The organism is Spirosoma luteolum (genome assembly GCF_054778875.1).
Genome location: NZ_BAAGZE010000005.1, coordinates 401,236 through 516,578 on the forward strand (window position 1 = coordinate 401,236; position 115,343 = coordinate 516,578).

Here is a 115,343-nt window from a genome sequence, read left to right on the forward strand (position 1 = left end):
CGGCCCGAACCGGCGGGTAGCCAGCCGGCCACCGAGGCCCCGACCCTTATCGAGTACAACCGTATCCCAGCCCTGCCGGGTCAGCGCGCGGGCAGCGGTCAGCCCCGCCATACCCGCGCCAATTATCACACATGAAGGCATATTCAGTCGGTATCAGCGGCACGAAGGTAGGAAAAACCGCCGGGGCACTCGTACTTCGTGGTGCAGGTCGGCAGCAGCCGGTCGCCCGTTTGGTTCATGCGTCAGGTCAGCAGTCTTCGTTTTGTGGTTTCCTTTGTGGTTGCGCTGCTGCTGGCGCTACCGCTTCTCTACCCGCACCTGCTGCGCTGTATGCTGGTTAGCCGATCGGGCGATTTTCGTACGCTGACGGATGGATCGGCCACGCAACCGCTCTACGTCAGTACCTCGGCCACGGCCCGGCAGCGTACCCTGTTCCAGCAGCACGTACGCAACGCCCGGCAGCGCATCCGGCAGTTCTGGGGTGGGCCCTCCCAGGGACGCGCCATCCTGATCTACTGTCCGCGACAGACGGATTACGCCCGCTACTGCGCCGGGGGCGAAGGGGCGGGCTGCAGCCTGGGTACCCCCTGGGGCGATGCCTACCTGGTGCTGGGTCCCGACGGGAATTCGGTCGATGTGATTGCGCACGAGTTGTGCCACGACGAGTTGTTTGCCCGGCTCGGCTGGTGGCGGGTAAAACGCCAGATTCCGCAGTGGTATAATGAAGGGCTGGCCCTGCTGGTCGACTACCGGTTCAGTTCGCCCGACCTGTGGGAACAACCCGACCGTGCTGCGGGCACCGAGCCGCTGGAGCGCCGGATGGGGTTCAGCCCCATGCTGCCGCTCGCCGACTTGGAAACAACCAGCGATTTTTTCGGGGGCGACTATGACCGGGTCATGCTGGCTTATCAGACCGCTGCCGACGAGGTAGCCCGGTGGGTGCAGCAGGTGGGTCGGGCCGGCGTACCGGCCCTCGCACGCGCCGTTGCGGGTGGAGAGTCCTTTGCCAATGCCTACCGCCGGCTCGAACGGGAGCGCCGGCAGCGGCCGGGCCGCTAGTCGAGTGTGACAACTGTACCCGCTACGCCGGTTGTCAGTTCGGTCGGGAGCGTACGCAGGATATCGGCACGGAGCGCGTCGATCAGCTTGCGTTTCAGGAAACTCCGGTGAATAACGAGGCTGACCTCGCGCACGGGGGCCGGCGACCGGAACGGCCGAACGCGCGCCTGCCGCACGGCATCCATGTCGAGCGTGGCCAGGTAGGGCAGCAGGGTAAAGCCCTCCTGCCGGTCGATGAGTTTGATAAGCGTTTCGAGCGAGCCGGTTTCGTAGCGAAGTGGCGTAGTGCCGTGGGTGGGCCGATCGGCACCACAAACGTTGATGATCTGGTTACGCAGGCAGTGGCCGTCGGTCAGCAGCCAGAGTCCATCGGCGTTCAGCTGTTCGGGCTCGATGACGGATCGCTGTGCCAGCGGGTGCGAATCGGCGGCATAGACGACGAACGGCTCCTGAAACAGGGGGATTTCGGTGATTCCGTTTTCGGCGAGGGGCGTTACGACCAGGCCTACGTCGAGTAAGCCTTTGCGCAGCCGCTCCACAATCTGCTCGGTAACCAGCTCCTGAATCTGCACCGATACAGCCGGATAGCGGGCCACAAACTCGCCGATGAAGTAAGGCAGCAGATAGGGCGCCAGGGTGGGAATGATACCGATTTTCAGTTCGCCCTGAAAATCGTTTTTCGACTCGCTGACAATTTCGGGAATACGCCGGGCGGCCCGCAGCACTTCGCGCGCCTGGGCCAGCACCGCCTGCCCGGCTTCGGTTGGCACAACGGGCTGCTTCGAGCGGTCGAATACGCGAATGCCCAGTTCATCCTCCAGCTTCTGAATCTGCATGCTAAGCGTCGGCTGCGTAACGTGGCAGTTGTCGGCAGCGGTGGCAAAATGCCGGAAGGTGTCGACGGCAACAATATAATCGAGTTGAGAAAGCGTCATTAGTGGCAGAAAGCCGCCCCTGAAACGGCGTATAGCGTGTTGCGGAATAGGCTTATCGAAAAAATCGATACAAATCTAAATCATATTGAACCAAACAAAGCACTTAAGGTTCTACTTTTGTTTTCTGAACTTAACTTTCTCATGATCCGACTTTACATACTGCTGGCACTGGGGCTGCTGATTGGCCAATCGGCCGATGCCCAATCGAAGAAATCGGCGAATCCGGCCGCGGCTGGTTTCGACATGGCAGGCTCCGATGCCAAAGCCGTTCAGCTGGCCGATGAGGTCATGCGCGCCATGGGCGGCCGCAAAGCCTGGGACAATACCCATCTTATTGCCTGGAATTTCTTTGGTTTCCGCAAACTCGTCTGGGACAAATGGACCGGCGACGTTCGGGTCGACAACCTGCGCGACGACCAGACCGTAATCCTGAATATCAACAATGACAAAGGGCGCGTTTTCCGGCAGGGTGCCGAGGTAACCGATCCCGATTCGGTTGCCAAATACGTAAAAGCAGGTAAGGCCGCCTGGATCAACGATTCCTACTGGCTGGTGATGCCCTTCAAGCTGAAAGACTCGGGCGTAACCCTCAAGTATCTGGGCGACGATGCCACCAAAGACGGTAAACCAGCCGAGGTGATCCAGATGACGTTCAAGAACGTGGGCAACACGCCCGACAACAAATACAAAGTCTGGGTCGACAAGACCTCGCACCTGGTTACGCAGTGGGCCCACTACCCCAAGTTCACCGACGAACAGCCCCGGTTTACCCTCCCCTGGGCCGACTACCAGAAACATGGGCCTATTCTGCTCTCGGGCGAGCGGGGTGAGCGCGACCTGACCGACATCCGCGTTTTTTCGGGCCTGCCCGGCGAAGTGTTCAGCGACTTCACACGTCCTGACCTGACCCGCTACCCCGAAGCTAATTAACTGTACCGGCATGGAAACCTATGTAAGTCAACAATCGTCCGTGGTTCCCAACCCAACCATCGGGAAAACGGGCGTTCTCATCGTGAACCTGGGTACCCCCGATAGTCCGTCGGTGCCCGACGTGCGGAAATACCTGCGCGAATTTCTGATGGACGGTCGGGTGCTCGATATTGCCGCAGCCTCCCGCTTTATGCTGGTCAATGGTATCATTGCCCCCTTCCGGGCACCCAAGTCAGCCAAAGTGTACCGGCAGTTGTGGGAAGAAACCGGCTCTCCTCTGAAGTACTACGGTCAGGTGGTAGAGCGAGAGCTGCAGAAAGCACTCGGCGACAGCTACGTGGTCAAGCTGGCTATGCGCTACCAGAACCCAAGCATCGACGCGGGCCTGAGCGCCTTCCAGCGCATGGGCCTCAACGACATCGTGGTGATTCCGTTCTTCCCGCAGTATGCCTCGGCCAGCACCGGCTCGGTCTACGAGAAGGTTATGGATATTCTCAAAACATGGCAGGTGATCCCGCAGCTACGCTTTGTGAACCGCTTCTCCGAACATCCCAAGTTTATCCAGGGATTCGTGCAGAACGGACGCAAGTATATGGACGAGCGTCCCTACGACCATTACCTGTTTACGTACCATGGGCTGCCCGAGCGTCAGATCCTGAAGGGCGACGTAACCAAATCGGTTTGCCGGCTGGGCGAATGCTGCGGAACACTTACGCCCATGAACCAGCACTGCTACCGGGCACAGTGTTTCGAGACGACGCGACAGCTGGTGAAGGAACTCGGCATTCCGGAGGGTAAATACACGACCTCGTTCCAGTCTCGGCTCGGCCGAACCCCCTGGATCAAGCCCTACACCGACGACGTGATCCGCGACCTGACCAGTAAAGGCATTAAGAGCGTACTGGCCTTCTCGCCCTCCTTTGTAGCCGACTGCCTCGAAACTACGGTTGAAATTGGCGACGAATACAAAGAATTGTTTGAAGAGAAAGGGGGCGAACATTGGCAACTCGTAGAGAGCCTCAACGACAGCCCGATCTGGATCGAAACCCTGGTCGACCTGGTAAAAACGGCCTGATCGCATTCTATTACCCTTTTTTGACAGCCGCCCGGACTGCTTTGCACATCCGGGCGGCTTTATTTTTTGCCGTTCTATCCCCCTTTTTTCGGGGGATAGGTAATGTTTACAAAGTTCATGCCGGTTACAATGACCGCCGTTCTGCACACCCCGCACCAACCGGCCGGGTTGCCGGGCTGCCTGCCCCGCCCGTAAGGCTATAGAACTGACAATGGCCGACTTACCCCGCCAACCGGCAGAAAAGACCACGATCAGCAGGCCCGCTTAACTTATCGACGCACGCGATGAGGTCCTGGAAACGTCCATTCTGTCATGTGTCTGAAAATAATGCTCCGGATACAAGCTGCGAGACAAAGACCAGCGATCCGGCCGACCTGTCTGCCCGCTTTTGGGTGATGTACCAAAAAAAATTGGACTCAGTCGTAAAAAAAAATCACCCCACCCATGATACGTTGAGCATATAGGCTGGTCAAAAGCGCCAAATGCCCCTGTATGGGCGCTGAATCGCCTTTTTTGACGGCTGAAACCGCCCAGACAAGACCACTAAACCTGCCCGCCTGCTCCGTGAAGCGAAAAGCCACCCGATTTAAAATACAACATTTTCACCTAAAAAATCAATCACAAGTTCTTCATTCTAAGGCACATATACCATGTTACCATAAATACGCTTTCATTTAACATATACATACCGATACACAATAGTGCGGAACATTTACACGGCTGGCCTTTGGCTTAATATTTGTCAAGAGTCCTCGATGGTAAAACTTTACGCTCGTCCAACATGCGCTTTATCCTTTACTTGAAGAACCGTAAACTCTATGTTCAGAGCACACTTATCCTGTGGGCGCTGACATGCCTGACGCTGCTGACGTCGGGGGTACCCAAGCATCCACCCGGCCGCAAAGTGCTGCTCGGGCTGGCCAGTGCGACCTGGATCGAACCCGGCCGTCCGATGCCTAAATACCCACTGTTTCTGGCTCCCCCCAAGCGGGAAAAAGCTGCGGATACCGATCCCATCCGGTTTACGATCCAGCCCAACCGGCAATCGATCCGCCTGGGCGAAACCGTCGACCTGACCATTTCGGCCGAGCTGCTGAACATCTCGCCATCGTTGTTGTTCACGCTGCCCGGCGCCAACGCTTACCGGCTGAAACTGCTGCTGCCCGAGGGCTTCGAGCAAACAGGGGGCGATTTCGTCGATTACATTGGCGATCAACTCACTTACCCCGGACACGCTACGGTTACCTACCACGTTACGGGCTATTTCACGTCGCTGAAGCCCGGCAGCAGCTTCCAGTTGCTGCGGAGCCACAGCCAGGCCGATAACCAGAGCCTGTTTGTGGAGAAAGCCACCCTCACGGTACAACCCCTCGACGCCAATAGCCTGACCACGAAACCGGCGGGGCCCACCCTTTACGTCGACAATCGCGATGTTCGGGCTTCCGCCCGTCTGGCGCCCAGCTATCTGGCCAATCTCGATGCCGCCACCTGCGAATACGTAAGTGGCTGGGTAATCGACTTTAACAACAAAAACACCTCGCCCTCGGTCGATCTGTACATCGACGGGGTGAAAGCCGCCACCGTACCGGCTACGGTTGTCCGGAAAGATGTTGCCGATGCCTACGGTATTGTCGGCTACAACCAGTATGGTTTCGTGTATCAGATTCCGGCCAGCCTGCGGAAAGCCGCATCGATGGTGATTTCGGTACGTTACCTGGGCACCTCCCAGAACATTCTGGCCAGCCCCATGAACACGGTAGTCTGCTCGACCACGGTAACCAACCCGCCCAGCACCACCGTTACCAATCCGCCATCGACCACGGTAACCAATCCACCGAGCACCACGGTGACCAACCCGCCTAGCACTACCGTTACCAATCCGCCCAGCACCACCGTAACGACGCCCCCCTCGTCGACCACATCGGTACCCACGAGCGCTACCACGGTCATTCCGCCGGTTGGGGCCAACAGCAACTACTACGGCTTCCTCGACGTAGCCACCTGTGACACCATCCGCGGCTGGATATTCGACCTCAACAGCCTCAAAATGTCGATCGGCGTCGATATCTACATCAACAACGCCAAGATCGCCACCATTCTGGCCGACCGCGCCCGACCCGACGTGGCCGCCTACTTTGGCATCCAGGGCTTCAACAAGTATGAGTATGCCTACGTGGTGCCCACCAGCTACCGCACCGGCAAGGCCATGACCATTTCGGTCAAACCGGCCAACACCACCCGGGAGCTCATCAACAGCCCCCGCACCACGGCCGTCTGCCCGGCACTCACCCTGCCCCCCAGCGTGACAGCCCCGGCGGCCGACACCTGCCAGTTCACCATCAGTGCCTCGGTGCCGGCCAGCGTCAGCTGCGGCTCGGCGGTCAGCCTGAAGGCCAACTGCGAAGGCGCCAACTGTGGACGGGTCAGCTACAAGTGGGCAGGCAGTGGCACAACAACCACCGGACAGAGCGTTAGCCTGACTGCCCCCACCACCGCCGGCACTTATAACTACACACTGACGGCTGCGGCAACGGGCTGCGCCAGCAAAACCCTCACCGGTGCTATTTCGGTGACCTGCTCGGTGCCCCCCAGCACCACGGTAACCAACCCGCCATCGACCACGGTGACCAATCCGCCGAGCACCACCGTTACCAACCCGCCCAGCACCACGGTTATTCCGCCGGTTGGAGCCAACAGCAACTACTACGGCTTCCTAGACGTAGCCACCTGTGACACCATCCGCGGCTGGATATTCGACCTCAACAGCCTCAAAATGTCGATCGGCGTCGATATCTACATCAACAACGCCAAGATCGCCACCATTCTGGCCGACCGCGCCCGACCCGACGTGGCCGCTTACTTCGGCATCCAGGGCTTCAACAAGTATGAGTATGCCTACGTGGTACCCACCAGCTACCGCACCGGCAAGGCCATGACCATTTCGGTCAAACCAGCCAACACCACCCGGGAGCTCATCAACAGCCCCCGCACCACGGCCGTCTGCCCGGCACTCACCCTGCCCCCCAGCGTGACAGCCCCGGCGGCCGACACCTGCCAGTTCACCATCAGTGCCTCGGTGCCGGCCAGCGTCAGCTGCGGCTCGGCGGTCAGCCTGAAGGCCAACTGCGAAGGCGCCAACTGCGGACGGGTCAGCTACAAGTGGGCGGCCAGCGGACTCACCACTACGGCCGGACAGAGCGTTAGCCTCACGGCCCCCTCGGCAGCCGGCTCGGTGAGCTACACCGTAACGGCCTCGGCAACGGGCTGCGCCAGCAAAACCCTCACCGGCGCCATCTCGGTGACCTGCCCGGCGCCCCCCAGCACCACAGTAACCAACCCGCCCAGCACGACAGTTACGCCCAAGTTCCAGGGCTTCCTCGAAACGCTGAGTTGTGAAGGGGCCGGCGGCTGGGTCATCGACCTGAACAACCCGAAGACCAGCCCCGTACTCGACGTACTGCTCAATGGCGTCAAGGTAGCCACGATCACCGCCGACCGCGCCCGCCAGGACGTAGCCGACGCCTACGGCATCAAAGGCTATAATGCCTACGGGTATTTCTACGCCATCCCCGATGCCTACAAGAGCAACGCCACCATCAAAGTATCGATTCAGCCTACCACCACGGGCCGCGATCTGAGCCTGAGCCCCCGCACCACGGCCGTCTGTGCCGGTTCGGGCAAGCCGCCGGTCGTAACGGTACCACCGAGTGTAACGGCCCCCGCCGTCGATAGCTGCCAGTTTACGCTCAGTACCTCGGTGCCAGCCAGCGTCAGCTGTGGTTCGCCCCTGTCGCTCAAAGCCAACTGCGACGGTATCAACTGTGGCCGCGTAACGTATAAATGGACGGGCAATGGCATCACAACAATTGGCCAGAGCATCAACCTGACAGCGCCTGCAACGGCCGGCACCTACGCCTACACCGTAACGGCTTCGGCAACGGGCTGCGCCAGCCAGACCCTGTCCGGCGCCATCTCGGTGACCTGCCCGGCTCCGCCGTCGACCACCATTACGTCGCCACCCGTTAGTGCAACGGCTACGCCCCGCTACCAGGGCTTCCTGGAGGGTGCCAGCTGCGAAGCGGCCAATGGCTGGATTCTGGACCTTAACAATCCCCAGACGGTACCCTCGGTCGATATCCTGCTCAACGGCATCAAAGTCGCGACCGTCAAGGCCGACCGCGCCCGTCAGGACGTAGCCGATGCCTACGGCGTGAAAGGCAACAACATGTTTGGATACTACTACGTCATTCCCGACGCCTACAAGAGCAACGCCACCATCAAGGTACAGGCCCAGCCCACCACTACGGGCCGCGACCTGACCCTGAGCCCCCGCATCACCGCGGTCTGCCCGGGCACGGGTCAGGCACCGGTCGAGTCGAAACCGCCGGTCGTGACGGTACCGCCGAGTGTGACGGCACCTGCCCCCCTGCCCGATAGCTGCCAGTTCTCGCTCAACACGAGCCCGATCAGCATCAGCTGCGGCACGGCCGTCACGCTGCGGGCCAGCTGCGACCGCGCTACCTACACCTGGACGGGTGGTGGCGCTACGCTTACGGGTCAGCAGGTAACACTCCCGGCACCAACGGCCAACGGTACCATCACCTACACCGTAACGGCTTCGGCAACGGGCTGCCCCAGTCAGTCGGCCACCTTCGATCTGATCACGACGGGTTGCAGCAGCGCCACGGCGCCACCCACAACAACCAATCCGCCAACGACGACGCCGGTGGTCAACGCCAACTATAAGGGCTTCCTGGAAGCGGCCAGCTGTGAGGCAGCCATCGGCTGGATTCTGGACCTTAACAACCCCCAGACGGTGCCCTCGGTCGATATCCTGCTCAACGGCATCAAAGTCGCGACCGTCAAGGCCGACCGCGCCCGTCAGGACGTAGCCGATGCCTACGGCGTGAAAGGCAACAACATGTTTGGGTATTACTACACCATTCCCGATGCTTACAAGAGCAACGCGACCCTGAAAGTACAGGCCCAGCCCGCCGGCACTGGCACCGAACTGACCCTGAGCCCCCGCGTTACGGCGTTCTGCTCCGGCACCGGTCTGCCCCCAACGACCTCGCCACCAAGCACGGCCACGGGTTGTCAGTTCGCCGTCACGGCCAACTCGATCAACGCGGCCTGTGGCAGCACCGTTACGCTGAGTGCCAACTGCACAGGCAGCAGCTGCGACCGGCTGACCTACACCTGGAGCGGCCCGAACCTGAACCAGACGGGCAAGTCGGTAACGTTCAACGCACCGGCCTCCAACAGCCTCAACTACTACACCGTAACGGCCTCGGCCAGCGGCTGCAGCAGCCAGTCGGCAACGGTGACGGTAACGGTAACCGGCTGTGCTACGGCCCCGACCGACCAGGGTGCCTACCCGATCCTGTCGAGCCCGTACCCAAGCGACAAACGGCCCATCCTGCAGAACGAACGCATCCGGCTCGGTGTCGATCTGGGCGTGGGTGGTGTTATCCGCGAGGTGACCGACCTGCAGGTAGGTGAGAATATGATCAACTGCATGGTATGGCCCGATGGTCACCGTGATGGTGGCCGCGACGACCAGATTTCGCTCTACGGTATGCCCAACGCAGCCCAGGGCTGGACGGTCAACGGCAAACCCATTCTGGACGACATCGGCTACAACCCCGTACAGGGTGGCGACATTGCCGGCAATTTCTCGCCCATGCTGGGCTACGGCCGTACCGATCAGATGATCTACACCAAAACGCGGAACCTGCTGTGGGGAATCAACAACGAGCCCGGCCACTACGTGGTTGAGCAGTGGATCCGGCTGGATGGCAACGTGGTGAAACGGCATGTGCGCATCACCGGCGACCGGCCCGACAACACCAAGTACGACGACTCACGGCAGCAGGAAATGCCCTGTACCTATACCAACAGCGCCTACTATCAGTATTACTCGGTGCAGGGCGATCCGTACACCAACGCCCCCACGGTCAACATCAACTCGATCGAAAACCTGGGCGGCAGCGGCACGAGTCTCAACCGGTATAACAACCGGGGTCAGATGGGCCCACTGAACGTCGATACGTCGGAACCCTGGATTGCCGCCATCCGGCCCAACACGGGTCGTGGTATGGCCATCCACACTCCGTTCTCGCACGAGTTCAAGGCGGCTCTGTTCAACGAAGTAGGCTGGGGACCACCCGAAGGCATCAGCGCCGGCTACATCGCCAACTGTATGCACATGATTCTGGACCCCAAGGGCGTGTATGAATTCGACATCAACATGATCGTCGGCACGCTGAGCGAAATTCGGAACACGGTCAACATCCTGCCCCGCTCCGAAACCAAACCAAACTACGTGTTTGATGGCAACCCGACCCGCCACGGTTTCAGCTACCGCAAAGGATACGACCAGGGTTTCCCGATTCAGAACGAACTCGTGATTACGCCAACCGACCGCCGGTTCAAAATCGTGTCGCCGTGGAAAGGCTACCGGGCTTCGGAAATTCCGACGCTGTACGTCCGGATGCGCGCCATCACCACCGAAACGACCATGGTGCTGGAGTGGCGTAAAGTAGGGCAAACCGAACTCGAAGCGGCTCAGGCCAACCAGGTTCTCCGGTTCAACGTACGGGGCGACAACCAGTACCAGACCATCACCATCCCGACCGGGCAGGCAGCCAACTGGAACGGCGTGATCAGCACCTTCAGTATCCGCTACGACAACGTGTCGGAAACGCCGGTCAACAACCAGCAGTTTGGGGTCAAGTATATCTCGGCCACCAACCTGGGCGATCTGTAAATCCTGGCGCATCCGCTCCAAACGCCACGAGGCCACCCGCTTGGGTGGCCTCGTGGCGTTTGGGTCATACTGAAATCCGGACAGCCCGGTAGTCAGGCCATCGCGCCAGCCTGCTGCAGCAGCGGAGCAATCACACTGTTCAGGCGGTCGCGGACGAAGCTCTCCTGCAGGTAGGCCGGCAGCTTGGCCACCAGTTGCCGATAGGCGTCGATGCCCAGGGCTTTGGCAATGTAAGCTTCGTGTACGGTATTGACGTGTTCGACAATGTTGACCAGACTCTGGTGAAACAGCCGCACATCGATCTCCGAATCGACAAAGCGTTCGATCTCCCGGTTGGTGGAAGAGATACGCAGCCGGCTCAGCATGTCGAAATACGTGGTATAGCCAATCTGTTTGGCCAGTTGCTTATACTGCTCGACGCTGAATTTCTGCAGAATCTCGCCTGTTTTAGGGCTACGCAATGCCGTCTTCGGATTGCTCTGAATCACGTTGCGCAGGGCCTTTACGCGCTGATCGCGGGTGGTTTTCAGAAACTGCGCCAGTTCGGCCTGCACCGACTCCTCGCGCGAGGGCAGCATCAGATCACTCTTGCCCACCATGGCAAATCGGCGGGCCATGGGCAGCCGCTGAATTCGGTAGCTGTTGATGGGGCCGAGGGCGTAGTAGCCGATCGACGCCGGGTAGTAGCCCCGCACCACCATGTTGCCAATCCGTTTCCGGATCAGCTCTTCGTTGCTCACATTGATGCCCTGGATAGCCAGAAAGGCACGGGCACTAAAAAGCGCGCTGTAATAGGCCTGCGGAAACGTCCAGTGCAGCGAGCTTTGCAGATACTGTTCATCGTTGACAACCGGCGTGATTCGAAGCGCATATTCGGCACTCCAGCTGTTAAGCAGCAGTTTCTCCAGCGCCTTCTGCGTGGTTTCGGTCTGAAGGCCGTGAAACTGCGTAAACACGGGTAGTTTTGCCACATCGAACAGGTCGTGCTGACGCTGGATGTGGTAGTCCATGGCAAAAAAATGATTTAGAAAAACCTGCGCGGGAATGGATTTGCGCCAGCTTTCATCGGGCACCGACGGGGTAGCCGTGCTCGGTGCAGGCACGGCCGGAGCGTTCGGAAATTGCATCGTCACGTTTGTTGTCTGTGTCATACAATACTAACGAAAAAAGGGGTTTCGCCGTTCATAAACAGGCAACTATTTTCAGCATTTAACTACTCTGTCTATCAGTCACTTACAATCATTTTTTTACCCCTCAGACTATCCTCCTGCAACCGCCCGTCGGCCCATCGAAAAATGCATTCTTTCGCCCCCCCAAACGTACTTTTACGGCCGGTTTTGCGTTCCTTTTGCATGAGGAGAATGATGCACAACCCATATGTAACCGTTGGCCTTTTGATGGCCAGTTTAAGTGTTCCGTTGGCGCAGACAAAGGCACAAAATGACCCTGCACCGACGAACCAGTCCGCGTCGATCGAAGGCATCGTGTTCGATGAGGCAACGCGGCAGCCCATTGTTGGGGCTACGATTGTGGTCAAAGACCCAACCGGCAAGATCATGACCGAGCAGCGCGTCGGCGCCGATGGTGCCTTTCGGCTGGCGGTAAAGAAGAAACAAACGTATGTGCTGAATACGAAAGCGACCGGCTATGATCCCGTCAGCGAGGAACTGACGTTTTCAGAAGAGCGCACCGATCGGCTGATGGGCAAACCCATTGCCCTGCACCGCACCAGCACAGCGCCGGCCGTGGTTGCCTCGCCCCCCAGCCCCGTACCGATGGGCGATGCAGTGGCATCGACCGCCAGTGCCCCCGCTCCGATTACCCAGACGGCATCGGTGGCTACTACGCCACCCACGACAACGGCGGCCCCCAGTCCCGTGCCCACGGCCGTTGCATCGACACCCGCCCCGACACCCGTGGCCAAAACACCAGCGCCGGCGGTGACACCACCGGCCACCTCCGGGCAGCCGGCGGCCGTAGCCACGGCAACGGCCGGTTCGGTGGCCTCGGCAACCCCAGCGGCTAGGAACCGGCGCGGTGCAGCCGCCGGCCGGCCCGCCAACGGAGCCGCCCCCGCTACCACCGGGACCACCACGGGTCGCCGGACACCCGCTCCGCAGCCTACAGCCGCCAGCGCTGGGCAACCCGCAGCCGGCAATGCCGTGCCCGCCAAAACCCTCGACGCCAAGGTGTCGTTTACGCCCCCGCTGCTGATCGCTCCCAAGGGCATGCCGACGCAGCTGAAATCGATTCGGTTTGCGCAGAGCAAGCCCGAATTACTGCCTGAGTCGCAGCCAGCGCTCGACCAGGTTGTTGACTTTATGGCGTCGCATCCTGTTGCCGAAATTGACCTTGCCGGCCATACCGACAATCAGGGCGACTTTGAAGAAAACCTGCGCCTGTCGAAACTGCGGGTCGAAGCGGTTAAGGAGTATCTGGTATCGAAAGGAATCGACGGCAAACGGGTAACGACGCACGGCTATGGCCCTACGCGCCCTATTGCCAGCAATAACCACGAAGAAACCCGCCAGCTGAACCGGCGGGTCGAATTGACGGTCGTGAAGGAATAAGTTGGCCGGCTCTACCCAGACCACCCGGGGGCGACTTTCAGCGGAAAGTCGCCCCTATTGTTTACGGCCCAGCCAGAGCCCGGCAATCACCAGTCCGGTACCGGCCAGCGTATAGCCCGTAATGGGTTCGTCGAGCAGCACCCACGAGTACAGAAACCCGAAGATGGGGCATAAAAACAGAAACAGGGAGGCCCGCACGGGGTCTTGCCGGATCAGAAAAAACCAGAGCTGAAGCGCAGCGACCGACACCGGCACGATCAGCCAGAACACAGAGCCCCAGAAGCGCCCGTCGTAGTGGCCCGCGCCCAGATCGGCTGTCAGCAGCGTTACGGGCAGCAGCATCAGGCCGCCCAGCAGCACCTGCCACCCGTTGATAACCAGGTTTGGCAGCCGCCACGCGACCCCGGCATAGTAGACCGTAGCGGCCGACACCGCCACCACCCCAAATAACAGAATCAGAATACCTTCGACCGTGGCATAACTGTTCTGCAGGAGCGGATACGTAGCAACGCCAACGCCCAGCAGCCCCAGCAACAGACCCAGCCCCTCGTTGCGTCGCGGCACCCGGCGCAGCCAGAGTGCCGACAGCAGCGTGATAAAGAGTGGGTTGGTGGCCGTCGACAGGCTACCGATTCCCGCCGACACCTGCTTCAGTGCCAGCACAAAGGCGCCGAGGTAAATGGTTGTATTGAGCAGGGCAAAAATCAGCAGGTGCCGCCACTCCGCCCCCCGGGGCCAGGCGTCGCGCTGCCGCTGTATGCCATACGCAAACAGCAGCATGCCCGTACCGGCAATAAAGAAGCGAACGTTGGCCAGCACCAGCGGGGGCGCCGACTGCACCCCCACTTTGGTCGCCACGGCGGCCGATGCCCAGAGGGCGGCAAAGAGAATACCGGGCAGCAGGTTTTTCATTAAAACCCAATTTTGCCCCGCGCGGGCGTCGTTCGGCGGTTCTCGGCCGCCGGCTGGGCGCTGGTTTGCAACCCGGCCCAGTCGCGCATTTCGCCCAGTTCCTTCTCGAACCCACCCGACAGAATCGGGAAGCGACACCATGAGCGCGGATCGAGGTTGTGATCGTCGAGGTGGAACGACGGGGCGTAGCGCTCACGCTTCCACTGGTTGCGGCTCCAGAGTCGGAAAAAGCGCTCGATCCACAGCACCAGTTTAGCACGGTCGTGGGTGCCGGCATACCGAACCTCCAGCAGCCGTAACACGGCAAGGGGAGGCTGCTTATCGCGGATGGCGGCTTCTTCGATCGAGTTGAGCACGTCGTAGGGCATCAGATCGTCTTCGTCGGTCTGTTTGCGATCCTGCGGGCGCAGTTCGGCAGTGGGCTGCAGGTTGTTGACCCGGTGCAGCCCCTTCACCCGAATCAGGTCGTCGGCATTGGTCGGCTCGGTGGCCAGGCTCGTACGGTCGGTGGGTTCGGGCGCGTTGCGGACGTTGAGGCCCACGGTTTCGAGCCAGCGCAGCCAGCCCCGCAGAAAATGTTTGTCGATGCCGGTAATGGGCGAAATACTCCCCGAGGTGTCGCCGTCCATGGTCGCGTAGCCCACGGCCGCTTCGGAACGGTTGGATGTCGTCAGCAGCAGAGCGTTGTTGAGGTTGGCCAGCATCCAGATACTCGGGGCCCGCACCCGCGCCTGAATATTCTGCAGGGCCAGATCGTCGGTTTCCCACGACAGCGTGCGTCCCAGCTGCCCCTCGATCAGCGTGCGGTAGGTCTCGACCAGGCCATTGATGTTGATGTTGAGGAAGCGGGCGCCAATGTCGTCGGCCAGCTCTTTCGCCGAGTTATACGTATCGTCGGAGGAGTTCTGCGTGCCCTGATACATCACCGTCAGCAGGTTCCCCACCATGGCTTCGGGTGTTTCGCAATCCTGAATGGCCTTGATGTAGCTAAGCTTTTTCTTTACCCCGTCGATGCCGATGTTCTCGACCGCCATCCGGATCATCAGGAACACGAGTGCGGCAATAGCCGACGAGTCGGCGCCACCCGACAGCGACAGCACGTAGCCCTGTGAGCGGCTCTTGCGGAGGTAGTCGAACAAACCCAGCGCCACGGCCCGGGCAAACTCTTCTTCCTTGAGGTAGCCCCCCCGCTCCCACCCCTCGAGCACCGCTTTCTGCACCACGGGCGCCGTTTCGGGCCAGTCGAACCGATCCGTTACGCGCAGGTTAGGGTAAGCCAGCGCCAGGTTGCCCCGGTTCTGGGTCTGGTTGAGCCGGGTTAGGTCGACATCGACTACGGCCGGCACAATCACCACGTCTTCGTAGCTGAGCCGGGCGCCCGACACCAGCAGTTCGCCGTTCGAGGCCACCATGGCGTCGCCGTCGTAGATCATGCGGCCGGCTTCGTTGCCCAGCAGGTTGGTGTACACATAGCTCACGCCAAACGATCGCGATGCATCGATGACGAACCGCTCCCGCGTCTGCGACTTCATGAAGGCGAAGTGACTGGCCGAGGGGTTCATGATGATGTCGACGCCCCGTTCGTAGAGCGAGCGGCCGGGCCGGTTGGCAATCCAGGCGTCTTCGCAGATTTCGAAGCCCACCCGAATACCCGACAGATCGAAGATCAGATCACCAAAGGGGTAGCTGAAGCCGTCGATCGTGATCTCGTCGCGGACGAAGGGCGACCAGGGCTGAAACCAGCGGGTTTCGTAGTGTACACCGTTGTTGGCCAGGTATTGCTTCACGGCAAACCCCAGTATGCGCCGGTTGGCCACCAGACAAACCACGTCGAAGGTGCGGTTGTTGTGGCGCAGGGGCAGCCCGAGAGCCACGGCAATATCATTGGTGTAGGGAACGATATCGAGCAGCGACGCAATCGACTGGTCGATGGTATTCTGGGCGTAGAAGGCATCTTCGCAGCCGTAGCCCGAAATGCACAGCTCGGGCAGGCAGAGCAGGCTAACCTGTTGCGCCTGGGCTTCTTCGATGGCGCGAATGATGTTCTGTTTGTTGTGCTCCCAGGCCAGAGGAATCTGGTTGAGCACACCGGCGGCTATCTTGAGGAGTTTCATGAATCAGGAACGAAAGACAACGGACCGGGCATCGGCGCCCCTCCGCTGGGCAGGCCCCGTGGCCCCCACCCATACAACAAAGATGGGGGCTGATTCGGTTTTGTTTTGCACGGGCCAATCGTTGACCTTCCCGATACGAACCAATGTCTCAGCCCCCTGTGTCTGGCCAGCGCTACACTTTTAGAAAAATTGCTCGCCTGTACAACCCGTAGAGCAACAGTAGCTGCAGGCTCGTAACGCCCAGGGCCAGCCCAACGGGCTGCCAGTCGGGCGGAGCCAGGTGAATCAGGCCACCAAATACGTAATTGGCCGTGTGGGCAAAATCGACAGCCCCCTCGGCGGCCAGATAAATCAGAATGGAGTTGGTACCGATGAGTACAAACGGGAATGCCCAGCGCTGCCACCCCCGCACGTCGATGAGGTAGTAGAACACGGCCAGAAACAACAGGCTCCAGCCTCCTACGTAGAGCACGAACGAACTGGTCCAGAGCCGTTTGTTTATCGGAAACACCTCGCCCCACAGCAACCCCAGCCCGATGAGCACCACGCCGGCACCCGCCAGCAACAGGGTCTGCTGCGTGCCCGAATAGCGCCGTGATGCTGTTTTCAGAAACGTCCCCGTAAATACGCCCAGCAGGGCCGTACCAATGGCCGGTAACGTCGACAGCAGGCCCTCGGGGTCGAACACGACGCGGTGCAGCCGGCCGGGCAGCAGCAGCCGGTCGACGTACGACGTCAGCGACCCTTCGGGCGTCAGCACGCCCGGGCCGAAGCCGGGCACCGGCACCAGCATCAGGGCGGCCCAGTAACCCAGCAGCAGCGCCAGCAGCCACAGCACCTGCTTTTTCAGGTCGGCATTGAGGTAGATCAGTCCCGCAAAAAACCAGGCGAGTCCGATGCGGCCCAGCACACTGGCAAAGCGCGTTTCGTGGTAGCCCTTCAGCTGCAGGGCCCCGTTGACAATCATGCCGAGCGCCAGCAGGATCAGCGTGCGCCGGAGCATGGTCCGGTAGATGGAGCGTTTGTCGGCAAACGCCAGCTCGTCGGGGCGGCTGACCCCCGCCCGGCTGAGTTTACCCTGCATGGAATAAGGCATCGACACCCCGGCAATAAACAGGAACAGCGGAAAAATCATGTCGTAGAACACGCAGCCGTTCCACTCGACGTGGTGAAGCTGCCCCGACAGCCAGACCGCGGGGGCCCAGCCCGTTGCGTTGGCCAGGGTATGCACGATATGTTCGCCACTCATGATCCAGAACATATCGAAACCCCGCAGGGCATCGAGCGACAGAAGCCGGGCGGGCGCGGGCCGGGCTACAGCCGGGGCGCTGGTGGGCACAAATGCAGTTTGCATGGTTGGGTTGGTAACGATCGGCGGGCCGCTACTGTCGCGCCGATCCGATTCTCTACGCAAAGAACGACTACCTATAGGCGTTACTGAGCCGTGGGCGGTATTTTTGGTGCATACGCAGCGCCAGCTGCACGCTGTTGCCGGCCGGGTGGGTCGGAAACGCCTTGTGTTTGTTGACCCACCGCCACTCCCACGGTTTGATCTGCTCCTCAAACGGCTTCAGATCGGGCTGCTGCCCCGTAGCCAGCACCTGGGCGAGCGGCCCGAAAAACTGCGCCCAGCCGGGTCGGTAAAAGTGGTTGAGCAGGCCGCCCCACTGCCCGGTTGGCGCATTCGTGCAAAGGACTGCTGGCATCGCCCCACAACGTAATCAGAACGCGGGCGTTCGGCTCATACAAGTCTTGCCCGGCGGGCGTGGTACCCCACTGCCAGGGGTAACTGAGCCGGATGCACGTCCAGACGGTGGTGGAGTCGACGGTGGGGCGCCCGGCCTCCACCTGTTCGGGGCTTTGGGCACACGACAAACCCCGGCGGCTTGGCGCCTAGAGCCAGCGGCTGATGAAGTCGGCAAAGACCTCGCGATATTGGTCGCTGACGGGAATGGTGGTGGCCCCGATCTGGATGCTCGACCGCGTAACGGCGCTGATGTGATCGAGCGCCACGATATACGACCGGTGAACCCGCATGAACTGCCGGGGCGGCAGCTTTTCTTCCAGTGCCTTCAGGCTCGTCAGCGACAGCAGGGGTTTGGCGGGGTCGCTCTGCCGATACACCTTCACATAATCCTTGAGGCCTTCGATGTACCGAATATCGGCATGCGCAACCCGCACCAGCTGGTACTCGACCTTCAGAAACAGGTAATCGTCGGAAACGGGCGACGGGGTCGGGGCCAGACTGGCCGGCGGGGCCGGCTGGCTGCGGCTCAGCAGTTCGGCGTAGTGGCGGGCCTTGCTGGCTGCGCGCAGGAACTCCTCGTAGTTAAACGGCTTGAGCAGATAGTCAATGGCATCGACCCGGAACCCATCGAGCGCAAACTGATCGAAAGCCGTCGTAAAAATAATGCGCGGCTGCCGGCCACCCCGGTGCGTGCGTTCCAGCAGCCGCGCCAGTTCGAGCCCCGTCAGGTCGGGCATCTGAATATCCAGAAACAGCAGATCGACCGGCCCGGCCAGTGTGCTCTGCAGGGCCTCGACCGCGCTGCTGAACCGGCCCTTGAGCTGCAGAAAAGGTGTTTTTTCGATGAACGCGCAGACTAAACCGAGGGCCAGCGGTTCGTCGTCGACAGCCAGGCAGGTGAGCATCATAACTGGTTCAGCGTTAGGGTCACGCGGTACTGCGCCGTACTTTCGTCGGCTTCGGTCTGCAGCGCATACTGCCCCGGATAGAGCAAGTCGAGCCGACGCCGGGTGTTGTTGAGGCCAATGCCGCTGCCCGCTTCGAGCGAAGGGGTTTTGTCGCGAAACAGGGTGTTGCAGACCGTAAACCGGAGCTGCCCCGGCTGCTGCTCCATGCTGACATGCACCTGACTGGTGTGCAGCGCACTGACGCCGTGCTTGAAGGCATTCTCGACAAACGGCAGAAACAGCATGGGTGCGATGGCCTGATCGTGAAGCGGGGCCGGCGTGTGGAAACAAACGACCACCTTATCGGTCAGGCGCAGCTGCATGAGCTGGATATAATCGCCCAGAAAGCCCACTTCCTTACTCAACAGGGTTGTATCGGACTGGGTATCGTAGAGCACGTAGCGCATCATGCGCGAAAGCCGGTGAATGGCCGAGCGGGCCGTATCGGCGTCGATCAGCGTCAGGGCGTAGATGTTGTTGAGGGTGTTGAAGAAAAAGTGGGGGTTGATCTGGGCTTTCAGAAACGACAGTTCGGAGCTGGTTCTGGCCTGCTCGAGGGCCAGCCGCGTGTTGGCATCGGTCTGCCACTTCTGCACCATGGCCAGGCTGGTGCTGCTGCCCAGTGTGAGCATGGTTGTAAACAGCGTCGACTGCACCCAGCCGTAGTAGCGGGGCTGCCCGCCCCCGTCGGGATGAAACAGCCGGTGGAATTTGGTGGGCAGGTCGAAGACAAATTCGATACCGCCAATAATGAGCACCGTCAGCAGCAACAGCCCGATCAGCGACGCTACGTACCGGCCGGGCCGGGCCGTCAGTAGCAGACGCGGCACCAGCAGCTGGGCATTCAGGTAAAACGCCCCCACCATCAGGCCAAAAAAGATTGTCTGCCGGATCCAGTATTCGCGGGGTGCCACAAAGTCAGCGCCGAACCACTGTGAGAAAAACAGCAGGTACCCCAGCAACCCCCAGCCCAGCCAGTGGCTCAGCATCGATACATACCGGCGCGAAAACAAGGAGATAGCCATAGCCAACAGAAAGTACCAAGTTTACGGCTATTTGCCGTTTTCCCGGCGGTCAATCGGCTGTTTCGGCATTTTTCCCGATAGTCGACCGCTTTCAGCCGACCAATGGCCCCGCTGGTTCGCAGCCGGCGTTCATCGGTTCGTTCGGCCATTCTGCCGACACTTATACCCCGCCAGTCTATTCGATTTTCGGGTTTGGCCAAGCGCATATTCCTTTGGTTGCTCATTCACGCAAACCATGCTTCACCGTCATCGTACCCCCACCCTGTTTATCACCTGCCTGCTCGTTGGGTTGTGGCAGTCGGTTGCTGCCCAGTTCGGTCCGCCGGGCGGTGGCCCCGGTGGGTTCGGCACTACGGAGCGACAAAAGAAAGAATTTACGGGCGTTGCCGACGAGCAGCCCAAAGGCAACGGACGAATTTCTGGGGTGCTGGTCGATTCGCTATCGGGCCGGCCCGTCGAGTTTGCTACTGTAGCACTGATCAGCGTAAAAACCAGTAAACCCGTCGATGGGACAACCTCCGACGCCAAAGGTGCTTTCGCGCTCACCCGACTGGCGCCCGGCGACTACCGGCTGCAATACTCCTTTATCGGTTATAAAACCCATGACTCGGCCCCATTTACCATAGCCAGCCGCACCGATATTAACCTCGGCCCGGTTCGGCTGACAGCCGATGTGCGCACGCTGGGCGAAGTGGTCGTGACAGGACAGGCCGCCGTGATCGAAGAAAAAGTGGATCGGCTGGTGTTCAATGCCGACAAAGACATGACCACCAAAGGGGGCGACGCCAGCGATGTGCTCAAACGGGTGCCGATGCTGTCGGTCGATCTGGATGGCAATGTCAGCCTGCGGGGCAGCAGCAACATCCGGGTGCTGATCAATAACAAACCCAGTACCATTGTGGCCAGCAACGTGGCCGACGCCCTGAAACAGCTGCCGGCCGACATGATTAAAACGGTGGAAGTGATTACCTCCCCCTCGGCCAAATACGACGCCGAGGGTGCGGCCGGCATCATCAACATCGTGACCCGCAAAAACACCCTGCACGGCCTGACCCTCAACGTCGATGCGGGCGTGGGGCTGCGGGCCTCGAACCTGGGACTCAACGGATCGTACCGGCAGGGCAAGCTGGGCATCACGCTCGGGGGCTTCGGCCGGGCTATGTATAACCGGGCTTCGTCGACCCTCGACCAGGCCACGCGGGTAGGCACGCAGTACCAGCGTACTGCCCAGCAGGCAACCGCCTTCGATACACCCGTTTTTGGCCAGTACACGCTGGGCTTCGACTACGATCTGGCGAAAAACCAGGCACTGTCGGCCGGCATTCGGTTTGGCACCCGCAATTTCGTACAGCAGCAGAGCCAGCTCACCAACACCTACCTGGCCGATTCGCTGCTGGCCATGACCAACCGCGATGTAAACCGGAAAGACCTGTCGAACTCGGTAGATGTCAACGTCGATTACATCCGCACATTCAAGCCCCAGCAGGAATGGAGCGTATCGTCGCAGTACAGCCGTACCGGCCTGACCAACAACTTCTTCGCCGACCTGCTCAACGGCACCGGCGACCTGACCGGCCGGCAGCGCAACCTGAACAACAATACCAATCAGGAGATTACGCTTCAGACCGACTACCAGACCCCGATCCGCAAAAACCAGCTCCTCGAGTTCGGGGCCAAGGCCATTCTGCGCCAGGTCGACAGCCGCTACCAGTATCAGGTGGGTGGCAGCACGGGCGAACTGCGGTTCGACCCCTCCAACCCATCGGGCTCGCTGCTGTACAATCAGCAGATTGGCGCGGGTTATGTGTCCTACACCTACATTACACCCAGCAAATACACCGTCAAGGTGGGTACCCGCTACGAACATACGGCCATTACGGCCCGGGCCAACGAGAACACGCCCCTCGCCATTCCCGACTACGGCAATCTGGTGCCGAGCCTCAACGTCTCGAAAAGTCTGAAGGGCGGCACCACGCTGAAACTGGGCTATAACCGACGGATTCAGCGGCCGGGGTTGCAGCAGCTGAACCCCAATCCCAATGCGGCCAACCCCCAGCTGGTGATGGTGGGAAACCCCACGCTCAAACCCGAACTGACCGATAATGTGGAGCTGAGCGCCAGCACTACCCTTAAGCGTACCTACGTGAACCTGTCGGTGTTTGGCCGGCTTACCGACAATGCCATTACCCAGATCCGGATTCCGTCGGACACGCTGGCGGGCGGCATCATCACCACCTACCAGAACATCGGCGTACAGCGCACGGTGGGCAGCAACTTCTTTTTCAACACGACCATCACGGCCAACTGGAGCGTCAACGGCGGGCTGGACGGCTACTACGTGTACATGCAGGGCCTTACGCCCGGCGCGGATGGCCGCTCCATTACCATCACCAACACGGGCATAAGCCTGGGCGCGCGGCTGATGAGTCAGCTGCAACTGAGTAAAGGCTGGGGGGCTCAGTTCTTTAGCTTCTGGCGGGGTCCGATGCCGCAATTGCAGGGTACGATGGGTGGCTTCTACATGTATTCGCTGGGTCTGCGTAAAGACCTGGCCGGCAAGCGGGGCAGCCTCGGACTGGCCGCCGAAAACTTTATCGGCAACGGCGTCACCATGCGCACCACACTCAACTCGCCCCTGCTGAGCCAGACCAGTACCAACCACCTTTACAACGCCAACATCAAGCTAACGTTCACCTACCGAATCGGCAAAATGTCGTTTGAAGACACCCGCCGTAAAGCCCGCTCCGTCAGCAACGACGACCTGAAGGGCGACGGCGACAGTGGCGCTCAGGCCGCTCCGGCAGCCAGCCCCGCCGGCGGCCGGCCCCGCTAACCAACGCAATACCCGTATCCTTTATAAAACCGTTTCTGTCAATCCAGTTAATTCGCATGAAAAAACAACTCACGTCGCTGCTGTTTGCCACAACCCTGCTGGGTGCTTCGTCGGCTTTTGCCCAATCCTGGACCGTCGATAAGGCCCACTCGCGGGTCGGCTTCACGGTGACCCACCTGATGCTGTCGGAAGTCGACGGCAATTTCAAAACCTTCGATGCCAGTCTGCAGGCCAGCAAAGCCGATCTGTCGGACGCCGTTATCGAGCTGACGGCCGATGTCAACAGCATCAACACCGACAATGAACGACGCGACGGGCACCTCAAAAGCCCCGACTGGTTCGATTCGGCCAAGTACCCGACCATTACGTTCAAGAGCACCTCGTTCAAGAAAGTCGACGGTAAGAAGTACAAGCTGGCGGGCAACCTGACCATGCACGGTGTTACCAAACCCGTTACACTCGACGCCGTGCTGACGGGCCCCGTAACCATGGACAGCCCCCGGGGCAAGCAGGAGAAAGCCGGCCTCAAAATCGCCGGTACCATCAACCGGGTCGATTTTGGCGTTGGCTCGGCCGGCTCAACCGTAGTGAGCGAAGACATTGAGATCAAAGCCGCCGGCGAATTTGCCAAGCAGGCTCCGGCTGCTGCCGAGAAAAAGTAACCACCTCCACGCCCCCGTTCCCATTGGTACCCATACCCGGGCGGGGGCTTTTTTTGTCTTTTCCCTTTTCCTGATGACATCCAGACGACATTTTCTCCGCGATGCCGGTGCGCTGACACTGGGCAGCCTGGCCCTGCCCGCCCTGGCGCAGGCCGAAACCCTGTTTGGCCACCCGATGGCCGCCCGCCCCATTGGCATTCAGCTTTTTACGCTGTTTATGCCCATGAGCGAAGATCCCAAAGGCACCCTCGAAAAAGTAGCCGCCGTAGGCTACAAAGAAGTCGAGTCGGCGTTTAGTATGCGGGGTAAATACTATGGCTACGATGCCAAAGAATTCCGAAAAATCGTGAACGACCTGGGCATGACCTGGCGGGCCCACCATGCCTCGGGGGCCCCGTTCAAGCCCCGACCCCAGACCGCCCCCCCGACGCCCCCCGCCGGCGGACAGGCGCCGGCCGCCCCCGCCCGGCCTCGCATGGATTTCTCGAAAATGCCCCCCATGCTCAACCTGCGCGACAACTACCAGCAGCTGGTCGACGAAGCCGCCGAGGGGGGCCTGAGCTACCTGGTCTGCGCCAGCACGCCCGTGGCCAACCTCGACGAAATCAATAAATCGGTGGCCGTATTCCAGCAAACGGGCGAGGCCTGCAAAAAAGCCGGTATCGGCTTCGCTTACCACAACCACGCCACTGAATTCGACCCCGTCGACGGCGGCAAAACACCCTACGAACTGATTCTGTCGCAGACCGATAAAGACCTGGTGAAGATGGAACTCGACCTGGCCTGGGCAACCAAGGCGGGGAAAGATCCGGTCGAGCTGTTCAGGCAGCACCCCGGCCGGTTCCCGCTCTGGCATGTCAAAGACATCAAGGCCGATAAAACCACCATTACCGAGGTCGGCAACGGCATGGTCGATTTTAAACACGCCTTCGAAGCCGCCAAACTGGCGGGGCTCAAGTATTTCTTTGTGGAGCAGGATATGGCTCCCAAGGGCATCGAGAGCATCACAACCAGCTTCGCCAACCTGACCAAACTGCTGGCTTAACGCCCGCCGGCCCGGATGGCGAAAGCGGTCCGGGCCTTTTTTTTCTCCAGCTACCTATGCACCTGTCTACGTTTTTCAACCCACTATCGCTCGGCACTACGCTGTTGCTGGGTCTGGCGTCGTTTCTGATTCAGGACACGCCCGGCAAGCCCGACGATACCCGCTTTACGCCTGTCGCCGTAGCCGAAGACCTCGATGAGCCCATGATGTTTGAGGTGCTGAAAGACGGCACGGCCTTCATCATCGAGCGCAAAGGGGCGCTTAAAAAGTATGATCCGGCCACCAATACGGTCGATCTGGTAGCCACCATTCCGGTCAACACCAAATACACTTCGGCGCAGGGCAAGGTATCGGAAGCCGAAGAAGGGCTGATGGGCCTGACTCTCGACCCGGCCTTCGACCAGAACCACTGGCTGTATCTGTACTACGCGCACCCCACCGAGAAAAAACACATCCTGACCCGCTGGGAACTGCGCAACAATGCGCTGCAGGGCGAAAAAGTGCTGCTCGAAGTACCGACGCAGCGCGAGGTGTGCTGCCACACGGGCGGGGGCATGACCTGGGACCGCGCCGGCAACCTGTACCTGACGGTGGGCAACAACACCGGCAACCAGCAGGCGGCCCAGACCGATGAGCGCCCCGACCGCAGCAGCTGGGATGATCAGGGCCACGCGGGCAACACCAACGACCTACGCGGTAAGATTCTGCGGATTCACCCCGAAGCCGACGGTACCTACACCATTCCCGAGGGCAACCTGTTTCCGAAAGGTACGGCCAAAACCCGGCCCGAAATCTACTCGATGGGCCACCGCAACGCCTGGCGCATCGCCGTCGACAGCCAGACCGGCTACGTGTACTGGGGCGAAGTGGGCCCCGATGCAACCAACGACTCGGAGATCGGCCCCCGCGGCTACGACGAACTAAACCAGGCCCGCAAACCGGGTAATTTCGGCTGGCCGTGGTTTGTGGGCAACGATCAGGCATTTCCGGTCTACGACTACGCCAATAAGAAACCGCTCGAGAAGAAAGACCCGAAACACCCTGTCAATAACTCGCCCAACAATACGGGCCTGACCGAACTGCCCCCCGTTGCCCCCTCGTTTGTTTATTATCCATACGGCGTGTCGGAAGCGTTTCCGCTTGTCGGTACCGGCTCGCGCTCGGCAACGGGTGGTCCCGTTTACCACCAGGCCGATTTCAAGGGCGCCAAACGGCCCTGGCCGGCCTACTACGAAGGCAAGTGGCTCGTCACCGATTTCTCGCGCGGCTGGATCATGGCCATTACCATGGATCAGGCCGGCAACTACCAGTCGATGGAGCGGGTATTGCCAGCCTACCACCCTGTCGAACCCATCGACATGAAGTTTGGCCCCGACGGCGACCTGTATCTGCTCGAATACGGCAGCAACTGGTTTCGCAAGAGCGACAACGCCAAACTGGTCCGGATCGAGTACAACGGCGGCAACCGCAAGCCTTTCGTACGGGCCTCGGCCAGCAAACCCGGTGGTCCGGTACCGCTCCAGCTCAACCTGCTGTCGGACGGCAGCACCGACAACGATGGCGACGCCCTCGCCTACCAGTGGACCGTTACGTCGCCCGGCCAGCCGGCCCGGGTCTTCAAAACGGCCAGCCCATCGGTTACCTTCGATAAGCCCGGTGTCTATACGGCGCAGCTTACCGTCACCGACCCGCAGGGGGCCGCCAACCGGCAGTCGGTCCGGATCATTGCCGGCAATGCCGCCCCGGCCGTCGCCGTCAGTCTGGCGTCCAACAAAACGTTTTTCTTTCCCGATCAGCCCATCGAATACACCGTTAGCGTGGCCGATGCCGAAGATGGCAGCCTGCGGGCCGGCAGTATTCCGACCAACCGGGTTGCCATGAGTATCGACTATACCGGCGAAGGCTTCGACGTAGCCGAGGTGATGCAGGGCCAGCGCAGTGTCGACGCGTCGACCCAGTTTGCCGTGGCCAAAACCATCATGAGCCAGAGCGACTGCAAGGTATGCCACCAGCCTGCTACCAAATCGGTTGGGCCGGCCTTCAGCGCCATCGCCACCAAATACTGGGGCGATGCGGGGGCGGTCGACCGGCTGGTGAAGAAAATCCAGCAGGGGGGTGTAGGGGTCTGGGGCGACGTAGCCATGCCGGGTCACCCCGCCATGTCGACCGCCGACGCCACCACGCTGGTCAACTACATCCTGCACATCAACGAAAAAACGCTTAGTTCGCTGCCACTGGCCGGGCGCTATACCCCCAAACTACCCGCCGACGACAAGGGTAATGGCTCGGTACTGATCCGGGCGGCCTACACCGACCGGGGTGGTGCGCTCAAAAACGGGAAAGCCGTGCCGGCGCAGACGGGCGAGCAGGTGCTGGTCCTGCGCAGTCCCCAACTCGACGCGGCCTCGGCACCGATCAGCAAAGGCGTCGATATCAAGGCGAAAGGGATGGGCAAGGGCGAAACGGTAGTGGCCTACGCCAACAGCTACGTTGCGTTCCGACAGCTCGACCTGACGGGTATCCGGCAGCTGGAGCTGAACGCGGCCGCGCAACGGCGTGAAGGGGGTGTGGGTGGCACGATCGACGTACACCTAGGCTCACCCACTGGCCCGGTCATTGGCTCGATCGTGGTGGAGCAGGCCCCCGAAGTCGATATGCAGAAGCTTATTGCCCAGATGGAATCGGCGCCCAAGCCCGACCCGGCCGCCAAAAAACCAGCTGGCCCACCCGCTAACTTCAATCCCTTTGCGCGTCCTCCCGTGCTGGTGACGCTCAAACCCACCGACGGCATGCAGGATGTGTATCTGGTATTTACCAACGGCAAGGCCAAACCCATCGAGCCGCTGCTGTCGTTCTCGAGCGTCAAATTCCTGAACGCGGTCAAACAATAACGGCGCGTACCCTACCCATTCCGGCTCTGGTCAACGGCGTTGCCGCTGGCCAGAGCCGGTGTTTTTTTGCGGCCAGCAAGCTTACTTGCCGATGCAGAACTTGCTGAAGATCGAGTCGAGCAGATCGTCGGTGGTGATCTGACCGGTTAGTTCGCCGAGATGTTGCAGGGCCACGCGCAGATCCATGGCCAGCCAGTCGGGCGTGGCGCCGGCGTCGAGCCCCGCCAGCGCGCGGGCCAGGGCCGAGTCGGTAGCCAGCAGGTGATCGTGATGGCGGGCGTTGGTGACCACGGCGCTGCCCGTCCGTACGGCCGCGTCGGTCTTGACGCGGTCTGAGAGGGCGGTCCGCAGCGCGTCGAGGTGGGTTTGCTGCGCGGCCGAAATCCAGAGAATCGGCTCCCCGGCTATCGTGTCGAGGGTCTGCCGCCGATCAGCATCGATGGCGTCGATTTTATTGCCGATCAGCAGATACGGCTTACCCGCATCGCGCACCTCGGACAGGGCCATCTGCAGGTCATCGGGCGTGATAGCCACCCCATCGAACAGGTACACGACCAGCGCGGCCTCGCGCATTTTCTGCTGGGTGCGTTCGATGCCGATGGCTTCGATCCGGTCCGTTGCCGACCGAAGCCCAGCCGTATCGATCAGCCGGAAGCGGATACCATCGATAAACAGTTCATCTTCGATGACGTCGCGGGTAGTACCCGGGATATCCGACACAATGGCTTTTTCTTCGTTGAGCAGCGCGTTGAGCAGCGTCGACTTACCGGCGTTGGGTTTGCCGACGATCACCGTCGCGACCCCGTTTTTGATGACGTTGCCGGCGGCAAACGATTCGATCAGCGGGTGCAGCACCCGCCGGATGTCGAGCATCAGCTGCCGGAGCTGATCCCGGTGCGCGAACTCCACATCTTCCTCGCCAAAATCGAGTTCAAGCTCTACCAGCGCCACAAAATCGATGAGCTGCTGGCGCAGGGCAATTAGTTGTTTGGAGAAGCCGCCCCGCAGCTGTGTCATGGCAGCCCGGTGGCTGGCGTCGGAATCGGATGCGATCAGGTCGGCCACGGCTTCAGCCTGAATCAGGTCGAACTGCCCGTTCAGAAACGCCCGCTGCGTAAACTCGCCCGGTTTGGCCAGCCGAACGCCTTCCTGCGTGAGCCGGCGCAGAATCTGCTGAATGATAAACTCGGAGCCGTGGCACGAAATCTCGACCACATCTTCTTTGGTAAACGACCGGGGCGCCCGAAAAATAGTCACCAGCACCTCATCGATCAGGCCCCCGTCGCGGTTGCGGAGCGTGCCGAAGTGGGCCGTATGGCTGGCCTGCTGGGTCAGGTCTTTGCCCCGAAAAAAGCGGTTGGTAATCGAGATGGCGTCGTCGCCCGACACGCGCAGCACGGCGATGGCGCCGATGCCGGGGGCCGTGGCCAGCGCAGCAATTGGTTCTGAAGTGAGCAAAGCAGCAACGGGTAAAACATGAAAGCAGGTGGGCCACACCTACCCGACGGGGCGGAACTGGCTGAACACCGGCAGGCGATTGAGCAACCCGGCCATGCGCTTTTCGAGCGGCACGCGCGGGATCTCCAGCCAGTCGGCGTGGAGGTCGCCCAGGAAGAAACGCATTTCGCCGGCTGCCAGGTTCCGGATGGTGTCGGGTTGCCCCAGCCCCCCCCCGCCCTGCACGGCAATGGCATTGAGCAGTGCCCTGGTCAGGCCCGCCCCAGCGGCCGAGGGCTTGAACTGACGCCGGGCAATAGACCGGCCCAACACGTAGGCTTCGCGCAGGTTGCGGGGCAGCAGCCCGACCTGCACGCCGTTGAGCCAGTTGACCACATTGATATGGTGCAGGTAATCTTCTTCATCCTCTTCGGTCGCATCGACACCCGCCCGGCGCAGGCCCAGCAGCACTACGTAGGAAAACGCCAGGTTAGTACCGGCCATATCTTCCTGGTTGATGGGCACACCCCAGGCGGCATCCCAGCGACCACTGTGCTGCGTAAACCAGCGCGCCCCGGCGTGGAGCAGCCGCACGTTAAGCGTCCGGCCAATGGCATCGGGAACGGGTTGCCCGGCCGGCCCCGGCTGCCAGCTTTTCGGATTATTGACGGCAAAGACCCACTCGCCCGTTTCCTGCAGCCGGCGGGCCGTGTCGTTTTTGATGCGTTCGGTCAGCCAGAGCACCTGCGCTCCGTCGGCGCCCAGGTAGCAGTAAGGCAGCGAAAAGCACCCCAGAATAAGCCCGATATGGCCCGCGTTGCGGTTGAAGAAAGCCATTCCCCGCGCCATGCGGGCGGTGTCGGCCCAGGCGGGCAGTTGCGCGTGCGCTGCCCAGAAATCGCGCACGGCGGCAGGCTGGTTGTCGGGCCGGAGCGCCGACGTATCGGCCAGGGCACCCATCAGCGACCGGAGTGCCGGCATGCCCCCTTCCGCCACCACGGCCGCCATAACGGCGTCGGCCGGCGCATCGCCCTGTTGCCGGTAGGCATTCATCAGCGTATCCGGAAAATGGCGGGACGATTTAATCAGCATGGTCATGGCACTCAGTGAAAACAGTTCACTAGGTAACGCCAGGGTAGGCCGATTGGTTTAGCCACTAGAGCCTGATTTGCAGGCCATCGTAACCGAGCCGGATCGATGGCGGCAGTTCGGCCTCGACCTCGCGGTGCAGGCCCAGCTTGTGGCTAATGTGGGTGAAGTACGTTTGTTCGGCACCGATGCGCTGCGCCAGCGCCACCGCCTGATCGAGGGTGAAGTGCGAGATGTGGGGTTCGCGCTGCAGGGCGTCGAGCACCACCACCCGCGAGCCCATCACCTTGTCGAGCTCGGGTTCGCTGATGTAGTTGACATCGGTGAGGTAGCTGAAATCGCCGATCCGGAAGCCAAACACCGGCAGCTTGTGATGCATAAGCTCGATGGGCGTAATCGGAACACCCAGCAGCTCGAACGGGGTGTTGCGGATGGGATTGAGCTGCACGCGCGGAATACCGGGGTAGCGATGCTCGGCAAAGATGTAGGCGAATTCGCGCTGCAGCTGCTCGAGCACCGACGGCCGGCCGTAGATGGGCATATCCTCGCCCGACCGGAAGTTAAAGGCCCGCACCTCGTCGAGGCCGGCCGTGTGGTCTTTGTGTTCGTGGGTAAAAAGCACCGCGTCGAGATGACGCAGGTTGAGCCGGAGCATCTGCTGCCGGAAATCAGGACCCGTATCGATAACAAAGCTGCGACCATCGACGGCTATGTGTACCGACGACCGCAGTCGTTTATCGCGAAAATCAACGGATCGACACACCGCACACTGGCAACCGATGAGCGGCACCCCCGACGACGTGCCCGTTCCCAGCAGGGTGATGAGCATAGTGAGCGAAAGAGTGAACGAGTGAAAGCGTGAATGAGCGCCTGAAAACCAACCGCTCATTCATTCTTTCACTCTTTCGCTGTTATTTATCGGTCAGCTGGTTAACCACTTCAACCAGCCGGTCGAAGTTGAGGGGCTTCACGAGTACGTCGTTGAAACCAGCCGTCTTGAACTCTTCTTCGGTGTAGTTTTTGGCGTTGCCGGTGATGGCAACGATGGGTACGGCCGCTTTGGCCTTATCCGACATGGCCCGAACCCGCCGAACGCACTCCATGCCATCCATAACGGGCATGTTGATATCCAGCAGCAGGATGCTGAAATCTTCTTTCTCCAGAATCTGCATCACCTGTTCGCCATTCTTGACGGCGGTGATGTCGTAGTTCTGAAACTCGAGGATTTTGCGGGCCAGATTCTGAATAACGGAACTATCTTCGGCGATCAGGACGCGTTTGGAAGCAGACATAAGGTTTTGGGAGTCGTGTAACGGTTTACAGTGGTGAAATTAGCAGTTAAATCGGCAAACACAAAAACGGAATGAGGCCCCTCTGCCCCTGTCCCAACCGGCTTTAAACGGCTACCGGGGCTTTTATGGCCGGGTGCGGGTCGTAATTTTCGAGCGTGAAGTCGTCGTACGTAAAGTCGAATACAGACCGAACGGCGGGGTTGAGCCGCATGGTCGGCAGGGGCCGAAAATCGCGGGCCAGCTGCGTTTCTACCTGCTCTAGGTGGTTGCTGTAGAGGTGCGTATCGCCCCCGGTCCAGATAAACTCGTGAGCTTCGTAGCCGCATTCCTGCGCCACCATCATGGTCAGCAGGGCATACGACGCAATATTGAACGGCACCCCCAGAAACACGTCGGCGCTGCGTTGGTAGAGCTGGCACGACAGCTTGCCATCGGCCACGTAGAACTGAAACAGCGCGTGGCAGGGCGGCAGCGCCATCGACGGCACATCGGCCGGGTTCCAGGCCGACACGATCATCCGGCGCGAATCGGGCGAACGCTTCAGCTGGTTCAGCACGTCCTGCAGCTGATCAATAGAGCGGCCATCGGGAGCGGCCCAGCTGCGCCACTGCTTGCCGTACACATCGCCCAGGTTACCGTCGGCGTCGGCCCACTCGTTCCAGATCGTAACGCCGTTGTCGGTCAGGTACTTGATATTGGTTTCGCCCCTGATGAACCACAGCAGTTCGTGGATGATCGACTTGGTGTGGACTTTCTTGGTGGTCAGGAGCGGAAAGCCATCCTGCAGGTTGAAGCGCATCTGATAACCAAACACGCTGATCGTGCCCGTGCCGGTACGGTCGGTTTTGCGGGCGCCGTTGGCCAGAATGTGCCGGAGTAAATCGTGGTATTGTTGCATGAAAAATAGTGGTCGGTTTGAGCAGACCCGTTCCTCTGGCGTTGCCTGCTGAGCTGGCAAAAGTAGTATGCCAACAGTACACTAACGTCGCAACGCCGGCCTCAGTCTGTTGCCGTTGCTGATCAGGCCAGCGGCTGCGCTTCCCCGTTGATCTCGAACGAATAGGTGATTTGCGCCGAGGGTCGGAACTGCGCCGTTGCCGAGCAGTACTTATCCATCGACAGATCGATGGCCCGCTTCACCTTGTCGGCCTGCAGCGTTCCCGACAGTTTGTAGGTGATATGAATCTGTTTGAAGGGTGCGGGGGTAGCCCCTTTTTCGCGAAAGCCGTCGACGCTCAGGGTGAAATTATCGACGACCTGTTTCTGTTTCTGCAGAATCAGCACCACGTCGATGGCCGAGCAGCCCGCCAGCCCCATCAGCAGCATTTCCATGGGCCGGGCGCCGGCATTGTGCCCGCCGATATCTTCGGCCGCGTCGAGGTGCTGCGTTATACCCGACTGCCCCCGGGCTTCGAAATGAAAGGCATCATCGACCCGTACTAGGTCGACCGTCATTTTGTTCAGGGCCGGAGCGGCCTCAACCGATTGTGAATCAAGCATCCTGTTTTTGCGTTATTAAGCAAGCCTTCGTATTTTCACAGACTCTAAACCGCCCCCTGCTATGTCCGAGAAATTCAGCGGTGATCTTTTCGATCTCAAAAACGACCGCCGGTTGAGCGTTTATCTCTACCGAGCCGGCTTTGGCTGCTGGCTTCTCTACATTGTGTCGGGGGCCCGGTTCATGCAGTCGATGAGCACCTACCGAACAGATTTCGGGGTGTTCTCGTTCTTTCTGATGGTGATGGGCCTCTCGGCATCCATGATCTACGATTACCACCACCATCCCGCCGAGTTCGACCAGAAAAAGAAATGGCTGGCTGTCAGCTACCTGATTCTGGCCGGTCTGATTTATTTTTTTATTCTTCGCTCCGGGCCGGTTGCATTACCGCAGGCCTTCCATACACCACTGTCGTTTTAGGCTCCGGTGGGGGCCACTGGATAGGAAACGCACCAAAAGGTAGGCTTGCTTGCCGAGTCGTTTAGCTTTGCGCCCGTTTAAGCTTTCCTTTTCTGTATGGGCACACCTATACCAGCTGATTACTTTCCACACGACTTTTTTCCTTCCCTGCTCGACGAAAGCCAGATTGGCCTTTGTGTAGCAAGCCCGGTGTACGATAATGCGGGCCTGCTGCTCGACTTCCAGATCGATTATATCAATACAACCGGCGCCGGCATGGTGGGACTTCAGCCTACCGGTATGATTGGCCAGACGGCCCAGCGGCTGCAGATGGCTTTCGACGATACCGAACTGCGCGCCCTCAGCATCGACGTACTGGAAACGGGAACCTCCCGGCTGTTACCCGATTTTTACTGCCCCATCAACAACCAGGATCAATGGTTCAGCATCCGGATTACCCGGCGGCAGAATACGATATTGCTGGTATTCAATGATGTTACCGGTCTTAAAACGACCCAGACCCTTGCCGACCAGCAAACGGATCTGCTGCAGGCCACCCTCGACGCGTCGCTGAGCAGTATTATCCGGATGCGGGCCATCCGTGATGACTCGGGCGAAATCACGGATTTTCTGATGCTGACGGCGAACCGGGCTGTCGAACGGGATTTGTCGCTGTTGCCCGAAGACATTATCGGCCGGCAGTTGCTGGAGCGCTTTCCGGGCAATGTAGAGTCGGGGCTGTTTGCGTTCTACAAACGCGTTACCGAAACCGGCGAAACGGAGCAGACTACCCAGCATTACGTAGATGACCATGGCCTTGACGGCTGGTTTACCGTGGCTGCCGTTCGGAATCGGCCCAACGAACTGGTCATTACTTTTCAGAACGTAACCGAATCGAAGCGCAACGAACAGGCCCTGATTCACCTGAACCAGCAATTGATCGCGTCGAATCAATCGCTCAACGATTTTGCCGTCGTGGCCTCCCACGATCTGCAGGAGCCCCTACGGAAAATAAAGTCGTTTTCGGGCATACTGCTCGACCAATTCACCGGGCAGTTGGGCGACGGGGCCACTTTTCTGAAACGCATCGATCAGGCCGCCGACCGGATGGGAACCCTGATTCGCGACCTGCTGGCGTTTTCGCGCCTGTCGACCGATCAGGCAACCATTGAAAAGATTGATCTGCAGCGTCTTATAACCGACGTGCTGAGCGATCTCGAAATCGTGATTCAGCAGACCGGGGCGCAACTCCGGGTTGGCCAGCTCCCCACGATAGCCGGCCAGCCGCTGCAGCTACGGCAGCTGTTTCAGAACCTGCTCACCAACGCGCTGAAGTTTATGCCCCCCGACCGGCAGCCTGTTGTAACGATCGAGGCTCAGCCCGTTGAGCGACAACAACTGGTGGACCGGTACAATCTCGACCTGACGTCCAGTCACATCAACTCGTTCTGGCTGATTGAGGTATCCGACAACGGCATCGGTATCGATACGGCCTATCAGGCTGTGATCTTCCAGGCTTTTCAGCGGCTCCATACGCGGCAACAGTATCCCGGCAGCGGCATTGGTCTCGCCATCGTCCAGAAAGTAATCGGTAACCACCACGGCTACATCACGGTAGCGAGCAAATCGGGCGAAGGCACTACCTTCCGGGTGTTTCTGCCAGCCTGACCGCGGCCCGGCCTACGCGGCCCGACCTGCGCGACCCGACCTTACTTAAGGATGTTGGTGATCTCGTTGAGCTTTTCCATCTTCTGCACAAAATCGCCCTTCAGCTTCATCCGGATCGCTGTCAGGTTGTCGAGTGTTTCCTGCAGACTGTCGGGCAAGATGTCTTCGAGCACTTCCCGGAACCGTTTGGCAAAAGTGGGCGATTTGCCGTTGGTCGAGATGGCAATTTTCAGGTCGCCCTTCTTCACCACCGAACTCAGATAAAAGTCGCACAGGGCCGGCGTATCGGCCACGTTGACCAGTATCCGCTCTACCTTACAGTCGATCTGCACCTGCCGGTTTACTTCCTTATCGTTGGTACCCACAATAACGAGGTCTTTGCCGGCCAGATACAGCCGGTGGTAGGGTTCCTTTATCAGTTCGAGCCGCGGGTGCAGCCGGGCCAGCCCATACAGCTCTTCCCGAATCTCGGGCGCAATCAGCGTAACGCGGGCATCGGGCGCGTTCCCCAGCAGCGCGGTTGCTTTTTCGAGCCCTACGTAGCCGCCCCCCACAATGAGGGTATGCAGCTGCTCGGCTTTAACGAAAATCGGGAAGAGTGTATTCATAAAAAAAGACTGGTCGGCAGGTGAAGGTCGCAGCCCGCTGACCAGTCAGCAAACTTACAACGATTCACCCACCGACCGGCGGTTTATCGGGTAAGATAAGGCGATTAGAATTTCACCCCAACATTGACACTCAGGATCCGGCGCTTGGTATTGTCGGTTCCTTCGATTACGTCGGCAAAGCCATAGTGGTAAACAAAGCCCACCAGCAGCGGACCCGCATCGAAGCCGAGATTGACCAGGCCGTTAACGGTAGCCGCCCGGAAGTCGCCCTGCTGGAAATTAAACGCGTTGTTGTTGACTCCCAGCGGAGCCGCATACTCGGCGCCAACGGCCAGCCGCACGGCCGACACCCCTTTGTCTGACTGCGCCAGTTTAACCCCGATGTAGGCCGGAACCTGAATGTACTTCTGGTCGACGTTACCAGTAATGTCTTTAGGGGTCGCTCCGTCGCCGATTTTATAGAATTCCGAACTCGATGTCATGTACTCGGCGCCGATCTGGCCGTATACCCGACCGCCACCACGTACGAAGAACCCGAGCTGATAGCCCAGTCGGCCGGTCAGCTTGTTGTTGTCGACATTCTCGCCCTGGAACCGGGTCGAGTTGGCTCCACCGTAAATGCCAAACGTAAAGTGCTTGTAGTTGGCCCGGCGTTGCTGGCGCTCCTCCAGTTCGATACTCCGGCGACCATCATCGTAGCCTTCGTCGTATGCCTTGCTCAGGTCGCGTTCGTCGTATCGTCGGCCATCGTACCGATCGTCGCCCCGCCGGTCTTCGTAGCGATTGTCATAGCGCCGGTTTTCTTCGTCCCGGCGGTTGTAATCGCGTCGGTCATCAAGCCGGTCGTCCATTCGGCGTTCCTCGCGCCGTTCGTCCCGGCGCGACGGGCGCTCGTTCCGGTCGTAGCGATCGTCGTAGTTGGTTTGCTGGGCGTGCGATAGCCCGGCGCTGCACACTCCGGCGAGCAGCAGGCAAAGTTTTGCAGAATTTTTCATAACGTGTTGAGTTGACTGTCGGTCCAAAACCGGCCAGTATCAGTAAAACTGAGCCCGGTGCCTATTGTTCGGCAAAAGAAGGCTTTCCAGCCATTGGTCCTATACGCCAAAAGCCACTCCGTCGGGAGTGGCTTTTGGCAAATGCCTGTGCGGCAGTAGCTGGTTTGCTTAGAATCGGAAGCCAATGTTGGCGGCCAGCATGTTGCGCTTGGTGTCGGCACCCTGATCAACTACGTTCTGCAGACCCAGGTTGTAGTTTACGTCGAGCGTGAGGGGCCCGAGGTTGATACCAACACCCAGCAGACCGTTCAGGATCGTCCGGTTCAGATCGTCTTTACCCAGTTTGAAGTTGTTGTCGCCAACGGCTACCAGAGCCGCCAGTTCAGCACCTGCCTGTACGCGCAGACCCAGTGCACCACCTACCCGCAGACCTACATAGGCCGGGATGGCCAGGAACGTCTGGTCGATCTGACCGCTAACCCGCGAAGGCGTCGTGCCCGAGCCAGCCTGCGTCTGGATCAGGTTCGACGACGACCGGCGGAATTCAGCACCGATCTGGCCGAATACCGTACCGGCCGAACGACCGTACAGACCTACCTGATAGCCCAGCCGGTAAGCGCGGTCAGGAGCCGATTCGTTTTTGAAGCGCGACGCGTTAACCCCGGCATAGATACCAAACTTGCCTTCTTTGCCGTCATTGCGCTTGTTGTCTTTGTAGTCGCGGCCCGTGTTGTAGTCCGACGTGGTCGTTGTGGTGGTGCTGTAGGTGTTGACAGCCGGCGTGGTAGCCGTGTTGTTGTACGTACCCGTCATGTTGTCGTTTACGTTCGTCGGCGTGGTCGTCGAGGTAGCGTTCACGTTCGTAGCATCCGTGGTCGATACAGGAGCCGTCGTGTAAGTCGACGTCGTCGTGGTCGACGAGGTGTTGGTTTCCGTTTGGGCCTGTACCAGACCCGAGGCCAGCAGACAGGCAGCCAGCAGTGTAGCGTTGGTTTTCATTTTCTTTTGAAACGTTGAGTTGCACAAAAAAGGGGTGTAATCGAAATTACACCCCATTAACAGGCCAGTCGAAATGATTGTTTTAGATTATTCTAATTTTCTTGTTTCTGGCCGGTTACCGTATACTCAATAAAGTATGCTCTAGCGAGTAGCTAGTCTAGGCTTTTCTGAAGGCTTTAAAGGCGTTCATCAGCCCATTGGTCGAGCTGTCGTGGCTTGCTACGGGTCCGTCGTCCTGCAGTTCGGGCAGGATTCGGCTGGCCAGTTGTTTGCCCAGTTCAACCCCCCACTGATCGAAGCTGAAAATATCCCAGATAACGCCCTGCGTGAAGATTTTATGTTCGTACATGGCAATCAGGCTACCCAGCGTACGGGGGGTCAGTTTCCGGAACAGGATCGAATTGGTGGGTCGGTTTCCGGAGAATTCTTTGAACGGGGTCAGAAACGCTACCTCATCGTCGGCCATACCCGCTTTGCGTAGTTCGGCCGCAGCCTCGTCGGCCGTTTTGCCGTTCATGAGCGCTTCGGTCTGGGCAAAAAAGTTGGCCATCAGAATGGCGTGATGGTTGCCGATCGGCCGCTGGCTGATGGCTGGCGCCAGGAAATCGCACGGAATCAGTTTGGTGCCCTGGTGAATCAACTGGTAGAACGCGTGCTGCCCGTTGGTACCCGGCTCACCCCACAGAATGGGTCCCGTTTCCCACGATACGGGGTTACCGTTGCGGTCTACCGATTTCCCATTGCTTTCCATATCACCCTGCTGGAAATAAGCCGCGAACCGGTGCATGTACTGGTCGTAGGGAAGAATAGCCTGGGTCTGGGCACCAAAGAAATTGTTGTACCAGATGCCCATCAGCGCCAGAATCACAGGCAGGTTCTGCCCGGCGGGGGTGGTGCGGAAGTGCTCATCCATGGCGTGTCCGCCGGCCAGCAGTTCCTCGAAGTTGTCGAAGCCCACGTAGAGCGCAATCGACAGGCCGATGGCCGACCAGAGCGAGTAACGCCCCCCTACCCAGTCCCAGAAACCAAACATGTTGGCCGGATCGATACCAAATTTCTCGACGGCCGTCTGATTGGTCGACAGGGCCGCGAAATGCTTGGCAATGGCCGACTCATCGCCGGCCGCATCCAGAAACCACTGCCGCGCCGACTGGGCGTTGGTCATGGTTTCCTGGGTAGTGAAGGTTTTGGAAGCAATCAGAAACAGCGTGGTTTCGGGCCGAACGCGCTGCAGTGTTTCGTAGATATGCACCCCGTCGACGTTCGATACGAAGTGAATCCGCAGTTTTTTGTCGTCGCCATACGGTTTGAGCGCTTCGGTGACCATTACCGGACCCAGATCCGACCCACCAATACCGATGTTGACGATATCGGTGATGGTTTCGCCGGTGTAGCCTTTCCACGCGCCCGACCGCACGCGTTCGGTAAACGTTTTCATCCGGGCCAGCACGTCGTTGACGGCCGGCATCACGTCCTGGCCATCGACCAGAATGGGCGTGTTGGCGCGGTTACGCAGGGCAACGTGCAGCACGGCGCGGTCTTCGGTACGGTTGATCCTGTCGCCCGAGAACATGCGATTGATGGCGTCAGCCAGACCAGCCTGATCGGCCAGTTGCAGCAGCAGGTCGAGGGTCTGGCTTGTGATCCGGTTTTTGGAGAAGTCGAGCAGAATATCATCGAACTGCCGCGTAAAGGTGTTGAAGCGGTCCGGGTCTTCGGCAAACAGATCGCGCAGGTGCCGGTCTTTAAGCTGAGCGTAGTGGTCCTGCAGCTCCGTGAAGGCGGGCAGGCCCGTGAAAGGTCGATTGGCAAGCATGAGATGTCTGGGTCGTATGTCCGGCGCGAATATCGGATGATTTAGGCAACTCCAAGGGCTTTTTCCTACTTTTGCGGCCCATCCGGTCGGGGTGCCCCGCCGGTACTGCCGCCGGTAATACAGGTCTTTATGAACCAGAAAGTAGCTTATTCGCTTCTGTTTGCGGGTTTTGGTGCCCTGCTCTTTATTCCGTTTCTGGGTGGTGTGCGCCTGTTCGACTGGGACGAGATCAATTTCGCCGAATGTGCCCGCGAAATGATCGTACTACGCGATTACCTGCGGGTGCATATCGACTTCAAGCCGTTCTACGAAAAGCCGCCCTTCTTTTTCTGGTGTCAGGCACTGATGATGAATCTGTTCGGCGTAGGCGAGTTTGCGGCCCGCCTGCCCAACGCGCTCTGCGGCATAGCTACCCTGATCTACCTCTATAACCTCGGCCATAAACTGCACGGCCATCGGTTCGGCGTGCTGTGGGCGCTGGCTTACCTGGGCTCGGTGACTCCGCACCTTTACTTCCGGTCGGGCATCATCGACCCTTTTTTCAACCTGTTTATTTTTGCCTCGCTCGTCAACCTCATTCTGGCGTCGTGGAAGCGCGACCGGCAGGCCGGCCCCATGATCGTATCGCGGTCGATGGTGTCTTACCTGTTTGTGGGCGGTCTGGTGCTCGGCATCGCCGTGCTTACCAAAGGGCCCGTGGCGCTGCTGGTGGTGGGGCTGGTAGCGGGCATCTACTGGCTGCTGGGTCGTTTCCGGTGGTTTGTCTCCCCCCTGCAAATCGCCGGTTTTGCCGTGTCGGCGCTGCTGCTGCCCCTGGCCTGGTTTGGCCTTGAAACGTGGCTGCATGGCCCCACGTTCGGTGAGGCTTTTCTGGCCTACACCATCCGGCTTTTCAGCACCCCCGATGCCGGACATGGTGGTTTTCCCGGTTATCATTTCGTGGTGCTGCTGGTGGGGTGCTTCCCGGCATCGATCTTCAGCATCCGGGGGCAGGGCAACCTATTTCTCGAACGCAGCTACCAGCGCGATTTCCGGCGCTGGATGCTTATTCTGTTCTGGGTGGTGCTTATCCTGTTCAGCATCGTGCAGTCCAAGATCGTGCATTACTCGTCGCTCTGCTATTTCCCCATCACGTACCTGGCGGCTCTGACGCTGTCGCAGCTCGAAACGGGCCGCATCAGCTTCAACGGCTGGCTGCTGACGGGGCTCATCGTGGTGGGCGGTGTTTTTGTTGCGGCTACCATTGCGCTGCCCCTGCTGGCCCACCGCATGGATGTGGTCAAAGCTTTTGCCGACTCAGACCCCTTCACGCAGGGTAACCTCAACGCCCGCATCAACTGGACCGGCTGGGAGGTGCTGCCCGGCATCTGGCTACTGCTGGTACTGGGGCTGAGTTTATGGTGGTATAGTCACCGCCAGACCCGGCAAGCCACCCTGACACTGTTTGGCGGTACCGCGGTGTTCATCACGCTGACGCTATGGTTTTTCATTGGCCGGATCGAGGGTATTTCGCAGGCAGCCGCTATGCGCTTCTTCGAACGGGCTCAGGGTCAGGATGTGTACGTAAGCACCTGGGGGTACCGCAGCTATGGACCCTACTTCTACAGCCGCGAGACCCCACCCGCCAATCCCAGTTATTACAACCAGGACTGGCTGCTGCGCGGCCCCATCGATAAAGATGCCTGGTTTATCCGGAAAGCTTCCGAAACGCCCACGCTGCTCGATTCGCTGCCCCAGCTTCGGCGAACGGGCGAAGAAAACGGGTTCATTTTTTACAAACGCAGCCGGCGCTGATACCTGGCCTGTAAACAGAAACGCCGGTCCCTGTTGGGAACCGGCGTTTCTGGTGTTCGGTGGGTACGGATTATTGACAGACTAGTTTCTAGCGTCTTTAACCGAATCTTTCACCGCTTCACGGTAGTCTTTGCGAGCCGAATCCAGTTCTTGCTGCTCTTCACGAACTTCCGAGGTGTCGCCATCCCGTTGGGCTTCGATCACATCTTCTTTCTGCTCCTGAACTTCTTCAGCCTTGTTTTCTTTCTTCGAGTCACAGCTCGTCAGGGTCGTGGCACCAATGAAAGCAACGCTCAGGGCCAGAATCAGTTGTTTTTTGTACATGTGTAAGTGATTGTTTTGTATCAATTTGTATAAACGGGGTTGGCGCAATTTTGTTTGAAATTTAATTTCTCAACCACAATAATCAGGGGATACAAAGAGTTGCCAGCTCGCTATCGTCCATCACAAAGGCGTTGAAATCGACCATGCCCCGGATACCGGGCACCCGTCCCGACTGGTTGTGCTGCCAGATGTACAGATTATCGGCAGGGTACATGCGCAAATGCGCAGCCGAATAATCGGCAATCCAGAGCGGATAGGTGTCGAGCTGTCCTTTTATGTAGCGTTTGTAGAGACTGCCATTGGTGTAAATGATGGGGCGGGTATGGTAATACGCTTCGACCGTTTCGAGCCAGGTGCGCAGCCCGGTGATGATCGTTTCGTCCGACTGCCCGTTTACCACTTCAAAATCGACGACAGGCGCAAAATCGCCCGACAGCAGCGCAACATGCCGGATAAAGTTATTCGCCTGTTTAAGCGGGTCGCGGGTGGGGTGGTAAAAATGATAGGCGCCCCGGCGCAGGCCGGCCCGCTGCGCTCCGGCCCAGTTCCGGCTAAACTGCCGGTCGGCCAGGGTTGCCCCTTCGGTAGCTTTGATAAACACAAACTGCAGCCGAACCGCGTTGGTTTCGACCTGCTTCACCCGATCCCAGTCGATGCGGGCATTGTGACGCGATACGTCGATGCCGTGAATACCGTAGCGCATAGGTATGCGAATGGCGAAGGGAGCCACCGTTTGCCAGTTCATGTCAGGTTCACGCCGGCACGATCGAAACACCGTCAAACCGGCCAGTATCACCAGTAAACCGCCCACCAGCCACAACCCGTAGCGATCCAGCAACAACCGCAGCAGTACTCGTATTCTCATAGTCGACCTCAATCGGCATACGCCCGACGGGCAGCCATAGCCGGCAAAACTACGCTTTAAAACGAGTAAAGCCCCGACCGGAGCCGGGGCTTTACAGAACGGACGGACGCAAAACGCCCGATCCGGTCGCTTATTTATTGGGCTGGGGTGTCGTACGCAGGTAGGGTTTTACAAACGTTACCCCTTTCGGAAACTTACCTTCCAGCTGATCGTTGGTTACGGCCGGCGTCACAATCACATCGTCGCCATCCTGCCAGTCGGCGGGAGTTGCCACCTGATAGTCGGCCGTCAGCTGAAGCGAGTCAATTACCCGAATCAGCTCGTTAAAATTCCGCCCGGTCGAAGCCGGATACGTCAGCGTCAGCTTGATTTTTTTGTCGGGCCCAATCACAAAGACCGATCGCACGGTGGCTTTCTCGCTGGCGTTGGGGTGAATCATATCGTACAGGGTAGCCACCGTACGGTCAGCATCGGCAATGATCGGAAAGTTGACTTCGGTGCCTGTTACATCTTTGATGTCGGGCGTCCAGCGGTTGTGCGACTCCAGATCGTCGACCGATACGGCGATCACTTTTACATTACGCTTGCCAAATTCATCTTTCAGCAGCGCCGTACGGCCCAGTTCGGTGGTGCAGACAGGCGTAAAATCGGCCGGGTGCGAAAACAGCATTCCCCACGAGTTGCCCAGCCATTCGTGAAAATGAATGGGACCCTGCGTGGTATCGGCTTCAAAATCGGGAGCAATGTCCCCTAAGCGGAGTGACATACGATTCGGTGTTTAGTGAATATACTCTACGTACTAAATGTAGTAGTCAGGAAAGACAAAACCGGCTGGTTGGCCGGTTCTGCGTTGTAAACGTACGGATCGATTTGAAAAGTTTCAAATCAGTTTTTCTTCGACGGCAATGCGTACCAGTTCGGCGGCATTCCGGACCTGTAGCCGGCGCATCATATTGGCCCGGTGGTTATCGACCGTCCGAACGCTCAGCTGCAGCCGTTCGGCGATTTCGCGGCTGCTCATCCCGTCGACCAGAAACTGCAGAATTTCTTTTTCTTTGTTGGAGAGTCGGCTTGGCTGTACATCCCGGCTTTGCTTGCTCCCCTTCTTGAGTTGCTGCATATAGCCGTTCAGAATAATCGACGCCACGGGCGAGCTATAGTATTTGTCGCCACTGGAAATCATCCGGATGGCTTTTACCATCTCATCCGACGATGAATCCTTCAGGATATAGCCGAACGCGCCGGCCTCGACCGAGCGCAGGATATAATCTTCGTTGTTATGCATCGACAGCATCAGCACCCGCACACTCTTGTGCAGCCGCGTGATCACCTGGGTAGTCTGAATCCCCGACATGCCGGGCAGCGAAATATCCATCAGCACCAGATCGGGCTGCGTTCCGTTGGCCTGATGGGCTTTCAGTTTTTCGAGGGCTTCTTCGCCGTCGCTGGCCTCGTCGATAATTTCAAGTCCTTCGGCCTGTTCCAGCAGCAGCCGGATACCATCGCGGACGATCGAGTGATCGTCGACCAGCATTAGTTTAGTGGATGTCATATGGAGCGAGTTGCATCTTGTAGGGGATACTGACCAGCAGTCGAGTGCCTTTCCCCGGTGTCGATTTTATACTGAGTTTTCCGTTGAGTAATTCTGTTCGCTCTTGCATGTTGTGCAGGCCCTGCGAAGGCGCCCGGCCGTTGCGGGGTGTCAGCTCATCCATTGCTGGCTGCTTTCGCACAAAACCCCGTCCGTTGTCGGTCACAATCAGGTGAATATACGCATCGCGCTCAACCAGCTCCACGCCGATGTGTGTCGCGTGACCGTGCCGCATGGCGTTGCTGATTGCTTCCTGCGTAACCCGATAGAGCATGATCTCCACATCTTTATCAAACCGCAGGGGCTCGTCGGAGTTGTGGATCAAACTCGATTCAAAGGTAACATCGACGCCGGTGCTTCGGTTGCTTTCGGTAAGCATTTTTAAGGCGGGCAATACGCCAAAATCACTCAAAACAGTGGGCATCAGGTCATTGGAAATATTCCTGATTTCCTGAATAGTCTGCATAACCAGGCCTTTCAGGTTGCGTATGTTCCGATCGTAGGGCGTAGCGACCGGACCGGGGGTTGTCTTCTCCTCGCCCCCTGCTGGTACCGCGGTTGCCGCCTGCCGGCGCAAAACGCCCTCCAACCCCTCGAGTTGCAGTTTGATCGCTGTCAGCATCTGCCCCAGCCCATCGTGCAGTTCGCGCGAGAGTCGTTTGCGCTCTTCCTCCTGCCCCGTAATCAGATACGACTTCCGCATACGCTGCTCATCGATTTCACGCTGGTACTGCTGCCGGGTGGCAGCAAACAGCTGTTGCCGGGTTTCCTGAAGCGACAGGTTGGCGTTCATCAGTTCGGTGTTGGCTGCCCGGGTTCGGTTTTTAGCTGCAATCAGTTCGCCGATGGCCTCGCGCAACCGATCGGCCGCCGGCCGTATAATCAGAAAGCTGATGGCCAGCAGGGTTGCAATGGTGAACAGATACAGGTAGAACTCGATCTGTTGCAGGCGCCCCAGCTTCATCCGCAATTCACCGGTGTACTCCCGCACAATGGCGTCGATTTCCTGCAGAAAAGGCTTTTCATTGGCCAGCAGTAGTTTCAAACTGGCCTGCGTCGTAGGCATCAGCACCTCCGAGGGCTGCTCGAGTGTGATAAGCTGGCTTACGCTAACCCGGAAAGCATCAAACTCGGGCTGAATATCCCTATAGAGTTGCTGAACTTTGGGTGCATTGGGGATATACACGTTGTGGTCAATAACACGCCCTTCTTTCACCTGATTCTGGTAGCGCTCGAACTGGTCGAACACTTTGCGCAGTTCGGCCACATTCTGCCGGAACAGGTCCTGTTCGTTGATGTCGGCGATCTGGAGTGCCTGCTTCACGATCATCTGGCTCTGATGGCGCTGCAGGGCCGCGTAGCGGATAATCCAGAGTTCATCCTGCACAGCACTGAGCCGCCACTGGGTCAATACCTGCCCGATGGTGAGCAGTACCGACAGGATAATCAGGAGCGAAACGTATAGCCGGGTAAACCGGAGCGGAACGGCCTGATTCGTTTCTGAGGTGTCGTTGAGTAGATTGGTCACAGGTCGTAAGAACGAGAGCTGAATAGTTAGTAAATGTAGTAAATTTCGTAATTTCACCCGACTTTGACTTCGTTCCTGACGCTATGAAACATCTGCTGATTACGCTGCTGGTTAGTTGTACCGCCCTGTCGTTCCGCCCGGCGGCATCTGGCCCGGCCCCCCTCCGTTCGGCGGTCAATGCCGAGCCTGTGAAGCTGTCGTGGGAAGTGCTGCGCGACGTGACGTTCAAGAAAAAATGGTACGCCGAAGAATCGGTCTATATGCTGTACCCAACCTTCGGCCAGGGTATTCAGAAACTGAATGGCAAAACCGTTGAGCTGACGGGCTACGTGCTGCCGGTTGATCTCGAATCGAATCTCTACGTGCTGTCGGCTTTTCCCTACAGCGCCTGCTTCTTCTGCGGTGGTGCCGGTCCCGAATCGGTCGTGTCGCTTAAATTCAAGAAAACGGGTAAGAAGTTTAAGACCGACGAGCGCCGTACATTCACCGGTACGCTAAAGCTCAACGCCGATAATATCTACGAGTTGAACTACATTTTGGCCGACGCCGAAATGATCGAGAAATAAGTGCCTGTGTTTTGAGCTAAAATCCCCGCCGGGCTGTAAAGTCGGGCGGGGATTTTTTTATACTAAATAGCCGCTACCGGAAACTAAAAAAGATCACCCGACGGGTGATCTTTTCGAAACGTGTGGAGAATATCGGATTCGAACCGATGACCTCTTCCATGCCATGGAAGCGCTCTAGCCAACTGAGCTAATCCCCCGTAAAACAGTGTTTCTACCGTTTTGTGGGTGCAAAGGTGCGCATAAATCAGATATGAAGCAAGTGGTCATCTGTTTTTTTTCTGACGGGGCTATGTCACCGCCGGCTGGATACTTATTTGTTTTTTAACCGGTATTGCGTAGTTTTGATAACAGTCCCAATACCCTATGCATACCGTATACATTATATACAGCCCCTCGACCGACCAGTACCACATTGGCCAGACCAAAGATCTTAAAATCAGTCTGTGGCAGCACAATGCCAAAACCAATCCGGCCACGGCCGGCGGGAAGCCCTGGGAGGTGCGTTTTACCCAGGCCTTTGCCACGCGCAACGAAGCCCTGAGTCTGGAAATGAAATTAAAAAACAGGGACCGGGCTTTTCTCGACGAGCTGATCGAAAGCAAACAGCCGGCTACCATCTGACAGTTATTTCTGACAGCCATAACAGCAAAGCCGCTCCCGGGAGCGGCTTTGCTGTTTATAATCGAATCCGGAAAACTCAGAACGGCCGCAGCGCCTTCACGAACCGCCCTTTGAAGTAATCGGTGTAGAGGTTGTCTTCGCGCACCCCGCGCGACGACGATGCGTGGATAAATCGGATGTTGTTGGCTCCGTTTACCTCCGTAACGATGCCTGTATGCGAAACGTAGCCCGCCTGCCCCTTGTCGGGTACGAAAAAGACGAGGTCGCCGGGGGCAATCTGGTTTACCTCCACCTCCCGCCCGACTTCCGACTGCTGCCACGAAATCCGGGGCATCTTCAGCCCAACCGTGTTGAAAACCGCGTAGACCAGCCCCGAACAATCGATGCCGTCGGTAGTGTTGCCCCCCGTACGGTAGGGGGTACCGGTGTACGTACGTGCAATCTTCACGACCTCGGGTACGTAGCGGTTCTCATACGTCCGCGTATCGACTACCCGACCGGTTGGCCGGGCCGGCACGGCGGGTGGCCGTCTGGGCGAACGCGCAGCAGCCGAACGGCCCCCCGACGGGCGGGCAACCGATGGACGACGGCTTACCGACGGCCCCGATGACCGAAAAAAAGCGCAGGAGTTGAGCAACAACAGCAGGCAAAGCGGCAGCACGACAGCGCGGCCAGCCGATCCGACGGAGCGTAATTGCATACGGAAGCGGTTAAGAGGTCAGGCGCCGGGGCACTGCCAGCGCAGCGCGCCCGGCTGGTTTTACAAACTAACTTATTTGTTTTTCATGGATAACGCAATGCGCTTCCGGGCTTTGTCAACCTCAACCACGCGCACCTGCACAGCCTGGTGCAGTGACACGATGTTTTTGGGGTCGGATACATAACGGTCGGCCAGCTGCGATACGTGTACCAGTCCATCCTGTTTTACGCCGATATCAACAAATGCGCCAAAGGCAGTGATGTTGGTTACGATACCCGGCAGTACCATGCCTTCGTGCAAATCATCGATCGACCGCACCCGGGCGTCGTAGGCAAACACCGACAGGGGCTCACGCGGATCGCGGCCCGGCTTTTCGAGTTCGGCCAGGATATCGCGCAGGGTAGGCAGCCCGACCTGGCTGGTAACGTATCGTTCGGGTTTCAGCTGCTGCCGCAGGTCAGCGCGCCGGATCAGATCAGCTACGGTACTGCCTGCATCGGCGGCCATGCGCTCGACGAGGCTGTAACGCTCGGGGTGCACGGCACTGTTATCGAGCGGGTTAGTGGCGCCCTCGATGCGCAGAAAACCCGCGCACTGCTCGTAGGCCTTGGGGCCCAGCCGGGGCACCTTACGGAGCTGCTCGCGGCTGGTGAAGGGGCCATGCTGGGCCCGGTAGGCTACGATATTGCCCGCCAGCTGCGGTCCCAGCCCCGACACGTAACGCAGCAGATAGGCGCTGGCCGTATTGAGCGATACGCCTACCTGATTCACACAGCTTTCGACCACCGTATCCAGACTGGCTTTCAGATCGCCCTGATCGACATCGTGCTGGTACTGCCCTACCCCGATCGATTTGGGGTCGATTTTGACCAGTTCGGCCAGCGGATCGACCAGCCGGCGACCAATACTGACTGCCCCGCGCACCGTAACGTCTTTATCGGGAAATTCCTCGCGGGCAACGTCCGAAGCTGAATAAACCGATGCGCCCTGCTCGCTGACCATGAACATGGCGGGGCGCTGGCCGTCGGGCAGCGACAGCTCCTGCACGAAGGCTTCGGTTTCGCGGCCAGCCGTACCGTTGCCGATAGCAATGGCGTCTATCTTATACTGAACAATAAGCTTCTGGAGTGTCTGGGCAGCCTGCTGCTTCTGGTTTTCGGACTGAAACAGATAAAGCACGGTTTCGGTCAGCAGATTTCCCTGGGCGTCCAGGCAAACCGTTTTGCAGCCGGTGCGGTAGCCGGGGTCGATGGCCAGTACCCGCTTCTGGCCCAGTGGCGGGCTCAGCAACAGCTGACGCAGGTTTTCGGCAAAAATCCGGATGGCGTCGGCGTCGGCCCGCTCCTTCGACAGATTGTTGAATTCGGTTTCGATAGCTGGTTTAAGCAGCCGCTTATAGCCGTCGCGGATGGCCAGACTTAACTGCTCGCGACAGCCTTTGCTGGCTGTTGGCTGGACGAACTGCCGCTCGAGCCGGGTCAGTGCAGCCTCTTCGTCGGGGCTGATGCTTACGGCCAGTATGCCTTCGGCTTCGCCCCGGCGCAGCGCCAGCAGCCGGTGCGATGGTACCCGGCGCAGCGGCTCAGCAAAATCGAAATAATCGCGGTATTTGACGCCATCGACTTCTTTGCCCTTCCTGACGGTCGAACGGATGATGGCTTCGCGGTCGAACAGATTACGAACCCGCTGCCGGGCGTCGGCGTCTTCGCTGACGCGCTCGGCCAGAATGTCGCGGGCTCCCTGCAACGCATCGGCGGCCGAGGGCACGGTGTCGGAGCAGTAGCGCTGTGCCGCCTTCGCCGGGTCGGCGTCGCGCTGCAGATACAGGAGATTGGCCAGCGGCTCAAGTCCCCGCTCGATGGCGATGGAGGCCCGGGTTTTGCGTTTCTGCCGGTAAGGCAGGTACAGGTCTTCGAGCGTGGTAAGCGAATCAGCCGCTTCGATGGCCTGGCGCAGCCCGGGCGTAAGCTTATCTTGCTCCGCAATGCTTTTCAGCACGGCTTCGCGTCGTTTGTCGAGTTCGAGTAATTTCTGACTGGTCTGACTGATGAGGCCGATCTGTACTTCGTCGAGCTGATCGGTGGCTTCTTTACGGTAACGGGCAATAAAAGGAATTGTGGCGCCCCCGTTGAGGAGTTCGAGCGTAGCTGTCACGGAGCGCAGTGACAGGTTCAGGAGGGTGGCGATACGCTGTTCGGGCGTTTGCTGCGGCATGGTACTTGACAGAAAAGGGCAAAAAAAAACATGCCCTTCGGCATGTTTTTTACAACGGTTGTCCTGGTATATCTTACGATTAAGCCATTTCGACGTTTACGGCGTTCAAGCCTTTCTTACCGCGCTCGACATTGAACTTAACTTTGTCGTTTTCGCGGATTTGGTCGATGAGACCGGAAGCGTGAACAAAGATGTCTTCACCACCGTCATCGGGTTTAATGAAGCCAAACCCTTTGGTTTCATTAAAGAATTTTACAGTTCCTGTTTGCATTGCTTGTTTAAATTTAAGCGAAGGACGACAAAACAAATGACACCGCCAAATTAACCTTCTTTTTTTTTCTGTTGGATGGGCCGGGGGCGTCCGGTGAGGTCGGCGGCAGTGCGAGCATCGGTCTAGGCGAGGTAAGGCAGATAGGGCCCCAGCTGCTCCGTATCGCGGAATGCACTAACCTGACGGAGGTTATTGCTGTAGGCATCGTAGCGGAGTTCGACGTAGAAACTGCGCAGGCTATACAGCAGAAATATCTCGTCGCCTTCGTAGCGGTTGGCCAGGATATCGCCGGAATAGTAGAGTGTATCGAGTTGCTGGCTGGCGGGCAGCCGGGAAAAATCAGCGGGTTGCATTGGACAAACAGGGTTGAATAACGAAATAACGACAATCTGCCCGCCCGACCAAACCGCCGGCCCGCTTTATATACGGCACCTTAAACAGCCGTATAATACAACTCGCAGACAAACTCCCGGATCGGTCGCCCGAACAACCACCCAGCCCGGCTGCCGGCCCGAGTCGATTGAACCTACGGGCGTAGACTTTTGTCCTGTTAAGGCGTTATCCTTTCAGAACGCCCTACTTTTGTTGTATGTCAAAGACCGTATCGGTCGGCCTGGTGCAGATGAGCTGCAACGCCGACGTTGAAGCCAACCTTCAGAAAGCCATGAATGGCATTCGGGAAGCCGCCGGCAAGGGCGCGCAGATCGTTTGCCTGCAGGAGCTTTTTACGTCGCTTTATTTCTGCGACGTCGAAGACCACCACAATTTCAGTCTGGCCGAAGCCATTCCGGGGCCCACCACCGATCGGCTGGGTGCACTGGCCGGCGAGCTGGGCGTGGTCATTGTTGCGTCGCTGTTCGAGAAACGGGCGCAGGGCCTCTACCATAACACGACCGCCGTGCTCGACGCCGATGGGCGTTACCTGGGCAAGTACCGGAAAATGCATATTCCCGACGATCCGGGTTATTACGAGAAATTCTACTTCACGCCCGGCGATCTTGGCTACAAAGTATTTGAAACGAAGTTTGCCAAAATCGGCGTGCTGATCTGCTGGGATCAATGGTATCCCGAAGCGGCCCGGATCACGGCGCTTATGGGTGCTGACCTCCTGGTGTATCCTACGGCCATCGGCTGGGACACCAACGAGCCCGACCCCAGGCAGAACGAAGAGCAGTATAATGCCTGGCAAACCATTCAGCGCAGCCACGCCATCGCCAACGGTGTACACGTTGTGGCGGTGAACCGGGTAGGCCGCGAGGCCGACCAGCAGTTCTGGGGCGGGTCGTTTATTTCCAATCCGTTCGGGTCGCTACTGTATCTGGCTCCGCACACCGACGAGGTCGTTCATGTGCAGGAAATTGACCTGGCGCTTTCGGAAAAATACCGCACGACCTGGCCTTATTTCCGCGATCGGCGCATCGACTCCTACCAGCCTATCACCCGGCGTTACATCGACGAATAGATACGGCCGACGGCTCTGTTCTCTCCGGGCAGGGCCGTTCGTCTTTTTACCTTTTCCCCGGCTCATTTTGACAAACCGTATGAAACTAATCGCGCTGTGCGGACTGGCCAGTCTGGCCGGTCTGGGGTACTGGTATGTACGGCCCACCGGACCGCCCGAACCCCAGCCTGTTCGGTTAACGGCCCCCATGCCGCCCCTGACTCCGCTGGCGGCCACGCCCCGGTCCCGCTTTATCCCCTCCACCCGACGCGGTTACTACAACATCGACGTGGTCGGCGACTTTTCGCTGCCCGCCACCAAATCGATCACATTTGCCGGAGCGGGGCGCAACCTGCACGTCGATCAGGACTGGAACAAACTTTTCCGGCGCGGCTTCTCCTCCATTGCCCAGACGCAGATGATCGAAGGCGCTGAGCGCTGGACCAACGGCATGCCCCCCCGCAACTGGCGCAGCCGGCTCTCGTTCGACCAGCGGGCCCTGATTCTGTACAACAACTATTTTATGGACCCGTTTGGCCAGGAGTGGGTGCAGAATGTAGACCGGGCCCAGACCGCGCTGTACCGCACGCCACCCGGTGCCCGCACCACCCGCACTACCCTGTATCAGGCAGCCATGGAGTTGCAGGGCAGCTGTGTGGGCTTCGGCGACTGCCCACCCAATGGCATGCGCAACACATTCAGTAAAATCTACGTCGACATCGAAAATCAGGGGGCCGCTGCTTCGACGCCCAACGGGCAGGAACAGACCAACCTCTTTGCCTACCTGGTGCAGACCATGCGCGCCTTCGCCAGTCCGCAGACGCAGATCGGCACCGTAGGCCCTGTGGTTTACAACGGCTTTGGTTACGCCCGCCCGCGCGACTACTCAGCCCAGCCCGATCCGCTCTGGACCTTACCGGTACGGCAGACAGCGACCAGCCGGCAACGGGGTTTGCCCGATGAGCTGGTAGGCAAAGCCCTGCGGGATGTAGTCGACTTTCAGATGCCAGGCTCCTATTACTACTTCCCTGATTTTGATTATTCGGCTTCGCACACGGCCGAGATGGATCGGCACTGGCTGGCGGGCCTGCTCGGCGAGCAGGAAGCCAATGCCCGGCTGTCGCCTAAGAAACGCATTGCCTGGCACTGGCTGTTCAACTCCCAGAGTGCAGCCTTTGCCAACAGCGGTAAAGCCGAACACCCCGCTCCGCCCGCCATTGCCGAAGGCACCGCTATTTTCTACTGGTTTACGGGGGCTTATGGGGCCGTGCTCTGGGATGATCAGATCAACCTGACGCCCGATCAGCCCCTCAACAGCAACCCGGCCCTGCGCGGCACCGGCAACGACCGGCACTACGCCTGCTACGAGCATTACATGCATGGACTGTGGCGCCTGTTCAAGCACCATGGCGACTTTTTTAACGGTCAGGAAACGTACCTCAACGAAACAACCGACTGTTCGTACGATGGTGGTCAGACCTGGGTGGCCTACAACGCCAGCCAGCTGAAGGTGCGCAATGTACCCATCGTGCGGGCCATCGTCAACGGCAACCAGATTCTGGTAGCAGCCGCAAAGCCGTATGCCCGACCCGGCCAGACCAGCCGGGTACTGGTGCGCTACATCCGTAACGGCTACGCCTTTTACAGCGAGATTACTCTTACGGGCGACGAAATTTATCTCGGCCGGGCTACCATGCCCCGCGCCTGATCGGTGCCGGCAAGGCGCCTGTATCACCGACCCGGCTGATACTCTTGCATTTGTAGCGCATACTTGTACTTTTGGGACACCTTCTCCCCGGCCGGACAGGCTGGCCGGGGCAGAGGTACCAAACTCCTACCGTATGTTCGCTAACAAAACACTCTGGATTATTCTGCTGATTGCCTGGATGGCCGGCTCCACCTGGTGGCATGTCTGCCGCATCAAACAACTCTGTGCCGACGTGGCCGCTCCGGCAACTACATCGGTCGACGGCAGCGTGGCCGCTCCGCTCACGATCAGCGACGGCGATCGGCTTCGGCTCGAACTGCCGGGCAATTTCAGCTACGCTACCTCTGGCAACCAGGCCAATCTGACTGCGCTGGGCACCTCGCTCAGTGAACTGGTAACGTATCTGAAGGCCAACCCCGGTCGGACTATGGCCATCACGGGCTATTACGCGGCTTCTGAAGCCAAGCCTGCCGATTTCGATAACCTGGGGCTGGCCCGGGCCGAAGGCATCCGGCAATACCTGATTCAGCAGGGCGTTCCGGCGGCCTCGCTCACTACACAGGGCCAGCTGGTCGACGTACCCGATGCCAATCTGGCCTTTACCCCCCAGGGTGATTCGCTCACAGGTGGACTGTCGTTTGCCTTTGGTGCCGGTTCGCCCGATTCGGCAGCTACCGCCATGACACCCGCTGTCGATACGGTTGCCAAAGCCCCCGCCCAGCCCCTGCCCACAACCGAAGCCGGTTTGGCTGCCGCCGAAAAATTCACGTCGGTCTTTAAACCTATCGATCTGTATTTCCCGCTGGGCGGTGCCAACTACATCCAGACTGCCGACACGAAGAAGTTTTTTGAGGAAGCCAACCGCTACCTGGCTACGCACAAGGATAAAAAGCTGCTGCTGACCGGGCATACCGACAGCAGTGGCCCCGACGCCGTTAACCTGCGGCTTTCGCGCGAGCGTGCCAACGACGTCAAGCTGAAACTCCGTAAATCGGGGATCGATCCGGTTCAGATCCAGGTCGACGCCAAAGGCGAAACGGCGCCCAAAGCCGATAACCGCACACCTGCCGGCCGACGTGCCAACCGCCGTGTTACGGTAGTCGTTCAATAACCAGTTGCCAGAATCCGCTAATAATCGTAACGTATGTTTGACCTGAATCCACTTCACCTGCCCGATGCCCTCCTGCAGCATGGAATTATGCTGGTGGTTGCCGCCATACTGGGTTTCATAATCGGGTACATATCCCGATCAGGTACGATCGACCAGCTCGAGGGCGAACTGGCGAGTACCGAACGCGCCGTTGATGACTGCCGGCAAACCCCCGCCCCGACGGTAGCGATGCGCAGCGACGAAGCCGTCGTGATGAGCCGTATCCAGGCCCGGGCCACGGAGCTCGATTTTGGCCGACTGGGCCACGCCACGCTGGCCGAAGCCGATGATCTGAAAGTGATCGAGGGCATCGGGCCCTTTCTGGAGCGAAAACTGCACGCTATCGGAATTTACCGCTTCGAGCAGATTGCCCGCTTCACGCCCAACGATGTTGAACTGGTAAACGACATCATCGAGTTTTTTCCCGGCCGTATCCAGCGCGACAACTGGGTAGGTCAGGCTAAAACGCTGGCGCAGAAATCCTGATTGGCCCGCACCGGCCTATTCCGCAGGTACAGGCCAAAACAGCCCATTTATTCATTCCTAGCAATCGACTTTTATGTTTGGATTAGATCCGTTATCCCAACCGGTGGCCGTTACCGAGATGCTGATTCTGCTGCTCGTGGCCGCCCTGATCGGCTGGCTGCTGGGCCGGCTCGTCCGTTCCGGGCGGGTCAGCGCGCTCCGGGCCGCCATTGCCAGCCAGGAAGCCGAGCTCGACGAATGCCGTCGCAGCAAAGGCGCGACCGCCCCGGCGGCCTCGCGTCCGGTGAGTACACCCGTGGTCACCAGCCCCGTGATGGCGGCTCCCGAAGCACCCGTTACGGCCGACCCACTGGCCCCTGTGTATGGCGATGCGCCTGCTCTGCAGCCAGTAGCTGTGATCCCGCCCGAACCCGTCGCGACGACACCCCCGGTTGTGGCGGCCGAGCCCGTTGTGATCCCCCCCCTGCCGGCCTCGCCCCCACCCGTCGAGATTCCGCCCCTGGGCGCTCCCATTCCGGAATCACCGGCGGTGCTACCACCCATGCCCGCCACGTCGCTGGCCGGCAACTCCGAAGCAGCCGTGCTGGCGCGGGTGGCCTCGCGGGCCGGCGAGCTCAACTTCGACCGCATTGGCCGGGCGCTGGCCTCCGAAGCCGATGACCTGAAAGACATCGTCGGCATAGGTCCTTTTCTGGAGCGCAAGCTGCACAGCCTGGGCATCTACACGTTCCGGCAGGTGGGCAACTTCAACAAGGAAGACATCGATAAGGTCAACGAGATCATTGAGTTCTTCCCCGGTCGCATCGAACGCGATAACTGGGTGGATCAGGCGAAGGCCTTCTACAACCGAAAGTACGGCTCGAACTAGCCGAATTGCCTGGCGCGAAATCAAGCAGGGGGTTTACCAGATCAGCATCGATCGTGGTAAACCCCCTGCTCGTTTCGCGCCATCGGGTCAGGAAACCGGACGTCGGGCGGGCGTACTGCTCAACACAGCAGTACGGCCCGTCCGGTAAAAATCGCACAGATTCTGCAACACACAGGCGCCACAGTTGGGCTGGTGCCAGAAACAGACGCGTTGCCCATGCCAGTAAAAGTGCTTGTGAAAATTAAACAGCACCGTGGCATCGGCGGGCAGGTACGACAGGAGCAGCGTATGCGCCTTACCGGCGCTTACTTTAGGCCCAATCAGGCCGAGCCGCTGCGTTACCCGATGCACATGGGTATCGACGGGCAGCACGGGTTTCTGAAACGAAAAGAGCAGCAGCAGCGTGGCCGTTTTAGGGCCCACGCCGGGCAGGCGTGTCAGCCAGGCCATAGCTTCTTCGGTAGTGTATTCCTGCAGAAAATCGATGTTGGCCTCGCCCCGTTCGGCAATCAGCGCGGTCAGCACCTGCTGAATGTAAGGCGCCTTCACCTCGGGATAGTTGGCCGTCTGGATAGCCTCCGTTAGCTGATCGAGTGGGGCATCGCGTACAGCTTCCCAGGTCGGAAAGCGAGCCCGCATCGTTTTATAGGCCGTCACCTCGTTGGCATGGGTGGTCCGGTGCGACAGTATGGTGCCGATGAGCTCATGCATCGGATCGGCATAGCCATAGATAGCCTGTACGCCATAGTGGTCGTTTAGCCGTTCGTGGGCTTCCAGTGTTTTCTGAGCCGGTGTACTACTCGTCTGCATACCAATCGGGGCAACGGTGTCTTTCACAACCGTTCGTTCCGCCGATTGTTAGCCAGCCTTACTGTACAACCGGCAATCCAGCCTGCTGCCAGCGCTGCAGCCCCCCATCGAGGTGATAGACCCGACTGAACCCAAGCTTCTCGAGTACGGGCAGCGACCGGGTGCTGCGCCCACCCACGGCACAGTGCACCAGATAGGGCCGGGTTTTGTCGAGCCGGGCCAGCTGCTGCTCGAAGTCCGTTGCCTGGTAGTTTACATTGACGGCATTGGGCAGGTGCCCCTGCCGGAACTCCTCGGGCGTGCGTACGTCGAGTACCACCGCTTTGGGGTTGGCTTTGAGCCAGGCAGCCGCCTGCCTGGCGTCGAGATGCGTTGGCAGGGTCTGCGCACTGACATTCAGTACGCTCAGCCCCATCAGCAGGGCCGCAAGCAGGTGGCGAAAACGGATAGACATGGTCGGACTGGTTTCAGGCATCAACAGCCACCAGCAACTGATCGACCAGACGGGTCAGGCCAGTGGTGGCGGGTTCGGTTATAAACGTGAGGTTGGGGCGCTTCCGCATGGTGGGCGTATTCGGATCGACGACGTAGATAGGTACCCGGTCGTCGACCACGTAGGCCAGGCTGGCGGCTGGGTACACATTGAGCGAGGTGCCCACCACAATCAGGATATCGGCATCGTGGGTCACGTCGAGGGCCCGGTCCATCATGGGTACCGCTTCGCCAAACCAGACTATATGGGGCCGCAGCTGCGAGCCGTTGGCGCAGGTGTCGCCCATCTTCAGCTCCCAGCCGTCGATATCGTACACAAGTGATTCGTTGGCCGTGCTGCGGGCCTTCCCCAGTTCGCCGTGCAGGTGGATTACGGTCGACGAGCCGGCCCGTTCGTGCAGGTTATCGACGTTCTGCGTCACCACCGTTACATCGTACCCGGCCTCGAGCCGTACCAGCGCTTTGTGCCCCGCGTTGGGTTCGACCGACAGGGCCTGCCGACGACGCTGGTTGTAAAAATCCTGTACCAGCACCGGGTTACGCATCCAGGCTTCGGGGGTGGCTACGTCTTCGATCCGGTGGTTTTCCCACAGCCCATCCGAGGCCCGAAACGTGGGAATTCCGCTCTCAGCGCTGATACCGGCGCCCGATAATACGACAACTTTCTGACGAGTATTCATATTCCTCAAGATACAAAAAAAATCCCCGTTTCCGGGGATTTTTGCTTTGCTTTTAGGCTGTAAACCCACTTTTTGAGGTACCGGCCCTTATTTCTTGGGTGGCGATTTTTTGGGTCCACCAGCCGGCTTTTTGGCAGCCGCTTTGGCTTTGGCCGGTGCCTTTTCGTCGGCCTTGGCCGTTTTGGCCGCGGTCTTTTTAGCACCCTTGGCCGCCGGGGCCGGCTCGTCGCCCGCCAGCGCCAGACAGTCTTCGTAGGTCAGGCTGGCCGCATCCACATCCTTCGGAATCCGGACATTGCGCTTGCCTACGGCCAGGTACGGGCCGTACATGCCGTTGACGATTTTCATATCCGGACGCTCGGCAAACTCCTTGATGTATTTGTTTGCCTCGGCCGTGCGCTTGGCCACGATCAGTTCGATGGCCCGGTCGAGTGTCAGGGTAGCCAGCTGCTCGTTGCGGGGCAGCGATACGTATTTATCGTCGAACTTCACGTAGGGGCCAAAGCGCCCTTTCCCCGTCGTAACCAGTTTACCTTCGAACTCGCCTAGCGCTTCGCTGACCGATTCGGCCCGTTTCTGCTGAATCAACTCGATGGCCCGGTTCTCGTCGATCGAATACGGATCATCGTCTTTGGCCAGCGACACATACTTGTCGTCGTGTTTGACGTAGGGGCCAAACTTACCGATCCCGATAACCATGGGTTTATCTTCGAAAAAACCCACTTCGCGGGGAAGCGCAAACAGCGCCAGCGCATCGGTCAGCGAAATGGAATCAATCAGCTGACCATCCCGCAGGTTGGCATACCGGGGCTTTTCCTCATCGCTCGACTCGCCGATCTGTACGTAAGCCCCGTATTTACCCAAGCGGGCCGACACAGGCTTACCCGTAACCGGATCAGCGCCCAGCACCCGCTCGCCCGTCTTGAACGACACGCCCGAGGAGCCCTGAATGTCTTCGATGTTTTTATGAAAGTCGCCGTAAAAGCTCTGGAGCATTTTCTGCCAGTCCATGCGTCCGTCGGCAATTTCGTCGAACTCCTTCTCCACACTCGCAGTGAACTTGTAGTCGACGATATCGGGGAAGTACTCGACCAGGAAATCGTTGACCACGATGCCCGTGTTGGTCGGAAAAAGTTTGGCTTTTTCGGAACCGAACGTTTCTTTTCCGCTTGTCTCGGTAATCGTGTCGCGCTGCAGCGTGTACTCTGTGTATTTACGCTCCTGCCCCGGCTTGTCCTGCTTCACCACGTAGCCACGGTTCACAATAGTCGAGATGGTTGGCGCGTAGGTCGACGGGCGGCCGATGCCCATTTCTTCCAGCTTTTTCACGAGCGACGCTTCGGCGTAGCGGGGTTGCGGACGGGTGAATTTCTCGGTAGCTTTCATCTGCCCCAGGTTCAGCCCCTGTCCAATCCGGAGGGGGGGCAGCATGCCTTTGGCATCTTCGTCGTCCTCATCGTCTTTCGATTCGAGGTACACCCGCAGAAAACCATCGAATTTAATCACTTCGCCCTGCGCCACCAGTTCGGCCGGCAGATTGCCCGCTGGCTTTGCAGCAGCCAGCTTCGGGTCAGCAGCATTAGCCACGTAATCATCGACAAACACATCGAAGTTAGTGGTAGCCCCATTGGCGAAACGGATGCTGATCGTAACGGTAGTCCGCTCAAGCTGGGCATCGGCCATCTGCGACGCAATGGCCCGTTTCCAGATCAGTTCGTACAGCCTGACCTGATCGCGGTCGCCACCGGCGCTGCGGTCGTTGAAGTTGGTCGGGCGAATGGCTTCGTGCGCTTCCTGCGCCGATTCGTTCTTTGTTTTGAACTGCCGCGTCTGCACGTATTTGCCGCCAAACTCGGAGGTAATCTCCGCTACGGCCTTATCGACAGCCTCCTGCGAGAGGTTCGTCGAGTCGGTCCGCATATAGGAGATCTTACCCGCTTCGTAGAGGTTTTGCGCAATCCGCATGGTGCGGTCAACGGCGTAGCCCAGCTTACGCGAGGCTTCCTGCTGCAGGGTCGACGTGGTGAAGGGCGGGGCGGGCGTTTTCTTGGCCGGTCGCGTCTCCAGACTTTTGATGGTGTATTCGGCCCCGATGCAAGCCTGCAGGAACGTGCGGGCTTCAGCAGCCGTCGCAAAGTTCTTGGGCAGCTCGGCGTTGAGTACCTTGTTGCCATCGACAATAAACTGGGCCGCCACTTTAAACGACGACTTGGCTGCGTGTTTATCGATTTCGCGTTCGCGCTCGACCACGAGCCGCAGCGCTACCGACTGCACCCGCCCGGCCGACAGACCGGAGCTCCCCCCCTTGATTTTGCGCCACAACACCGGCGACAGCTCGTAACCCACCAGCCGGTCGAGTACGCGCCGGGCCTGCTGAGCATTGACCAGGTCGACATCGATGGTGCGGGGGTGCTGAATGGCATTCAGGATGGCATTCTTGGTGATCTCCCGAAATACGATCCGTTTGGTGTTGTCGCGCAGCCCGAGCGCTTCTTTCAGGTGCCACGAAATGGCTTCCCCTTCGCGGTCATCATCCGTTGCCAGCCACACTTCATCGGCCGATTTGGCGAGCGATTTCAGTTCGCTCACCAGCTTTTTCTTATCGGGCGAAACCTCGTAAGACGGGCGAAAGCCGTTGGTCACGTCGACGGCCATCCCATCCTTGGGCAGATCACGAACGTGCCCCATGCTCGACTTCACGGTGAAGTCTTTGCCCAGGTATCCTTCGATGGTTTTGGCCTTCGCCGGCGACTCCACAATGACTAGATTTTTCGACATAGTAGGTTTTCAGGTTGATGGTGGCCGCCCGCTGAATGGCAGGCGACATTCGTTCAGAACCACGCACGACCGGTGATCCGATTACGGGTGTTCTGACCCGGAAGCGCCAAATATAGACGCAAAAACACGGATTCAGGCAACACCTGAACGGCCGGATCGTTACCGGGACGATTGAACAGGTATACTATTGATAACACATACCGGCCCGGCTACGTTCGTGGAGTGCCGGCGAAAAGACGCATATTGACGTAGTCAAGTGCTTGTTTTGCCGTTCGCCCACCCATCTGTACGCAGCCCTCACGCCAAGGGTAGCCGCGCCTGATCTGGTCAGCCCCAATTACGTCATTCCTTTATTCAACGGTTATGCTTTTTACTGTCTGCCGAACGGCCTGTTGGCTGCTACTGTTTCATTTCTTTTCACCGATTTGTACCGCGGCCCTACCCTATCCCGACACCAGCCAGGCGCCGGTGCGGGGTGTCTGGCTCACCAACGTGGGTAGTCAGGTGCTCTACAGCCGGGCCGGCATCGAAGCCGCCGTTGATCGCTGTGCCCGCAGTGGCGTCAACCATATTTTCGTGGTGATGTGGAATAAAGGCCGCACCCTGTATCCCAGCCGGCTGATGGAACAAACGTTTGGCCTGCCCATCGACGAGAAACTGACCGGTCGCGATCCGCTGCGCGAACTGCTCGATGCCGCCAGGCCACACCACATTCGGGTCTATGCCTGGTTTGAATACGGCTTTGCGGCCGAAAACCGCGGCCTGGGCGGGCATATCCTGCGCACCAAACCCAACTGGGCCGCCCGCAACACCCAGGGCGAGGTGCTGGTTAAAAATGGCTTCAGGTGGATGAATGGGTTCGACCCCGAGGTGCAGGCGTTTATGCTTGGGCTGCTGAGCGAGGTTGTGCAGCAGTACCCCGACCTGACCGGTATCCAGGGCGACGACCGGCTGCCGGCCATGCCGGTCGAGTCGGGCTACAACCCCGGCATTGTGGCTGCCTACCGGGCCGAACACCACGGTATGGCACCACCCGCCAACCCACGCGATACGGCCTGGGTAAGCTGGCGGGCCAACCGCATGAATGCCTTTATGAAACAGCTCCGGACCACCCTGAAGCGCGTGCGGCCGTCGGTGCAGATTGCCATGGCGCCCAGCATTTACCCGTTCAGTAAAACCGACTACCTGCAGGATTGGCCTACCTGGGTCCGCAACGGCTGGGTCGACCTGGTCTGCCCCCAGATCTATCGCTACGACATAGCGCTTTACCGCAAGGAACTGGGTCGCATACTGCGCGAACAGGTGCCCGCCAGCGAACACCACCGCCTGGCCCCCGGCCTGCTGGTCTGGCTCGATGGCCGTACGTTCAGCGATGATTTTCTGCGGCAGATGATCGAAACGAACCGTGCCAACGGGGTATCGGGCGAGTTGTTTTTCTATTACGAAGGACTGCCCGAACACCCGGCTTTCTTCGACTGGTATCGTACGCAGTAAGCAAACGGGCGCCTGCCGACTTCACGACAGGCGCCCATCGACGCATTGGCGGTCTGGACTACTTCTGCTTCCTGCGCAGGGCCTCGTAACGTAGCAGGGCTTCGAGGTAGTAATAGTCGGCGTAGACGATCGGGGTGTCGACCTCGCTTTTCTGAGGTTTGTGGCCCACGCTGTGCATCAGAATGAAGTGGTTGTTTTCGCCGGCTTTGGCCCGGTAGGCCGGGCTGCTCAGACTCTGCAGCATCTGCACCGCGTTCTGGTAGTAGGTTTTGGCCGATGGCCCGCCGTAGGTGCTTAGCTCAAGCAGGGCCGATGCCGTGATGGCCCCCGCCGATGCGTCACGCTCCTCGTTCGGGATGTTGGGCGCATTAAAATCCCAGTACGGAATTTTGTCGGCAGGCAGGTTGGGATGGTTCAGGTAGAAGTCGGCGATGTGGCGGGCCTGATCGAGGTATTTCGGGTCTTTGGTTTCGCGGTACATCACCGTGTAGCCGTAGAGCCCCCACGCCTGTCCCCGCGCCCAGGCCGAATTGTCGGCAGCGCCCTGCGCGGTTTTTTTGGCCGCTACCGTACCATCGGGGTTGTAACAAACCACGTGATAGCTGCTGTAGTCGGGGCGAAAATGGTTTTTCAGCGTATTGTCGGCATGGGTAATGGCAAGCTCACGCAGCTGTTTGTCGCCCCCGTTGCGGGCAGCCCAGAACAGAAACTCCAGGTTCATCATGTTATCGATAATAACCGGATAGTCGTAGGTCTGAAACCGATTCCACGACTTGATGAGCCCCACCTTAGGGTTGAACCGGGTAGCCAGCGATTTTGCACCGGTCAGCATGATGGGCTTGTAGGCCGTATTACCGGTCAGGCGGTAGCCGTTGCCAAAGGGACAGTAGAGCATGAAACCCAGATCGTGGGTGCCCGTATTATACTGCTCTTTGGCTACAGCCATCGACCACTCGTGAGCGGCCTGTTTCCAGGCCGGATCCTTGGTCTGCTCGAACAGATACCAGAGCGATCCGCCAAAGAAACCGCTGCACCACCAGTCGGACGTACGGTTGTCGGGGCTACCGTCGGGTTTTGTCGACTGCGGAAACCGGGTTTTGTCGGGGTGCGCGGCCAGCATGCCCTTGTACTGCTGGGCAGCAAAGGCAAATTCACGCTTAACGTCGATTGATTGTTGCTGCTGCGCCAGTACCGGCCCGGCCAGCAAAAGGGCAAGAATGAAGAGTAGTTTCATGCGGGAGCGTGGTATGGGGTTTCCAGTTCACGGTATACGGTTACAGTGTGTGGTGTTTGGCGCAGACCGCCAAAACCTGAAAACCGTAAACTGTATACCGTAATCCTATTTCAGTTCAGCGATGGGGGTCATATCCATGTCGGCATAGTCGAGGTTTTCGCCGGCCATGCCCCAGATAAACGAGTAGTTTGCCGTGCCGCAGCCCGAGTGAATCGACCACGGGGGCGAAATGATGGCCTGGTGATTGGCCACGACCATGTGCCGGGTTTCGGTTGGCTGTCCCATCAGGTGCAGCACCCGGTGCGCCGGATCGAGGTCGAAATAAAAGTAGGCTTCCATACGCCGGTCGTGTACGTGGGCCGGCATAGTATTCCAGACGCTGCCGGGTTTCAGTATCGTGAGGCCCATCACGAGCTGGCAGCTCTGCAACCCGTCTTTATGAATGTAGCGGAAGATCGTACGTTCGTTGGCCGCTTCGGCCGAGCCCATGGGCGCCGAGAATACATCGCTCCGGGCGGCTTTCGTGGTCGGGTAATCTTTGTGGGCCGGTGCCGACAACAGGTAGAAGCGGGCCGGCTGGCTGCCGTCGGCACTGCTGAACGATACCGACTGACTGCCCCGCCCTACGTAGAGCCCATCGAGCTTATCGAGCGTATAGGTTGTCCCATCGACGGTTACGGAGCCGACGCCCCCCACGTTGATAACGCCCAGTTCGCGCCGTTCCAGAAAATAATCACTGCGCAGCTCCGGGTAGGTGGGCAGGTCGACCGAAGCCGCAACCGGCATGGCGCCCCCCACAATAACCCGGTCGTAGTGGCTGTAGCAAAGCGACAGCGCATCGGGGGTAAACAAGGTTTCGATCAGAAAATTTTTCCGGAGTTCGGCCGTACCGAACTGGCGCGTTTCGTTGGGACCAACGGCGTAACGTACCTGCATGAATGGAATAATAAGCTTAGTTGACACGGGCCCGCCGATTGGTCGTGGCCATCAGGACAAGGAAGTTGCCCCTGAAAATCTACTCCCAGCCAATCGACCGAATGCCTGGGTATTGGCTGGCCTGGCCACAAAAAATCCGCGCCCTGACTACAGTGAGCCAACGCGCGGATCTACAAACAGGTATGCCGAATTCGGCAAAACTACCCGTTACTGTTTCTTGATATCGCCCCGGATTTCTCCGGCCGGGTAGGCCGTCGTGTGCAGGTTCGCGTAGTAAAAGCCGTTTTTGAAGCTATCGACCCGCGCCTGATTGGCCAGCGTGAAGCTGCCGATAATGGGCGAGGTCAGGCTGGCAAAGGGCACTTCGACGCCCCCCGTTCCGGTCGCCGAGTTGGCCGTTACCCGGTGCAGGTGCCCCATGGTCGGCGTCAGGCCCGAGTAGGTGACCGTGTAACTACCCACGCGGGTCGTTTCGTTGAGGGTAGCGGCTACGGTACCCGTGGCCGTCGAGGTCGTCGAGGTTGGTTTCTCGCTGAGCCCGTTGATTACCCCCCCGTACGGCGCTTTGGTGCTGATGGTGTCGGGGTTGTCGTTTTTATCGCAGGCGGTCAGCAGAAAGCCAGCCGTCAGGAACGTCAGGGCCGGGATGAGTAGTCGTGAACGAATCATACGTCAGTTAAAATGGGTGTTTAATCCGGTCGGGTCGAAAGCAGCGCTGATGCCGGTCGCAACGCTGTCGGGGGTACAACCGTCTGTTCTGCCGATTGTTTGCCGAGCGGGGCTTCCGGCCTTCAGAAATTACCCAGCGGACCGGTCTGACGCAGCCGGGCCGGCGGAATATTTCCAAAACGACTGATAATACCCTAATTTTGACCCGCAGTCCGGAATCCATTTCCGAAATCGGTAGTTGTTTTACTAGATACCCTTTTTTACAAGAACCGTTATCTCGCTTTTTATTATGGCTTTTGATGTCGAGATGATTCAGCGCGTATATGCCAACCTGGGCGAACGCGTCGAAGCAGCCCGGCAGGCAGTGGGCAAACCACTGACCCTGTCGGAGAAAATTTTATACAGTCACCTGTTTGCGGGTAACCCAACGGAGGCTTTCGAGCGGGGTAAAACCTACGTCGACTTTGCGCCCGACCGCGTGGCCATGCAGGATGCTACGGCGCAGATGGCGCTGCTGCAGTTCATGCAGGCTGGCCGGCCCAAAGTAGCCGTTCCCTCCACGGTACACTGCGACCACCTGATTCAGGCCGAAGTAGGTGCCGTACAGGATCTCGACATTGCCAAGAACAAGAACAAAGAAGTCTACGACTTTCTGGCGTCGATTTCGGATAAATACGGCATTGGCTTCTGGAAGCCCGGCGCCGGTATCATTCACCAGGTTGTGATCGAGAACTACGCCTTCCCCGGCGGTATGATGATCGGTACCGACTCGCACACCCCCAACGCGGGTGGCCTGGGCATGATTGCCATTGGTGTGGGCGGTGCCGATGCCTGCGACGTAATGGCCGGTCTGGCCTGGGAACTGAAAATGCCGAAGCTGATCGGGGTGAAACTCACCGGTAAGCTCAGCGGCTGGGCTTCGGCCAAAGACGTGATTCTGCGCGTGGCCGGTATCCTGACCGTGAAAGGCGGCACGGGCTGCATCGTCGAGTACTTCGGCGAAGGCGCCGAAAGCCTCTCGGCAACCGGCAAAGGCACGATCTGTAACATGGGCGCCGAAATCGGTGCGACCACGTCGATCTTTGCCTACGACGAGAAAATGGCCGACTATCTGCGCGCCACGAGCCGCGCCGATATTGCCGATGCCGCCGAAGCGGTGAAGCAGCACCTGCGCTCGGATGATGCAGTTTATGCCGATCCGGCCAGCTTCTACGATCAGCTGATCGAAATCGACCTGTCGGAACTCGAACCCCACGTCAACGGTCCGTTCACGCCCGACCTGGCGTGGCCCCTGTCGAATTTCGCGAAAGCCGTTCGCGACAACAACTGGCCCGAAAAACTGGAGGTTGGCCTCATCGGCTCCTGCACCAACTCGAGCTACGAAGACATGACCCGGTCGGCGTCGGTAGCTGCCCAGGCTACGGCCAAAGGGCTGAAAGCCAAAGCCGAGTTCACGGTAACGCCGGGTTCGGAACTGGTTCGGTTCACAGCCGAGCGCGATGGTATCCTGACCACCTTCGAGCAGATCGGTGGCGTGGTGCTGGCCAACGCCTGCGGCCCCTGCATCGGGCAATGGGCGCGTCACATGGACGACCCGACCCGCAAAAACTCGATTATCACGTCGTTCAACCGGAACTTCGCCAAGCGGAACGACGGTAACGCCAGCACCCACGCCTTCGTAGCCTCGCCCGAAATCGTGACGGCCTTCGCCATTGCCGGCGACCTGACGTTCAACCCGATGACCGACACGCTGACCAACGAAGCCGGTGAGCAGGTAATGCTCGACGAGCCACAGGGCATCGAGCAGCCCGTGAAAGGCTATGCCGTTGACGACGCCGGCTACCAGGCACCCGCCGAAGATGGGTCGCAGGTACAGGTGCTGGTATCGCCCACCTCAGACCGCCTGCAGCTGCTGGCGCCGTTCAAGGCCTGGGAAGGTACCGATTTGGATGGTCTGAAACTGCTGATCAAAGCGAAAGGCAAGTGTACGACCGACCACATTTCGATGGCGGGTCCGTGGCTGAAATACCGTGGTCACCTCGACAATATCTCGAACAACATGCTCATCGGTGCGGTGAACTTCTACACCGAAAAAACCAACTCGGTGAAGAACCAGCTGACCGGCGAATACGGCGAAGTACCGGCCGTACAGCGGGCCTACAAAGCCGCCGGCATCGGTTCGATCGTGGTAGGCGATGAAAACTACGGTGAAGGATCGTCGCGGGAGCACGCAGCTATGGAGCCCCGCTTCCTGGGTGTTCGGGCCATTCTGGTGCGGTCGTTTGCCCGTATCCACGAAACCAACCTCAAAAAGCAGGGGATGCTGGCGCTGACGTTTGCCAACCCCGCCGACTACGACAAGGTGCAGGAAGACGACAGCATCGACATCAAAGGGCTGACGACGTTTGCCCCCGGTTTTCCGCTGACGGTGGTACTGCACCACGCCGACGGTACAACCGATGAGTTCCCCGTCAACCATACCTACAACGAAGGGCAGATCGAGTGGTTCAAAGCCGGCGCGGCTCTGAACATCATTCGGATGAAACAGGGCCAGAACGCCTAGTTATCCCCTCATTCAGTACCGGAACGCCCCGGTTCGGCACCCCTTGCGGGTACTGAACCGGGGCGTTCGGCTTTGCCGGACTGTCGACCCGCCTAGAGTGCTTTTTTTGTCAGCTGATCGACGGCGTAATTGGCCGCCCGGGCCGTCAGGGCCATGTAGGTGAGCGACGGATTGACGCAGGACGACGAGGCCATGGCCGCGCCATCGGTCACAAACACGTTTTTGCAGCTGTGCACCTGGTTAAACTTGTTGAGGACCGACGTTTTAGGGTCTTTGCCCATGCGCGCCGTACCCATCTCGTGAATACCCAGCCCCAGGTGTACTTCGGGCCGGTTGTAGGTCGATATGGATTTAAAGCCGGCCGCATCGAGCATTTCGGCGGCCGAGGTCATGATGTCTTTCCGCATGTTGATTTCATTCTCGCCAAAGGCCGCATCGAACACGATGAGCGGGACACCCCACTTGTCGGTTTTGGTGGGGTCGAGGTACATGCGGTTGCTGGGGTTGGGCAGCACTTCGCCGAAGCCCCCGAAGCCAATGCTCCACGGCCCCGCCTGGGTCATCTCCTGCTTGAAAGCAGCCCCGAAGCCATCCAGGTTCGTGCCCCGTTTCCAGTCGGCCCGGCTGGCGCCCCCCTGGTAGCCGTAGCCCCGCTGGAAACTCGTTTGCTTATCGGCCCCCCAGTTGCGGAACCGCGGAATATAGAGCGCATTGGGGCGCTGGCCAAACACGTAGTCGGCTTCGTAGCCGTCGATCGTGGCGGTGGCCCCAACACCCAGGTGGTGGTCCATGATATTGCGTCCGACCTGGTCGCTGTCGTTGCCGAGTCCATTGGGAAACCGGTTCGACCGGGAGTTGAGCAGCAGGGCAGCCGTATTCATCGACCCCGCGTTCAGAAACAGAATCCGCGCAAAATACTCGGTCGACTGGCCCGTGTGCTGATTCACCACCCGTACACCGGTGGCTTTACCCGCTTTCTCGTCGTAGAGCACCTCCGCCACAATACTGTCGTGAAGCATCTCGAGCTTGTTTGTTTTGCGGGCGGCTGGCAACGACCCCGACAGCGAACTGTAATAGCCGCCGTAGGGGCAGCCCCGGCTGCATTTGTTTCGGTACTGGCACGACGCCCGGCCGAGAGCGGTATGCCACGGCTGGGGTTTGGTGAGGTTGGCCACCCGCCCGATCGTAACGGGGCGGTTCAGCTTTTTGGCGACGGCCTCCCGGAAGTGCCGCTCGGGGGGCGTCATGGGCATGGCCGGCAGAAAGTGGCTGTCGGGCAGCACAGCCAGGTTTTCGGCCTGTCCGCTCACGCCCACAAACTTCTCGACGTGGGTGTACCAGGGCGCCAGATCGGCGTAGCGGATGGGCCAGTCGACACCGATTCCTTCGCGGGCATTGGCTTCAAAATCCTGCTCGTTCCAGCGGTAGGTCTGCCGCCCCCAGTGCATCGATTTCCCGCCCGTGTGGTAGGCCCGGATCCAGTCGAAGGGGCGCTTCTCCACGTAGGGGTTCTGCTGGTCGTTGGTCATGTAGGGCGCCGTTTCGTCGCCGGCCATATTACCGAAGCGGTTATTGGCCCAGTGTTCCTCGGCCGAATGGATCGATACCTTGCCCCGGTGTTCGAGTTCCCAGGGGGCTTTGGTGGCCGTTTCGTAGTCTTCGATGTGTTTGAGTTCGCGGCCCCGCTCGATTACCAGCACGCGCAGCCCCTTCTCGGTCAGCTCCTTGGCGGCCATACCGCCCGTCATGCCCGACCCCACCACAATGGCGTCGTACCGGTTTGTTTTGTCAACGGTCAGATTCAGGTTCATCGGTTTGGCAGGCCTCAGTAGGCGTACAGTTTCTGGTTGGGTTTCAGGGTAGTGAGCTCAAATTTGCCCGGCACAGGCACATACTCGAACGAAGCCGTCAGGCCCGGCTCCGAGGTGAAATACCCCAGCAGGGTCAACTCCTTCATGAGCCGCCAGAACGGCAGGCCTTTGGCCTGTGCCTTCACCAGTTCTTTGTCTTCGTTGTCGCCCATTTTGGATTGCTGCACCTGCCAGGCCACCATTTCCTGCTTGGTTTGCTGCTCAAGCTGCTTGAGCAGTTCCACTTTGCGGGCTTCCGACTGCCCCACAAAATCGGCCTGCTGCAGCTGCTGCACGCCGGCCAGAAAGCTTTGCTGCTCGGGCTCCCGGTAGCAGGTAACCAGCATACGCTCGATAAAGGCAGGCACCCCGGCGTCGATGGCACCCGGCGTATCGGTCTTCGGGATGATGTGCTCAGCCACGTCGGCAACCAGCATCCGCTGTTCGTTTGTAAGGGTAAACGCAGCCCCGGCGGGGTCGACTTCGGTCGGTATGGCTCCCAACCCGCCCGGCCCGAAACGGCTCATGGCCTGCAGGGTAGGCAGCGAGAGCGTGCCCCCCACCAGCAGCGACAGACGGGCCAGCGCATTTCTACGATTCATCATAGTCTTATCGTCGTTCAGTACTATTTACTAAACGATAAAGCGGCCCGGCCCGTCTGTCCTACTGCTACAACCCGTGGCGATTGATCAGTGCATGGGGTGGTCGATTTTTTCCTCGTCGAGGTCGATGCGGGCTTCTTCTTTTCGGATCACCTCATCGTCGAACGACGCCTGCCGGCGCAGGGTAAGCAGTACCTGTCGTTTAGCCCTGGTGACGCCGGTTATCACCCGATTGTACTCCTCCATTTTCTCCACCCCGCAATCGAGCGAGCTGAGTCGCTGACCGGTTAGCTGGACATCGGCCACCAGCCGGTTTTTCAGGTTTTCGACCAGTTCGTTTTCCGCGATTTCAGTAGCGTATTCCTGCTGTACGTGCCGCAGGGCCGCTTTGAGCAGCCGCATCCGGATCAGGGCCGACTGCTGCTCTTCGGGCGCCCGGTTGTCGGGGTCTTCGTACCGAACCAGCTGAATCACAAACGGCAGCGTAAGTCCCTGAAAAACAAGCGTAGCCAGGATAACGACAAACGTGATGAAAAGAATAAGATTGCGATGCGGAAATGGCTGTCCGTTGGCGAGCGTCAGCGGAATCGACAGGGCCGACGCCAGCGACACCACCCCCCGCATGCCTGCCCACCCAATAATGAGCGGACCGCGCCAGCCCGGATTCGGATCGGCCACGGGAACGAACCGCGACACCAGCCGCGTGAAAAGTGAAGTCGACAGGACCACCGCCACCCGCACGATCATCACGACCAGTGTAATCAGAACGGCGTAACCGATCAGTTCGAGCCGCGTGTAGTTTTCGAGACCGCTGGCCACCACGGGCATCTGCAGGCCGATCAGGATAAAGACGAGTCCGTTGAGGGCAAACACCACCGTAGCCCACATGCCGGTTCCCTGAATACGGGCGCTGTGGTTCAGAATCTGGTGGCTTCGATTGCTCATGAACAGCCCCCCGCTCACGACCGCCATCACCCCCGACCCGTGCATTTCCTCGGCTGCCAGATACATGAAATAAGGGGCCAGAAAGGTCAGCAGGATACTGATGCGGGTGGTGGTGGGCAGGTAGCGGTGAATAACGTAGAACACGCCCGCCACGGCCAGCCCTACCCCGATACCCAGTACCGTTACCAGTACGAAATCAGTAGCCGCTTCCTGTAGCACGAACGCCCCCGACAGCACAGCCGCCAGCGCAAACCGAAACACGACCAGCGAAGCCGCATCGTTGACCAGGCTTTCGCCTTCCAGCACACTGATCAAGCGTTTGGGCACGGTGATGCCGCGCAGGACCGACGCAGCCGCCACCGCATCAGGGGGCGATACAATGCCGCCCAGCAAAAAACCCAGCGCCAGGGTAAAGCCCGGAATCAGCGCCTGCGACGCGTAGGCAACAGCCAGCGCCGTTACGATGACGAGGCCAAAGCCCAGCGTGCCGATAATGCGTCGCCAGCGCCAGAATTCCCGCCACGAGGTGTACCAGGCGGCTTCGTACAGCAGCGGGGGCAGAAAAAGCAGAAAGATCAGCTCGGGATCGATAGTCAGCACCGGGATACCCGGAATCAGACTGAGCGCCAGCCCGCTCAGCACCAGAAAAATGGGCGACGATATTTTGAGCTGCTGCCCAACCATAACGAAGACCGTTACGGCCAGCAGCAGCGACAGCGACAAAAGCAGGGTTTCGTGCATCGATGTGGCGTTGGGTGTCAGACAAAGCTAATACAGCCGACGTCGCTCCCCATGCCCCAGCGTTCTAAACCCCTAAATCTCCACCCCGCTGGAGATTTTATCCCAGTTTCTCCATGGCCTGTTTCATACCGGCAAACTGCCGTTTTTTCTGCAGTACGGTGGGCGCGGCCACCCGCTCGCGGCAGTCGAAAATACCGCAACGCTCACAGGCTTCATTGACCACGCGGTACGGAATGGTCTGGGTCGTGTTGTTCAGAAAAGCCATCCGGCTGCGCAGGGCGTCGTTGACAGCAAAGCACATCGACACACTCATATTCTGCTGGGCTTCGGGCCGAAACGAATGCGCTACCGAAATAATCAGATACTGCTGACCCGAATCGGCGTATTCGGAAAGCTGGGCCCGGCAGAGCGTACTGTCGATGCCTTTGTTCTGCTGTAGAAAATGAAGTTCCTGCAAAATGGTCAGTGCAATCCACCGCCGGCAGTAGTGTTCGTCGACAATACTGCGGGGTCCCTGCTGCCGCGACAGGTGCATCTCTTTGGTCAGCTGAAAATTGGTTTCGCCGGCCGTGTGGTTGAAGCGGTAAAAAAAGAGCTGATCGATGCCGAATGCGCTCGGCAGCACGTTGCTGAGCCGGTAGAAAAACCGCTCGGGCGTGGCCCCGAAATCGGTAATGAGTTGCAGAAAAGTATCGTTGCTCCAGGTACTGCGCCCGAACAGGTCGGTCAGCCGCTCGATCAGCACGTCGCGCCGGATCAGGATGGCACCGGCAAAATACGAGGCCTTGTAGTTGTTCAGGATTTGCTCGAACGAGTCGGCCTCGACCCACGAGTAGGTGTAAGGCCGGTTTTTCAGACCTAGAAACTGAAAGCCGACCTCACGCGCCAGAATAAAAGTGCGCTGGGCTGCGGCCAGACTGCTGTTGAGGTGCAGGGTGCGTCCGTCGGGGCGGTAGAGCGACCGCAGCGCCGTTAGTTCGGGCTGAACCGCCGAGTCGAAGGTGGCAATACGAACGTCGTAGCGCGTTTTGAGCAGATTCACCAGCAGGGCCTCCGTCACGGGCTGACCGGGGGCGGCAAACTCGGCCAGAAACCGCTCGGCATCGGCTTCGATCTCCGGAAAATAGTTGTCGTGCATTTCCTGGTACGACCGCAGCATGGTCAGGTACAGCCGCTCGACGCTCATGTTGTAGGTCAGGGCAATATCCATAAAGGTACGTACCATGGCGCTGACCTTGGCGGGTGCTTCGGCCAGCAGTTCGAGCAGGTCGGAGGGATCGATACCAAACAGTTCAAGCGGAATCTCGGTCAGGAATTTCGACCGGAGCAGATCGGAAATGGGCTCCAGCTTCTTGCTCAGCTTCAGCGATACCAGCGAGTCGTAATCGACCTGCATGGCGGTGGCAAGGGCCGATATCTTGTCGGCTTTCGGGTATTTGCGCCCTTTTTCGATTTCGGTGATGTACGAAACCGACAGGCCCGACTGCTGCGCCAGATCACTGGCCGATAAGCCTTTGTCGAGTCGAAGCTGGCGCAGTTTCAGGCCAAACAGCAGGCGGATATGATCAGCGGGAAGGGACAAAACAGGGTCAGTTTACGGAAGTTAGTACACAGTTTACAGGGATCATCGGCCGGTGATGGTTACCGGGCGATGATCCCTGTAAACCGACGAACCGAATACGGTAAACCCGCTGCCAAAGTTAAGCCCGTTTTTGGCGTTCTGCCACAAAGTCGTCGAAGGCGACCTTCAGCGCGGTCAGGGCTTCCGACAGGCCGCTGGTGTCGGCCACTTTCAGCTTGCCTTCGGCCGTGCGGGCAATATCGGCCATGCGGGCCACACCAATCGTGCCGGCTGAGCCTTTGAGCGTGTGCAGGTGGCTCTTCACCGTCGGGATGTCGCCCAGGCCATAGGCATCGATCGCCCCCGTCACCAGTTCACGTGCTTCGATCTCAAACTCCTCCAGCACACTGTCGACCAGTTCGTTGCCGCCAATCTGCTGCAGCTGCCCCACAATTTCGTCGTCGAGAATAGGCAGGGTGGGCTCGGCCGTGCCAGCTGCAGGGGGCGGGCCCGCCGGCGCGGCAGCCACGGGCTGCTGCCGGGCGCGGCTGGCGTCGGCCAGTTCTTTCACCTTCGCAATCAGGCTCTGCGCCCGGATGGGTTTGGCGATATAGTCGTCGAGCCCCTGGCTGATGAAGCGTTCGCGATCTTCCCGCATCGAGTAGGCCGTCATGGCCACAATGACCGGCAGCCGTTTACCGAACAGCTGCCGCAGGTGACCCGTCGTTTCCACGCCATCCATGTCGGGCATCTGAATGTCCATAAAGACTGCGTCGAACGGCTCGGCCTGCCCCGCATCCATGGCTTCCATGCGGGTCGTCATCTGGCCAATGGCTTCGGGGCCGCTGGCAGCCAGCGTAACCACGCAGCCAGCCTTGCGCAGAATCTCACTGGCCACCTTGCGGTTGACAGCGTTATCGTCGACGAGCAGCACCTGGGGGTGGTACTCGCTGAAGAAGTTGGCCAGCGTAATTTCAGCCGCTTCGGTCGGCTGCTGCGAGGGGCTGATGGCCGTTTCTTTCAGTTCGATCGTAAACCAGAAACTACTTCCTTTGCCCACTTCCGACTCCACGCCTACTTCGCCCTTCATCAGGTGGGCCAGCTGCTTGGAAATCGACAGGCCAAGGCCCGTACCGCCAAACGACTTGCGCGACGAGGTATCGACCTGGCTGAACGAGTTGAACAGCAGGTTGATATTTTCGGGCGAAATCCCGATTCCCGAATCCTCGACCGCTACCCGAATCCGGTTGAACTTGCCCCGCTTGCTGATAAGGTAGGCTTTGACCTGGATGGTGCCATTTTCGGTAAACTTGATGGCGTTGGACGTCAGGTTCGACAGAATCTGGAGCAGTCGGGTCTGATCGGCAATGACGAACGTGGGCAGGTCGGGGCCCAGCTCATAGGTCAGCTGATTGTTTTTGGAGTTGGCCTGCTGCCCGAAAAGCGCGATGAGTTTCTCGAAAATCTCGCGGAAAGCCACCGGCGCTTCGTGGAGCACCATCTTGCCGGCCTCGATTTTCGACAGGTCGAGAATATCGTTCAGGATGTTGAGCAGCGTTTCGGACGAGCGCTTGATGGTACGAACGTAGCTGCGCTGCTCGTCGTCGAGCCGGGTATCGTTGAGCAAATCGATCATGCCGATTACGCCGTTCATGGGCGTCCGGATTTCGTGGCTCATATTGGCCAGAAACTGCTCTTTTACTTTCAGCGAGCGTTCGGCTTCCTCTTTGGCTTTCACCAGTTCGGCCGACTGCCGTTTCAGTTCCGTAATGTCGCGGGCCAGCACCGCAACGACCGAGTAGGTTCCCTGATCGTCTTTGAGCAGCAGCATGTTGAACATAAACTGCCGCTCGGTGCCGTCTTTCCGGCGCATGCTTACTTCGAAGTTGCGCAGACCGTGGTTGCGCCCCAGCCGGATCATGGCCCGGTGAATCACGCTTTTATCGACAAAATACTGCGTGGCATCCTGCCCCAGCACTTCGTCGGGCGTGTAGCCCATGCGCTTAAACACCGAGGGGCTGATCATGGTGATGCGGCCCTTGCGGTCGACCCGGGCGTAGATATCCTGCAGGTTTTCGAAAATACCCCGGAATTTTTCTTCCGACTGTCGGGTGGCGATCTCAGCCCGTTTCCGATTGGTGATGTCGCGCGCAATACCCGACACTTCCTCGATCAGCCCCCCCGCCAGCAAGATGGGGTTAAGGTGAATTTCGAGAAATGTTTCGCCCCGTTCGGTCGTAAAATACAGTTCGAAGCTTTGCGGGTTGCCCCGGAAGGCGCTTCGGTAGCGCTCTTCGAGCATCCGGCGGCTCTCGTCGTTGAGCATCCGCCAGCCTTTCTTCAGCACGCTGCTTTGCAGGGCGGGCTTTTCGTTGATCTGCTGTTCGATAAGCCGAACATAGTTTTTGTTGAACGACGTGAGCAGCAGCCCTTTGTTGACCGACCAGATCAGGTAGGTACTGGAGTCGAAAATGGCATTGAGCCGGGCATTCTGCTTGTCGAGCACCACCTCCGACTGCTTGCGGGCAATGGCCAGCGCCACCTGCCCCGAAATAAACTCGAGCAACTCGAGGTCGCGGGGACCGTAGGTGCGGGCATCGTTATACGACTTCACACCGATGATCCCGGTAATTTCGTCGCCAATGCGGAGCGGGGCCGTCAGCATCACCTGCGGCTGGCGCTGACCGTAAAGGTCAATTTTATCCTGCTCGGCCAGTTGCCGGATGTCTTTTTCGTACAGAAACAGCGGCTTGTTGGCCCGAATCGTGTACTCGGTCAGGCCATTGCCCAGCCGGCGCTTCGTAAAGCGCATGCTGTTGCCAAAATATTCGTCGACGTAGTACGGAAACGATAGGTAGGTTTTGCTCGAATCGTACAGGGCAATAAAGAAGTTTCGGGCATCGATGATGTTGCCCAGCTCTTCGTGAATTTTCTGGTACAGTTCGTCGAGGTTAGGCGTATTGATGGTCCAGTTGGCGATGCTGTAGTATAACTTCTGCGACTTCTCGGCCCGAATCCGGCCCGTAATGTCGTGCAGGATACAGCGAAACGCCGTGGGTCGGCCGTTGTCGAAACGGCAGTTGACGCTCCCCGACAGGAAAATAGTTTTGCCGGCCTTGTCGAGAAAAACGGTCTCGAAATAAGGCAGCACCACGCCCGACTCGATGCGTTTCAGCAACGCCAGCGTGCTGTCGACGTAATCGGGGTGCAGCACGTCGCGCAGGTTGAGCGCGGCAATTTCGCTCGATGCATAGCCCAGCACATCGCGCCACGCCCGGTTAACAAAAATAAATTTGCCATCGAGGGTCAGCAGCTGAATCAGATCGGAGGTGTTGTCGACCAGGTCCTGCAGCTGGGCATTGGTGTTGGAGAGCGCCGACGCCACCCGGCGTTTGTTCGTCACATCTTCACCGATAAGCGTCACCGAGCTCACCTTATCGATCGTATCGCGGTCGACAATGACCGAGTTCATCATCACATTGCGCACGGCGCCACTGCGGGCCAGCAGGGTAATTTCTTTCTGCTCGGGCAGGCGACCCCGGGTCAGCAGGTCGTCGAAATCGAGTTCGAGCCGGGCCCGGTCGGCCGCCGGAATAAAGATGTCGAAAAAGTTTTTGCCCACGATTTCGTCGGGCTGCCAGGCCGTTACCCGAAAGGTGTAGGGATTGGCGTAGATCAGCGTACCGTCGCGATCGATCGTCACGCCGATCAGATTGAGCTGATCGACCGTCTGGCGAGTACTGGGACGCGCTACGACCTCGACAGCGGCTTCGTCATCACGCTGGTGATGAAGCCGTTCAAGTTCAGCAACAAGTTCGTCTTTGGATTTATCGGACCATTGCATGGGCAGTAGCGACGCGTAAGGGTGACGTAAAACAGTTAAATTTACAACAAAATGCTTGTTTCAGGCAAATTAACCGGTCGGCCCGTATCCGGCCTGGTACGTCCTGATCCGGTTTGGCCACGTTATGACTGCTCACCGCTTCTACCCCACCCTGCTGCGCCTGGGGCTGCTCCTGGCTCCGCTTCTGAGCGGCTGCGAACCCTACAATCTGCAACGCGCAGCTTTCCCGGTCTGCGCCCGGCCATCGGCGGGCATCGGCGTCACCAGCGACGGGCTCGATGTGACGTTTTTTCTCGATAATCCCCAGGGCGACATCGGCGCCATTGGCTGGAACCCGGGCGACGGCACGGGCGCATCGCGGGTAGGTGCCCGCGTTATCTACAGCTACCCCCGCCCCGGCACCTATACCGTTACGCTGACCCTGGTCAACGGCTGCGACGATGTGTTTACCACCACCCGCCCCATCACCCTCCGCTAGTCTGCCAATGCCCTCCCTGTATACGCTAACGATCTGCCTGTTGCTCAGCACAATGAGCTGGGCACAGAACCGGATCAGCAACATTCGGATCAGCAACCTCGACTCGACCCGGCTCGCTATTCGCTACGACCTACAGTCGGCCCGGCCTACCGATTCCATCTGGGTTCAGATCCGGAGCCGTACCCGGGGCCTGCTCGACCTGCGCCCGGCCCTGCTGAAGGGCGACATTGGCACGGGTATACTGGCGGGCCCTGACCGACGTATTCTCTGGAATGCCCGCGCCAACGGGTATGCGCTCAACGAAGAGATTCAGGTGGCGGTGCTCATCAGCCAGCGCCAGGCGGGGCAGTCCGCCCCACCCGCCAGCAGCCCGGACCCTGGGCCGGTCGCCACCGATTCGGCCGGTCGCCGTCGGACGCGCTACGCCGGGCCGGCCTGGGCGCTGGTATCGCTGGTGGCACCGGGCGTGGGCAACATATTTGTGCAGACACCCCGCCCCGTGGTTGGCTATCGGCTCTCGATTACCTCAACGGTCTACGGCCTGCTGGCGTATGGCCTGCTCGAACGCCGGCGGGCCGATAACGACTACGCGCTCTACCGGCAGCAAAAGAACCCGACAGCGGCCGAGCCCTATTATCAGTCGGCCAACGATCACCACCACCGCTATATGCTCACAACCCGGGCAGCCCTCGCCATCACGGCGGCCGACGTGGTGCTTACATTTATTCGGGGCCTGCGCAACAATGCCCGGGCCAAATCGGCGTTCCGACAGAAAGGGGTAACCCTGGCACCGGGCCTGCAGGCAGGTCAGCCTACGGCCCGGCTACAGTATTCGTTTTAGGTAAAACCGCCGGTTTTCATGCGTTTGATCCTCTGTTTGCTGGGCTGGCTGGCTAGTCTGTGGCCAGCCCTGGGCCAGCCAGTACCCACGGCGCCAGCGCCCGTCGAGTCGGCCACCAGCGGCTGGCAGCGGGTATCGATGCCCGGGGCGCCCAGCCGATCGCGCCCCACCGGCCCGGTTGCCTATCATCCGGCGTTTACGGGCGATTTCGTGATGAACCGAACGGGCTGGTTTGCCGGCACGCGGGGCGGTTACCACTACCAGATTGGTTTCGGGAAATACAATGTCCGGCAGGTCGGGCCGGCACCGGGCAGCCGCGCGTTCAGCGCAGTACCCCTGCCCGCCGACATCAACCTCAACCTGGCCGACTATTTCACCATTAAAGTCGATGTGGTGGCCGACTCGGGCCGTATCCCGAACGGGGGGCTGGTATTTGGCGTACTCGACTCGCTCAACTACTGCTCCTTTACGCTGAATCCCGACGGCACCATGGCTCTGGCCCGCGTCGTCGACGGCCGCCAGACCGACCCCATCCTGACCGGCCTGGCCCTGAATCCGGGTGTTCCGGTGGTGCCCAATCGCAACCAGCTGATTCTGCGCCGGGTCGACCGGGCCTTGCACGTGTTTATCAATCAGCGCGAGGTGCGGGGCAGCCCATTCGCCTTCGAACAGCTTCCCGGCAACGGCATCGGCGTCACGGCCGGCGGCTACTGGACTTCGTTTCAGAAACTCCTCGTTACACTGGGTCCCGATCAGTGGTCGCGTCGGTAAGACGTTTAATCAGGGTTTGATGGCGTCGCCGGTGCGGCTGATGGTCATGAGCTGGCCGTCGAGGAAGGCCGACGCCATATTTTCGCGGAAGGGCGTGATGGCTTCGAAACGGGGCGGTATCACCCAGTTGTCGTCCTGATCGACAAAGCCCCAGCGGCCCTTTTTGCGAGCCCGACGCCAACCCCGCTCGTCGGCCCCGATTTCGATTTTGTCGTAGGGTTTGTCGCCAAATACTTCTTCGTACTTGCCGATACGGGCATCGGCCGGACTGGCGGGTGCCGCTTCGGGTGTTTCGGCAGGAGCCGTTTCTGCCGGGGCCGACTCGGCGGGTACCTGGGCAGACCCGGTTGCTGCCGGCTCGGTTTCGGTAACTGCTGGCTCCGGTTCCTTCGTATCGGTGGCAATACTTTCGTCGGGCGCGGGGGTTACTTCGGCGGGACGGTCAGCCACAAACGGTCCGGTTTCGCGCGATGTCCCTAATGATTCGTCCTGCTGCGTCGTTTCCGGCTGCCGCTGGGTAGTCCTGCCAGCGCCGGTCCGGACGAACCAGTAAATCAGCGCCAGCAGCGCCAGTGCAAACAGAACACCGTACAGCCCACTCCGGTCGGGCGGAATCACTTCGACCCGTACGGTACTCAGCGGATTATTGTTCGCGTCGAACAGGGTATAATCGGTGGTTTTGGTGGGCTTCACCCAGCCCCGGTTTTTTGGCGAGAGGCCTTCCCCCAAGTCGTCGATGGTAACGGCAAGCACGTTGGCGACTTCCCAGTCGAGGGTGACGGCGCCCCCCTTGCGAACCCGGGCGGGCGTAGCCGTAAACGACCGAACAACCGGCGCAGGGCCGGGGGCCGGACGTGTGGTGCGCACGGGTGCGGGCTCCGTTTGTGCCGGTGGCTGCCAGATCGGCTCAGGAGCCGGTGGCACTACGGGGGGCTCGGGCACTGCGGGAGTCGGCTCCGGAACAACGACTGGCGCGGCTACAGGCGGCACCGTGACGACCGGCGGTTCCGGCGCGGGCGGCACAATGATTGGTTCGGATGGAATTACAGGCGCAGCGGGCGTTTCGGGCGTGGCTTCGACCACCGGCAGTGTAGCAGCCCGGCGCGCCCGCTCGACGGGAATCCAGCGGTTGCGAACAAAGCTGGCCGACAGGTGCAGCGACCCGGCGGCATTCAATATTTTGGGCAGATCCTGTTCGTAGAGATGCACCCGCGACGGTTCGAGCAGGCGGGCGATGCGCGTCCGGATCGAATCGATCAGAACGGCATTATCGCGCACTTCGTCGCCCACGCGGGCGGCCAGCTTGCGGGTGGCTTCGGGCGACAGGCCCAGCTGCTCGGCCTCCAGCCAGAACGACCCCGCCTGCGCGGCCCCGGGGCCATCCAGTATGATCGATTCGCGAAGGCGGTCAGCCAGTTCAGTTTCCGTCATGAGTCAGGTAAATCGAGCCGTTGCCGGCTGTCGCTTGGGTGTATTGGCCAGCAAAGTTCGGTATCTGACGGGTAAACACCCAAACTCACTCAAACGTCACCACGTTTCGGCGGTAATCGAGCGAAATACGGCCGAACTTCGACAGGGCCGACTGTCCCAGCAAGAGCGGGGCTTTGGCATTGCCCACTACGTTGGCATTGACGTTCTCGAGCACCCGGTCGCCGATCTGTACCGACCGCAGGCGGATGATGGCGCCCGGCGAGATATCGCCATTGGCGTCCTGAAACTGCGAGCGGCCGATAATGTCACGCGGTCCGATGGTGCCCCGCCGGAACAGCAGCTCGGCTTCCGTTGTCGACATCGAGATCAGACTGGCGCCCGTATCCAGAATAAAACTCATAGACCGGCCGTTGACCGTAACCGGAATAGTGTAAACCCCGTTGCGCTTCTCCATCGCCACTTCGGTTGGGCCGTCGCCGATCTGTTTCAGCACCGGCTCGGGCGTCGGGCGCGGGGTAGCGGCCACGGTGTCGCGGTTGTGCCGGGGCCGGCGGGGCTGGTGACTGCCCGACCGCGAACAGCCGGAGCAACCCGCCAGGCAAAGCAGCAGCAGGTAGAGACAAAGTGGACAAACGTAGCGGCAAACGGTAGTCATGGTGGGTTCGTTGACAAAACGCGGCCCGGTCGGCTGGCGCGATGATGGGTAAGGCTGTATCTTGGGGCGACTATGGAACGTCGTATCTGCTGTTGGATGGCCATCTGGCTTGTCGGTTTAACCCTGACGGGCGCACCGCTGGCGGCACACCGTGCCGACGGCCCCCTGCGCGTGCTTGTTTTTCTGGAAACCGAATGCCCGATCTGCCAGAAAACCCTGCCCCGGCTGCAGGTCCTGGCCCGGCAGTATGCCGGCCGTGTGCGGTTTGAGGCCGTTTACCCTACCGAAACCGTTAGCCGGCGCGAGGTGCAGGATTTCGAAAAACGGTTTGCCCTGCCGTTTCCCCACCGGCTCGATCCACGCCACCGGCTGGTCGATCGTTACGGCGTTACGACAACGCCCGAAGTCGTGCTGCTGTCGGCCACGGGGCAGGTGCGCTACCAGGGCAGTGTCGACGATCAGTTTTATCGGCTGGGTCGCGCCCGGCCGGCCCCCACGGCTTTTTACCTGCGCGACGCCATCGAGGCTACTCTCAGCAACCGCCCCGTCGGCACCACCCGAACAACGCCTGTCGGTTGCCTGATCAACTAACGCCCGTGGCCGGTAAGGCGTTTCGGTAAGACAGGCCGGAGCGTTTATTCGTAGCGAATCAGGGCTTTCGTTTTCACCCGCCACGTCCCGTTTTCCTGCACAGCCAGGCCGTCTTTACGCATAGTTACGCGGGTATGGCTGGCGGTGTACGGGTTTTCGCTTTCGCAGGCCGGTTCGATCATGTAGTTGCGGTAGGTGAGCAGGCGCGCCAGCCGGCCCGGCTCAGCCTCGAACCGGAACGACGCCTGTTCAGGCTGACTGCTGTCGACGCTGAACCGGTAGGCCGATTCAGGCGACAGCACTTCGGTTTTCTGGCTCGTATCGAACTGCCCGTTGGGGTCAGGGGGCGGACAATAAAAGACCAGATTGCGAGCGGGTTCGGGTACGCGCTGCTGCGACTGCTGCTGCACGGGCGCGGGTGGCACCACGGGTTCTGGAACGGGCGCTATGCCCTCGCCGACCCGCAGCTCCCCCGAACGCGGGGCGGCCGGCACGGGAGCCGGTGGTTCGACCGGAGCGGTGGGGCGCGGGGCCTGTTCCGTCATGGCCTGCCGCACCGGGTTAGTCGGCTGGTTGCGGGCCGGGGCGGGTGCCGACTTAGCACGTTGCGCTAGTTCGAGGTCATTTTCCAGCCGCAGCGCGCGCTGTTGTTCGTTGTTCAGCTCAGTGGCCAGCGAGCGGTATTTCAGCAGGTAGAAAGCCCCCGCCCCAATCACTAAACCGGCGGCCAGACCGGCCAATAGCATCCACATCTGCTTTTCTTTTTCTTCGTTGGCTTTGCGTTCCAGCTGACCCATCCGGATGGCGGTACTGCTGATGGCATCGCCCCCGGACGCTCCATCGCCGACGCCTGCCCCCATCGTTGCTCCCTCTTCTACGGCCGGGTCAGCGGCCTGCTGGGCCACCTCGTCGGCGGTGTCGGCAGCGGGGGCGCCGGGCGGCAGCAGCGCATCGAGCTTGGCCAGAATCTGCGCCTGCGTGGCGGGCGTCAGGGCTTTGCGGTAGCTTTCGTACGCTTTGTTTTTCTGGTAAAACTGCGCCAGCTGCTGTCGGATAGCGGCATTGGCCTCGCCGGGGGGCAGGCTGGCAAAGCGCTTCGTGTTTTTCAGTATGGCCAGCTCTTCGATCCGCTGCCCCACCTGATCCCAGCTACCCACGGTACGGATAATCTGGCGGGCATCGCAGCCATCGCCACAACCAAGCAGCTGGCTGTAGATTTCCTGCGCTTTGGGCTGGTTGATTGTAGCAAACACGGCCGTTGCCACGTCTTTGGTCAGCGTATCGACAGCAGCCTGGTTCATGTCCGGCGCCTGCCCCAGCGCCAGCCCTGATCCCAACAGGCCTACGGCCAGCAGGGCGGTGGTGGTGGTTCGTTTCATTCCGTAGTAGCCATTAGGAGTTGTGGGGCGGGGCCTGTGCCCGCCCGCCAATCGCCGGCCTAGGCCAGCGCGTTTGCCAGTTTATTGATGGCCCCGATGAGGGGGTAGAAAAACAAGGTTTCCTCGATGGGTGCCGCCAGCGCATCGGCCATGCCGCTGAACTCGGTGGCTACTTCGCCTTCTTTCCGCTGGATACCGTCCATCAGGGCCGTGTCGAGGTGCGTGCGCAGTTCCTGCTGCGCTACCGCCAGCGCCCGCGCCGACACGTTGAGGTTACGGCTGAAGCTGAACTGCTGATTCAGGGCGAAGAAGAAGTCGATAAAGGCCGTTGTTTCCTTCAGCAGCGCGTCGGTCACGTCAGGCTTCCGCAGGTCGGCATAGGTCAGGCTGGCGTATTCGTCGTTGAACGTAGCCGGGTACACATAGCTGATGGCTTCGGTATCGACCGGACGGCTGTTGGCCGGCTGCATCAGCGCCCCTTTGCAGGTCACCTCCTTGGGGCCCTTGCGCTCGTAGAACAGGGTCAGGCCGTTGGCATCGTATGTCTGCTCGTACACTTTCTCGAAAATGGTCCGGGCCAGTTTGCCCAGCATCGCGTCGTCGGTGCTGATGATGCTCAGTACTTTAGAACCCGTACCGCTGAACGTGATGGCGCCCGGCAAGCCGATGCCTTTGTGCTTCATCAGCCGCGCGATGTGGTAGATAAGGGCCGAATAGAACAGCACAAACACAATTTTCAGGTCCTCATCCTTGGCCAGCATTCCGTTGAACGACAGCATGCTTTTGGCCTTTACGTCGTTGCTTTTCTCGATCGAGAACCAGAACGCCATAATGTCTTCCGACCGGTTGGTATCCAGCATCCGGCGGTTGTTGTCGCTCAGGTTGCTCAGGCCCTGACTTTCGAGCAGGGTCTGGATGCGGTCGCTGTACTTGCGCACAAAGCCGTTGTGGCTGGCCGCGCCGTATTCGCTGAAGGCATCGCCGTAGATCGCGTTGCCTGCAAACCGGAACGAGGTCAGCAGCCGCGGCTCGTTGCGTTCGTAAACCACCACGTCGGAGGTCCCCCCGCCAATGTCGACGTTGATCACCGGCCGGGCTGAGGCACTCAGCGTGGGGTTCTGCTTGTAATAATAGAAGGGCGCTACCGACTCCGACACTTCGCGGAGCTTACCGGCGGCCCCGCCAATGTAGCGGTCGTAGAGCTCCTGCCAGTCGGCGCGGAGCTGGCTCACCCGACCCGGCGTCATACTGGCCGGGAAAAACCAGTAGACCGTGGTCTGGGGCAGGTTGCCCCCTTCGGTCAATACCTTGTTTTTGATGAGCATCAGCAGCTCTTCCAGAAACGCTTCGACCCGCCGTTCGGTCTGGTCGTTGTTTTTGGCCCATTTCAGGTTGGTGGTGATGCGGTTGGAGCCGGCCGGCTGCCGCTCCACGTAGAACGGAATATTGAAGTCGGCCAGGGCCTGCGTTTGCTGGTTGAAGCTCAGGTTCATGGGCTCGGCAATAGCCGTCCGGGTCGGGAAACTGTCGGGGCGGCCGGGGCCGATCGTGGGCGGTACAAACTCCAGATCGTAGAGCACGAACAGCTCGAACAGAGCCGCGTTGTATTGCGCCGGGGCCACCAGCGTAGCCACCTGCGGAGTTACCTCGGCCACGTCGAAGGGCCGGGGTGCCTGCCCGTCCACGCTGTATTCGATGTGGGTGTTGGTCGTCCCGAAGTCGACCGAAAACGAAAACTGCTTGCTGCCGCCGTTATAGAGCTGCCAGCGCGGAATAAGCAGACCGCTCAGGTCGCGGCCATCGGCCCGGATGCTGGTCTGCACGTAGTCGAACTCATCGCGCAGCACATAGTATACGCTCGACCCATCGGTGTTCTGCTGTCGCTGCGTCCGCTGGTGCTTCGACTCGGGCGTCACGGCGGTGTTTTCCAGCTGCCGGAAGTAAGTCAGCTCGTACTGATTCTGGCTGTCGAAACCCGACTCGATCAGTTCGACGCGGTAGTCGGCGGGCACCGTCGTCTGCCCCGACCGGACAAACGGATAGATGTTGACGGTAAACGAGTTTTCGAGAATGATGCCTTCGTTGGTCGTTTCGTTGGGCGCGGTGGCACTACCTATGGCGGGGCTGTAGAGCCGCTCGAACGTCACGAACTGGTTGCCCGGCTGGCCGGGGGCCGTAACGGGAATATCGAGCGAAACGTTGATGCCTCCCCCCTGCGGAACCATCTTCAGCCGCACGCGGCCCGTCAGCAGATCGTCGACATCGAAGAAATCGAAGAAATCCTTTTTAAGCGGCAGCAGATAGCCTTTCTCGCTGGCCGGCGTCTGCAGGTTTCCGTCGAAGAAGCGCCCCCGATCGGTGGGGAACGGCAGCCGGATCAGGTAAGGCTCCAGCAGATCGCTCACCGTGAGCCAGGGGTAGTTGCCGGGCTGGCCGGGCAGCGGCCGCTGGTTGTCGCGCCACGACTCCCGCACGTAGTACGGCACGGGCGTATTGGGATTCCATTGCGCCTGCGGCACGTAGGTAAACGGCCGGAAAAAGCGGTTCTGCAGGGCCATGGGCCGCACCTGCCCCGAGTGCAGCCGGGCGTATTTGTCGGATTTGATAATGAAATCGCTGACCTGATCGATCGCCCGCACGTCGGACTTTTTCTTACGCAGCGGAAAACCCAGCACCTCCACCACGTCGCCGGGGCCGGTAGTCAACTCTTCCGACTCCTGATCGAATTTTTCGCGGGTCAGCAGCGACTGGCCATTGGCCGCTTCGATATGCTCGTAGAAAAGCGCTGGGTTCTGCTGCTGCAGGAGCGTGCGACTGCGGTTGAGGTAATCGTCGACTTCGCGAAACCGGTTGCGAAAATCGGGCATGAACTGCTTCAGCGCATACCAGAACTTCTGGTATTCGATGTCGCGCTGGTGCAGGGGCGTCACCGACTGGTCGAACAGGCGGTCGTTACCCATCGACACATCGACCCAGCTCAAGTCGTTGCCGGAACTGAAGAACAGGGTTTTGGGCGACGTACCGCCTACCACCCGCCCCCGGTAGCTCAGGACAAACAGCCGCTGAATCTGGTTGAAATTGTACTCGGCCGCATCCTGATCCAGAAACAGCTTGAGCGCGTCGCCCAGCCGCCGGTGCCCCTGATTGGCCGACTGCTGCATCTGGTTCAGATCGGTCCGGATATCGAAGGGCGTAATGGTGACGAAGGTTTTAAGCTTGTCGAAATTGAAGAACAGCTCGCCCACATCGAGACAGTCCGACACGATGCGCTGATCGTTGACGGAGCCCATCAGGTCGGGCCGGACGGCCAGGTTCAGAAACGCCGACCGTACCAGGTCAATGCGGGCAAACGGACTGGGTATCGACGTAGGCTGCTTCACGGTCTGCCCCCCCAGCGGGTCGCGCATGGCCGCGATCTGGTCGGTGCCGAGGGGTTTGCTGACGTACCAGTGCAGGCCCGGTGTCGGGTTATGTAAGCTGAGCGTTGTAGGCATAATGGCAGTGTACTGTGTTCAGTATACAGTTTTCAGTCTGCGGTATACTGTTTTCAGGCATATACTCAGGCTAGCTATTGCCGCCTGAAAACCGAAAACAGTACACCGTAAACCGATTTAATAATCCAGTACTTTAGGGAGTTTTTCGCGGACGAAGGTTTCGGTTCCTTCCGAGAAAAGCTGTACGAATTTGTCGGCTTCGCTGCTGTAGGATTTGCCTTCGGCCGTTTTGTTGAGGGTCTGATCGAAGTCGTCGACGATATCGAGTTTCACGTCGGATTCGCCACCGAAAATGCCCCGCTTTTTGGGTTCGAAGCCGCGCACGGTATGGCCCAGGTTTCCCGCGTCGAGCAGGAAGGGCGCAAAGGCCCGGCGGTTATCGCCCATCTCGGCCAGCCACTGCCGGAACCCCGTATCGAAATTTTTCAGGCTGTTGAAAAAGCCCGAGTTCAGAAAATTGGTCGAGATGGTGGGATTGGCTTTGGCCCATTGCACATTACCCGCAGCCGCTTTCAGCCGCTGGCTCAGGTAGGTACTGAACAGGGCCATTTTCGACAGGGGCAGACTGATCTGCTCCCGCGTGGCCGGGGCCAGGTTGCCGAGCTGGAAGGTGGTGCCGTCCTGCTCTACGCCAAACTCCTTGTAGATCGGGCTGTTGGGACGCCCGTTCGATACCGACAGGCTCGCGTCGTCCATATTCATGAAGTCGACGATGGCCAGCGCCGAGGCCAACTCCACAAAGTGAGCGTCGTTTTTCTGCCCGTGCGAGCCGGGGTCGTAGGTGTACGCTTTGGTCTGGTCGTCGCCGATGTAATACAGGGCGTTGACGGCCGGGTTCACACCCTTCTGGTAGTAGTTGAGGGCGGCTTTGGTTTTGGCCATAAACGACGCCGGATCGATCACCTTGTCGTCGTTGGTGGTCAGACTGAAATACGGCATTACCGTAACGGCTCCGATTTTGGCGTCGCGCAGAAAAGCGGGGTTTGGAATCTGGCCGATAGCCTGTGCCCCCCGGATATTTTTGAGCAGGATAGGAAAGCCGGCCGCGCCGGTGCCGCCAAAAATCGAGCTGACGATAAAGATGCGGTCGTTGGCCCCGAAGTTTTCGGCAAACGCCTGAAACACGTCGGCGTAGCGAAACTGGTTCAGTACCACGCTCCCGATGTTGGGGTGCCCTACGAAGCCAATGTCCATCTTGGTTTCGAGGTTCTCTTCCGAAAACAGCAGACTCGCCATCGCTTTGGCGGGCCCTTCGAGCCCGTCGTAGTTGATGTAGTCGCGGAAGCGCTCGTGCTGAACGCCCTGCAGTTCGAATACGTAGGTATCGGCAATGGTGGCGTTCCCCCCAATAGACCGGTTGAGTGTTTTGATGTCGGTGCTGAAAAAACCCTGTGTCGGTTTGTTCTGCATCCCGGCCCGCACGTTGCCATACTCCCGAAGCAGTTCCTTGGTACGCAGCAGGTCGTCGTTGGTAGCATGCGGATCCAGCACAATCGGGATCACCGCTTCGGTATTGTTGAGTTTTACGCCCGACGCCAGCAGCATAGTCAGGGCCTTCAGTACCCGCGAGCCGGTGCCGCCAATCGCAAAGACAAATAGTTTAGCCATAGTTTCAAGAGTCGGTAAACTGGTGTTCAGTATTGAGTATTCAGTTTACGGTTTACAGGGCTTCTGCTTTCAGGGCTTCTGTTTTCAGGTTACGGCTTTCAGGCTATTAGCCCCCGCGTGCCTATAGCTTCGCGGTGGAGTGAGCTGTTTTCTGTTTACAGTTTCGGATCACCCGGGGCCCCGCTTGCCAATAACCGGTGTTTCAGCGTGCGGTAGACAGTACACCGAAAACTGTATAGTGAATGTGGTAGCCAGTAAACTGAAAACTGTACACTGAAAACGCCAAACCACGCCACGCCCGCTTATTTCGACGGCCAGAGCATGGGCCGGTGTTTAGCATTTTTGCTGAAGTTCTTCATAACCAGTGAGATCACGAAGAAAATCAGGGCTGTGAGCAGCGCCATCTCGAACGAATAGCTCAGAAACACGCTGACGCCCTGATCGAACAGCGTACCCTGATTGGGGTCGGCCTCATCGCGCAGAATTTCCTGACCGGCTTTCTGATAGCAGGTCACCAGCGTAATCACGAACATCGTGAGGGCGCTGATGCCCAGCATGAGCAGGTAATGCCCCATGCTGCTGAAACTGACCTTGTTCAGCGGCCAGATGTAGAATGCGAACGCAACGACAAACGCAATGCCCACCGCCGACAGCGTCAGGGGCGACAGCAGCAGCTCCTGATACAAATCTTCGAGCAGGTTGCTGTTGACAAACAGGTTGTAAAAGTTGTACAGTGATTCTTCCATGGGTAAAGAGCGAAAGAGTGAATAGGTGAAAGAGCGGTAGCCTGAAAAAGTGCTTTTATTCGTTCACGCGTTCACTCATTCAAATTAATCGTGAGTGCGAAATAGGTGGACTGGTTGTTTGGATTGTAAGCCCGGTCGACGCCCTGCAGCAGGTTTTGCAGGCCAAAAGTGGAGCCGGCGTCGGGGCGGGTATCGTTGTCGGTGGTGGTACTGGCGATCCAGCGGGGCGGAAACTGCCGGCGCAGTGTAATCATCGCCGGGCGGTTGCCCCGGGCCGGCTGGGTGCTGGTCAGCAGCAGCTTGTGGGTCATGCCGCCCCGGCCACTGTATGGCTCCACGGCGGTTACCCGGAACCGGTCTTTCCCGTCGACTACGTACTGGGTTGGGTCGGTCAGCACCGACGTGGGCAGGTGTAGCGCCGACAGATCGACCGCCACCGGAATGGTCAGGCTCTTGTTCGTCACGTCGGGCTGTACGTCTTCGATGGCGTGTACCACGCTGGCGCGGGCTCTGACTTCTTCGGCCGCGCGCTTGAAGCGTCCCTTACGCGCCGGATCGTTTACCAGCACCGTGTAGGCCGGCGTTGCAGCGCCCGTTGTCTTGCTGAAGAACCACGAATCAGCATAGCCCGGCAACTGCTCGAACCGCCGGATCTGCGCGTAGGCCGGGTCGGTATAGAGCCGGTTCATGGCTTCGTTACGCCCGATCAAACAGAGGTAAAACGGCCGGTCGCCTTTGTAAGGGTGTTTGGCGTTATTCCAGCTGTAATACGTCCCGTCGAAATCGGCGTTCAGCTTCAGCACCAGCATCGAATGCGTGGCGGCAAAGGGGTTGAACACCGTGGTCAGCAGTGAGCTGGCCGCGTCGAGCGTTTTCTGGGCGCTCATGCCCGCCAGCGATGGGTCCGAATAAATCAGGTCCGACGCCAGCACGCTGATGTTGTCGCCCGCAGTTTCGCTCAGGATGGTCCGGAAAATGGTTTCGAAGTCGGTGCTGCTGGTCTTGCCCTTTGTTTTGGCCACGCTGAAAATGTTGCCCTGCCGGAAAAACTGCGACAGCGACAAACCCAGCGGGTTCACCTCGGTGTTGACCACAAACAGCTGGCTCTGGCCGGCGCTCACCCCGTCGAACTCGGTCAGCACCTCGTTGAGGGCGCGTTTAAACGTACCGTTGCCACCCGGCGCGTCGTAGGGAAACATGCTGCCACTGGCTTCGAGGTATAGATTCAGCCGGAGGGGCTTGCCCGCCACCACGGCGCCCCCGAGCGACAGCGTGGGGGTTTTGCCTTCTTTGGCCAGCTTGCGGTAGACGCGGTTGCGCTGGATGTAAGCCGCAAACGCCGACTCGTTCAGCTTTCCGTCGGGGGTGAGCAGCACAGCGGTCTTCTTGTTTTTGCTCAGGGCCTCGGTTTCCTGCCCGACATACACACGCAGGGCGTCGGCTTCGGCCACGTCGATGGTGTTGTCGCTGAGGGCGTCGCTGATGCGGGAATCGAGTTCATCGGGCGGGCTGGAGCAACTGCTCAGCAGGGCGCCGGCAGCCAGCAGGGCGGCCGACAGGTAGGAACGGGTGCAGGTCATGAATGTGGGGACACAGAAAGTCGGCAACGGACAGGCAACAAACAAAGCTATCAAACCACCCCGGCTATCGCGCTGTTTGCAGACCGGCCTACTTAATTTTTCTTAAATTTCTCGTAAACGTAACGAAGGCGCGCCCCATTTTATGTCAGCCGGTACCGGTAAACGATAAACGGGCGTTTACCTTTGTGACCGTCTTTTGCCCATCTACCGACTGTATGTCTGTTCGTTTTTTCGTTTTTCTGTTTCTGTTGGCCCTGCCCCTTCTCCTCCAAAACTGCGCGCAGGTAGCGCAGCCTCCCGGCGGAAAAAAAGACACCCTCGCGCCTACCCTCGTCAGCAGTGTGCCGAAACTGCGGCAGCTCAACTACAGCGGCAAAATCGTTGAACTCGAATTCGACGAGTACATCCGGACGGAGAATATCCAGCAAAAAATCACCATTACCCCCCAGGACAGCAACACCTATCTCGTAAAAGCCCTGCCGACGGGGGTGCGCCTGACCTTCGCCAAACCGTTTCTGCCCAACACGACATACACCATCGATTTTGCCGACGGCATCAAAGACATCACCGAAAACAACATTGCCAAGGATGCCAAGGTGGTGTTCAGTACTGGCAACAGCATTGACTCGCTCTACCTCACCGGCCGGGTCATCGACGACGAAACGCGCCAGCCCATCCTGGGTTTTGTAGTAGGTCTGTTCGCCCCCACCGATACGCTCCCCATCAACCGCAAACGGCCGCAGTATTTCGACCGGACCGACAGCACCGGCCTGTTCCGGATCGAGAACGTGAAGGCCGGGCGTTACAAAGTGTATGGCTTCGACGATAAAGATCTGAACCTGGTCAACAACACCCCCGGCGAACGCGTGGCCTTCCGCGACAGTGTGCTGACCCTCGACCGGGTGTATTCGGATATCGACTTGGTGGCCTTTCGGGGCTACGGCAAACCCCGCGTCAGCCGGCGCGAGCGCACCGACGAGACCCTCGGCCTCGAGCTGAGCAGCGGCATTGCGGGTTACACCCTGCGCACTACCCGCCCCGGTGCCGGTACCGCCACGGCTGCCGGATCGGCCACCACGACCACCGGCGATTCGCTGATTTCGTTTCTCGAAACGCCCAAACTGATCCGGATTTTCAGACCCGCCAACCGCGCGGCCGGCGATACCATCAACGTCACCATTACCGCCCAGGATTCGGTGGGCAACAGCACCGACCTGCGCGAACGGGTTTATTTCTCGCCCCTCAAATCGCGCGTCCGCGACCGCAAGCCGCTCAACGTGCAGGTGCTGCCCACCACCAGTGCGCCCATCGACAACATCCTCGACTTTACGCTTACGTTCAACAAGCCCATTCTGCGGTACAGCCTCGACCAGATCGGCCTCGGCGCCGATACCACCCAATCGGCGGCCCTGAAACCGGCGGAGGTAAGCTGGAGCAACAATTTCTCGACTCTGCGCATTCAGCGCGCCACCAAACTTACCGACTCGCTGTTTCTGCTGCTGCCCAAAGGCTCGTTTATCAGTGTGCAGGGCGACACGCTGGCCCGGTATCTGGCTCGCTATACCATTGCACCCGACGACAGTTACGGACTGATTGCCGGCCGGGTAAATCGCCCCGACAGTAGGTTCATTGTCGAACTGCTCGACGAAACCTACAAGGTTGTGCGTTCGGCCTATGGCACACCCACTTACAGTTTTGCCCGGTTGCGGCCGGGTAAGTACCGGGTCCGGCTCATCATCGACAGCAACGGCAACCGCCGGCGCGACGTGGGCAATGTGCAGAAAGGGATTCAGCCCGAAGCCATTATCTATTACCCCGGCACCGAAGAAGGGGGCCTGATCCGGCTCAAGCAAAACTTCGAACTCACCGACATCGACCTCTGATCATGCCCGACACCCCGCCCCCGATTGCCTGCCAGCAGGATCAGTTTCGCCTGCCAGCGGGGGTTCATTACCTCAACTGTGCCACGCGATCGCCCTACAGCAAGGCTGTGGAACAGGCGGGACACGACGCCCTGACGCGCCACGCTAACCCCTTTGGCCTCCGCCCCGACGATTTTTTCGAGGGCGCCACGGCGGTGCGGCAGTTGTTTGCGCAGCTCATCAACCTCGACGATCCCGAACGCGTTGCCGTTATTCCGTCGGTGTCGTATGGGATGGCCATCGTAGCGCGCAACCTGCCCCGCAAACCCGGTATCCGGGCGGGGCAGCAGATCGTGCTGGTGGGGAGCGAATTCCCAAGCGATGTGTATGCCTGGGATCGGGTTGCCGCCGAACTGGGGCTGACGATCAAAACCATCGGGATGCCCGACAAGCTGCCCATGGGGCCGCGCTGGAACGAGCAGGTACTCGACGCCATTGGCCCCGATACGGCCCTGGTGGTGGCGCCCCCCGTACACTGGATGTACGGCACCCGCTTCGATCTGGCCGCTATCAGCGACCGGGCGCGGGCTGTGGGCGCCTGGCTCGCCATCGACGGAACGCAGGCCATCGGTGCGCTGCCATTCGACTGGGCGCGCATCCGGCCCGACGCGCTGATCTGCGCCGGCTACAAGTGGCTGATGGGCCCCTATTCGCTTGGGCTGGTCTGCTTCGGCCCGGCCTTCGACGAGGGGGTGCCGCTGGAAGAAAGCTGGATGAACCGGCTCGACAGCAATCAGTTTCACCGGCTGATGGATTACCAGCCGGCCTACCGGCCCAAAGCCTACCGCTACAACATGGGCGAGCAAACGCATTTCACGCAGATGCCCATGCTCGAAGCCGCCCTCACCCAACTGCTCGACTGGCAACCAGCCCGCATTCAGCAGTACACCGAAGCCCTGATGCAGCCCGTCTGGCCCGCCCTGGAAGCCCTGGGTTGCCAGATCGAACCCGTAGCGGGCGCGCAGGGGCGCAGCCACCACCTGGTCGGGTTGTGGTTGCCCGCCCACGCCGACCCAATGGCCGTGGCCCAGGCGCTGCAGCAACAGAAGGTGTCGGTATCGGCCCGGGCGCGCGTGCTGCGCGTTGCGCCCCACCTCTACAACACCCCCGCCGATGCGCAGGCGCTGGTTACCGTGCTGGAGCGCGTACTGGCCTAGACACTACGCAGCATCGATAGCGTATAGTTCGAGGGGCAGCCCGTCGGGATCGGCGAAGAACGTGAAGCGCCGACCGGTCAGCTCGTCTATCCGCACGGGTTCGGTGTCGACACCCTGGGCGCGGAGCCGGGCAATGGCCGCATCGAGGTCGGTAACGGCAAAAGCCAGGTGCCGCAGCCCGGCCGCTTCGGGACGCGAGGGGCGGGCAGGCGGATCCGGAAACGAAAACAGTTCGATCTGATACAGCCCGTTGACGGCCAGATCGAGCTTATACGACTGCCGCTCGGCGCGGTACGTTTCCTGCACAATCGTCAGGCCCAGCACGTCGGTATAAAACCGCTTCGACCGGGCGTAGTCGGTGCAGATAATGGCAATATGATGGATAGCCTGCAGCATAGTCAGGGGGCTAACAGTGAATCGACCCCGAGCGTATCGACGGCCGTACCGTCGGTTTTGGCGGTGTTCCGCTGAAACGCCCGTTCGGCTTCCCGGCGCTTGTTCCATGGGGCTGTGGTCCGGCGTCCCATGTCGATCGCCAGCAGGGCCACGATCGTTGTAAACACGATAAAGACGACGATGAAAATGCGTCGGTTCCGATTCATAAACAGGGTTGTTTGACGATGTACGGCCTGCCCATCTGCGACGGGAGGCTCTCGAAAACCGTAAAACGTCAGGCTTCTTTGGGTAGTTCGCCCGGCGTGGTAGTCAGCGACACGGATCCCGTGCGACCCGACACCTCGGCCCAGCGCAGCCCCTCGAACGTGACGGCCACCACGGCGCCTTTCCGCATCGATCCTACCGACTGGTGGGTCAGAAACTCGGCAAAATACGATACATCGGGGTTATGCCCCACCAGCATGGCCGAATGCGCCGAATCGGGCAGGGCATTGACAGCCGCCAGGTAGGCTTTTGGCCCCCCGTCGAATAACTGCGCATCGAGCTGAATCGTGGCCGGATCGATACCCAACTGCTCGGCCATCACTTTGGCCGTGTCGCGGGCGCGGTGGGCCGTGCTGCTGATGAGCACCTCGGGCCTGATACTTTTCGTGTGCAGAAACCGGCCCACGCGGGCTGCGGCCATAATGCCTTCCGGAATGAGTTCCCGGTCGTGGTCGCTGCCAAATACCGACCGGTCTTCGGCTTTGGCGTGGCGAACGATATACAGAACTAGCGACATAGTGTAAGGGATGTTGCACAAAGCTACGCCGACGGGGCGGGTACTAAAAACCGATGCGAGCTGATTTGTGCCCGTCTTGACGACTGAAATCCCGGCAGCCTGCTTTTTTCCGGGTTCGCGGGCCCGGGTTTGTTCAACAATTCAGGCAAAGCGCCCCCACAAACCCGGTGGCTTTGTTTAATGGATACACCTTTAGCCATATACGCAGGAATCGTTCTTTTTGTTGAACCGAACGTCAACTTCGCCCCGGCGTGGGCCGTTCGCCCGACAATGCCTATTTTTGCGCACCCGAATACAATCCGGTCGTCTTTGTTTATGAGTTATTTGTCGATACAGCAGCTGTTAAAAACTGCCCCCGTCGGGTCTATCGTGACCGTTAAAGGCTGGGTGCGCACCAAACGTGAAAGTAAAAATGCCGTGTTTATCGCCCTCAACGATGGGTCGACGATCAACACGATTCAGGTGGTGGCCGAAGCGGGTCAGCTGCCCGACGAGCAGCTCCGGACCATTACCACCGGCGCCTGCCTGTCGGTGACGGGGCAACTCGTGGAGTCGCAGGGCGCCGGGCAGGCCGTGGAGGTCAAGATCAGCGAGGTGCTCGTGTATGGCCCCGCCGACCCCGACAAATACCCGCTGCAGCCCAAGCGGCACTCACTCGAGTTTCTGCGCGAGATTGCGCACCTGCGCCCCCGTACCAACACCTTCAGCGCTGTGCTGCGGGTGCGGCACGCGCTGGCCTTTGCGGTCCATAAATACTTCAACGACAACGGCTTTTACTACCTCAACACGCCCATCATTACGGCCTCCGACGCCGAAGGGGCGGGCGAGATGTTTCGGGTAACGACCCTCGACGCGACCACCCCCCCGCTTACGGAGGACGGTAAGGTCGACTACAGCCAGGATTTCTTTGGCCGCGAAACCAACCTGACCGTATCGGGTCAGCTGGAGGGCGAACTGGGCGCCATGGCACTGGGTAAGATCTACACCTTTGGGCCCACGTTCCGCGCCGAAAACTCCAACACCACCCGCCACCTGGCCGAGTTCTGGATGATCGAGCCCGAAATGGCGTTCTTTGAACTCGAAGATAACATGGCCCTGGCCGAAGACTTCGTGAAAACCGTGATCCGGTACGCGCTGCAGCACTGCGCCGACGATCTGGCTTTCCTCGACGGCCGGCTGAAGGAAGAAGAAAAAACAAAAAAGAAAGAAGAACAGAGCGAACTGAGTCTGCTCGAAAAACTGCAGTTCGTGATCAGCAACGATTTTGTGCGGCTGACTTATACCGACGCCATCGAGATTCTGCGCAACTCCAAACCGGCCAAAAAAGGGCAGTTCCAGTACGAGGTGAGCTGGGGTGTCGACCTGCAGTCGGAGCACGAGCGCTACCTGGTAGAAAAGCATTTCAAGAAACCGGTGATCCTGACCAACTACCCGCGGGCCATCAAGGCGTTCTACATGAAGCAGGACGACGAACCCGCGACCAACGAACGCGGTGACGTATTTGGCCCGACGGTACGCGCCATGGACGTGCTGTTTCCGGGTATCGGCGAAATCATTGGCGGCTCGCAGCGCGAAGACAACTACGATAAACTGGTGGCCCGGATGGAAGAAGTCGGTATCGAGCCCGACGCCCTGTGGTGGTACCTCGACACCCGCCGGTTCGGGTCGGCCCCGCACGCCGGCTTTGGGCTGGGCTTCGAGCGGCTGGTGCTGTTCGTAACCGGCATGAGCAACATCCGCGACGTTATCCCCTTCCCCCGCGCCCCTAAGCAGGCAGAATTCTGAGTCAGTATACGGTTTACGGTATTCAGTTTGCGGTTTACAGCGATTGGCTTGACGGCTTTGCTGACACCCGGGCGTGACGAAACCCTACCCGCGAGCTAAAGACTGAAAACTGGAATACCGAATACTGTAAGCTGAAAACTGAAAACTACCTATGTTCCTCGCCCTTCCCATTTTCCTGGCTCTCTCGTCTGGCTTTGTCGTGGTCGGTGTCTATACCGAACGGAAAGTGTCGGCGTTCATGCAGGACCGGCTGGGACCGATGGAAACGGGCAAGTGGGGGCTGCTGCAGCTCTTCGCCGACCTGCTGAAGCTGCTGCAGAAAGAAGACATCGTGCCCACGGCGGCCGACCGGCGCTTGTTTCTGCTGGCGCCGGCGGTGATTTTTGCCTCGGTATTTGCGGGTTTCGCCGTGATGCCACTTACCCCCGACCTGCATGGCTCCGGTGCCGCCGTGGGGGTATTCTATCTGATGGCCATTGTATCGTTCGACGTGGTCGGTATTCTGATGGCGGGCTGGGGCTCCAACAACAAGTATTCCTTGTTTGGGGCCATGCGCTCGGTGGCGCAGATCATCTCCTACGAAATTCCGCTGGGCCTGACCATCCTGTGCGTGGTCATGATCTGTCAGACGCTCAACCTCCAGGACATCAGCGGGCAGCAGGGCATTTACACCACCGGCACCAACTACCTCTTCGGCCTTAAAAGTCTGGGTATCGACGTGACCAGCTGGGGCGGTATCTTCAGCTGGAACATCGTGCGCAATCCGTTTCTGCTGGTCGCCTACGTTATTTTCTTTATCTGTACGCTGGCCGAAAGCAACCGCGCCCCCTTCGATCTGCCCGAGGGCGAATCGGAAATTATCGGCGGGTTCCACACCGAGTATTCCGGTATGCGGTTCGCTCTGCTCTACCTGTCGGAGTACGCCATGATGCTGCTGGTTTCGTTTCTGGGCGCGGTGCTGTTTCTGGGCAGCTGGAACACCCCCCTGCCCAACATCGGCCCCGTGCACCTGGCCGACTGGACGAGTGGCGCTCCCGGCACCATCTGGGGCAACGTAACGGGCGCTTTCTGGCTGCTGAGCAAAGTGTTTTTTGCGGTTTTACTGCAGATGTGGGTACGCTGGACATTTCCCCGCGTGCGGGTCGATCAGATGATGTTTCTGTGCTGGAAGGTACTCACCCCCGCCAGCCTGCTACTGCTGCTGCTGTCGGGCATCTGGCGGCTGCTGATGATCTGAACCTTAGCCTCCTGGCGCGGGTTGATGAAAGATAGGATAGCAACGAAGGCCATTATCGGACTAGTCCGTATCTTTGCGGCCTTTTTAACTAGTACATGGGCATTCTTTCTCCTGATCCGACGGGCGAGCTGGCCTGGCGCGTTGCCTGGCAATCGCCGGTTTTCCGCTGGAAATTCATTCTGGCACTGGTGGGCACGATGGCCCTCCTGATGACCTTTCCGGTTTTTTTTCAGACCATCGAGCGCCACTCGGGGCCGGTACTCAACGACCCCGTACTGAACCGGCTCCCGCCCCACGACGTATCGATCGCCATTTTTCTAATCATCTGGGCCACCGCCGGGCTGCTGGTGCTGCGGGCCCGGCGCAGTCCGGCGGTGTTTATGCTGTTTACCTACGGCTACATCATTGTCAGCCTCTCGCGAATGCTGAGCATCAACCTGCTGCCGCTGAACCCACCCGAGGGGCTCATTCCGCTCATCGACCCCATCAGCAATGCCTTTTACGGCAAGACGTATATTACCAAAGATCTGTTCTATTCGGGCCACACCTCCACCATTTTCCTGATGTTTCTGTGTCTGCGCCGACCAACCGACCGGCTGCTTGCCCTCATCGGCTCGGTGCTGGTGGGCAGCTTACTGCTGGTGCAGCATGTGCATTACACGATTGATGTGCTGGGTGCCTTCATCTTTACTTATCCGCTATACTGGATAGGGAAACGACTGGCGCTGAGCGGCTGGAACCAGATCGATACCAGCCCGGATTGAGTGGCCAGTAGTAAAAAAAGTGGAAGTGGAATTAATCTATTTCAACTATTACACAAACGGCAGACCGACACGTCGGAATCAATAACCACCTGAAAATGAACCAAAAAGCAGGCTACTTATCGGCTTCGGTAACGTGTAAAGGCGGCTGGGATGGTTAAAGTGGGATTAATTATATTTGCGTAACAGCACCCTAAAATTGTAAATTTTGTAGATTTGGGACTTTCTGAAACCATTACGGCCCTGTACGCGACTCCGTGCAAGGCACCGGTTGGCATCGAACGCGGAGACCCCGAATTGTAAACCACCGATATGAGCAAAATAGACCTGCCGCCCTTTACGCTGGGCGACACCATTACCCCAGAACAACGCCAATTCTTCAATAAACACGGCGTTATCGTTTTTCGTAACTTCATCCACCCCGAAACGGTACAGCTTTTTATCAGCGAGGTAGAGCGCATTGAGAAAGAATGGCTGGCTGAAGGCCGCGATAAAGTCAATGGCGTACCCCTCAAATTCGGGCAGGACGAGCAGGGTAACCCCATGATTCAGCGGATGTGCTTCCTGTCGCAGCACAGCAAAGCCCTGCACGAATTTTTGCAGGACCCCCGCCTGCAGGCCGTTGTCGACCTGCTGCAGCCCTACGAAGGCCGCATCGCCGAAATCGAGAAAGATGGGCTGATTCTAAACCACTACGTTCGGACGCCCAACAGCAAATTCTCGCAGATGGGCTGGCATACCGACAGCCCCCGCGATATTTTCCTGGGTCAGCGCATCATGCCGATGCTCAACGTGGGTATTCACCTCAACCCGACGCCCTACGAAAACGGCGGGCTGCGCGTGATTCCCGGTACGCACAAGCAGGGCATCCTGAAAATGCTGTTCCGCAAAAAGTATTTTGTGGACAACGATCCCGATAAAAACGAAATTGGCTTCGACATCAACGCCGGCGATCTGTCGGTACACGATGGCCGGCTGTGGCACCGCGCCCAGCAGTCGCCACACGTAGGCGAAGCCAGCCGCCGTCGGGTTATGTATGTGCCGGTGGTTACGGGCAAATACATGCCGAAGAACGAGCACAGCAAAACGCCGTTCTACCACCGGTTTATCTCGAAGGTTAATATCTAACAAAGTTGTCGTTCGGTTTTCAGTATACAGTATACCGGTTTCCAGTAAACCATACACTGTATACCGAAAACCGAAAACTATTTATGCCCTACGCCCTCATCACCGGTGCCAGCAAAGGCATCGGCCTCGCCATGGCCGACGAACTGGCCCGGCGCAAGTTCGATCTGCTGCTGGTGGCCCGCTCGGCCGATCTGCTCAGGCAGGAAGCCAGTCGGCTGGCCAGTACTTACGGTGTCAAAACCGATACGCTGGCGATCGATCTGGCCGAGGCCGGGGCAGCCCAGCGCGTGGTCGACTGGTGCCGGCAACACCGCTACACCGTTCAGCTGCTGGCCAACAATGCCGGGTATGGCCTCAGCGGCCCATTCGAGGGGCATCAACTAAGCGAGCACCTCGCCATGATGCAGGTCAATATGACGACCCTGGTCGAGCTGACGTACCTGTTTCTACCCGAACTCAAACAGCAGCCCCGCGCCTACATCCTCAACATTGGCAGTTCGGCGGCCTACCAGGCCATTCCGCGCCTAAGTCTGTATGCGGCCTCGAAGTCATTCGTGCTACAGTTTAGCCGGGGCCTGCGGCTGGAGCTGAAAAAGTCGCCCGTAACGGTTACCTGCGTGTGCCCCGGTGCCACCGACACCAACTTTGTGGATCGGGCGCAGATTGGCGAAAAAGGCCGTAAAGCCGCCGAAAAAGTAAACATGACCCCGGCCGAGGTGGCCCGACAGGCCGTCGACGCTACCCTGGCAGGGCAGGCCGAAGTGGTAACGGGACTGCTCAACAAAGCGGGCAAATTCATGGCCTGGCTGCTGCCCAAAAGTCTGGTCGAATCGACGGCGGGCAGCATCTACGAATAAGCCGCCGGCCCCTGTACTCCCACGCTTACTGTGCCACAGCCGCCCTGACCGGGCCGTTGTGGCACTTTCTTTGTACAGACGGGGTTGTATCCTCATAACTGTTATTACGACGTTGGATGCCGGCTGATTTTCTTACTCCCAAAGCGGGTGTGTCACCCTCGCCTACCGACGTCCACCTTTTCCATGCAATTTTCCGATTTATCCCTGGCTGAGCCCATTCTGAAGGCGCTCGCCGAAGAAGGCTACACCACGCCCACCCCCATTCAGCAACAGGCTATTCCGTATTTGCTCGAACGCCGTGATCTGCTCGGCTGCGCGCAAACCGGCACCGGCAAAACCGCTGCCTTTGCCATTCCCATTCTGCAACTGCTTCACGACGACCGGGCCAAAACCACCGGTGGCCCCCGGCGCATCAAAACGCTGGTGATGACACCTACCCGCGAGTTGGCAATCCAGATCGACGAGAGTTTTGCTGCCTACGGTCGGCACCTCGGCCTGCGCCACGCCGTAATCTTCGGCGGTGTCTCGCAACACGCCCAGGTCAACACACTCAAAGCGGGTATCGATATTCTGACGGCCACCCCCGGTCGTCTGCTCGACCTCATGAACCAGGGCTTTATCAGCCTGCGCGACATTCAGTTCTTCGTACTCGACGAAGCCGACCGGATGCTCGACATGGGCTTCATCCACGACGTGAAGAAAGTGATTGCCAAGCTGCCCGCGCAGCGCCAGTCGCTGTTTTTCTCGGCGACGATGCCCCCCGATGTGGCGAAACTGGCCGACACGATCCTGAACAAACCTGCCAAGGTGGAAGTAACGCCCGTTTCGTCGACGGCCGATACCATCGACCAGGCGCTTTATTTTGTGGGTAAAGACGACAAGCGTAAGCTGCTGGCCCATATCCTCGACGATGCCAGCGTGAAATCGGCGCTGGTCTTTGCCCGCACCAAACACGGGGCCGACAAGGTGGTGAAAGACCTGGTCAGGAGTGGCTTTAAGGCCGAAGCCATTCACGGCAACAAGTCGCAGAATGCCCGGCAGCGTGCGCTGACAAATTTCAAGAGTGGCGAAACGCGGGTGCTGGTGGCGACCGATATTGCCGCCCGGGGGATCGATGTCGATGAACTGTCGCACGTCATCAACTACGAGTTGCCCAACATTCCCGAAACCTACGTGCACCGCATTGGCCGAACCGGCCGCGCCGGCCACGATGGCATCGCGCTGTCGTTTTGCGACGCCGAGGAAACCGAATACCTGCGCGACATTCACAAGCTGATTGGCAAGCGCGTGCCGGTCATCGAAAACCATCCGTTTCCGCCCGATTTCGATACCACCAAAGTAACGCCCGCCCCGCCCCAACGGCAGGGTCGACAGGGTGGTGGTGGTGGCCGGCAATTCGATGGCCGACCCCAGGGCGACGGCAATCGGACTGCCGGCCATCGCAATAGCGGTGGAAATCGCGGTAGTGGCCAACGCAGTGATAGTGGCCGCCAGGGTAGTCCACAGAACGGCGGTCAGCGGAGTGGTGGTGGTCAGTCGATGGGTGCCCCCCGCGATACCAGCAGCCGGCCCGCCAAACCAGCCGCCAGCCGCGACAGAGACCGACGCGACAGCAACAGCCGCCCCGAGAGCCGTAGCGAGCGACCTAGCCGGGGCTCGGGCAACAGCCGGTACCTGGACTTTGGCTCATCGGACAAGAATTACTAGGGCTTACTGGCCCAACACCTGCGCAAAAAGCCACGACCCAGATCGTGGCTTTTTGCGTTACCGGGCAGCTGTATCTAAGATTGCAACAGGCCTAGTTGTGCTTTACATGTATCAACAGTTTCTAAACTAAAAAAATGTTGTAAAACTGGACCGAAACTGAAAAAACACGTCATCAAAGGTTCATATTAACCGACCCAATATCTTTCTTTGCTTATTAAAAGCAAACATTTGGTGACTTGAGGCATTCCAGCAGTAAGCATCAACTAGTCATTAGTACACACATTTACTACAATATGTCCACACATTTATTTACTTCGGATGCTCTCCGACACCTTACGCTCATCTCCTTTCGAAATTGGCTATTGCCACTTTTAATCATACTATGGAGCGTCCAGGCTCGGTCCCAAACGCTAGATCCCACCTTCAGCCCTGGAACAGGCCCCAATGGACCTGTTTATAACACAACCCTGCAAGCCGATGGCAAGGTCCTCCTGGGCGGGTTCTTTACTACCGTTAATGGTACCACTCGAAACTACCTGGCCCGGCTTAACGCCGACGGCTCAGTGGATACAGGGTTCAGCACTAATGTCAATGCCCCTGTCAACAGCATAGTGGTGCAGGCCGATGGCAAGATCCTCATTGGCGGAAACTTTACAACCGTCAACGGCGCAACTCAAAATCGCATTGCCCGGCTAAATGCAGATGGCTCCCTTGATCCTGGATTTAATCCCGGCACTGGCACCGATGACGCCGTACAGAGTGTTGCCTTGCAGGCCGATGGCAAGATCCTCATTGGCGGATTCTTTACTACCGTCAACGGCACCCCCTGCGGCCGCATCGCGCGGCTCAATGCCAATGGTACCCTCGACTCCGAATTCAATACTGGCGGGGGTGTTAATATGTCTGTATATAGTTTAGGGGTGCAAGCCGACGGCAAGATTCTCATTGGCGGTTTTTTCACCACCGTAAACGGCGTAAGCCATAACAACATTGCCAGGCTTAAGACTGATGGTTCTCTCGATACGGGCTTTGGGACGGACGTTAACAACCAAGTCCGGAATATTGCGATACAGGCTGATGGTAAAGTGCTCATGGGTGGTACGTTTACCATGGTCAACAGTACGACCCGTAACCGCATCGCCCGGCTCAATACAGATGGTACCCTGGACACAAGTTTTGACCCCGGCGCGGGCGCTAACGACCAGGTCCGGAGCGTGGCAATACAGACGGATGGCAAAATTCTGATTGGAGGTGACTTTACCACTGTCAACAATATGGCCCGTAATCGCATTGCCCGGCTCAATACCAGTGGTGCACTGGATATCGGTTTCGACCCCGGTACAGGCCTGGATAATTTTGTCAGCAGTTTGGTACTGAATACAGACGGTAAACTTCTGATAGGCGGGGCTTTTAGTAGTTACAACGGTACAGCCCGCAACCGCGTCGCCCAAATCCTGTCCTCTGCCCCTGCCTTTGCCATCACCGGGGCCAGCACCGTGAACTGTACAGAAACGGGTCCCGGCCAGCGCCAGCTCATCTTCCAGCCCACCTACGCCGGCCAGGACAACACGCCCGTGAGCTTCTCGGTGGTCAACGAGATGCTGCCCACCACCCAGCCCGGGCCCTACTCGCTCAGGGTCTACACTGATAACCCCGTCGTTACCCTGAGCGCCAACCAGAGCGGCAAAACCAGCACCTTCGCCTACAACTGGCTGGCCGCCTGCCAGGCCGGTACGCCGACACCAACGCCCACACCAACGCCGACCCCGTTCGCCATCACCGGGGCCAGCACCCTGGGCTGCAACGAGACGGGCCCCGGCCAGCGCCAGCTTATCTTTCAACCCACCTACGCCGGTCAGGACAACACGCCCATCAGCTTCTCGGTGGTCAACGAAATGCGGGCCACCACCCAGCCCGGGCCTTACTCGCTGCGCGTCTACACCGACAACCCCGTCATCACGCTGAGCGCCACCCAGAGCGGCAACACCAGCACCTTCGCCTACAACTGGCTGGCCGCCTGCCAGGCCAATGCCCGCCAGGGCGTACGCCCCGAGGTGCCCCTGACGGTGACGGTGCTGGGTAACCCCGTGGCGGGCGAGACGGTGAGCCTCGAAATTCGGGGTGCCGAAGGCCAGCCCCTGCACCTGCGCCTGACCGACGCTCAGGGCCATCCCATCGCTGAGCGGGTGCTGCCCCAGAGCGCTGCCCTGGAGCGCCAGACGCTCCGGATTGGCCAATCAGCGGCTGGCATGCTGCTGTTACAGGTGAGCACGCCCACCCAGCGCCAGACCCTCAAGCTGCTGCGGACCAACTAGAACACCAACAGTCTGATACACCAAAAAGCCGCTTCCCAGCCTGGGGAGCGGCTTTTTTTGATGAGTAGTCGACCCGAACGGCGCTAGCCCCGCGTGGCGTCGTGGCTCGATACCCAGTCGAGCGAGGAGATGGCAGCCGCCAGCGACAGCTCACCGGCCACTACCACGCCGGCCATGATCTCGGCCAGTTTTAGGGCCTTGCCGTCGCCGTAGCAGCCCATCAGTTCCAGGCATTCGCGCTGGGTGGGCAGGCTGGTGCCGCCCCCCACCGTACCCACAATCAGCGAGGGTAGCGTCACGGAACCGTAGAGGTCGCCGTCGGACGTGATTTCAGAATACGTAATGGCCGCCGACGATTCGGCCAGGCAGGCCACATCCTGCCCGGTGGCGATAAACAGGGCCGCCAGCCCGTTGACCGAGTGCAGGCCGTTGTTGTTGGTACCCGCCAGCCGCGCCCCCACGTCGCCCACGCGGGCGTGGCGCACCAGCTGTTCAGGCTCGACCTGCAGCTCCTGAATGAGCAGCGCGCGCGGAATCCGGATTTCGGCCGTCACGCGTTTGCCCCGCGACCGCAGGATGTTAAGCTGCGACGGCTTCTTATCGGTAGCCATGTTCGATTCGAGGTAGAAATGCTCGATAGCCCCCGGCACCCGTTCTCCGTAGTGCTCGAGAATGTAGTTGCAGGCCGCCAGGGTGGCTTTACTTACCATATTCTGCCCGGCCGCATCGCCCGTGGTGTAGCCAAATCGCAGAAACGCCAGTTTGCCGGCCAGGTAACTGTCGATGTACTGCAGGCGGGCAAAGCGTGAGGTCGACGCGGCTTCGGCCGCCAGCGCCCCCTGCTGCGACTCGACCCAGCGCACAAAGTCGCGGGCCTGCCGGGCATCGGCAAACACGAACACGGGGGCGCGCTGCATGGCGTCGTCCTGCACAGTACAGCGCACGCCCCCGCTGTGGTTGATGAGTTTGATACCCCGGTTGTAGCTGGCCACCAGCGTACCCTCGGTGGTCGCCATTGGAATCAAGAAATCGCCCTGCGCGTGTTCGCCGTTGACGCGGAGCGGGCCGGCCAGCCCAATGGGCACCTGCGCCACCCCTACAAAGTGTTCGCAATTGCCCCGCGCTACTGCCGGATCGAACGACGGCTGGGTCAGATGCTGTGGCTGGGTTTGGGTAAAGTCGGCCAGAAAAGCCTGCCGGGCCGCCACCGCACCGGCACTGTAATCATCGACGGGATCGCGCGGAATGGTCGAGGCAGCCGGTACTGCGGATAGCGGCTCCGCCGGCTGCAGCTCATCGTCGACCGTCAGGGTAATCAAGCCAAACGGCTGGGTCTGGAGCTGAATGGCGAGCCGATGGGTACCGGGCGCGAGCGGCTGCCCCGTGGCCCGGACCCGCACCGACCGGCGCAGCGGAAAGGCCAGAGGCCGATCGGCGGAAATAGCCAACAGCGGCATAGGGTCGGCACCCTCGGGTTCGAGTGTGAAGGCCGAAGCCGGGTAATCCACACCGTCGATACGGGCGTAGACCAGACCGGTAAACCGGGCATCGGCCAGGCGATTTTTGAGCGAAAACGTGAAGCCGTCGGCGGTGTTGCGCAGGCTGCTGCGCGTGTACAGCTGCCGGACCAGAACGGCCGGAATAAATCGAAACATACAATACGGATAAACCAGCCAGGCTATAGTAATGGCGTGGGACGTCCAAATTGTCGATTTTGCCGCAGATTTTTAAACTTATCCGCCCCTTCGGGACTTTCCTCTCGTACGCAGCAACTGCACCGATGGGCAGCCCTGCCCCTGTTTCCTCTCTATGGCCGGCGTATCGATCATCATTCCCACGTTTAACGAAGAAGCCCATTTACCCCGCACCCTGCGCTGGCTGCAGCGGCTCAGCCCCGAACCCGTCGACATCATTATCAGCGACGGGGGCAGCACCGACCGCACGCTACAGCTGGCCGACGCCATGCGGCCCTGCTTCCGGTCGCTGCACATTGTGCGGGGGCAGCATGCCAGCCGGGCCGCCCAGATGAACGCGGGGGCCGCTGTGGCCGGGGGCGACCTGCTGTGCTTTCTGCACGCCGACACTACCCTGCCTGACGATGCACTGCGCGTGATCGACCATACCCTGAGTAACCCCAGAACGGCCGCCGGCGGCTTTATTTCTATTATGCGCGGGGCCCACAGCACCAGCTGGCTCACCTCGTTGCACAACTACCTCAAAACCTACTACGCCCCCCTGCTCTTCCGGCCCCACCTGTTTGTGTTTAGGGGCGCGCGGCTGCTATTTGGCGATCAGGCCATTTTCTGCCGGCGAGCGCAGTTTACCGCCGTGGGCGGCTTCACCGCCGATATGCCCATCATGGAAGAAGCCGACTTTCTGCTCAAGATTGTGCGCTTCGGACGGGTTCGCCAGATCAACCGCGTGGTCGAATCGTCGGACCGGCGGGTGGCGCGGTGGGGCTTCTGGAAAGCCAATGGCATCTACCTGGCCATCGGCTTTTTGTGGGGGGTAGGCTACCCACCCGACCGGCTGAAACGCTGGTTCGACGACATTCGCTGAGATGCGTCGGGGCTGGGCTGGCTTTTCGTATCTTGCTACCCGCCGGTACCCGTTCCTGCCGGTCTGACACGCCCCAACCCGATGCCTTCGCTTCGCCTTAGCCTGTTTGCGCTCAGCCTGCTACTGCTGAGCTGGGTCAGTTTCCGCCAGAATGTCACCGACCACGCACCCAACGACGACACCAACTGGGGTGAGTATCTGGGCGGGCCCGACCGCAACCATTATTCTGCCCTGACGCAGATCAGCCCGGCCAACGTGAACCAGTTGCGGGTGGCCTGGACCTACAGCTGCGCCGACAGCGGGCAGATTCAGACAAACCCGATCGTGGTCGACAGGGTGCTCTACGGCGTATCGCCCACGGTACAGGCTTTTGCGCTCGATGCCGCTACGGGCCGCGAAATCTGGACGTTTGGCGACAAGCTGAAGGTCTGGCACAGCACCAGCCGTGGCGTTACCTACTGGGCGTCGGCCGACAAGAGCGATCAGCGTATTCTGTACACCGTGGGGCCGCTGCTCTACGCCCTCGACGCCCGCACCGGCAAGCCGATTGCTACCTTTGGCACCGATGGCCACGCCGATCTGCACGACGGCCTTGGCGCGGCCCACGCCGACAAATTCATTATCTCCAACACACCCGGTACCCTCTACAACGATCTGCTGATTATGCCGGTGCGCGTGTCGGAAGGAACCGACGCGGCTCCGGGTTACATCCGGGCGTTCAACGTGCGCACCGGCAAGCTGGCCTGGACGTTCCGGACGATTCCCAGACCCGGCGACTATGGCTACGAGACCTGGCCGAAAGACGCCTACCGCAACCCCGCCATCGGGGCCGCCAACAACTGGGCGGGCATGGCCATCGACCGACGCCGGGGTATCGTGTACGTACCGACCGGCTCGGCCGCGTTCGACTTCTACGGCGGCAACCGCAAAGGCAAAAACCTGTTTGCCAACTGCCTGCTGGCCCTCGATGCCCGCACCGGCAAACGGCTGTGGCATTTTCAGGCCGTTCACCACGACATCTGGGATCGTGACTTTCCGGCCCCGCCCAACCTGCTTACCCTTACTCAGCCCGGCCCCGACGGCAAACCCCGCCCCATCGACGCCGTGGCGCAGATTACCAAAACGGGCCACATTTACGTATTCGACCGGGTAACGGGCCGCCCCCTGTTTCCGATTCGGGAAACGCCCGTGCCCAAATCGACCCTGCCCGGCGAACACAGCTGGCCTACGCAGCCGCTGCCGCTCAGACCCGCCCCCTTTGCCCGGCAGAGCATGACCGAAATCGACATCCGGCGCGGCCCCGACCACGATTCGCTCCTGGCCGTGTTCCGGCGGATTGGTAAACGCCCCTTCGAACCGATGAGCAAGCGGGGCAGCCTGATGTTTCCGGGTACCGACGGCGGGGGCGAGTGGGGCGGGGCCGCAGCCGACCCCGAAGGCACCCTCTACGTCAACGCCAACGATGTGCCCTGGCTGTTTACCCTGATCGACGCTCCGCGGCAGGATGCCCTGGCTCACCTGAGCCCCGGCGAGCGCGTGTACACCCAGTCGTGCGTGTCGTGCCACGGCCCGGAGCGCAAAGGCAACGCCCGGAGTGGCTACCCCTCGCTGGTCAACATCGGCGACCGGCGCGACCGGGCCTACGTCTCGCAGCTTATCAGCAACGGCAAGGGCATGATGCCCGGTTTCCCCAGTCTGTCGGCCGAGGAGAAACAGGCCCTGATCGCGTTTTTGTTTGGCGATGAGAAGCGGGAGGTGTCGGGCAGTGCCAAACCGTCGACGCAGCCGTATGTACCCTACAAGATCACGGGCTACAACAAATTTCAGGACAGCCGGGGCCTGCCGGCCATCGTGCCGCCCTGGGGTACGCTTAGTGCCATCGACCTTAACACGGGTACCTACCGCTGGACCCTGCCGCTGGGCAACGACGAACGGGCCAATCCCGGCGGGAAAGGCCCCCTTACCGGTACCGAAAACTACGGCGGACCGGTGGTTACGGCCTCGGGCCTGCTCTTTATTGCCGCCACCAAAGACGGCCAATTCAGGGCGTTCGATAAGCAAACGGGCAAACTGCTCTGGCAGACAACCCTGCCCGCTGCGGGCTTTGCCACCCCCGCCACTTACCAGGCAGGCGGCAAACAATACGTGGTCATTGCCTGCGGGGGCACCAAACTGGGCACCCGGAAAGGAAACCAGTACGTGGCCTTTGCCCTGCCCTGACCGGCTTCGGGCGGGCGCCAGGCCGGCTGACCGACTAGGCGTCCGTAACTCTTCTGAACGAAACCGGGTTTACCGTACGCACCCGAACTGTTTGCTGCATGCCCGTACTTCGTTTATTACTGCCCCTGTGTTTTCTGCTGCAAACCGCCTTCGGGCAACAAAGCCGCGTAATCGACCGCAACGCCATCGGCTGGTTTACCTACAACGGCGACCACACGCTGAGCGACCGCTGGACCCTGCATACCGAATACCAGTGGCGACGGGTAGGTTTTATTACCAACTGGCAGCAGTCGCTGGCCCGGCTCGGTGCCGACTACAAGCTGGGTGATCGCGTGAAGGCGGGCGGTGGCTACACCTTTTTTACAACCTACCCCTATGGCGACTATCCCGTGGCCGACGCGGGCGTACCCACCATCGAGCAGCGCACGCACGAACAGATTCAGTTGAGCGATCAGCTGGGCATGTTAAAACTGACCCATCGGTTCCGGCTCGAACAGCGCTGGCTCGGGCAGGGCGACGACCGTAATCCGCGCCGGATCGTCGGTTGGGAATACCAGAACCGGGCCCGGTATCAGGTGGCCGGGCAGCTGCCGATTCAGGGCCGCACCATCGACGATGGCGAATGGTACGTCAACTTTTTCGACGAACTGTTTATTGGCTTCGGCCAGAACGTGGGCAACAACATTTTCAATCAGAACCGCCTTTCGGGCGGACTGGGCTACCAGGTTCACGACAACCTGCAGCTCGAACTCAACTACCTCAACCAGATCAGCCAGCACCCCGATTCAGACCCGGTTACCGGCAAACCTGTTTTTGAGATGAACAACGGTTTCCGGCTTAACATCAACTACGACCTCGATTTGGGGCGCCGGCGCTAGTCAGCCGTTAGCTGAAAACAAAGCCCCGTTGCCAGCAGCCTGTTGCCGGCAACGGGGCTTTCTGTGCAGGGGCGGCTCTCTCAATCGATGACGGCCTTGACCATTACCGGCAAATGATCCGACGGGAAACGTCCATCGAGGTTATCGGTCAGTACGCCGTATTGCAGCACCCGAATCGGTTTGCTCACGAACACGTAGTCGATGCGGTCGGTCAGGGGGGCCGTCAGCTTGAAGCCGTTGAATGTACCAACCGGACCGTAGGGTGGCTGGGCCGTTACCTGATACGCGTCGCGGAGCAGAGTCTGAATGGTTTTGACCTGCTCGGTATCGGGTGTGGAGTTCAGATCGCCTACAAAAATAACCGGTTCATTTTTCGCAATCGCCCGGATTTTATCGACCATCAGCCGCCCCGACTGCCGCCGGGCTTCGACGCCCTGGTGATCGAAGTGGGCGCTGAAGAAGTAGAACGACCGACCGGTCTGCCGATCGCGGAAGTGCGCCCAGCTGCAGATGCGGTTGCAGCAGGTAGCATCCCAGCCTTTGCCGGGCACATCGGGGGTCTGGCTGAGCCAGAAATCGCCCGACTGCAGCACGGTGAAGCGATCTTTTCGATACACAATGGCCGAATGTTCACCGGCTTCTTTGCCATCGTCTCGGCCTTTACCCAGGAAGGCAAAGCCCTCGAGTTCGGTTAGATCGGTGAGCTGTCCGCGCAGGGCCTCCTGCGTGCCGATGATGTCGAAGCCGTGGAACCGGATCAGGCTCCTGACCATCTCCCGGCGGTTGGGCCAGGCGTTGGCACCGTCGCTGGCGGTGTTGAAGCGCAGGTTGTAGGAAGCGACACAGATGGAGGCTTTCTGCTGGGCAAACAGGGATTGCATCAGCCCCATACACAGGGCAAAGCAGGCAAGTCGAATACGCATAAACAGTACAGTTGACATAACGTTTGGTGGGGAAAACACAACATCCCAGGCCAGTCTACTCGGTGGAACAAGCTTACCACGCAGATGCTGGCTAACCCCAAATGTAGGAAGCAGCTTAGGTATAGCCGCGTGCCTGTCATTACCAAATCGTTACCGACTCTTATTCACTCACTGCGCAACACTGGCTGCTAATGCGGTAGCGTGCAGTTTTCCCGTAACTTGACCCGCTGTTTCCCTGTCTATTAGCCTTAACCGACCGTTACGCTCCATGCGTTTGCTCACCAGTCTGCTGCTGATTGCCCTGGCAACCCGGCTGGCGGCCCAGCCGCTTCAGTTGTTGCCCCAGAATCCACATTACCTCCAGTACAACGGTCGTCCGCTGCTGCTGATTGGCTCCGGTGAGCATTACGGCGGGGTTATCAATCTCGACTTCGATTACAGGCGCTATCTCCAGACCCTGCGCAACGACGGGCTCAACACGACCCGGCTTTTTACGGGTGCCTACGTAGAGAAGCTGGGCGACTTTGGCATTCAGAAAAACACGCTGGCTCCGGCAGCCAACCGCCTGGTACTGCCCTGGGCGCGCAGTGGGCAGCCCGGCTATGCACTCGGCGGCAACCGGTTCGATCTGAATCGCTGGGACGAAGCGTACTTCGAGCGACTGCGCAGCTTCATGGCCGAAGCCCGGCAGCAGGAGGTGATTGTCGAAATAACGCTGTTCTCTTCCTATTATGGCACGGGCTGGCCCTACAGCCCGTTCAACCCCGCCAACAACATCAACCAGACCGACGCCATCAACCCGCTGGTGGCCAATACGCCCCAGAACGGCAACGTGCTGGCCTATCAGGAAGCCTATGTTCGCAAGCTGGTGCGGGAGCTGAACGATTTTCCCAATTTCTATATCGAATTGCAGAATGAACCCTGGGCCGATCAGCAGGACACCGTGCTGATCCGTAACGACTACCACCTGACCGACAAGGGCCAGCCCGAGTGGCGCGCCACTATCCAGGTAGTCAGCCAGGCGTCGATCGACTGGCAGCGCCGGGTAGCCGACTGGATTGTGAGCGAAGAAAAAAGCCTGCCCAATCGCCACCTTATGTCGCAGAACGTGAGCAACTTTCGCTACCCGATCAACAACCCAGACCCGAACGTGGGCATCTATACGTTTCACTACGCCCTGCCCGAGGTCGTGGCCGACAACTACGCCCTGCAACGGGTAATTGGCTTCAACGAAACGGGTTTTGCGGGGCAGGCCGACCAGACCTACCGGCGGCAGGCGTGGCGTTTTCTGATGGCGGGCGGGGGCCTCTTCAACCAGCTCGACTATTCGTTTGCTGTCGGGGCCGAAACCGGGCAGGATACGACCTACCGGGGCGGCCCCACACCCGGCGGGGGGAGCCCCAGCCTGCGTCGGCAATTTGGTGTACTCAGGCGTTTCTTCGATGGTCTCGACCTAACAACACTCGCGCCCGATGCGGCCCTGGTAGTGGCGGCACCGGGCGCGATGACCTGGACACTCAAAACGGGCAACCGGGGATGGGTGATCTATGCCGAACCCATGGCCCTCACGCCCTTTACGCTGCAACTCCAGTTGCCCGAGGGAACGTATCAGGCCGTCTGGACCAATCCCGTTACGGGCGGTGTTGTCAAGGCCGAAACCGTATCGGCGGGCGATGTACTGACGGCACCCGTGGCCCGGCAGGATCTGCTGCTCCAGTTGAGCAAGCGCTGACCCTAGCGCAGACTGGTGGTCAGCGCTTTCTGCATCTGCTCGGCCACCAGCTGGTTGCCAGCCTCGTTGAGGTGAACACGGTCGGTGGTCAGAATGCCTTTTTCCTTATTGTCGGGATTATTTTTCAGGTTGTAGTCCAGAAAAGCCCGGCGCAGGTCGATCAGCGGCAGATTACGGCGTTTGGCCAGATCGCGGATCAGCTGGCTATACTGGTTCAGGTCGCCATCCTGCTGGTTGCTGAAATCGGTTTTTTCGCCGATGGCCGCGGGTGTGCAGAGCATTACTTTAGCGTTGGCCGCCTGCAGTTTCGTAATCACGGCGTCGTAGAACTTCACAAACTTGTCGGGATCGGTGCCGGTGCCGAAGCTGCTTTTGTGCCACACGTCGTTGACGCCCACCCAGATCACAACCACATCGGGCTTTTTGGCCAGCACGTCCTCGTCCATACGCAGGAAAAGGTCGTAAATCTTGTTTCCCCCGATGCCAGCTCCGATCAGCTCGTACTGACTGGCGGGCATCAGTTTGCGCAGCCGGTCGATGTAGCCGCCGGGCTGCACGCCGGCCTGGGTGATGGAGTCGCCGAAGAAAACAACGCGGGTGGGCGTGGCTGCGTGGAAAGCCAGCAGCGTAAGTAAGGCCAGAGCGCCGGTCAGCCGAACGAAAGCGGTCATTGGTGATTGAGGTTTGGGGTTGAAGCGGCAAGATACGCGTTTGCGGCCTGCCCTGTGCGTAAGCATCCCGGTGGTCAGCTCTACTGACCCGATGCGGGTACCTGTTCGTTGCGCCGGCCAATTTTTACCCGGTCGGCCCGGCTCCGATGGGAGCGAGCGGGTCAGCTGTTATCTTGCAGTCCCGAATCACCACACCCCATGAAACAGTCGCTACTGCTCCTTCTTGCCCTGCTTACCCGATTTGCCGTTCTGGCCCAGGACGCCACGCAGGTGTACCGAAAAACCGTCGATGCCACCGTAACCATCGAAACCGAGACGAGTCTGGGCTCAGGCTTTCTGGTAGCCCCCGGCATCATTGCCACCAACTACCACGTTATCGAAGGGAATCGGGCGGCTTTTTGCTATACCAATGGTACCGGAGGACGCCACCGGGTCGATGGCTATCTGGCGGTCGACAGTGTCGCCGATCTGGTACTGCTGCAGGTATCGACCCTGCGCCCAACACCACTGCCCCTCGCTCAGCCCGGTTTACAGCCGGGGCAACGCCTTTTTGTGATGGGTTCGCCCAAAGGCCTGCCCGCCACCATTTCCGATGGTATTGTCAGCGGTCTGCGCAATTTTGGCGGCCGTGAACTGATCCAGATGACAGCCCCGGTATCGCCCGGCAGCAGTGGCGGACCCGTGCTGAATGAACAGGGGGCGGTAATTGGTGTGGCGGTCCTGTCGCGTACGGACGGCCAGAACCTGAATTTCGCCGTGCCCCTGTCGGCCCTCACTGCGCTGCTGCGCAGCCGGCGCTCAACGCCACTGCCGCTGGCAGCACTGCTCGTACAGCCCGTCGACCCCAGCCCCCTGCTGTCGGCCGATCGTATTCTGGAACTGGGCATTGTTACCCCCGACCGGCCCGGCCTTCGGCTCGATTACCTGGCCAGCCAGGCCGACAAAACCGTGCTTTTTTTCACGTACACGCACCAAAGCGACAACCAACGCTACCAAACGGTCTGGATGGACGATTACCGGCTGGTGGATAACCAAAGCGGTCGGGTGTATCATGCCACCTCAACCGACCTGCCCCGCCAGTCGGCTCCCCGCATCATTTACAAAGGCACGCAGAGTCATTTCCGGGTAGTGTTCGATCGCATACCCGACTCCGTTCAACGATTCAGCCTGCTCGAAGGCGACTGCACCGCCACCAGCTTCTGTTTTCCGGACATCGATCTCCGCGATTTTGACGCCGTTGACCAAACCGACCTCGATGCCTACGCCGATACGGCCGACGAAGGAACGGTTACCTTTTACTCGACCTACGGCCAGGGTGGTACCATTTCGTTTACCGTCGAAGGGTATGACGTAGGTTCCCTGAGCCAGTATTTCAACGGAAACACCAGTCCCGATTGCGGACAGGAGGGTACGATCACGTTGCGACTCAACAGCGGCACCTACAACTACACCGCTTCGAACAGCACCTACCACTGGCAGGGTCAGTTTACCATTACCAAAAATGGCTGTACCCGCCAGGGCATTTCGGGCCGGTAGCCAGACCGCGTTTTTTTATCGATTTCATGAATCCCTACGACACCAACCCCACCCCACCCGACTACCTGCGCGAGCGCGACATCTTTACCCGGATCTGGCTCGAACCCCGGCTTATGTTCCGCTACATCGACGCCCATCAGCACGAAGTGAGCCTCTGGATGCTGCTCGTGCTCAACGGCATGGTGCGGGCGTTCGATCGGGCTCAGCAACAGAACGCCGGTGACAAAATGTCGCTGATGGCGCTGGTGCTGCTGTGCATCATCGGCGGCTCGCTGGGGGGCTGGCTGTCGGTCTATATCTACGCGTGGCTGATCAGCAAAACGGGCAAGTGGCTGGGCGGCACGGCCGAGCCGCGGGCGCTGCTGCGGGTGTTTGCCTACGCCGGCATTCCGTCGGCACTGACGCTGCTGCTGCTCATTGTGCAGATCGGCCTCTACGGAGAGCGGCTTTTTCAGGAAGACAACGCGGTGCTGAGCAATGGCTTTGGCGTGGGAGCACTTGGGGCCTTTACGTTTATGGTTCAGTTTGTGCTGCAACTCTGGACAGCATCGCTGTTTGTCATT

93 protein-coding genes, 1 tRNA gene and 1 pseudogene (2 of these 95 only partly in view) are annotated in these 115,343 nt (G+C 59.4%); 40 read left to right on the top strand and 55 right to left on the bottom strand.

The genetic code is table 11. The features are described from left to right. On the bottom strand, positions 1 to 141 hold the 5' portion of the coding sequence (locus ACYVAC_RS09330) for an NAD(P)/FAD-dependent oxidoreductase (RefSeq protein ID WP_461097360.1). Its footprint begins 843 nt before the window's first position; only the first 141 of its 984 coding nucleotides appear in the window; its start codon is at positions 139 to 141; its stop codon lies beyond the left edge, outside the window. 96 nt (positions 142 to 237) lie between these two features. On the opposite strand from ACYVAC_RS09330, the gene ACYVAC_RS09335 reads away from it, so the two are divergent. Continuing rightward, positions 238 to 1,059, top strand: a complete 822-nt coding sequence (locus ACYVAC_RS09335; RefSeq protein WP_461097361.1) for a hypothetical protein — start codon at positions 238 to 240, stop codon at positions 1,057 to 1,059. On the opposite strand, the gene ACYVAC_RS09340 is transcribed toward ACYVAC_RS09335, so the two are convergent. Continuing rightward, entirely contained in the window at positions 1,056 to 1,994 is a 939-nt protein-coding gene (locus ACYVAC_RS09340; RefSeq protein WP_461097362.1) for a LysR substrate-binding domain-containing protein, read from the bottom strand. The genes ACYVAC_RS09335 and ACYVAC_RS09340 overlap by 4 nt on opposite strands. A gap of 141 nt (positions 1,995 to 2,135) precedes the next feature. On the opposite strand from ACYVAC_RS09340, the gene ACYVAC_RS09345 reads away from it, so the two are divergent. The 3 genes from ACYVAC_RS09345 to ACYVAC_RS09355 all read left to right on the top strand — a co-directional run bounded on the left by ACYVAC_RS09345 (position 2,136) and on the right by ACYVAC_RS09355 (position 10,768). Then, entirely contained in the window at positions 2,136 to 2,924 is a 789-nt protein-coding gene (locus ACYVAC_RS09345; RefSeq protein ID WP_461097364.1) for a hypothetical protein, read from the top strand. Positions 2,925 to 2,934: 10 nt separating this feature from the next. After that, positions 2,935 to 3,999, top strand: coding sequence for a ferrochelatase (gene hemH, locus ACYVAC_RS09350; RefSeq protein ID WP_461097365.1), 1,065 nt, complete (start codon positions 2,935 to 2,937; stop codon positions 3,997 to 3,999). Between the two features lie 781 nt (positions 4,000 to 4,780). Next, a complete protein-coding gene (locus tag ACYVAC_RS09355; RefSeq protein ID WP_461097366.1) occupies positions 4,781 to 10,768 on the top strand; it encodes a hypothetical protein in 5,988 nt (1,995 codons plus the stop codon). Between the two features lie 92 nt (positions 10,769 to 10,860). Here ACYVAC_RS09355 and ACYVAC_RS09360 read toward each other — a convergent pair whose 3' ends face one another. Next, entirely contained in the window at positions 10,861 to 11,919 is a 1,059-nt protein-coding gene (locus ACYVAC_RS09360) for a hypothetical protein (protein WP_461097367.1), read from the bottom strand. A 246-nt stretch (positions 11,920 to 12,165) separates the two neighbouring features. On the opposite strand from ACYVAC_RS09360, the gene ACYVAC_RS09365 reads away from it, so the two are divergent. Next, positions 12,166 to 13,338 carry an OmpA family protein gene (locus ACYVAC_RS09365; RefSeq protein WP_461097368.1) on the top strand — a complete coding sequence of 391 codons (1,173 nt, stop codon included), beginning with the start codon at positions 12,166 to 12,168 and terminating at the stop codon, positions 13,336 to 13,338. A 54-nt stretch (positions 13,339 to 13,392) separates the two neighbouring features. Here the strand turns inward: ACYVAC_RS09365 and ACYVAC_RS09370 are convergent, their stop codons facing one another. The 7 genes and pseudogenes from ACYVAC_RS09370 to ACYVAC_RS09400 all read right to left on the bottom strand — a co-directional run bounded on the left by ACYVAC_RS09370 (position 13,393) and on the right by ACYVAC_RS09400 (position 20,083). Next, positions 13,393 to 14,250: a DMT family transporter gene (locus ACYVAC_RS09370; protein WP_461097369.1), complete on the bottom strand. Its 858-nt coding sequence runs from the start codon at positions 14,248 to 14,250 to the stop codon at positions 13,393 to 13,395. Next, positions 14,250 to 16,364 carry an NAD(+) synthase gene (gene nadE, locus ACYVAC_RS09375; RefSeq protein WP_461097370.1) on the bottom strand — a complete coding sequence of 705 codons (2,115 nt, stop codon included), beginning with the start codon at positions 16,362 to 16,364 and terminating at the stop codon, positions 14,250 to 14,252. The genes ACYVAC_RS09370 and nadE overlap by 1 nt, the downstream gene beginning before the upstream one ends. Before the next feature lie 172 nt (positions 16,365 to 16,536). Continuing rightward, positions 16,537 to 17,718, bottom strand: coding sequence for an acyltransferase family protein (locus ACYVAC_RS09380; protein WP_461097371.1), 1,182 nt, complete (start codon positions 17,716 to 17,718; stop codon positions 16,537 to 16,539). Between the two features lie 67 nt (positions 17,719 to 17,785). Next, positions 17,786 to 18,070 (bottom strand): alpha-N-acetylglucosaminidase C-terminal domain-containing protein, encoded by a 285-nt coding sequence (locus ACYVAC_RS09385; protein WP_461097372.1) that lies wholly within the window; start codon positions 18,068 to 18,070, stop codon positions 17,786 to 17,788. Positions 18,071 to 18,083: 13 nt separating this feature from the next. Then, positions 18,084 to 18,212 (bottom strand): annotated as a pseudogene (locus ACYVAC_RS09390) (hypothetical protein); the annotation flags it as partial. A gap of 45 nt (positions 18,213 to 18,257) precedes the next feature. Next, complete coding sequence (locus tag ACYVAC_RS09395) at positions 18,258 to 19,019, bottom strand: LytR/AlgR family response regulator transcription factor (protein ID WP_461097373.1); 762 nt, start codon at positions 19,017 to 19,019, stop codon at positions 18,258 to 18,260. Beyond that, entirely contained in the window at positions 19,016 to 20,083 is a 1,068-nt protein-coding gene (locus tag ACYVAC_RS09400) for a sensor histidine kinase (RefSeq protein ID WP_461097374.1), read from the bottom strand. Before ACYVAC_RS09400 ends, ACYVAC_RS09395 begins: the two co-directional genes overlap by 4 nt. Positions 20,084 to 20,318: 235 nt before the next feature. Here ACYVAC_RS09400 and ACYVAC_RS09405 point away from each other — a divergent pair, with 235 nt between their 5' ends. The 4 genes from ACYVAC_RS09405 to ACYVAC_RS09420 all read left to right on the top strand — a co-directional run bounded on the left by ACYVAC_RS09405 (position 20,319) and on the right by ACYVAC_RS09420 (position 27,514). After that, entirely contained in the window at positions 20,319 to 22,916 is a 2,598-nt protein-coding gene (locus ACYVAC_RS09405) for a TonB-dependent receptor (protein ID WP_461097375.1), read from the top strand. 56 nt (positions 22,917 to 22,972) lie between these two features. Continuing rightward, positions 22,973 to 23,578, top strand: a complete 606-nt coding sequence (locus ACYVAC_RS09410) for a YceI family protein (RefSeq protein WP_461097376.1) — start codon at positions 22,973 to 22,975, stop codon at positions 23,576 to 23,578. Positions 23,579 to 23,651: 73 nt separating this feature from the next. Further along, positions 23,652 to 24,623 carry a sugar phosphate isomerase/epimerase family protein gene (locus ACYVAC_RS09415; RefSeq protein WP_461097377.1) on the top strand — a complete coding sequence of 324 codons (972 nt, stop codon included), beginning with the start codon at positions 23,652 to 23,654 and terminating at the stop codon, positions 24,621 to 24,623. A gap of 56 nt (positions 24,624 to 24,679) precedes the next feature. Beyond that, the gene (locus ACYVAC_RS09420) at positions 24,680 to 27,514 is read left to right on the top strand and encodes a PQQ-dependent sugar dehydrogenase (protein ID WP_461097378.1); all 2,835 of its coding nucleotides are present in this window, start codon (positions 24,680 to 24,682) and stop codon (positions 27,512 to 27,514) included. An 81-nt stretch (positions 27,515 to 27,595) separates the two neighbouring features. Here the strand turns inward: ACYVAC_RS09420 and mnmE are convergent, their stop codons facing one another. From mnmE to ACYVAC_RS09450, 6 genes are all read right to left on the bottom strand, one after another. After that, the gene (gene mnmE, locus ACYVAC_RS09425) at positions 27,596 to 28,972 is read right to left on the bottom strand and encodes a tRNA uridine-5-carboxymethylaminomethyl(34) synthesis GTPase MnmE (RefSeq protein ID WP_461097379.1); all 1,377 of its coding nucleotides are present in this window, start codon (positions 28,970 to 28,972) and stop codon (positions 27,596 to 27,598) included. 39 nt (positions 28,973 to 29,011) lie between these two features. Continuing rightward, positions 29,012 to 30,049, bottom strand: coding sequence for an oxygenase MpaB family protein (locus tag ACYVAC_RS09430; RefSeq protein ID WP_461097380.1), 1,038 nt, complete (start codon positions 30,047 to 30,049; stop codon positions 29,012 to 29,014). A 58-nt stretch (positions 30,050 to 30,107) separates the two neighbouring features. Beyond that, positions 30,108 to 30,869: an MBL fold metallo-hydrolase gene (locus tag ACYVAC_RS09435; protein ID WP_461097381.1), complete on the bottom strand. Its 762-nt coding sequence runs from the start codon at positions 30,867 to 30,869 to the stop codon at positions 30,108 to 30,110. A gap of 82 nt (positions 30,870 to 30,951) precedes the next feature. Beyond that, entirely contained in the window at positions 30,952 to 31,332 is a 381-nt protein-coding gene (locus tag ACYVAC_RS09440; RefSeq protein WP_461097382.1) for a response regulator, read from the bottom strand. 103 nt (positions 31,333 to 31,435) lie between these two features. Next, positions 31,436 to 32,230 carry a thymidylate synthase gene (locus tag ACYVAC_RS09445; protein ID WP_461097383.1) on the bottom strand — a complete coding sequence of 265 codons (795 nt, stop codon included), beginning with the start codon at positions 32,228 to 32,230 and terminating at the stop codon, positions 31,436 to 31,438. 122 nt (positions 32,231 to 32,352) lie between these two features. Next, on the bottom strand, positions 32,353 to 32,832 hold the full coding sequence (locus ACYVAC_RS09450; protein ID WP_461097384.1) for an OsmC family protein: 480 nt from the start codon (positions 32,830 to 32,832) through the stop codon (positions 32,353 to 32,355). 61 nt (positions 32,833 to 32,893) lie between these two features. On the opposite strand from ACYVAC_RS09450, the gene ACYVAC_RS09455 reads away from it, so the two are divergent. Continuing rightward, entirely contained in the window at positions 32,894 to 33,250 is a 357-nt protein-coding gene (locus ACYVAC_RS09455; protein ID WP_461097385.1) for a hypothetical protein, read from the top strand. Positions 33,251 to 33,346: 96 nt separating this feature from the next. Beyond that, positions 33,347 to 34,897, top strand: coding sequence for a sensor histidine kinase (locus ACYVAC_RS09460; RefSeq protein ID WP_461097386.1), 1,551 nt, complete (start codon positions 33,347 to 33,349; stop codon positions 34,895 to 34,897). A gap of 41 nt (positions 34,898 to 34,938) precedes the next feature. On the opposite strand, the gene ACYVAC_RS09465 is transcribed toward ACYVAC_RS09460, so the two are convergent. The 4 genes from ACYVAC_RS09465 to pgi all read right to left on the bottom strand — a co-directional run bounded on the left by ACYVAC_RS09465 (position 34,939) and on the right by pgi (position 39,315). Then, entirely contained in the window at positions 34,939 to 35,505 is a 567-nt protein-coding gene (locus tag ACYVAC_RS09465) for a precorrin-2 dehydrogenase/sirohydrochlorin ferrochelatase family protein (RefSeq protein ID WP_461097387.1), read from the bottom strand. Positions 35,506 to 35,609: 104 nt separating this feature from the next. Then, positions 35,610 to 36,500 carry a hypothetical protein gene (locus ACYVAC_RS09470; RefSeq protein ID WP_461097388.1) on the bottom strand — a complete coding sequence of 297 codons (891 nt, stop codon included), beginning with the start codon at positions 36,498 to 36,500 and terminating at the stop codon, positions 35,610 to 35,612. Positions 36,501 to 36,668: 168 nt separating this feature from the next. Continuing rightward, entirely contained in the window at positions 36,669 to 37,499 is an 831-nt protein-coding gene (locus ACYVAC_RS09475) for an outer membrane beta-barrel protein (RefSeq protein WP_461097389.1), read from the bottom strand. A gap of 157 nt (positions 37,500 to 37,656) precedes the next feature. After that, positions 37,657 to 39,315 carry a glucose-6-phosphate isomerase gene (pgi, locus tag ACYVAC_RS09480; protein WP_461097390.1) on the bottom strand — a complete coding sequence of 553 codons (1,659 nt, stop codon included), beginning with the start codon at positions 39,313 to 39,315 and terminating at the stop codon, positions 37,657 to 37,659. 129 nt (positions 39,316 to 39,444) lie between these two features. Here pgi and ACYVAC_RS09485 point away from each other — a divergent pair, with 129 nt between their 5' ends. Next, complete coding sequence (locus tag ACYVAC_RS09485) at positions 39,445 to 41,109, top strand: ArnT family glycosyltransferase (RefSeq protein ID WP_461097391.1); 1,665 nt, start codon at positions 39,445 to 39,447, stop codon at positions 41,107 to 41,109. A gap of 81 nt (positions 41,110 to 41,190) precedes the next feature. On the opposite strand, the gene ACYVAC_RS09490 is transcribed toward ACYVAC_RS09485, so the two are convergent. The 5 genes from ACYVAC_RS09490 to ACYVAC_RS09510 all read right to left on the bottom strand — a co-directional run bounded on the left by ACYVAC_RS09490 (position 41,191) and on the right by ACYVAC_RS09510 (position 45,417). After that, positions 41,191 to 41,433 (bottom strand): hypothetical protein, encoded by a 243-nt coding sequence (locus ACYVAC_RS09490; protein WP_461097392.1) that lies wholly within the window; start codon positions 41,431 to 41,433, stop codon positions 41,191 to 41,193. Between the two features lie 82 nt (positions 41,434 to 41,515). Further along, the gene (locus tag ACYVAC_RS09495; RefSeq protein WP_461097393.1) at positions 41,516 to 42,298 is read right to left on the bottom strand and encodes a glycoside hydrolase family 25 protein; all 783 of its coding nucleotides are present in this window, start codon (positions 42,296 to 42,298) and stop codon (positions 41,516 to 41,518) included. 130 nt (positions 42,299 to 42,428) lie between these two features. Then, positions 42,429 to 43,064 carry a peroxiredoxin gene (locus ACYVAC_RS09500; RefSeq protein WP_461097394.1) on the bottom strand — a complete coding sequence of 212 codons (636 nt, stop codon included), beginning with the start codon at positions 43,062 to 43,064 and terminating at the stop codon, positions 42,429 to 42,431. A 114-nt stretch (positions 43,065 to 43,178) separates the two neighbouring features. Further along, positions 43,179 to 43,832, bottom strand: coding sequence for a response regulator transcription factor (locus ACYVAC_RS09505; protein WP_461097603.1), 654 nt, complete (start codon positions 43,830 to 43,832; stop codon positions 43,179 to 43,181). Between the two features lie 4 nt (positions 43,833 to 43,836). Next, positions 43,837 to 45,417: a sensor histidine kinase gene (locus ACYVAC_RS09510; protein ID WP_461097395.1), complete on the bottom strand. Its 1,581-nt coding sequence runs from the start codon at positions 45,415 to 45,417 to the stop codon at positions 43,837 to 43,839. Positions 45,418 to 45,500: 83 nt separating this feature from the next. Here ACYVAC_RS09510 and ACYVAC_RS09515 point away from each other — a divergent pair, with 83 nt between their 5' ends. Continuing rightward, positions 45,501 to 45,983, top strand: coding sequence for a DUF3299 domain-containing protein (locus ACYVAC_RS09515; protein WP_461097396.1), 483 nt, complete (start codon positions 45,501 to 45,503; stop codon positions 45,981 to 45,983). Between the two features lie 123 nt (positions 45,984 to 46,106). Here the strand turns inward: ACYVAC_RS09515 and ACYVAC_RS09520 are convergent. Beyond that, positions 46,107 to 46,180: transfer RNA gene (locus tag ACYVAC_RS09520), tRNA-Ala, on the bottom strand. A gap of 166 nt (positions 46,181 to 46,346) precedes the next feature. On the opposite strand from ACYVAC_RS09520, the gene ACYVAC_RS09525 reads away from it, so the two are divergent. Continuing rightward, a complete protein-coding gene (locus ACYVAC_RS09525; protein ID WP_461097397.1) occupies positions 46,347 to 46,604 on the top strand; it encodes a GIY-YIG nuclease family protein in 258 nt (85 codons plus the stop codon). 76 nt (positions 46,605 to 46,680) lie between these two features. On the opposite strand, the gene ACYVAC_RS09530 is transcribed toward ACYVAC_RS09525, so the two are convergent. The 4 genes from ACYVAC_RS09530 to ACYVAC_RS09545 all read right to left on the bottom strand — a co-directional run bounded on the left by ACYVAC_RS09530 (position 46,681) and on the right by ACYVAC_RS09545 (position 50,142). After that, positions 46,681 to 47,304 carry a C40 family peptidase gene (locus ACYVAC_RS09530; RefSeq protein WP_461097398.1) on the bottom strand — a complete coding sequence of 208 codons (624 nt, stop codon included), beginning with the start codon at positions 47,302 to 47,304 and terminating at the stop codon, positions 46,681 to 46,683. A 72-nt stretch (positions 47,305 to 47,376) separates the two neighbouring features. Next, positions 47,377 to 49,518, bottom strand: coding sequence for a Tex family protein (locus ACYVAC_RS09535; RefSeq protein ID WP_461097399.1), 2,142 nt, complete (start codon positions 49,516 to 49,518; stop codon positions 47,377 to 47,379). Between the two features lie 79 nt (positions 49,519 to 49,597). Then, complete coding sequence (locus ACYVAC_RS09540) at positions 49,598 to 49,789, bottom strand: cold-shock protein (protein ID WP_012925283.1); 192 nt, start codon at positions 49,787 to 49,789, stop codon at positions 49,598 to 49,600. Between the two features lie 122 nt (positions 49,790 to 49,911). Further along, positions 49,912 to 50,142: a hypothetical protein gene (locus ACYVAC_RS09545; protein WP_461097400.1), complete on the bottom strand. Its 231-nt coding sequence runs from the start codon at positions 50,140 to 50,142 to the stop codon at positions 49,912 to 49,914. A 236-nt stretch (positions 50,143 to 50,378) separates the two neighbouring features. On the opposite strand from ACYVAC_RS09545, the gene ACYVAC_RS09550 reads away from it, so the two are divergent. From ACYVAC_RS09550 to ACYVAC_RS09570, 5 genes are all read left to right on the top strand, one after another. Next, complete coding sequence (locus ACYVAC_RS09550; RefSeq protein ID WP_461097401.1) at positions 50,379 to 51,251, top strand: carbon-nitrogen hydrolase; 873 nt, start codon at positions 50,379 to 50,381, stop codon at positions 51,249 to 51,251. 79 nt (positions 51,252 to 51,330) lie between these two features. Further along, positions 51,331 to 52,938: a hypothetical protein gene (locus tag ACYVAC_RS09555; protein WP_461097402.1), complete on the top strand. Its 1,608-nt coding sequence runs from the start codon at positions 51,331 to 51,333 to the stop codon at positions 52,936 to 52,938. Positions 52,939 to 53,071: 133 nt separating this feature from the next. Further along, a complete protein-coding gene (locus tag ACYVAC_RS09560) occupies positions 53,072 to 54,049 on the top strand; it encodes an OmpA family protein (protein ID WP_461097403.1) in 978 nt (325 codons plus the stop codon). Between the two features lie 33 nt (positions 54,050 to 54,082). After that, entirely contained in the window at positions 54,083 to 54,574 is a 492-nt protein-coding gene (locus tag ACYVAC_RS09565; protein ID WP_461097404.1) for a hypothetical protein, read from the top strand. A gap of 73 nt (positions 54,575 to 54,647) precedes the next feature. Continuing rightward, on the top strand, positions 54,648 to 55,442 hold the full coding sequence (locus ACYVAC_RS09570; protein WP_461097405.1) for a hypothetical protein: 795 nt from the start codon (positions 54,648 to 54,650) through the stop codon (positions 55,440 to 55,442). 87 nt (positions 55,443 to 55,529) lie between these two features. Here the strand turns inward: ACYVAC_RS09570 and ACYVAC_RS09575 are convergent, their stop codons facing one another. The 4 genes from ACYVAC_RS09575 to topA all read right to left on the bottom strand — a co-directional run bounded on the left by ACYVAC_RS09575 (position 55,530) and on the right by topA (position 60,202). Continuing rightward, positions 55,530 to 56,252 carry an endonuclease III domain-containing protein gene (locus ACYVAC_RS09575; protein ID WP_461097406.1) on the bottom strand — a complete coding sequence of 241 codons (723 nt, stop codon included), beginning with the start codon at positions 56,250 to 56,252 and terminating at the stop codon, positions 55,530 to 55,532. Between the two features lie 58 nt (positions 56,253 to 56,310). Further along, positions 56,311 to 56,706, bottom strand: coding sequence for a rhodanese-like domain-containing protein (locus ACYVAC_RS09580; protein WP_461097407.1), 396 nt, complete (start codon positions 56,704 to 56,706; stop codon positions 56,311 to 56,313). 13 nt (positions 56,707 to 56,719) lie between these two features. Next, positions 56,720 to 57,424 (bottom strand): SIR2 family NAD-dependent protein deacylase, encoded by a 705-nt coding sequence (locus ACYVAC_RS09585; RefSeq protein ID WP_461097408.1) that lies wholly within the window; start codon positions 57,422 to 57,424, stop codon positions 56,720 to 56,722. A gap of 87 nt (positions 57,425 to 57,511) precedes the next feature. Continuing rightward, positions 57,512 to 60,202 (bottom strand): type I DNA topoisomerase, encoded by a 2,691-nt coding sequence (gene topA, locus ACYVAC_RS09590; RefSeq protein ID WP_461097409.1) that lies wholly within the window; start codon positions 60,200 to 60,202, stop codon positions 57,512 to 57,514. Positions 60,203 to 60,565: 363 nt separating this feature from the next. Here topA and ACYVAC_RS09595 point away from each other — a divergent pair, with 363 nt between their 5' ends. Next, positions 60,566 to 61,696, top strand: a complete 1,131-nt coding sequence (locus ACYVAC_RS09595) for a glycoside hydrolase family 10 protein (protein WP_461097410.1) — start codon at positions 60,566 to 60,568, stop codon at positions 61,694 to 61,696. Positions 61,697 to 61,754: 58 nt separating this feature from the next. On the opposite strand, the gene ACYVAC_RS09600 is transcribed toward ACYVAC_RS09595, so the two are convergent. From ACYVAC_RS09600 to ACYVAC_RS09610, 3 genes are all read right to left on the bottom strand, one after another. Beyond that, a complete protein-coding gene (locus tag ACYVAC_RS09600) occupies positions 61,755 to 62,930 on the bottom strand; it encodes a glycoside hydrolase family 88 protein (protein WP_461097411.1) in 1,176 nt (391 codons plus the stop codon). 105 nt (positions 62,931 to 63,035) lie between these two features. Beyond that, positions 63,036 to 63,866: a 5-dehydro-4-deoxy-D-glucuronate isomerase gene (gene kduI / locus ACYVAC_RS09605; protein WP_461097412.1), complete on the bottom strand. Its 831-nt coding sequence runs from the start codon at positions 63,864 to 63,866 to the stop codon at positions 63,036 to 63,038. A gap of 207 nt (positions 63,867 to 64,073) precedes the next feature. Then, positions 64,074 to 64,535, bottom strand: a complete 462-nt coding sequence (locus ACYVAC_RS09610) for a CHRD domain-containing protein (protein WP_461097413.1) — start codon at positions 64,533 to 64,535, stop codon at positions 64,074 to 64,076. Positions 64,536 to 64,824: 289 nt separating this feature from the next. On the opposite strand from ACYVAC_RS09610, the gene ACYVAC_RS09615 reads away from it, so the two are divergent. After that, entirely contained in the window at positions 64,825 to 67,098 is a 2,274-nt protein-coding gene (locus ACYVAC_RS09615) for an aconitate hydratase (RefSeq protein WP_461097414.1), read from the top strand. Between the two features lie 92 nt (positions 67,099 to 67,190). Here the strand turns inward: ACYVAC_RS09615 and ACYVAC_RS09620 are convergent, their stop codons facing one another. The 5 genes from ACYVAC_RS09620 to ACYVAC_RS09640 all read right to left on the bottom strand — a co-directional run bounded on the left by ACYVAC_RS09620 (position 67,191) and on the right by ACYVAC_RS09640 (position 76,641). Further along, positions 67,191 to 68,909 carry a GMC oxidoreductase gene (locus tag ACYVAC_RS09620; protein WP_461097415.1) on the bottom strand — a complete coding sequence of 573 codons (1,719 nt, stop codon included), beginning with the start codon at positions 68,907 to 68,909 and terminating at the stop codon, positions 67,191 to 67,193. 14 nt (positions 68,910 to 68,923) lie between these two features. Then, entirely contained in the window at positions 68,924 to 69,553 is a 630-nt protein-coding gene (locus ACYVAC_RS09625; protein ID WP_461097416.1) for a gluconate 2-dehydrogenase subunit 3 family protein, read from the bottom strand. Between the two features lie 84 nt (positions 69,554 to 69,637). Beyond that, positions 69,638 to 71,236 (bottom strand): Na+/H+ antiporter, encoded by a 1,599-nt coding sequence (locus ACYVAC_RS09630; protein WP_461097417.1) that lies wholly within the window; start codon positions 71,234 to 71,236, stop codon positions 69,638 to 69,640. 97 nt (positions 71,237 to 71,333) lie between these two features. Next, positions 71,334 to 72,818, bottom strand: a complete 1,485-nt coding sequence (locus tag ACYVAC_RS09635) for a helix-turn-helix domain-containing protein (RefSeq protein WP_461097418.1) — start codon at positions 72,816 to 72,818, stop codon at positions 71,334 to 71,336. Between the two features lie 118 nt (positions 72,819 to 72,936). After that, on the bottom strand, positions 72,937 to 76,641 hold the full coding sequence (locus tag ACYVAC_RS09640) for a PAS domain S-box protein (protein WP_461097419.1): 3,705 nt from the start codon (positions 76,639 to 76,641) through the stop codon (positions 72,937 to 72,939). 124 nt (positions 76,642 to 76,765) lie between these two features. Between ACYVAC_RS09640 and ACYVAC_RS09645 the strand changes: the two genes are divergently transcribed. From ACYVAC_RS09645 to ACYVAC_RS09655, 3 genes are read left to right on the top strand one after another with little or no spacing between them, the layout of a single operon-like run. After that, positions 76,766 to 77,119: a PKD domain-containing protein gene (locus tag ACYVAC_RS09645; protein ID WP_461097420.1), complete on the top strand. Its 354-nt coding sequence runs from the start codon at positions 76,766 to 76,768 to the stop codon at positions 77,117 to 77,119. Positions 77,120 to 77,126: 7 nt separating this feature from the next. Beyond that, a complete protein-coding gene (locus ACYVAC_RS09650; protein ID WP_461097421.1) occupies positions 77,127 to 77,960 on the top strand; it encodes a hypothetical protein in 834 nt (277 codons plus the stop codon). A gap of 18 nt (positions 77,961 to 77,978) precedes the next feature. Further along, entirely contained in the window at positions 77,979 to 78,731 is a 753-nt protein-coding gene (locus tag ACYVAC_RS09655) for a hypothetical protein (RefSeq protein WP_461097422.1), read from the top strand. A gap of 9 nt (positions 78,732 to 78,740) precedes the next feature. Here ACYVAC_RS09655 and ACYVAC_RS09660 read toward each other — a convergent pair whose 3' ends face one another. Together ACYVAC_RS09660 and ACYVAC_RS09665 are read right to left on the bottom strand one after the other, a co-directional pair. Then, positions 78,741 to 80,162 (bottom strand): WG repeat-containing protein, encoded by a 1,422-nt coding sequence (locus tag ACYVAC_RS09660; protein WP_461097423.1) that lies wholly within the window; start codon positions 80,160 to 80,162, stop codon positions 78,741 to 78,743. Between the two features lie 85 nt (positions 80,163 to 80,247). Continuing rightward, positions 80,248 to 80,817 carry a retropepsin-like aspartic protease family protein gene (locus ACYVAC_RS09665; protein WP_461097424.1) on the bottom strand — a complete coding sequence of 190 codons (570 nt, stop codon included), beginning with the start codon at positions 80,815 to 80,817 and terminating at the stop codon, positions 80,248 to 80,250. A 72-nt stretch (positions 80,818 to 80,889) separates the two neighbouring features. Here ACYVAC_RS09665 and ACYVAC_RS09670 point away from each other — a divergent pair, with 72 nt between their 5' ends. After that, positions 80,890 to 81,408 (top strand): redoxin domain-containing protein, encoded by a 519-nt coding sequence (locus tag ACYVAC_RS09670; protein ID WP_461097425.1) that lies wholly within the window; start codon positions 80,890 to 80,892, stop codon positions 81,406 to 81,408. Positions 81,409 to 81,452: 44 nt separating this feature from the next. Here ACYVAC_RS09670 and ACYVAC_RS09675 read toward each other — a convergent pair whose 3' ends face one another. The 5 genes from ACYVAC_RS09675 to ACYVAC_RS09695 form a co-directional block, all read right to left on the bottom strand. Then, positions 81,453 to 82,787, bottom strand: coding sequence for a hypothetical protein (locus tag ACYVAC_RS09675; protein ID WP_461097426.1), 1,335 nt, complete (start codon positions 82,785 to 82,787; stop codon positions 81,453 to 81,455). A gap of 59 nt (positions 82,788 to 82,846) precedes the next feature. Further along, a complete protein-coding gene (locus tag ACYVAC_RS09680; protein WP_461097427.1) occupies positions 82,847 to 86,281 on the bottom strand; it encodes a hypothetical protein in 3,435 nt (1,144 codons plus the stop codon). A 117-nt stretch (positions 86,282 to 86,398) separates the two neighbouring features. Continuing rightward, the gene (locus tag ACYVAC_RS09685) at positions 86,399 to 87,889 is read right to left on the bottom strand and encodes a hypothetical protein (RefSeq protein ID WP_461097428.1); all 1,491 of its coding nucleotides are present in this window, start codon (positions 87,887 to 87,889) and stop codon (positions 86,399 to 86,401) included. A 302-nt stretch (positions 87,890 to 88,191) separates the two neighbouring features. After that, positions 88,192 to 88,635, bottom strand: a complete 444-nt coding sequence (locus ACYVAC_RS09690; protein WP_461097429.1) for a hypothetical protein — start codon at positions 88,633 to 88,635, stop codon at positions 88,192 to 88,194. 71 nt (positions 88,636 to 88,706) lie between these two features. Beyond that, entirely contained in the window at positions 88,707 to 90,215 is a 1,509-nt protein-coding gene (locus ACYVAC_RS09695; protein ID WP_461097430.1) for a hypothetical protein, read from the bottom strand. 215 nt (positions 90,216 to 90,430) lie between these two features. On the opposite strand from ACYVAC_RS09695, the gene ACYVAC_RS09700 reads away from it, so the two are divergent. Beyond that, positions 90,431 to 92,098, top strand: a complete 1,668-nt coding sequence (locus ACYVAC_RS09700) for an Ig-like domain-containing domain (protein ID WP_461097431.1) — start codon at positions 90,431 to 90,433, stop codon at positions 92,096 to 92,098. A 2-nt stretch (positions 92,099 to 92,100) separates the two neighbouring features. Further along, positions 92,101 to 93,294, top strand: a complete 1,194-nt coding sequence (locus ACYVAC_RS09705) for an aminotransferase class V-fold PLP-dependent enzyme (RefSeq protein ID WP_461097432.1) — start codon at positions 92,101 to 92,103, stop codon at positions 93,292 to 93,294. Between the two features lie 3 nt (positions 93,295 to 93,297). Here the strand turns inward: ACYVAC_RS09705 and gloA2 are convergent, their stop codons facing one another. The 3 genes from gloA2 to ACYVAC_RS09720 all read right to left on the bottom strand — a co-directional run bounded on the left by gloA2 (position 93,298) and on the right by ACYVAC_RS09720 (position 94,471). Then, on the bottom strand, positions 93,298 to 93,690 hold the full coding sequence (gene gloA2 / locus ACYVAC_RS09710) for an SMU1112c/YaeR family gloxylase I-like metalloprotein (protein WP_461097433.1): 393 nt from the start codon (positions 93,688 to 93,690) through the stop codon (positions 93,298 to 93,300). Between the two features lie 2 nt (positions 93,691 to 93,692). Continuing rightward, positions 93,693 to 93,896: a hypothetical protein gene (locus tag ACYVAC_RS09715; protein WP_461097434.1), complete on the bottom strand. Its 204-nt coding sequence runs from the start codon at positions 93,894 to 93,896 to the stop codon at positions 93,693 to 93,695. 68 nt (positions 93,897 to 93,964) lie between these two features. Further along, positions 93,965 to 94,471 carry a SixA phosphatase family protein gene (locus ACYVAC_RS09720; RefSeq protein ID WP_461097435.1) on the bottom strand — a complete coding sequence of 169 codons (507 nt, stop codon included), beginning with the start codon at positions 94,469 to 94,471 and terminating at the stop codon, positions 93,965 to 93,967. 315 nt (positions 94,472 to 94,786) lie between these two features. Here ACYVAC_RS09720 and asnS point away from each other — a divergent pair, with 315 nt between their 5' ends. The 7 genes from asnS to ACYVAC_RS09755 all read left to right on the top strand — a co-directional run bounded on the left by asnS (position 94,787) and on the right by ACYVAC_RS09755 (position 104,261). Then, the gene (asnS, locus tag ACYVAC_RS09725; protein ID WP_461097436.1) at positions 94,787 to 96,256 is read left to right on the top strand and encodes an asparagine--tRNA ligase; all 1,470 of its coding nucleotides are present in this window, start codon (positions 94,787 to 94,789) and stop codon (positions 96,254 to 96,256) included. 151 nt (positions 96,257 to 96,407) lie between these two features. Further along, the gene (locus tag ACYVAC_RS09730; protein ID WP_461097437.1) at positions 96,408 to 97,493 is read left to right on the top strand and encodes a complex I subunit 1/NuoH family protein; all 1,086 of its coding nucleotides are present in this window, start codon (positions 96,408 to 96,410) and stop codon (positions 97,491 to 97,493) included. 95 nt (positions 97,494 to 97,588) lie between these two features. Further along, positions 97,589 to 98,257 carry a phosphatase PAP2-related protein gene (locus ACYVAC_RS09735; protein WP_461097438.1) on the top strand — a complete coding sequence of 223 codons (669 nt, stop codon included), beginning with the start codon at positions 97,589 to 97,591 and terminating at the stop codon, positions 98,255 to 98,257. 309 nt (positions 98,258 to 98,566) lie between these two features. After that, positions 98,567 to 99,382: a phytanoyl-CoA dioxygenase family protein gene (locus ACYVAC_RS09740; protein ID WP_461097439.1), complete on the top strand. Its 816-nt coding sequence runs from the start codon at positions 98,567 to 98,569 to the stop codon at positions 99,380 to 99,382. Between the two features lie 83 nt (positions 99,383 to 99,465). After that, positions 99,466 to 100,239: an SDR family NAD(P)-dependent oxidoreductase gene (locus ACYVAC_RS09745; protein ID WP_461097440.1), complete on the top strand. Its 774-nt coding sequence runs from the start codon at positions 99,466 to 99,468 to the stop codon at positions 100,237 to 100,239. Positions 100,240 to 100,422: 183 nt separating this feature from the next. After that, complete coding sequence (locus tag ACYVAC_RS09750) at positions 100,423 to 101,946, top strand: DEAD/DEAH box helicase (RefSeq protein WP_461097441.1); 1,524 nt, start codon at positions 100,423 to 100,425, stop codon at positions 101,944 to 101,946. A 293-nt stretch (positions 101,947 to 102,239) separates the two neighbouring features. Further along, positions 102,240 to 104,261 (top strand): hypothetical protein, encoded by a 2,022-nt coding sequence (locus ACYVAC_RS09755; RefSeq protein ID WP_461097442.1) that lies wholly within the window; start codon positions 102,240 to 102,242, stop codon positions 104,259 to 104,261. Between the two features lie 83 nt (positions 104,262 to 104,344). On the opposite strand, the gene ACYVAC_RS09760 is transcribed toward ACYVAC_RS09755, so the two are convergent. Further along, a complete protein-coding gene (locus ACYVAC_RS09760) occupies positions 104,345 to 105,916 on the bottom strand; it encodes a hydroxymethylglutaryl-CoA reductase (protein ID WP_461097443.1) in 1,572 nt (523 codons plus the stop codon). A 154-nt stretch (positions 105,917 to 106,070) separates the two neighbouring features. On the opposite strand from ACYVAC_RS09760, the gene ACYVAC_RS09765 reads away from it, so the two are divergent. The 3 genes from ACYVAC_RS09765 to ACYVAC_RS09775 all read left to right on the top strand — a co-directional run bounded on the left by ACYVAC_RS09765 (position 106,071) and on the right by ACYVAC_RS09775 (position 109,918). After that, positions 106,071 to 106,820 carry a TIGR04283 family arsenosugar biosynthesis glycosyltransferase gene (locus tag ACYVAC_RS09765; RefSeq protein ID WP_461097444.1) on the top strand — a complete coding sequence of 250 codons (750 nt, stop codon included), beginning with the start codon at positions 106,071 to 106,073 and terminating at the stop codon, positions 106,818 to 106,820. Between the two features lie 81 nt (positions 106,821 to 106,901). Then, on the top strand, positions 106,902 to 109,040 hold the full coding sequence (locus ACYVAC_RS09770; RefSeq protein WP_461097445.1) for an outer membrane protein assembly factor BamB family protein: 2,139 nt from the start codon (positions 106,902 to 106,904) through the stop codon (positions 109,038 to 109,040). Positions 109,041 to 109,138: 98 nt separating this feature from the next. Continuing rightward, positions 109,139 to 109,918, top strand: a complete 780-nt coding sequence (locus ACYVAC_RS09775; protein ID WP_461097446.1) for a DUF2490 domain-containing protein — start codon at positions 109,139 to 109,141, stop codon at positions 109,916 to 109,918. Positions 109,919 to 109,998: 80 nt separating this feature from the next. On the opposite strand, the gene ACYVAC_RS09780 is transcribed toward ACYVAC_RS09775, so the two are convergent. Next, a complete protein-coding gene (locus ACYVAC_RS09780) occupies positions 109,999 to 110,841 on the bottom strand; it encodes an endonuclease/exonuclease/phosphatase family protein (protein ID WP_461097447.1) in 843 nt (280 codons plus the stop codon). A 268-nt stretch (positions 110,842 to 111,109) separates the two neighbouring features. Between ACYVAC_RS09780 and ACYVAC_RS09785 the strand changes: the two genes are divergently transcribed. After that, positions 111,110 to 112,573, top strand: coding sequence for a hypothetical protein (locus tag ACYVAC_RS09785; protein WP_461097449.1), 1,464 nt, complete (start codon positions 111,110 to 111,112; stop codon positions 112,571 to 112,573). Between the two features lie 2 nt (positions 112,574 to 112,575). Here the strand turns inward: ACYVAC_RS09785 and ACYVAC_RS09790 are convergent, their stop codons facing one another. Next, positions 112,576 to 113,244 carry an SGNH/GDSL hydrolase family protein gene (locus ACYVAC_RS09790; protein WP_461097450.1) on the bottom strand — a complete coding sequence of 223 codons (669 nt, stop codon included), beginning with the start codon at positions 113,242 to 113,244 and terminating at the stop codon, positions 112,576 to 112,578. 198 nt (positions 113,245 to 113,442) lie between these two features. Between ACYVAC_RS09790 and ACYVAC_RS09795 the strand changes: the two genes are divergently transcribed. Beyond that, a complete protein-coding gene (locus tag ACYVAC_RS09795; RefSeq protein WP_461097451.1) occupies positions 113,443 to 114,780 on the top strand; it encodes a S1C family serine protease in 1,338 nt (445 codons plus the stop codon). Between the two features lie 26 nt (positions 114,781 to 114,806). Further along, positions 114,807 to 115,343, top strand: partial view of a Yip1 family protein gene (locus tag ACYVAC_RS09800; protein WP_461097452.1) — the 5' portion only. 117 nt of this gene lie beyond the right edge of the window; 537 of the gene's 654 nt are visible here — the first part of the coding sequence; it begins with the start codon at positions 114,807 to 114,809; the stop codon falls past the right edge of the window.

Bases quoted from the DNA above. Each gene is read 5' to 3' on its own strand.
- ACYVAC_RS09620 (WP_461097415.1), bottom strand. From the start codon at position 68,909: ATGAACCTGAATCTGACCGTTGACAAAACAAACCGGTACGACGCCATT.
- ACYVAC_RS09570 (WP_461097405.1), top strand. From the start codon at position 54,648: ATGTTTGGATTAGATCCGTTATCCCAACCGGTGGCCGTTACCGAGATG.
- ACYVAC_RS09485 (WP_461097391.1), top strand. From the start codon at position 39,445: ATGAACCAGAAAGTAGCTTATTCGCTTCTGTTTGCGGGTTTTGGTGCC.
- ACYVAC_RS09500 (WP_461097394.1), bottom strand. From the start codon at position 43,064: ATGTCACTCCGCTTAGGGGACATTGCTCCCGATTTTGAAGCCGATACC.
- ACYVAC_RS09680 (WP_461097427.1), bottom strand. From the start codon at position 86,281: ATGCCTACAACGCTCAGCTTACATAACCCGACACCGGGCCTGCACTGG.
- ACYVAC_RS09715 (WP_461097434.1), bottom strand. From the start codon at position 93,896: ATGAATCGGAACCGACGCATTTTCATCGTCGTCTTTATCGTGTTTACA.
- ACYVAC_RS09505 (WP_461097603.1), bottom strand. From the start codon at position 43,832: ATGCTGGTCGACGATCACTCGATCGTCCGCGATGGTATCCGGCTGCTG.
- ACYVAC_RS09670 (WP_461097425.1), top strand. From the start codon at position 80,890: ATGGAACGTCGTATCTGCTGTTGGATGGCCATCTGGCTTGTCGGTTTA.
- ACYVAC_RS09770 (WP_461097445.1), top strand. From the start codon at position 106,902: ATGCCTTCGCTTCGCCTTAGCCTGTTTGCGCTCAGCCTGCTACTGCTG.
- ACYVAC_RS09465 (WP_461097387.1), bottom strand. From the start codon at position 35,505: ATGAATACACTCTTCCCGATTTTCGTTAAAGCCGAGCAGCTGCATACC.
- ACYVAC_RS09420 (WP_461097378.1), top strand. From the start codon at position 24,680: ATGCACCTGTCTACGTTTTTCAACCCACTATCGCTCGGCACTACGCTG.
- ACYVAC_RS09625 (WP_461097416.1), bottom strand. From the start codon at position 69,553: ATGATGAATCGTAGAAATGCGCTGGCCCGTCTGTCGCTGCTGGTGGGG.
- ACYVAC_RS09450 (WP_461097384.1), bottom strand. From the start codon at position 32,832: ATGCTTGATTCACAATCGGTTGAGGCCGCTCCGGCCCTGAACAAAATG.
- ACYVAC_RS09695 (WP_461097430.1), bottom strand. From the start codon at position 90,215: ATGACCTGCACCCGTTCCTACCTGTCGGCCGCCCTGCTGGCTGCCGGC.
- ACYVAC_RS09530 (WP_461097398.1), bottom strand. From the start codon at position 47,304: ATGCAATTACGCTCCGTCGGATCGGCTGGCCGCGCTGTCGTGCTGCCG.
- ACYVAC_RS09780 (WP_461097447.1), bottom strand. From the start codon at position 110,841: ATGCGTATTCGACTTGCCTGCTTTGCCCTGTGTATGGGGCTGATGCAA.
- hemH (WP_461097365.1), top strand. From the start codon at position 2,935: ATGGAAACCTATGTAAGTCAACAATCGTCCGTGGTTCCCAACCCAACC.
- ACYVAC_RS09720 (WP_461097435.1), bottom strand. From the start codon at position 94,471: ATGTCGCTAGTTCTGTATATCGTTCGCCACGCCAAAGCCGAAGACCGG.
- ACYVAC_RS09515 (WP_461097396.1), top strand. From the start codon at position 45,501: ATGAAACATCTGCTGATTACGCTGCTGGTTAGTTGTACCGCCCTGTCG.
- ACYVAC_RS09705 (WP_461097432.1), top strand. From the start codon at position 92,101: ATGCCCGACACCCCGCCCCCGATTGCCTGCCAGCAGGATCAGTTTCGC.
- ACYVAC_RS09765 (WP_461097444.1), top strand. From the start codon at position 106,071: ATGGCCGGCGTATCGATCATCATTCCCACGTTTAACGAAGAAGCCCAT.
- ACYVAC_RS09630 (WP_461097417.1), bottom strand. From the start codon at position 71,236: ATGCACGAAACCCTGCTTTTGTCGCTGTCGCTGCTGCTGGCCGTAACG.
- ACYVAC_RS09790 (WP_461097450.1), bottom strand. From the start codon at position 113,244: ATGACCGCTTTCGTTCGGCTGACCGGCGCTCTGGCCTTACTTACGCTG.
- ACYVAC_RS09565 (WP_461097404.1), top strand. From the start codon at position 54,083: ATGTTTGACCTGAATCCACTTCACCTGCCCGATGCCCTCCTGCAGCAT.
- ACYVAC_RS09385 (WP_461097372.1), bottom strand. From the start codon at position 18,070: ATGCCAGCAGTCCTTTGCACGAATGCGCCAACCGGGCAGTGGGGCGGC.
- ACYVAC_RS09600 (WP_461097411.1), bottom strand. From the start codon at position 62,930: ATGAAACTACTCTTCATTCTTGCCCTTTTGCTGGCCGGGCCGGTACTG.
- topA (WP_461097409.1), bottom strand. From the start codon at position 60,202: ATGTCGAAAAATCTAGTCATTGTGGAGTCGCCGGCGAAGGCCAAAACC.
- ACYVAC_RS09455 (WP_461097385.1), top strand. From the start codon at position 32,894: ATGTCCGAGAAATTCAGCGGTGATCTTTTCGATCTCAAAAACGACCGC.
- ACYVAC_RS09740 (WP_461097439.1), top strand. From the start codon at position 98,567: ATGAGCAAAATAGACCTGCCGCCCTTTACGCTGGGCGACACCATTACC.
- ACYVAC_RS09335 (WP_461097361.1), top strand. From the start codon at position 238: ATGCGTCAGGTCAGCAGTCTTCGTTTTGTGGTTTCCTTTGTGGTTGCG.
- ACYVAC_RS09345 (WP_461097364.1), top strand. From the start codon at position 2,136: ATGATCCGACTTTACATACTGCTGGCACTGGGGCTGCTGATTGGCCAA.
- ACYVAC_RS09580 (WP_461097407.1), bottom strand. From the start codon at position 56,706: ATGTCTATCCGTTTTCGCCACCTGCTTGCGGCCCTGCTGATGGGGCTG.
- ACYVAC_RS09430 (WP_461097380.1), bottom strand. From the start codon at position 30,049: ATGACCATGCTGATTAAATCGTCCCGCCATTTTCCGGATACGCTGATG.
- ACYVAC_RS09460 (WP_461097386.1), top strand. From the start codon at position 33,347: ATGGGCACACCTATACCAGCTGATTACTTTCCACACGACTTTTTTCCT.
- ACYVAC_RS09400 (WP_461097374.1), bottom strand. From the start codon at position 20,083: ATGGCTATCTCCTTGTTTTCGCGCCGGTATGTATCGATGCTGAGCCAC.
- pgi (WP_461097390.1), bottom strand. From the start codon at position 39,315: ATGCTTGCCAATCGACCTTTCACGGGCCTGCCCGCCTTCACGGAGCTG.
- ACYVAC_RS09445 (WP_461097383.1), bottom strand. From the start codon at position 32,230: ATGCAACAATACCACGATTTACTCCGGCACATTCTGGCCAACGGCGCC.
- ACYVAC_RS09535 (WP_461097399.1), bottom strand. From the start codon at position 49,518: ATGCCGCAGCAAACGCCCGAACAGCGTATCGCCACCCTCCTGAACCTG.
- asnS (WP_461097436.1), top strand. From the start codon at position 94,787: ATGAGTTATTTGTCGATACAGCAGCTGTTAAAAACTGCCCCCGTCGGG.
- ACYVAC_RS09650 (WP_461097421.1), top strand. From the start codon at position 77,127: ATGCCCTCCCTGTATACGCTAACGATCTGCCTGTTGCTCAGCACAATG.
- ACYVAC_RS09370 (WP_461097369.1), bottom strand. From the start codon at position 14,250: ATGAAAAACCTGCTGCCCGGTATTCTCTTTGCCGCCCTCTGGGCATCG.
- ACYVAC_RS09755 (WP_461097442.1), top strand. From the start codon at position 102,240: ATGTCCACACATTTATTTACTTCGGATGCTCTCCGACACCTTACGCTC.
- ACYVAC_RS09595 (WP_461097410.1), top strand. From the start codon at position 60,566: ATGCTTTTTACTGTCTGCCGAACGGCCTGTTGGCTGCTACTGTTTCAT.
- ACYVAC_RS09355 (WP_461097366.1), top strand. From the start codon at position 4,781: ATGCGCTTTATCCTTTACTTGAAGAACCGTAAACTCTATGTTCAGAGC.
- ACYVAC_RS09560 (WP_461097403.1), top strand. From the start codon at position 53,072: ATGTTCGCTAACAAAACACTCTGGATTATTCTGCTGATTGCCTGGATG.
- nadE (WP_461097370.1), bottom strand. From the start codon at position 16,364: ATGAAACTCCTCAAGATAGCCGCCGGTGTGCTCAACCAGATTCCTCTG.
- ACYVAC_RS09495 (WP_461097393.1), bottom strand. From the start codon at position 42,298: ATGAGAATACGAGTACTGCTGCGGTTGTTGCTGGATCGCTACGGGTTG.
- ACYVAC_RS09540 (WP_012925283.1), bottom strand. From the start codon at position 49,789: ATGCAAACAGGAACTGTAAAATTCTTTAATGAAACCAAAGGGTTTGGC.
- ACYVAC_RS09475 (WP_461097389.1), bottom strand. From the start codon at position 37,499: ATGAAAACCAACGCTACACTGCTGGCTGCCTGTCTGCTGGCCTCGGGT.
- ACYVAC_RS09645 (WP_461097420.1), top strand. From the start codon at position 76,766: ATGACTGCTCACCGCTTCTACCCCACCCTGCTGCGCCTGGGGCTGCTC.
- ACYVAC_RS09735 (WP_461097438.1), top strand. From the start codon at position 97,589: ATGGGCATTCTTTCTCCTGATCCGACGGGCGAGCTGGCCTGGCGCGTT.
- ACYVAC_RS09575 (WP_461097406.1), bottom strand. From the start codon at position 56,252: ATGCAGACGAGTAGTACACCGGCTCAGAAAACACTGGAAGCCCACGAA.
- ACYVAC_RS09700 (WP_461097431.1), top strand. From the start codon at position 90,431: ATGTCTGTTCGTTTTTTCGTTTTTCTGTTTCTGTTGGCCCTGCCCCTT.
- ACYVAC_RS09795 (WP_461097451.1), top strand. From the start codon at position 113,443: ATGAAACAGTCGCTACTGCTCCTTCTTGCCCTGCTTACCCGATTTGCC.
- ACYVAC_RS09750 (WP_461097441.1), top strand. From the start codon at position 100,423: ATGCAATTTTCCGATTTATCCCTGGCTGAGCCCATTCTGAAGGCGCTC.
- ACYVAC_RS09525 (WP_461097397.1), top strand. From the start codon at position 46,347: ATGCATACCGTATACATTATATACAGCCCCTCGACCGACCAGTACCAC.
- ACYVAC_RS09665 (WP_461097424.1), bottom strand. From the start codon at position 80,817: ATGACTACCGTTTGCCGCTACGTTTGTCCACTTTGTCTCTACCTGCTG.
- ACYVAC_RS09775 (WP_461097446.1), top strand. From the start codon at position 109,139: ATGCCCGTACTTCGTTTATTACTGCCCCTGTGTTTTCTGCTGCAAACC.
- ACYVAC_RS09730 (WP_461097437.1), top strand. From the start codon at position 96,408: ATGTTCCTCGCCCTTCCCATTTTCCTGGCTCTCTCGTCTGGCTTTGTC.
- ACYVAC_RS09785 (WP_461097449.1), top strand. From the start codon at position 111,110: ATGCGTTTGCTCACCAGTCTGCTGCTGATTGCCCTGGCAACCCGGCTG.
- ACYVAC_RS09610 (WP_461097413.1), bottom strand. From the start codon at position 64,535: ATGATTCGTTCACGACTACTCATCCCGGCCCTGACGTTCCTGACGGCT.
- ACYVAC_RS09360 (WP_461097367.1), bottom strand. From the start codon at position 11,919: ATGACACAGACAACAAACGTGACGATGCAATTTCCGAACGCTCCGGCC.
- ACYVAC_RS09760 (WP_461097443.1), bottom strand. From the start codon at position 105,916: ATGTTTCGATTTATTCCGGCCGTTCTGGTCCGGCAGCTGTACACGCGC.
- ACYVAC_RS09690 (WP_461097429.1), bottom strand. From the start codon at position 88,635: ATGGAAGAATCACTGTACAACTTTTACAACCTGTTTGTCAACAGCAAC.
- ACYVAC_RS09405 (WP_461097375.1), top strand. From the start codon at position 20,319: ATGCTTCACCGTCATCGTACCCCCACCCTGTTTATCACCTGCCTGCTC.
- ACYVAC_RS09410 (WP_461097376.1), top strand. From the start codon at position 22,973: ATGAAAAAACAACTCACGTCGCTGCTGTTTGCCACAACCCTGCTGGGT.
- ACYVAC_RS09615 (WP_461097414.1), top strand. From the start codon at position 64,825: ATGGCTTTTGATGTCGAGATGATTCAGCGCGTATATGCCAACCTGGGC.
- ACYVAC_RS09435 (WP_461097381.1), bottom strand. From the start codon at position 30,869: ATGCTCATCACCCTGCTGGGAACGGGCACGTCGTCGGGGGTGCCGCTC.
- ACYVAC_RS09365 (WP_461097368.1), top strand. From the start codon at position 12,166: ATGGCCAGTTTAAGTGTTCCGTTGGCGCAGACAAAGGCACAAAATGAC.
- ACYVAC_RS09395 (WP_461097373.1), bottom strand. From the start codon at position 19,019: ATGATGCTCACCTGCCTGGCTGTCGACGACGAACCGCTGGCCCTCGGT.
- ACYVAC_RS09655 (WP_461097422.1), top strand. From the start codon at position 77,979: ATGCGTTTGATCCTCTGTTTGCTGGGCTGGCTGGCTAGTCTGTGGCCA.
- ACYVAC_RS09675 (WP_461097426.1), bottom strand. From the start codon at position 82,787: ATGAAACGAACCACCACCACCGCCCTGCTGGCCGTAGGCCTGTTGGGA.
- ACYVAC_RS09490 (WP_461097392.1), bottom strand. From the start codon at position 41,433: ATGTACAAAAAACAACTGATTCTGGCCCTGAGCGTTGCTTTCATTGGT.
- ACYVAC_RS09545 (WP_461097400.1), bottom strand. From the start codon at position 50,142: ATGCAACCCGCTGATTTTTCCCGGCTGCCCGCCAGCCAGCAACTCGAT.
- gloA2 (WP_461097433.1), bottom strand. From the start codon at position 93,690: ATGCTGCAGGCTATCCATCATATTGCCATTATCTGCACCGACTACGCC.
- ACYVAC_RS09380 (WP_461097371.1), bottom strand. From the start codon at position 17,718: ATGCAAACTGCATTTGTGCCCACCAGCGCCCCGGCTGTAGCCCGGCCC.
- ACYVAC_RS09640 (WP_461097419.1), bottom strand. From the start codon at position 76,641: ATGCAATGGTCCGATAAATCCAAAGACGAACTTGTTGCTGAACTTGAA.
- ACYVAC_RS09415 (WP_461097377.1), top strand. From the start codon at position 23,652: ATGACATCCAGACGACATTTTCTCCGCGATGCCGGTGCGCTGACACTG.
- ACYVAC_RS09555 (WP_461097402.1), top strand. From the start codon at position 51,331: ATGAAACTAATCGCGCTGTGCGGACTGGCCAGTCTGGCCGGTCTGGGG.
- ACYVAC_RS09440 (WP_461097382.1), bottom strand. From the start codon at position 31,332: ATGTCTGCTTCCAAACGCGTCCTGATCGCCGAAGATAGTTCCGTTATT.
- kduI (WP_461097412.1), bottom strand. From the start codon at position 63,866: ATGCAGGTACGTTACGCCGTTGGTCCCAACGAAACGCGCCAGTTCGGT.
- ACYVAC_RS09660 (WP_461097423.1), bottom strand. From the start codon at position 80,162: ATGACGGAAACTGAACTGGCTGACCGCCTTCGCGAATCGATCATACTG.
- ACYVAC_RS09585 (WP_461097408.1), bottom strand. From the start codon at position 57,424: ATGAATACTCGTCAGAAAGTTGTCGTATTATCGGGCGCCGGTATCAGC.
- ACYVAC_RS09550 (WP_461097401.1), top strand. From the start codon at position 50,379: ATGTCAAAGACCGTATCGGTCGGCCTGGTGCAGATGAGCTGCAACGCC.
- ACYVAC_RS09685 (WP_461097428.1), bottom strand. From the start codon at position 87,889: ATGGCTAAACTATTTGTCTTTGCGATTGGCGGCACCGGCTCGCGGGTA.
- ACYVAC_RS09745 (WP_461097440.1), top strand. From the start codon at position 99,466: ATGCCCTACGCCCTCATCACCGGTGCCAGCAAAGGCATCGGCCTCGCC.
- ACYVAC_RS09470 (WP_461097388.1), bottom strand. From the start codon at position 36,500: ATGAAAAATTCTGCAAAACTTTGCCTGCTGCTCGCCGGAGTGTGCAGC.
- ACYVAC_RS09340 (WP_461097362.1), bottom strand. From the start codon at position 1,994: ATGACGCTTTCTCAACTCGATTATATTGTTGCCGTCGACACCTTCCGG.